The sequence below is a fragment of the Cytobacillus solani genome (assembly GCF_001420595.1).
Lineage (GTDB): Bacteria > Bacillota > Bacilli > Bacillales > Cytobacillaceae > Cytobacillus > Cytobacillus solani.
In genome coordinates this window covers 1728340-1843682 of sequence record NZ_LJIX01000006.1, presented here as the reverse complement: position 1 = coordinate 1843682, position 115343 = coordinate 1728340, and the positions used below count along the sequence as shown (strand labels likewise).

The following is a 115343-nucleotide window of genomic DNA, read 5'->3' as shown; positions in this document are numbered from 1 at the left end:
CGAGAGGAATATGGAATTCTAGCATCGACAAGTTCAAAGATGATGTCTACAAGCTTTAGTTTTTCTGTTACCTGTCTGCGGGCTTTCGCCATGTGACCCGGAAACCATTGAATGGTCAAGGCTGCCACCTCCATTTTTAAAATTTTGAAATTCTTAATGATGAATAATGATACTTATTGAGGAGAGAGATGAGAGGTTGATGAGAAGCAAACAGTCTTAAACTGATTGCTTTCTCATCGTTTATTTTACAATACGAATATCTTCTATTGGCCAATAAATAATCCCTGTATTCCCTAGTACTTTTTCCATTGGAACCGCCCCAATATGTCGGCTATCCTTACTGTATCTGCGATTATCACCCATAACGAAAAGATGACCTTCAGGAACAGTTTCCGATCCTATTTTTTCTTCAAGAGTAAATGGTTCAGTTAACGGTCCATCAATTACTTGTTTTTTGTATTCATCAAGGTATGGTTCTTCATATGCTTTTCCATTCACAAAAAGCGTGTCATCTTTATACTCGATTCGATCACCTGGGAGACCAATGACTCTCTTTATGTAATCTTTATTTTCGGGTGCATGAAAAACAATAATATCGAACCGTTCAGGCTTGCCGATTTTATAACTGAACTTATTCACAATCATTCGATCCTGATCATGCAACGTAGGCATCATCGACAATCCATCGACTACTATTGGTGCAAATAAAAAGTATCGGATTACTGCCGCTAACAATACCGCAATAATAAGTGCCTTTGTCCATTCCCACAGTTCATTTTTCTTCTTAGCCATTATTTCCCCACCATTCTCTTGTAAAAATATCCATCCAAAAACAATTCGCTTTTAATTGGATCGCTTTATTCCTCTATTATATATTACAAAAATCTCCCTGAAAAATCAGGATGGGAGCCTTATATATTTATTATTGATCAAATGTGTTAATTTATTTGCTAAGAAAAAGGAGCTTGTTGAACAAGCTCCTTTCCGCTTTTCTTATTATCGAATTTCTTTAATACGAGCTTTTTTACCACGTAGGTTACGTAGGTAGTAAAGTTTCGCACGGCGTACTTTACCGCGGCGGATAACTTCAAGCTTCGCAATCTTTGGTGTGTGTACAGGGAATGTACGCTCTACGCCTACACCGTAAGAAATCTTACGAACTGTGAAAGTTTCGCTGATTCCACCACCACGACGCTTAATCACAACTCCTTCATACACCTGAATACGCTCACGTGTTCCCTCAACAATACTTACGTGTACACGTACAGTATCACCAGGACGGAAAGCAGGAAGGTCCGTACGAAGTTGTTCTTTTGTGATCTCTTCGATTAATTTATGCATCGTTTTCAACTCCTTCCAACAGATGCTCTTGCACATCATTTCTTCCAATTGCAGCGGAACATCTTTATAAGACAAAAACTGAAGTCTTCAGCCTAAGTCACAAAAAGTATTGTACCATACTTGGCAATCAACTTCAATGCTATTTATTCTCTTTTTTGATTTCTTCCAGCCATTTTTTCTGTACCGGAGATAATTCTATATGTTCAAGTAAATCCGGCCTTCTTAGCACAGTCCTTCTTAATGATTCCTTCGTCCGCCATTCATCAATAAGGCGATGATTGCCAGAAATAAGAACGTCAGGAACCTTCATTCCTCTGAAGTCTGCTGGACGTGTATAATGAGGATGTTCTAACAGACCAGTACTAAACGAGTCACTTAAGTGAGATTCTTCCTTTCCTAGCACACCAGGCAGGAGGCGAACGACGCTATCAATGACGACCATTGCACCAAGTTCTCCCCCTGTTAGCACAAAATCGCCAATAGAAATTTCATCGGTCACAACATGCTCCCGAATTCTTTCATCATAACCCTCATAATGACCACAAACAAAAATAAGGTGATCTAAATCGGCGAGCTCTTCTGCTTTTTTTTGGGTATATTTCTCCCCTTGCGGACAAAGGAGAATCACCCGAGGGGCTGAAGCACTGTTTTCACGTAAATCGGCAACAGCATCAAAAATGGGCTGAGGCTTTAATACCATGCCAGCGCCCCCTCCGTATGGGTAGTCATCAACCGTCTGATGTTTATTATCAGCATACGCTCTAAAATTCACTACGTTATATTCTACCGCTTGATTTTCCGCCGCTCTTTTTAATATTGATGACCCAAGTACTCCATCGAACATTTCCGGAAAGAGGGTAAGGACGTCAATTTTCATCATGACAGCAGCCCATCAATCGGATCAATGATTACATTCTTTGCCTTTACATCTACTTTCTTCACTACATCTTCTATATAGGGAATTAAAATGTCTTTCCCGTCTTTGCCTTTAATCACCCATACATCATTAGCACCAGGCGAGAGAATTTCACGGATTTTTCCGAGTTCCTCCCCTTCAAGTGTTGAAACTGTACAGCCAATGATTTCATGGTAGTAAAATTCATCCTCATCAAGCTGACCGAGCTGGTCTTCCGATACCTTTAATAAGCCACCCTTCATTTTTTCAATATCATTCATATTTTCATATCCTTCAAAGGTAAGTAAATCAAATGACTTATGTGTTCGATGTGACTTGATTATTAGCTCTATGGGTGCATTCGAGTCAGGCATAAACAATGTTAATTTATTTCCAGGCTTATATCGCTCATCAGCAAAATCTGTTTTTGAAATTACGCGTGCTTCTCCTTTAATTCCATGGGTATTCACGATTTTACCAACATTAAACCATTTTTCCATTCCGTATTTCACCTCTAACGTATTTCGTCAATGATGCCATCTTTTATAATGATCGTCTTTTCACTTTGCACAGCTTCCCAGCGATCGCCTACTTCTATTTCGATAATTGCCTTTACTTCCTTTTCTTTCAACTCGCTACCCAATGGTAGTATATGTAATTGTTCAATTTGAAAATCCAGCAGCTTTACTTTTTCTTCACGTTTTTGGATTTCTTGTTCGAAGTGTAGTTTTATGTTGTTTGGCTGATATTTTTTCGTTTTTTCTAGTTTTTTTAATTCAAATCGAAGCTGTTCGCACTCTTTTTTCAGCTGTTGTTTATTTTTCTCATAGCCTTCTAGCAGCGCTAATTTGCTTTTCTCTGTAAGAACTTGCTTTACCACGACAGATTGAAGTATTTTCAACTCATCAACGCCTCCCAAGGGCTGTGATCGTGTTCTAGCTTTCGTTAATTGCAAATGAAAACCTTTGATAATTGGAAAAAAAGGAGGGTATGAACCCTCCTTTCTTTCGCATTTCTTATTGTCCAGCTACAGCGCCTAGCCTCTCGAGGTCATAAGCCAATCTGCCAAGAAGGTTAAAGTACAACCTTCTCGCCAGCTCGTCTTATGCTTGTCGGGGCTGACCAAGGCGCTTTCGCATTTCTTATTCACTAATCTCTAAGAAGATTTTCTTCTGTTGTGAAGATCCTGCTGCATAGACAACAGTTCGAATTGCTTTCGCAACGCGCCCTTGCTTCCCGATTACTTTCCCCATGTCAGTCTTGTTGACAGAAAGCTGATAGGTCACGCGATTTTCATCTTCTAGAACCTTTACTTGAACATCTTCTGGAAAATCAACAAGGGGCTTCACAATCATTTCGATAAGTTCTTTCATTTGTTTATGAATTACTTACCGTTTTTTGCGTTATGGAATTTTTCCATAATGCCTTGTTTAGAGAAAAGGTTACGAACTGTATCTGATGGCTTCGCACCAGTTTGAAGCCATTTAAGAGCTAACTCTTCATTGATTTCAACAATTGCTGGTTGTGCAACCGGATTGTAAGTTCCTACTGTTTCAATGAAACGTCCATCACGTGGTGAACGAGAATCAGCTACTACGATACGATAGAAAGGAGATTTATTAGCTCCCATACGTTTTAAACGAATTTTTACTGCCATTATTAAAGCACCTCCGAATAGTTTCACACAAGATAGTATATTATCAGATTCCTAAATAGTTTGTAAAGGTTTTTTTCTTTACAGTTCAAAAAAATTTTTCTTTTTCACCTAAAAAGGATTAAATGGCAGCTTAAATCCGCCTTTTTTCTTTCCTTTTGGTGAGCCGCCTGTCATTTGTTTCATCATTTTTTTCATATCTTCAAATTGTTTAAGTAAACGATTTACTTCAGGAACGGTTGTACCGCTTCCCTTAGCAATCCGTTTACGGCGGCTAGCATTAATCGTTTCCGGATGTATTTTTTCATCCTTTGTCATCGATTTAATGATCGCTTCCACATGTGTAATTTGCTTTTCATCAACTTGGAGATTGTTCAAGCCTTTAATTTTGTTCGCCCCTGGCATCATTTTCAAGAGCTCATCAAGCGGTCCCATACTGCGAACCTGACCTAATTGTTCTAAGAAATCATCAAATGTGAAGGAAGCAGTTCGAAACTTTTGCTGCATTTCCTTTGCTTTTTCTTCATCCACATTTGCCTGAGCCTTCTCAATTAATGTCAGAACATCGCCCATCCCTAATATGCGTGAGGCCATCCGTTCTGGATGAAAGGCTTCAAGTGCATCTAGCTTTTCCCCAAGACCGACAAATTTTATCGGTGTTTCTGTTACGGCACGGATTGATAGCGCTGCTCCTCCGCGGGTATCACCATCAAGTTTTGTCAGCACAACACCTGTCAATCCAAGCTGTTCATTGAAGCTTTTTGCCACATTAACAGCATCTTGACCAGTCATTGCATCAACAACAAGAAAGATTTCATCCGGCTTAGAAAGCTCTTTAATTTGCTTAAGCTCGTCCATTAATGCTTCATCCACATGTAAACGGCCAGCCGTATCAATAAGGACATAATCATTATGATCTTCTTTTGCTTTTGCAATTGCTTGTTTTGCAATTTCAACTGGGCTTACCTGGTCACCAAGTGAGAAAACTGGCATACTCAGTTGTTTCCCTAGCGTTTCAAGCTGTTTAATCGCAGCCGGACGATAGATATCTGCTGCAACTAGCATAGGATTACGGTTGTATTTTTTTCTAAGCAAATTAGCTAGCTTACCGGTTGTTGTTGTTTTACCAGCACCTTGTAAACCAACCATCATAATCACGGTTGGCGGTCGGTTAGAAACAGCAATTTTACTTTGCTCTCCACCCATTAACTCGGTAAGTTCTTCCTTAACAACCTTAATAACCTGCTGCCCAGGCGTTAAGCTCTTGAGAACTTCTTGGCCGACAGCTCGTTCACTGACCTTTTTAACAAACTCTTTGACGACCTTAAAGTTAACATCCGCCTCTAATAGTGCAAGTCGAACTTCACGCATCATGTCTTTTACATCTGATTCATTAATCTTTCCCTTGCCGCGGATCTTCTGGATTGTATTCTGCAGTCGGTCGGCTAATCCTTCAAATGCCATCTTGCCGCCTCCTAATCTAATTTCTCAAGCTCAGCTACAGTCTCAATAATCGTTTCGTTTATAGGATTGTCTCCCTTAAGCATTTCCTTCATTTTGACAAGCAGCTTGCTCCGCTCTTGAAATTTCTGAAATAATAACAGCTTTTCTTCATACTCTTCAAGCATTGCTTCAGTTCGTTTAATATTGTCATAAACCGCTTGTCTACTTACATCATATTCCTCAGCAATCTCTCCAAGTGAAAAATCATCCAAGTAATAAAGGGACATATAGCTTCGCTGCTTTGGAGTCAACAACGATTGATAAAAATCGTAAAGATAATTCATTCTCGTTGTCTTTTCTAACATCCCTACTCCCCCTTGTTAAGTGAAAAGCCTTTACAATAGTAAGTTTACCCAGAAGCACTACACATGTCAACTAGAAAAGCGGAAGCGACTTGCTTACCCCAAACAATCATCAGACGAATAGGTGGAGAGAAGTTCTTTTCTTCCCATCAAATACTTGGGTTATGACCTATAGCCCTAGGTGCCGCAGCTATTCAAATAGAAATATATAGGAGACAGTTCTTATGATTTCTTGCTTCCAATAGTCATTTTGGCCGTTCTTCAAGTGTAATCATTTTCTCTGTCTTTGCCTTTTTTCTTTTACCTTCTATGAGAAGCTTCTTAACTAGCCCATTTTAATAAAATTAAAAACAGTCATTGAAAATTAATGCTTCATAGTCCCCGCCTGGCTATTAGTAATCAGTCAATAAATAATATGCTTTCGTTTTAAGGTTCGTTCTCGATTTCCTCCTAGGAAAGTTCAAGTGAGACGTAGATCTATTCCCATCCCCCTACTTTTGTGAATATAAAAGCAGCTGGACCATCGGTCCAGCTGCTTACATTTCTTTATTTTTTATGCTTCCTCTTCAACTAAGTCTGCAAATAACCCATATACATATTGTTCCGCATTAAATTCCTGTAGATCATCCATTTTCTCACCGAGACCAACAAATTTTACTGGAATGTTTAGCTCATTTCTAATAGCAAGAACAATTCCACCTTTTGCTGTCCCATCTAGCTTTGTCAATACAATTCCGCTCACATCTGTTGCTTCCTTAAAGGTTTTGGCTTGGATCATTGCATTTTGACCTGTTGTTGCATCAAGAACCAATAATACCTCATGCGGTGCACCCGGAATTTCACGTTCAATGACGCGCTTCACTTTTTCTAGCTCTTTCATTAGGTTCACTTTGTTTTGCAATCGACCAGCTGTATCACAAATAAGGATATCTGCATGACGGGATTTGGCAGCTTGTACGGCATCAAACATAACAGCAGCAGGATCTGACCCGGCACCTTGTTTAATGACATCAACACCTACTCTTTCTCCCCATACCTCAAGCTGTTCGATCGCACCAGCACGGAACGTATCACCAGCAGCTAACAAAACCTTTTTTCCTTCATTCTTAAATTTATGGGCAAGCTTTCCAATTGTAGTTGTTTTTCCTACACCGTTCACACCAACAAATAGAATAACAGTTAAGGCGTCATCTTGCATATTTAATTCAGCAGAACCTTCCCCGCCTGCTTCATAAATTTCAACAAGCTTTTCTGAGATCACACTTTGAACCTCTTGCGGATCTTGGATGTTCTTGCGCTTTACTTCCATTTTTAATTCTTCCACAAGCTTCATAACAGTATCAAAGCCCACATCTGCCTGGATTAAGATTTCCTCTAGCTCTTCAAAGAAATCCTCATCTACTTTGCGATATCTCGCTACTAGATCATTTACCTTTCCAGAAAAGTTATCCCGTGTTTTCGCTAATCCATCTTTAAACTTTTCTGTTACACTATCTGTTTGCTTCGTAATTTTTTCTTTTAATTTCTTAAAAAAACTCATGTTTTCACTTCCTTTTATTGGGTAACTAACTCCTTCGTTTCTTCCAAACGAACAGAAACTAATTTAGAAACGCCTGATTCCTGCATCGTTACTCCATATAATACATCTGCCTCTTCCATCGTGCCTTTCCGATGAGTAATGACAATAAACTGTGTTTCTGTGCTGAATCTTTTTAAGTATTGGCTAAATCGGGATACATTCGCTTCATCAAGCGCTGCTTCTACCTCATCAAGAATGCAGAATGGTACAGGACGCACTTTCAAAATCGAAAAGAGCAGGGCGATAGCTGTTAATGCGCGTTCCCCACCCGACAAAAGTCCAAGATTTTGTAACTTTTTTCCTGGGGGCTGAGCAACAATCTCCACACCTGTATTCAATAAATCTTCTGGATTCGTTAATTTCAGGTCGGCTCTGCCTCCGCCAAATAATGAGCAAAAAACGGTCTCAAAATGATAGCGTATTCCCTCAAATGTTTCTTGGAAACGTTTTTTCATTTCCGTATCCATCTCGTCAATTACTTGAAATAATGTATCTTTTGCTTCTTGGAGATCATTTTTTTGCTCAAGAAGAAATTCATACCGTTCAGACACACGGTCATACTCTTCAATTGCGCCAAGATTCACAGTACCAAGCTCTTCGATAGCCAATTTAATCAGTTTTACTTTTTTCCTCGCTTCATCTGCTGGAATCGTCAATGGATATTCTTCCTTCGCAGCATCGAATGATAGCAAATATTCTTCGCGCAAATGTGTTAATCTATTTTCCAATTCAACGTCAAGTCTGTTCAGCTTTACCTCTTCATCCTTTAATGCTTCAGTCATCCCTTTATGCTGTCTCTTGAGCTCTTTTGTTTCTAGCTCTATATCTTCAAGTGCAGATTGCAGCTTTAAACGTTCTTCTCTTCTCGATGAAATTAGTTTAATTGTTTCTGTTTTATCCTGAAGCTTTCTTTGGGCTGCATCTTCAAGCTGCTGTTCTCCTGAAAAGCTATTTGTCATTTCTGAAGATAATAATTGTAAATCCTCTTTAATGGTTTCTAGCTTTTCTTTGTTTAATGACAATTCTGAGGAAAGAGCCTCGAATTTATCTTTCACATGGTTCAATTGCTCTGTTTTTGAAGCAAATTTTACTTTTAAATCATTTATTTCAGTATAAAGCGTTTCCTTGGAGGTTTGCTGCATGTTTTTCTGATTAGTAAGCCTATTAATTTCTAAATCATAGGAAATTATCTGATTTTCAATTTCCGACAGCAACATGTCGAGTTCAGACTTTCTTGTTATTAATCTTTCTTTGTCCTCGGAAAATTGTGTCTTATCAAGATCATACAGAGATAACCTCTCATTCAAGCTTTTTTCTTCAAATTCTACTTCACGAAGATCGCCCTTTACAGCTTGTTCCTTTAATCGAAGCTCTTCGCCTGTTTTTCTAAGCATTTCAAGATTTTCTTCAAGCTTTTGAATATCTGACTTTAACATTTTCACTTGCTCTTCCATGCTAAGCGTTTTCGTTTCCATGTCATTAATTCTTGTCTTTAATTCCTCTAGCTCGCCTTTTCTGCTAAGGATGGAGGAAGTCTTTTGTTTTAAGGCTCCCCCTGTCATCGACCCACCAGGATTAACCACATCCCCATCAAGTGTGACGAGTCGCACACGATACTGAAGGATCTTCGCCAGTTCATTTGCACCTGGTAAATCTTTCGTTATCACTACATTCCCAAGCAAATTATGAATGGTTTCATTGTACTTTGGATCCGTTTCAATTAATTTTGCGGCAACACCAATGTATGAAGGATGATGTTGAATAGACTGAAGTTGGCTAGGGTTTATGGTCTTTCCTTTTATTACATTAAGAGGAAGGAATGTGGCTCTTCCATAAGAATTTTTTTTCAAGTATTGGATTGCATCCCTGCCATCCTTTTCGGATTCAACAACGATGTGCTGTGTTGCTCCTCCTAAGGCTGTTTCAATGGCCGTTTCATAATCCTTCGGTACTTGAATTAATTCAGCAACGGCCCCTTCGATTCCGTTTAGTTTGCTACCGCGTGCCTTAAGAACCTCTTTTACACCTTGAAAGAAGCCTGAATATTCATCTTCCATTTCCGCAAGCATTTCTTGTCTGGATTTTGCCTTTTGTAAATATTGATAAGCCTGATAAAGAGTTGTTTCTTGTTTTTGGTAATTATTTTTTGCCGCTTCCAGCCTTCTTTGTACATCTCTATATTTCTTTACTTGCTCGTCCAATTCATTCTGAACATTTAAAAGGTGAGATTGAACAGTTTCCTTCTTTTCAATGATTGCTATCCGCGTTTGAATGAACGCTTCATTGTCTTTTTCAAGCCTGGATGTCCGATAACCCAATTGATCTTCCTGCTGTTCAATGTTTTGCAGTTCATTTTTAGCTGCCGCTTGTTTACTTAAAACTTCAATGTAGTCACTTTTAAGTGTTTCAATCTTTTCCTCTGTATTCTCGCTAAACAATTTAAGCTGATCCTGCTTTTTCTTTAATTCCTTTTGCAGCATAGAGGCAGCTTGTTCTATTTCTAATAATAAGTGTGATTGTTTTTCTTTTTCTTTCGTCAATTCCAAATCTTTATCTGTCAATTCTTCTAGACTTCGATGAAGCTGATCTTTATTCTGAGAGGCATTTTTCTTTCTTTCTTTAAGAACTTCTTTTCTTCCTTCAAGCTTTTCAAGCTCCTCACTTGCATGGAGCAGAACATTCTGTAAATCATTAATTGATTCATCAATTGCTAGTGCATGATCTCTTAATTCTTCAATTTTTGCTTCCTTGCTTTGCAGTGTTGCTGAATGTTTTATTTCATTTTGCTTGTGAAGTTCTAATTCCCTCGAAAGTTTCTCCCATTTTGAATGTAAATCCTCAATTTCGAAAACAGTAAGTGCCACTTCTATTTTTTCTAGTTCTTCCTTATGTTCTAAATAATCCTTTGCAATGGATGCCTGTATTTTCAATGGTTCTACTTGAGTTTCTAATTCATACACAATGTCATTCACACGGTTTAAATTCTCTTGCGTTTCAGAAAGCTTTCCCTCTGCTTTCTTCTTTCTTGTCTTATATTTAAGGACCCCAGCTGCTTCTTCAAAAATGGTTCTTCGCTCTTCGGCCTTACTGTTAAGAATCTCTTCCACTCTTCCTTGACTTATGATGGAAAAAGCTTCTCTTCCTAAACCAGAGTCCATAAATAAATCAACAATATCTTTTAACCGGCATGACTGTTTATTTATTAAAAAATCACTTTCTCCTGAACGATAAACTCTTCTTGTCACGCTCACTTCATTATAATCAATGGGCAGACGCTGATCCTCGTTATCTAAGGTGAGCGTAACTTCTGCAAAGTTCAGTGCTTTACGCGAATCGCTCCCAGAAAAAATAATATCTTCCATTTTTGCACCGCGCAAAGATTTGGCTGATTGCTCCCCCAATACCCAGCGGATCGCATCAGTAATATTGCTTTTCCCGCTTCCATTCGGTCCCACAACTGCTGTGACACCGGGAACAAAATCAACCATGATTCTCTCAGCAAACGACTTAAATCCGACAACATCTAACCGTTTTAAAAACAACTGCTGCTCCCCCTCACTCCAGGGCATTACCTCCCTAGTACTTTTGTTTTTACGTATGACTTTTTAACACCTCAAGTGCCATCTGGGCAGCGTGCTGCTCTGCTTCTTTCTTCGACCTGCCTGTACCAATCCCTAATTCTTTTCCATTCATTGATACTCTTGATACAAATTCACGATTATGTGCAGGGCCTTTTTCTTGTAAAATTTTATATTCAATCAAACCAGTGCCATCCCGTTGAATGAGCTCTTGAAGCTGGCTTTTAAAATCCATCACATGCGAAAATGCTCCCGAATCAATTTTCGGAAAGACAACTTTTTCGAGAAAACGAATAACAGTTTGCAGCCCTTGATCCAAATACAAAGCACCAATAAAGGCTTCAAATACATCAGCAAGCAGGGCAGGTCTTTCTCTCCCCCCAGTCATTTCCTCACCTTTCCCTAAAAGAATTAATGTCCCAAACGACAAGTCATGTGCAAATGCTACTAACGAAGGCTCACATACAACAGCAGCCCTTAATTTTGTTAATTCTCCTTCACTCATCATTGGATATTTAAGGAATAGAAAATGGGAAACAGTTAACTCAAGAACCGCATCACCTAAAAATTCTAGTCTTTCATTGTCTTCATGTGGTTTACGGCGATGCTCATTTACATACGATGAATGGGTGAACGCTTGCTTTAGCAGTTTTTCATTTCGAAATTGGATTCCTAGCTTATTCTGAAATTCTTTAAATTGCTTATCTGTTGAACGAAAAATGCGTTTTTCTTTGTCTTTCCCATTATTGTGCATATTGTTTCACCCTTGTTAGTTATTAAATTGTTTTCTATCAATAGCTATTCCCGTTTTCACAGAATAAAGCCCCGTTTCGAAACGGAGCTTTAAGAATACCGTATTTACTGTCCACAATTACCTAAAAAATAACCTAGGTAATAATGGACAGGAAATACGAATTTTTTAGTGCAGTGAGGGCATGTAGCCCTCACTGAAAAAGTTTAATTGTATCCCTAGATTATTGTTTCGCTTGTATGTAGTTAACAGCATCACCAACTGTTGCAATCTTTTCAGCGTCATCATCAGAGATTTCCATATCAAACTCATCTTCTAATTCCATTACTAATTCTACAACATCAAGGGAATCAGCGCCAAGATCATCTTTAAATGAAGCTTCAAGCTTAACCTCTGATTCTTCAACACCAAGACGGTCTACGATAATCTTCGTTACGCGTTCTAATACATCTGCCATACTTATTCACCTCCCCTCAAGACATTATAGAGTATTTTTAACAATTAATAAATGCTCCATAATCAATTTTATAAAGCAAATGTTTAACAAATTTGACCAGCATTTTAATTCTGTCCTTACATCAACATTCCGCCATCAACATGAAGGGTTTGCCCTGTCATATATTTGCTGTCTTCAGATGCTAGAAATACAACAACATTCGCAATATCTTCTGGCTCACCGAATCTAGCTAATGGAATTTGCTTTAGCATTTGATCCTTTACGTCCTCAGTTAGCTTATCTGTCATATCAGTCGTAATAAATCCTGGTGCAATTGCATTAACCGTTATTCCGCGTGATGAAAGTTCCTTCGCCGTAGTCTTTGTAAGTCCAATTACACCAGATTTTGCAGCAACATAATTCGCTTGACCCGGGTTCCCGCTTACGCCTACGATGGATGAAATATTAATAATTCGTCCGCTGCGCTGCTTCATCATTTGTCTTGTAACTGCTTTTGTACAAAGAAAGACGCCTTTTAGGTTGATATTGATTACATCATCCCATTCTTCCTCTTTCATTCTCATAAGAAGATTGTCTTTCGTAATTCCAGCATTATTGACTAGAATATCAAGCTTTCCAAAAGTGTCTATTGTAGCCTTTACCATATTAGCTACAGACTCGCTATTCGAAACATCGCATTGAACAGCGATAGCATTTCTCCCTAGCTCTTTAATTTCAGCGACTACTTGATTTGCCCTATCCTCGCTGCCTGAATAATTAACAACAACGTCTGCTCCTTGCTTCGCAAGACCTAGTGCAATTTCTCTTCCAATTCCGCGAGAAGCACCAGTTACAAGAGCAATTTTCCTCTCTAGCTTCATTGACTTTCCTCCTTTAAAGACTCAGTAACCTCAATACAGGTTTCTTTATCCGAAACAGCATAAATTCGCACCTTTTTATCGATTTTCTTTACTAAGCCAGAAAGAACCTTCCCTGGTCCAATTTCAATAAATGTATCGACACCTAGGGAAATCATTTTTTGAATAGAATCTTCCCATAAAACAGGGGAATATAATTGTTCAATTAATCGGCTTTTTATCTCAGCTGATGAAGACATTTCAGTAGCAGAAACGTTTGCAATTACTGGAATGTTTGCATCATTTACAGAAATTTCGTTAAGGATGCCTTTAAATTTTTCAGCAGCAGGCTTCATTAGCTCTGAATGAAAAGGACCACTTACAACCAAAGGCATTACCCGCTTGGCTCCTGCTTCCTTTGCTTTTACTGATGCAAATTCGACCCCTTTTTTTGAACCAGAGATAACAATCTGGCCAGGGCAATTTAAATTGGCTAATTGAACAGGGTGTCCCTCATTAGTAATTTCTGACGTAACACCAGCCAGATTGTCACGGTCAAGTCCTAAAACAGCCGCCATTGATCCTTCTCCATTTGGAACTGCCTCTTCCATAAATTCGCCTCTTTTTCGAACAGCATACACGCCATCCTCAAAAGAAAATGCCCCTGCAGCAACAAGTGCCGTATATTCACCAAGACTATGTCCTGCAACATAATCTGGTTGAATTCCAGATTGTTTAAAATACTCCAGGATCGCAATACTAGTCGTTAAAAGGGCTGGCTGCGCATTTGTTGTTAATGTCAGCTCTTCCTGCGGACCTTCAAAAATAAGGGCAGAGAGCGGAAATTTTAGTCTATCGTCTGCTTTATCGAAGATAGACTTAACCGTTTCATCCATTTCAGCTAAAGATTTGCCCATTCCAACAATTTGTGAACCTTGTCCCGGAAATAGAAATGCTATTTTTCCCATTTCAACTCTCCTTTTTCAAATTTATTTTGAAGCTTCCTTTTCTACTGCTTCTTTGATCGTTTGAGACACTGCGTTTTCAACCATGTTTCTTGTTTGTTTTACCGCACTATATAATGCATTCGCATCAGATGAACCATGTGCTTTAATAACTGGTGCCTTTAAGCCAAACAACCCTGCACCGCCATACTCTGAATAATCCATTTTTGATTTTAATTGAGCAAGATCTGGTTTCAGAACAGCTGCAGCCATTTTGCTTTTTAAGCTGCTAGTAAGTGCTGTTTTCATCATTTTAAAAACTGATAGTGCTGTCCCTTCGATCGTTTTAAGGACCATATTTCCAGTAAAGCCATCTGTCACTACGACATCTGCCACTCCATCCAGCAAATCACGTGCTTCCACATTGCCAATAAAATGAATATTTGCTTGCTTTAACAGTTCAAAGGTATCCTTAGCTAGCTCATTTCCCTTTTTCTCTTCCGTTCCGATGTTCAATAGACCAATTCTTGGATTAGATACCCCACGAACCTTTTCAGCATAAATGGAGCCCATAATCGCGTATTGCAGCAGATGCTCTGGCTTCGCATCCACGTTTGCACCTACATCAAGAAGTAAAAATCCCTCTCCACCGATTGTTGGTAATGTCGGTGATAATGCTGGCCGTTCAATTCCTTCTATCCGTCCGACGACAAAAAGACCTGCAGCCATTAAAGCTCCTGTATTCCCAGCTGAAATACATGCATCTGCTTTACCATCTGCTACCTGCTGAGCAGCAAGAACCATAGAAGCTGTCTTCTTTCGCCGTACTGCTCTAACAGGTTCATCCGTTGGCAAAATGACTTCATCTGTATGTAAAATTTCAATTCGTTCATCGGATGTTAAATATTGTTTTATTTTTGATTCGTCTCCAACAAGGGTAATGTGAATATCTTTATATTCACTTATCGCTTTCATTGCACCAAGAACAATTTCCATTGGTGCATGGTCACCGCCCATTGCATCAATTGCTATTTTCATATATCTATAACTTCCTTTGTTATTAATTTGAAGGAAAATCTAAGACCTGTGTCCTGCTTCAGAACGGAACATATCAAATTCACCTTTAAAGACAAGTTCATTATTAACAAAGCTAGTCACTTCTACAATCGTTCTTCCCTTTTCTGTATCTATGTTGACTACCCTTGCCTTCGCAATTACCCTTTCATTTTGTTTTACAGAGCGGGTAAATTGGATATTTGCTTTGGCAGTTAATGCAAGTTCATCATTCATTAGCGCAACCGCAAGCGAATTTGCCTGAGCAAATAAGTGATGACCTCTGGCAATCTTGTTTCTTCTAAAAACATGCTCTTCTTTAATATCCAGGATGGATATTGCTGTTTTATCTAGCTCTATATCTATAATTTCACCGATTATTTCTTCTATCGGCAATGCACGAACTTCATCATCAAATCTTTTTTCAGCGACATTTTTTATACGTTCGCGCAATTCAGGGATAGATAGCTCAAGCCGGTCTAAGCGAATGGTTTGGACACTAACCATAAACTTTTCCGCAAGCTCTTCGTCCGTAACAAAAGGATTCTCCTTTATTGTTGTGCTTAATAATGCCTGCCGTTCCTTTTTATTTCTTTTCATTTAACACACCGTCCGCGATATTAAGACTAGGTACTAATAGTAGTATATAATTAAGAATCGCTTTAATCAAGCTTTTCTCCTTCTAAAACACCTGATTCCTTCAAATAATTTCTTAAATACATATATTCAGAGGAATGCCAAAACTCATTTGACTGGATCATTTGAGCAGCATCATTCCTTGCCGTTTCTAAAGCGCGATAATCATGAACCATATCTGCCACTTTAAATTCAGGTAGACCACTTTGTTTTTTACCAAAAAAGTCTCCCGGGCCTCTTAGCTCAAGATCTTTTTCGCTAAGCAGAAATCCATCATTTGTATCTGTCATTATTTTCATCCGTTCCTTACCAACTTCTGATTTAGGATCAGCAAGTAAAATACAGTAGGACTGCTCACTCCCTCGTCCCACTCTCCCTCTTAGCTGGTGAAGCTGAGCAAGTCCGAATCTTTCCGCATCATAAATGACCATCATTGTTGCATTTGGGACGTTTACGCCTACCTCAACAACTGTAGTTGATACAAGCACTTGTTTTTCATTTTGACTAAACGCCTTCATAACCGCTTCTTTTTCATCTGGAGTAAGTCTGCCATGCATGAGTCCGATTGCATACCGTCCATTAAAATAATGTGTTAAGTTGCTGTGGACATCAATTGCATTTTGAACATCTAATTTATCTGACTCTTCAATAAGGGGGCAAATGACATAAGCTTGATGACCCGCACGCAGCTCTTTTTCCACAAAAGCAAGGACGCGATCCAGCATATCAGGCTTTGCCCAATACGTTTCAATAGTCTTTCTTCCAGCTGGCATCTCATCAATTATCGACACATCCATTTCACCAAAAACAGTGATCGAAAGTGTCCGTGGAATTGGCGTAGCAGTCATAAATAGTATATCAGGATTTTCGCCCTTTTCCCTTAAGACTCTTCGCTGCTCTACCCCGAATCGATGCTGCTCGTCCGTGATCACAAGTCCAAGATTGTAAAATTCGACTTCATCCTGAATTAATGCATGCGTTCCGATTAAAATATCGATTTCGCCTGCCTTTAATAGTTGCAATATTTCTTTTCGGCGTTTCCCTTTTACAGAGCTAGATAATAACTCACAACGAAGCTGGAACGGTTCAAGCATCGCCTTCAGTGATTCCATATGCTGTTCTGCGAGAATTTCCGTTGGCACCATCAATGCCCCTTGAAACCCAGCTGTTATACTTGCATACAGAGCTATTGCTGCAACAGCCGTTTTCCCTGAACCAACATCCCCCTGTAAAAGCCGATTCATCCTAAAAGGAGATTTCATATCAGTAAGAATTTCATTCACTACTCGCTTCTGAGCATCTGTTAGCGAGAATGGAAGAGACTGTAAGAATGACTGAAGCGATTCAAGGTTATAGTCTTGAGCAATTCCTTTTGTATGGTCTCTTTCAAATTTTCTTAATGCCTGCATTTTTAACTGAAAATAAAAAAATTCTTCATATACAATCCGGCGTCTTGCTTGCTTAAGCTCTTGCTGGTCAGTTGGAAAATGCATAATTCTTATGGCTGTTCTTCTATTTAAAAGCTTGTAGTTTTTTAAGAATTGCTCAGGCAAGGTTTCTACAATAAACTCACCAAATTGATTGAAAGCTAAATTAATAAATCGTCTTAATCCTTTAACCGTTAGCTTTCCCTTTACTGTATATACAGGTTCAAAATCCTTAGACTTGGTCTGTGAACCAATATGTATTTCACTTGCCGTTATCGTTTGTCGATGCTGATCCCATTTTCCTGTTATCGACACTGTTTCATTAATCGCAATCTTATTTTTCACATAAGGCTGATTAAATAGCACAACCTGCACAAGATATCTTCCAACAAGTACTCTTACGGTCAATCTTGATCGCTTTCTTCCATAATAGACGAGAGAAGGCTCGCTATGGACCTTCCCTTCAATAGTAATTCTTTCATCGTGCTTTACATCAGCTAAATCACGAAGGCGATAATCTTCATATCGATATGGGAAATATTCCAGCAAATCATTAACGGTCCGTATCTTCATTTCACCAAGAATTTCTTCTGTTTCTCCACCGATTCCTTTAATGGCTGTTATGGACTGATTTAAGATTTCATTCACGATCCTTTAGCGGAAAAGACCATATCCGCCATACCCTCCCTTTCATTTTTTTCATGACAAAAAAGAAGGGGATCCCCCTTCTTTTCACATCACTTATTCGATCGCAAAAATGAATGCATACAGCGGCTGCTTCCCATCATGCACTTCAATTTCTACATCTTCATATTCATCTTCCACGAAGCTAACTAGGGCTTGAATGTCTTCATCAGTGGAATCTTCCCCTTTTAAAATGGTTAAGATTTCTGAATCAGCATCAATCATGTTCATTAATAAATCTTTTGCCGATAGGACCTTATCTTTATTTTTAACAACAATTTTTCCTTCATTAATACCCATGAAATCATTCTTTTCTATTTCAAGTCCATCAATGCTCGTATCTCTAACAGCAAAAGTTACTTGACCTGTTTTCACATGCTGTAATGCTTCATTCATCACTTCTTCATTTTGTGATAATTCCGCTCCTGGATTGAAAGCAAGCAATGCTGACATTCCTTGTGGAACAGTCTTCGAAGGAATAACAATCACTTCTTGATCAGACACCTCAGCTGCCTGCTGTGCAGCCATAATAATGTTTTTATTATTAGGAAGAATAATCACTTTTTTAGCGTTAACTTCATTTATTGCTTTAACAATATCCTCTGTACTTGGATTCATTGTTTGGCCACCCTCGATAACAGCATGTGCACCAATACTGCGGAACAAATCAGCAATTCCACTTCCCATTGAGACGGTTACAATTCCATATTCTTGTTTTGCTTTTTTTAATTCATTTTCAGAAACAAGCGGTGTTTGTACTTCATCTACCAAATTAGAATGCTGTTGACGCATATTTTCAATTTTCATGTTAATCAGGCTGCCGTAACGCTGACCGTATGTTAAGCAATCTCCTGGCTGTTCAGAGTGAATATGTACTTTAACAAGTTCTTCATCAGCAATAACTAATAAAGAATCTCCATACTTGCTTAAATCCTGACGGAACTTTTCTTCAGTAAATGGATTATTTGCAAGCTTTCCACTTTCAAATTTCACCATAAACTCGGTACAGTAACCGAATTCAATATCCTCAGTATTCATAAAGCTATGGACATTTTTATGGTGCTCCGCACTAACTAGCTCATCCATTTTTGGAAGAGAGGCAGGTGTATCCGGCAATTCTTCTCCTTTTAATTCGGCAAGAAAACCTTCGTATACGAATACGAGTCCTTGACCTCCACTGTCAACTACTCCTACTTCCTTAAGGACAGGCAGTAAATCAGGTGTACGGTTTAAAGAAGCTTTTGCCTCTTTCACTACCTCATCCATAATAGCGATGATATTATCTTCATTTTTTGCTATTTGGACTGCCCTTTTAGCGGCATCCTTTGCGACTGTTAATATTGTCCCTTCAACAGGCTTCATTACTGCTTTATAGGCAGTTTCAACCCCATTTTGAAGTGCTGCAGCAAACTCTTTGCCGTCTATTTCTGATTTTTGTTCAATCGCTTTTGAGAATCCGCGAAATAACTGAGACAATATAACACCTGAATTTCCACGCGCTCCCATCAGCAAACCTTTCGAAAGCGCTGACCCTACTTTACCAATATGCGGCTGAACATTATTCTTTACTTCCTTAGCACCTGAAGTCATTGATAAATTCATATTTGTTCCTGTATCACCATCAGGAACAGGGAAAACGTTAAGTGCATCTACCAATTTCGCATGAACGGATAAATGGTTCGCACCGAGTATAACCATTTCGGCAAATCGTTTTCCGTCTAAAACTTTAATTGACACAAGTCTTTCCTCCTCATTACGGGTTCGTAACACGAACACCCTGAACGTAAATATTGACCGACTCGATGGCAAGGCCAACTGTTTGATTAAGCGTGTATTTTACTTTCGATTGAACATTATGAGCAATCTCGGAAATTTTTGTTCCGTAACTAACAATAATATACATGTCGATATGTACTTCATCGTTTTCTTGGCGAACAATTACACCGCGGGTAAAATTCTCTTTACGCAAAATTTCTGTTAAGCCATCTCTTATTTGTTGCTTAGAGGCCATACCAACTATACCATAGCAGTCAACAGCCGCTCCACCTGCAAGCGTAGCAATCACGTCATTTGAGATATCAATTTGGCCGAATTTCGTTTTAAGTTCGATTGACATATTTCTTTCCCCCTTTAAAATTGTTCTACCCCTATTTTTGCTCCAAGAGCTATAACTTTCGAAGCAGCTTATCCACACACCTTAAAATATTTTACTATAAGTACATTTATTTTGAAAGCTACAGTCTATCTTTTTATTATAGCTTATTCAATCATAGTGTATGTCAAGGTTTTTTTCTTGAAAGTCAAGTATTGCATTAAAAATGGTTGTATGATAAATTATTAAAGTATCTTTTAATGTCTAAAAATAAGTTTTGCTTTTTTTAACATTAAATCACTTTGGTCATCTAACATGGCAAATGATTCTTAAAAAAGCTTTTAGCTTATGTGTTAAGGAGGGAAATGAATATGCCACGCAAATGTGTTGTAACTGGTAGAAAAACAACTACAGGTAATGCACGTTCTCATGCTATGAATGCTAACAAACGTACATGGGGTGCTAACCTTCAAAAAGTACGTATCCTTGTAGACGGAAAACCGAAACGTGTTTGGGTTTCTGCAAGAGCGCTTAGATCTGGTAAAGTAGAACGCGTTTAATTACGTGTCGGGACATCCTTATGGGATGTCCTTTTTCTATAGTTAAGCGGAAGCGCCTTGGCCATCGCCGCACAAACGCAGAAGGGCCGGTTCTTTCGATAAAGGAAACACGAAGAGCGATAGCGAGTCGATGTTGACTTATCGTAGGGAGGGGACCTGAAGTTTGATAGGGGATAGGACGCTTAGGCTAGACAATTCTCAATTAAAAAAATAAAGCACCTTTAACAGGTGCTCTTTGCTTCATGTAATGGTTCAATTTTTCTTGAAGGTCCCTAACATTGCACGGACAATTCCGCCTAAAAACTTTGGCAATTTAATGGTATAAAATCTCATTACTCATGTCCCTCCTCGATCTCACACATCCATCTTCACCATTCATCATATTCAAAATAAATAGATAAGTACTAATCATTTTTTCAGACCTAATCATTACTTCTTACAACCATTAATATGCCTTTTGAAAATGAAAAATGACCACAATCGTGAATAAGTTCATTACTTATGCATAAAGTGGAGCCTAAAGGGATCTGGCGGTCTACTAATGGATATTTAAAGCCCTCAAGTGTCATACCGTTAACTTCCATTGTAATGGGCAAGAATGAAATGTATTTAAAGCCTGTAATTTTCTTTATTGGATACTTTCCTGGCATTCGAAGAAACACAATATTTTTTTTGTCGATTATTTCCACCTGTATTTGCTGATCTATTTGCAATGGTTTCATAAGTAGTTGAATGTTTGCGATAAAATGATCGACTCTGCCTCCTGTTGCTCCGAAAACTCTAATTAAGTCAGGTTTTTGTTCAATCGCCCAATCCATCGCCAGTTCCATATCTGTTTCATCTTTTTCAGGCATGAAGCGGTTCAATTCATCAACATTTTGCTCGATTGCATCCATTTCCTCAACTGTAACGGAGTCGAAATCACCAAAAGCAATCGTCGGTTTCATTCCAATAGATAGAAGTGTAAAGACTCCTCTATCGACTCCCACCCAAATATCTTCATCTGTTTGATATCTTTCTAGATTTGGCAGTAATTCATTCGGTCCACCAGCCAATATATTTATATTCATTATTTCGACCACCTTATAAAGACTATTAAAAAAACTAAGCATTCGCCAAGTCCTTCCGGCGAATACCTTAGTTTTTCTTATGCGTTACTATAAGCAGGAAATTTATTGAACGTAGAATATCACCTTAATACGTTAACAAATTTAAATTTTCCTACTAGCTAAAAAGAAGTCAGCTAGTGACAGCTGACTTCGAATTAATTAAGTATGGTACTGCCTTTAATTGCTGCAATTGCCTTCGCACGATCCTTTTGATTGTATACGGCGGAACCAGCCACAAGCACATTCGCACCTGCTTCAATACAAAGCTTTGCCGTCTCTTCATTTACCCCGCCATCTACTTCAATTTCAATATTCAATCCTTTATCATCTGCCATCTTCTTCACAGCAGCAATTTTTCGAAGGACAGATGGAATAAACTTTTGACCGCCAAAACCAGGATTTACTGTCATCAGCAAAACCATATCAACATCTTCAATAATATCTTCAATCATCTGAACAGGTGTTGCCGGATTTAATACTACTCCTGCTTTCACACCAAAAGACTTGATGTAATGAATCGTGCGATGAAGATGTCGACAAGCTTCAACATGAACGGTAATATAATCGGCTCCGGCCTTCGCGAAAGACTCAATATACTGGTCTGGATTCTCAATCATAAGATGCACATCAAGAGGAAGCTTCGTCGTGGGCCGAATCGCTTCAACAATTAAAGGTCCGATTGTAATATTCGGAACAAAATGCCCGTCCATAACATCGACATGAATATAATCGGCTCCTCCTCTTTCAACATCTTTAATTTCCTCCCCCAGCTTGGAAAAATCAGCAGATAGTATGGAAGGGGCTATCTTCACCATAGTTAGTACCTCGGCTTTCTGTCTTTTATTTCTTGCAAAAATGTCTTATAGTGTTCATACCTATAGGATGGGAGTTCCCCATTTTCAATAGCAGCCTTAACTGCGCATTTTGGTTCTGCCATGTGAAGACATCCCCTAAATTTACATTCCTCACTCAGCTTTTCAATATCTGGGAAACAAAAGTTAAGATCAGGAATCTCTATATCCATAAATTCAAGGGAGCTAAACCCTGGAGTATCAGCTACTAAGCCTTGTCCAACTTTAATTAGTTCCACATGTCTTGTCGTATGCTTCCCTCTCCCAAGATGGGAGGAAATATCATCCGTTCTTAAATCTAAATCTGGATTAAGCGCATTAAGGAGAGAAGATTTGCCAACACCTGACTGTCCTGCAAAAACTGAAATTTCCCCCTCCAAATAAGGGAATAGTTCCTTTACTCCTTCTTCTGTTTCAGAAGAAGTTAAGAGAACGTCATAGCCTGCCTTTCGATAGTCCTCTGCATAGTGCTGTATCTCCTTATTTTGTTTCGCATTTGTTAAATCCATTTTCGTTATACAAATTATCGGCTTAATATGATTAAACTCTACTAATACAAGAAAACGATCAAGAAGGGCAGTGCTGAAGTCAGGCTCGACAGCAGAAAAAACGAGAATTGCTTGGTCTACATTGGCAATTGGCGGCCGAACAAGTTCATTCTTCCGTTCTTTTACTTCTAAAATATATCCTTCTTTATCATTTTCAGCTTGGAAAACAACTTCATCACCGACTAGCGGGGTTATTTTATTCTTTCTAAAAACCCCTCTACCACGGCATTGCACGGTCTCACTCTCATTCAATACATAATAAAAACCGCTTAATGCCTTTATGATTTTGCCCTCAGGCATAGCAACACTTCTTTCTATTATTATTCAGGATATGGTACTTCCTGCTGGTCAATGACAGTATTATCTCTTCTAACTTGATATACTGCTTTCTGCCCGTGTTGAATCTCAAGCTCTAATCTAAATTTTCTCGTTTCAGTAATGTACTCTGTTATAAAAGGATCGGTTATGCTTTGATTCATATCATTAACATAAATCTGTACTTCCTGTGGCTGGCCCTCTATTACAGGCTCATATGGAACGGTTACCTCAATAAATACTGTTTTCGGAGGGATTTCCTTTTTTCCTTTAGATATAACCACTTTAACTTTGCTTCCCTTTGAAACTTGCGAACCTGCTCCAGGTTCTTGCCTGATAACAAGGCCTTCCGAAACAGTGTCATGGTATTCTTCCTTTCCATACTCAATAACTACACCTGTAGATTTTTCATATGCCTCCAGCCCTTTTTTATTATACTCTCTTAAATCTTCTAAAGTGATAGGCTTCGGTCCCTTACTAACAGTAAAAACCAATTCAGTATCCTCTGGGACAACAAGCTCTCCTTCTGGCTTGCTTTGTTCTAATATGGTACCTGCAGCTTCACTTTCATCATTCACTTCTTCTTTCACGATCTTTTTGAAGGTATTCCTCAGCAATCGATCCACATCATCAAAAGATTTGCCTACATAGTTTTCAAGTTCATATTTTTCTTCGCCTAAACTTTCATATAGGTCAATTTTTGCTCCTTCTTTTAGAACGGTACCAGCCTTAGGATCAGTTTTAATTATTAACCCTTCATCTAATTCATCATCATTAATTGAAATCGTCTCACCAATACTAAATCCAGCTTCTTCTAGCTGCTTAATAGCCTCATCAGCCTTTTCTCCAGTTAATTCAGGTACAGATATTTCATCCGGTGCCAATATATCAGGAAGAACAAAGACCACAAAAATGCCAAGGATAATTAAGGCAAAAAAAGTAGAAACTAAGATGGTTGGCCATTTTCTTCGTTTTTTCTGATCTTTTTTTACTTTCTTCTCTTTCTTTGGCGGCGTATCCTGAGGAGAGTGATTCCCTTTCATGTCCTTATCACGAACGACCGTTTCCTCCATATTTGAAAAGGAATGGTTGTCTGTTATGATCGGAATCGCCTTAGTCGCGTCATTATCAATTGGAAAAATTAATTTTTCCTCATGAATTCGTTCAGGCTCAAGTGCTGTTCTTATATCTTCTTCTACTTCCTCTACACTATCATAACGATGAAATGGATCCTTAGCAGTTGCTTTGAAAACAATATTTTCGACACTTTGAGGGATCGATGGATTCCATCTCCGTAGTGAAGGCGTTTCAGATTGCAGGTGTTTAAGTGCAATAGATACTGCGGATTCGCCCGAAAATGGCAATCGACCAGTCAGTAATTCAAACATCACGATTCCTAACGAATAAATATCTGACTTCCGATTGGCCATTCCGCCTCTTGCTTGTTCGGGTGACAAATAATGCACAGAACCTAACACAGAGTTCGTTTGTGTAATACTTGTTGCACTCAAAGCCATTGCTATTCCAAAGTCTGTAATTTTCACATTGCCAAACTGGTCAATTAATACATTATGAGGCTTAATGTCTCGATGGATAATATGATTTTGATGAGCATGAGAAATGGCTGATGTTAATTGCTTCATAATATCAAGCACTTTGTCTAACTGAATCGGACTGTTTTGCTGTATGTATTGCTTTAATGTTTGTCCATCCACATATTCCATCACGATATAGTAGATCGAATCTTCTTCTCCAACATCGTAAATACTAACGATATTCGGATGGGCTAGACTTGTTGCTGATTGTGCTTCACGATGAAAACGGCGAATAAACTCCTCATCATTAGCAAAATCTAGTCGAAGCATTTTAACCGCTACATCACGATCTAGAATCATGTCATGGGCTAAATAAACATTAGCCATTCCACCCCCGCCAATGCTTTCAAGAATTTTATATCTACCGCTAATTCTTTTTCCAATCATCATAAGCCATCACCAGATTTACTACCATCCAAAAACTCAACAATGACTAGGGTTATATTATCTTCACCGCCGTGGTTATTAGCCAATTCAATAAGAGTAGAAGCCTTATCATCCAAGTCAGTCTCACTTTTAAGTATGTCGATCATTTCAGCCTCAGTCACTTTATTTGAAAGACCATCAGAACATAATAAGAGCAAGTCTCCATCTTCAAAAATAATCGTTTTAATGTCAATGCTCACAGATTCTTCTGTCCCCAATGCTCTTAAAACGACATTTTTCATTGGATGATGTTCGGCATCCTCTTTTGAAATTTGTCCCGTTCGAACTAGCTCATTCACAAGCGAATGGTCATCCGTTAATTGCTGAAAACCCATTTCATTTAAAATATAGCATCTGCTATCACCAATATTGGCTACACTTGTAAAACGATCGGTACATATAGCAGCAACCATTGTTGTCCCCATGCCTTCGCATTCAGATACCTTCTTTGAATGGTCATGGATAAGGATATTCCCTTGTTCAATATTTGTTTTTAGCCATTCTTCCGCCTCATCAGCGGTTTGGATTTCTTCTGTTTCTCCCCATTGCTTCTGTAAATGTGTCAGTGCCATTTCACTTGCCACATCACCAGCGCGATGGCCACCCATGCCATCTGCTACAATGGCAAGGCGCTGACCGCATTTATTCGTAAAAACTCCACCGTTATCTTCATTATGCTGACGAATTCTTCCTCGGTCTGTCCTATAAACAGCGTTCATCTTGTCACCTCGTCTCCTCTTTTCGCTCCTTTGCACGAAGTTGTCCACATGCTGCATCAATATCATGACCCTGTTCTCTGCGAACAGTTACATTAATGCCATGATTTTTCAACGTTTTTTCAAAATTAATAATCTGCTCCCTCGGTGTTCTTACATAATCTCTTTCAGGAACATAATTGACAGGGATTAAATTCACATGACACTTCAACCCTTTAATCAGTCTTGCCAATTCTTCCGCATGTTCAACCTGATCATTAACACCGCCAAATAATCCATATTCAAAGCTGACACGTCTGCCTGTCTTATTTATATAATAGCGTATGGCATCCATTAAGTCAGGCAATTTATACGCACGATTAATAGGCATTAGACGACTGCGAAGCTCTGTATTTGGTGCATGCAACGATAAGGCAAAATTAATCTGCATGTTTTCATCGGCAAATTTATAGATTTTCGGGATAATTCCACTTGTAGAAACAGTGATATGACGTGCACCAATATTCAAGCCCTTATCATGATTAATAATTTTTAAAAACGAGAGCATATGATCAAAATTGTCAAACGGTTCGCCAATTCCCATAATTACAACCGAGCTTACACGCTCGTCAGTCTTATCAAGAGCCTGCTGTACTTTTACGACCTGTGCAACAATTTCTCCTGCTTCTAAGTTGCGTTTTAATCCGCCTAATGTAGAAGCACAAAACGTACAGCCAATTCTGCATCCGACCTGTGTTGTCACACATACAGAGTTTCCATAATCATGCCTCATTAATACCGTTTCAATCGAATAGCCATCATGAAGCTCAAACAGAAATTTAATTGTTCCATCCGACGACTGCTGCTGGATGATCGTTTTTAAAGTTGTTAAGGTAAAAGCTGATTCCAGCCTATCTCTTAACTGTTTTGATAAATTTGTCATATCTTCAAATGAAGTGACCCTTTTGGTATAAAGCCAGTCAAAAATTTGCTCAGCACGAAATGCTTTTTCATTATTCTCTTTGAGCCATTCTTTAAGCTCCTGCAGTTGTAAAGAATAAATGGAGGGTTTTTGATCTATCGTTGATTGTTTCATAGCTGTTACTTGTTCCATTCTTACACCTTCTTTCTTAAACAGGCTATATAAAAGCCATCCGAACCAATATCTTGTGGTAAAATTTGAAGCTCAAATCCATTAACTAATGGACGAATCGCTGCAGGCATCCGATCCTTTATCGTAAGATCCTCTTCAAAATCTACATCATTTTTTAAAAAGGACTCAACTACAAGCTGATTCTCTTCCCTATCAACTGTACAAGTACTATAAACTAGAATACCACCTTTTTTCAACAAAGGGGAAACAGCTTTTAATAAGTTTAACTGTATCGATGATAGCTGCATTAAATCTTCTTCTTTTTTCGTATACTTCATATCAGGCTTCCTTCTCATGACACCAAGGCCAGAGCATGGAGCATCAAGCAAAATACGATCAAATGATTCCTTCTCAAAATATTCTTGAACCTTTCTGCTATCAAGTGCACTTGGTTCAATATTAGTAAGCTCTAATCTAGTTGCATTTTCCTTAATGAGCTTTACTTTATGTTCATGGAGATCAAGTGAAATGACTTGTCCAGTATTTTGCATTTTCTCTGCAATATGAGTTGATTTCCCCCCAGGTGCAGCACAAGCATCCAAGATCCTTTCATTTACCTCAGCACCTAATGCATATGCCGCAAGCATAGAGCTTTCATCTTGAATCGTTATATATCCTTCTTTAAAAGCAACCGAGTTTGCAAGATTCCCTCGGTAGCACTTAATTGCCTCTGGTAAAACAGGACTTGCTTCTACTTGGAAACCTTCCTCATTAAGCTTCAGAATGCAATCCTCTTTCGAAATCTTTGTTAGATTCACTCTTGCTGTCTGCAATGGAGCCGTTAAATTGATCTCACACATCTGCTTTGCTTGTTCGATACCGAGCTGGTCGACCCATCTTTTTACAAGCCATAGCGGATGACTTGTTTCAATTGACAGTCTTTCGATTGGATCCTCCAAAGTTTCAATAGATGGCAGACCTTGTCGCTGGATATTTCTAAGAACACCATTGACCATCCCAGAAATCCCTTTATGGCCCTTTTGCTTAGCAATCTCAACTGCCTCAAAAATAGCTGCTCGGTCTGGTATTTTATCTAAATAAACCATTTGATATAAGGTCAGACGCAATAATTGCTTAACCCAGCTTTCCACTTTTTTATTTCCATTTAAAAATGGCTCCAAATAGAAGTCAAGGCTCATTCTCCGCTGCAATGTTCCATAGGTTAATTCCGTAAGCAGGCCAATGTCCTTCTGGTTTATTTCATTTTTCTTAATCGCATTATTTAGAAGGAGATTACTGTATGCCTGATTTTTCTCAATCGTTTCTAACAAATCAAGTGCAGTCTCTCGGACATTTTTCTTCCTCTCTTTCTTCATTGCTCTTCCCCAAGGCAGTCGCCAACTTGAATTTGCGAACCAGCCCCTCTTAAAAATTGCTCGGCTGACATCTTTTTCTTGCCTGATGGCTGGAGCTGAAGAATTTTAATAGCCGTATCATTTCCGGTAGACACGATTACAGACTGTTCATTTAAACCAATAATCGTCCCTGGTACCTTATTGATATGATTATTCGTTTTCTCTGCCCACCAAATCTTAATAACTGCACCATTTAAGGTTGTATAGGCAACAGGCCAAGGATTTAACCCGCGAATGTGGTTATAAATTTCCTCCCCTGTTTTTGACCAATCAATCTTTTCTTGTTCTCTTTTAATATTTGATGCAAAGGTAGCTTCCTCGTCATTTTGAGGTATGGATGTCAATTCCCCTTTTAATAATTTTGGCAATGTTTCAGATAATAGCTGTGATCCTGCAGCACTTAATTTATCATGCAATGTGCCGACCGTATCTGTTTCAGCAATTGGCACTTCAACTTGTGTTAAGATATCTCCTGCATCCAGCTTTTCCGCCATATACATAATCGTAATTCCTGTCTTTTCTTTTCCTTGAATAATCGAATAATGGATAGGTGCGCCACCTCTAAGCTCCGGAAGCAAGGAAGCATGAACATTGATGCAGCCGTATTTCGGTGCTTCTAGCAGCGCCTTTGGCAAAATTTGACCAAAAGCAGCCGTTATGATCAAATCTGGGTCCAATGCCAATATTTTTTCAAGCTCTTCAGGCTGACGGATTTTTTCGGGCTGAAAAACTGGGATCCCGTGTTTTTCAGCTTCTACCTTTACTGGCGGCGGTGTTAACACTCTTTTTCTTCCTACCGGACGATCTGGCTGTGTCACAATCCCAATCACATCATAACCATCTTTTATTATTTGCTGCAGGACAGGAACAGAGAAATCTGGTGTTCCCATAAATACAATCTTTGTCATTCTACTTCCAACCCTTCCAACTCTTCTTTATCCAAATATCTTGTTACCTTCGAAGTGAATAATACACCGTGCAGATGATCAATTTCATGCAATATCGCTCGCGCTAAAAAGTCTTCTGCCTCAAAAGTAAAAAACTTTCCTTTTCGATCCTGTGCTTTTATTTTTACATAATAAGGCCTGCTGACTTCTCCAAATAGATTAGGAAAGCTTAAACACCCTTCCGGCCCTGTTTGTTCTCCGCTCACTTCAAGAATTTCTGGATTCATCATTTCTATCGTTCCATTTTCATCATCTATATCAACGATTGCAGCCTGCATATCAAGTCCAATTTGGGGAGCGGCAAGCCCAACCCCATCAAATTCAATCATCGTATCGTACATATCATTTAAGATTTTTGCTTGTTTTTTATCAAATTGTGTAACAGGCTTGCACTGAACTTCAAGGATTTCTGCGGGAAATTCTACTATTTTTCTGACTGCCAATTTACTTCCTCCTGTATGATCTCTATCCAACTATTTTCAACCATTTACTTCGTATTCATAACCGTTCGGTCAATTTCTACATTAGAATATATGGATTTACATCCACTGAAATTTGCAAACCGCCTAATGAGATTTCTTGTTGATATTGATCGAGTATTTTCTTCATTGCTAGATTTAGCTCTGGTTCCCGTTTGTATTTTATCAAACATTGATATCGATATCTATTATTGATTCTAGGAATCGGAGAAGCGACAGGACCTAAACAAATCGCTTCATTGGAAAGTCTCGATCGAATATATGCGGTAATTTTTTCTGTTATCGACACTGTTTTCATTAATTCTTCATGGCTGACTGTAATGAGGGAGATATAATAAAAAGGAGGGTACTTATGGATTTTCCGCACCATCATTTCTTTTTCATAAAAACGATCAAAGTCCTGTTCTCCTGCAAGTTCTACACTATAATGCTCAGGTGTATAGGTTTGAATAATGACTTCGCCTTCCTTCTCATGCCTGCCAGCCCGTCCGCTCACTTGCGTTAATAATTGGAAGGTTTTCTCCGATGAACGGAAGTCAGGTAAGTGCAGCATCGTATCCGCTGACAAAACACCAACTAATGTGATATTTGGAAAATCAAGGCCCTTTGCAATCATTTGTGTCCCTAAAAGAATATCTGCATGACCTTCCTGAAATTGATCAAGCAGCTTTTCATGTGAACCTTTACGGCTTGTTGTGTCCACATCCATTCGAATCACTTTTGCATGTGGCAAAATTTTAACTAGCTCTTCCTCTACTTTTTGCGTGCCAGTGCCAAAGTACCGAATATGCTCACTACTACATTCCGGACAAGAATTAGGTACATGTGCTTCATACCCGCAATAATGGCATTTCATTCGCTGATTGGCCCGATGATACGTTAGGGAGATATCACAATTTGGACAATTTACAACATACCCGCAGTCTCTGCACATGACGAATGATGAATGGCCTCTTTTATTAAGAAAAAGGACAATTTGCTCTTTTTTTTCTAGCCTGTCCTCGATTTTTTCTAAAAGCAGCCGAGAAAACATCGAGCGGTTACCCTCTCTTAATTCTTCCCGCATATCAATGATTTCAACACCAGGCAACGCTTGATTATTCATCCGATTCGGCATGGAGAGCAGCGTATATACACCCTTTTGTGCTCTTGCAAACGATTCAAGTGATGGAGTTGCACTTCCTAGCACAACTGGGCATTGATGTGTTGCCCCTCGTTTAATTGCGACATTTCGTGCATGATACCTCGGATTATCCTCCTGCTTGTAGCTTGTCTCATGTTCCTCATCAATGATAATAATGCCTAAATTCTCAAATGGCGCAAAGATGGCCGATCTCGCTCCAACAACGACCTTTACTTCCCTTTTCTGAATCTTTCGCCATTCATCATATTTTTCACCAGCGGATAGCCCACTATGAAGAACAGCCACCGCATTCCCAAATCTTCCTTTAAAACGTTTGACCATTTGTGGGGTCAATGATATTTCCGGGACAAGAACGATGGCCTCTCTTCCTTGCTGGAGCACTTTTTGGATCGATTGAAGGTAAATTTCCGTCTTTCCGCTGCCTGTCACCCCGTATAGCAAAAAGGTTTGATGCTTAATCTCTTTTATGGTTTCAAGAATTGGCGTAATTGCTTTTTGCTGATCCGCTGTAAGTGGAAGCGGTTCTGTATGCGAAAACACTCTTTCTCCGAAAGGATCACGATACACTTCCATCTCTTTTTCCTCAAGTATCCCCTTTTGAAGTAGACCCTTAATTGTAGAAGAGGATATGCCAAGTTCAGATAAGAGCTTGCGCAACTCTACTGGAGCATCTGCTTGTAGGAAAAAATCAATGACTTCCTTCTGCTTTGCAGCCTGTACAGGCAAGTTTTCCTTTTCTGCGGCTAATTGCTGCTTTGATCGATTAGTCCATATATGTTTTAATTTTTTCTTTTTCACACGCTCTTTTACTTCATAAATAATTTCTACAGTTCCGTTTGCAACTTCCTTTTGCAATAGGTTTAAACAGCCACTTTTCACTGCTTCCTCCCACGGAATCATTTCATCAAGTCCCAACACAGCTCTAATCTCAGCTGGAAGATTCGTTTCTTCTGCAGACAATTTCAGTTTTTTCTCATATTTTGCTTTTAATGCTGCAGGAAGCATAACTTGAAAAGCGGAAATTTTATAGCAAAGCGTTTCATATGTCAGCCATTCTCCAAGTGCTAATAGCTCTTGATTTAATATCGGTGTTATATCCATTGGTTCAATTAATTCTTTTAATTTGCCAAAGTCTGATTCTGGCTTTACCGCAATAACAAAACCTTGTATTTTTCGAGGGCCAAAGGGAACAATGACTCTCATTCCAGGCTTGACCACTTCAACTAAATGATCAGGTATAACATAATCAAAAGGCCTGTCCGTTTGTTTAGCAGGTACATCAACAATTACACTTGCAATGGTCATTTCATTTCATTCCCTAATAATTGCGAAGCTACATTTAGGATCTTTACAGCTACTTCGTTTTTCGATAGTAAAGGAAGCTCTATTACACTCCCATCTCGCTTGAATAACGTAACAATGTTCGTATCCGTACCGAATCCAGCCCCTGCTGTCTTCACATTATTAGCTACAATCATATCAGCATTTTTCTTTAATAGCTTTTTTTGGGCATATTCAGCAACATGATCCGTTTCAGCTGCAAAGCCAATAAGAATTTGTTTTTTCTTATTTTTACCCAACTCCATAAGAATGTCCGTTGTTCTTTCAAGCTCCATGCTTTCGTCCCCATCCTGTTTCTTTACCTTATGATCATAGCTGTTTTTTGGACGATAATCTGCCACTGCTGCTGTTTTAATGACAATGTTTGCATCACTATATTCCTTCATAACTGCTTGATACATGTCCTCAGCACTTTCGACTTGAATAAGCTCTACTCCTACAGGTGCTGTTATGCTAACAGGACCAGAAATAAGAACTACCTTTGCACCTGTTCGGGCAGCCTCTGCAGCAATCGCATAACCCATCTTTCCTGATGAATGATTCGTAATATATCTGACTGGATCAATTTTTTCCCGGGTAGGACCAGCTGTAATGACGATCTTTTTTCCGGATAGCTTTAGATCCTTAGGGTGGAAAAACATCTCAATATTCTCTACAATTTTCTCCGGTTCCTCTAGACGCCCTTTCCCTACATATCCGCAGGCAAGATATCCTTCTCCAGGCTCAATAAATCGATACCCAAAGCGATATAATGTTTCAATATTTTGCTGAACCGCTGGATGACTATACATGTGGACATTCATTGCTGGGGCTATCCAGACTGGTTTTGTGGCCGCAAGCAATGTAGTCGTAATCATATTATCAGCAATGCCATTTGCTAGTTTCCCAATGACATTTGCCGTTGCTGGTGCAACTAAAATCAAATCTGCCCAGTCTGCAAGGTCAATATGTGCAATAACCTTAGAGTCCTTTTCATCAAATGTATCTGTATATACATCATTTCTTGATAATGCTTGGAACGTTAACGGGGCAACAAATTCACAGGCAGAATCACTTAAGATTACCTTCACATCTGCACCTGCCTGGGTAAGTTTGCTTGTTAAAGCGGCTGCCTTATATACAGCAATCCCGCCTGTTACACATAACAGTATTTTTTTTCCGTGCAGCATTCTATAACCCCCATCTGCTTCTATCATTTTCTCTCTTTTATTATGCAAGAAGTAACGCATTTTTTCACGTTTTAATGTCGAACGAAATAAAAATAACAACCTGAAAAGAGGTTGTTATTTCCGTCAGTTATTCGTAAGATTCGTCCTTTAGTTTAGCAGAAAGACGATAATGAAGCTGATCTGCATTGATTTCCTCAAGTGCCTTGCCCACATTCTTATGTGAAACATATTTGTCTAACTGAGGCTTTGCATTTTCTTGCATTTTTCTAGCTCTCTTTGCAGCTACTGATACAAGTGAATATTTGGAATCAATTTTTGTCATTAATGAATCAATAGAAGGATAAAGCATTTAATCTACCTCCAGCATTTTAATATATCTTGGTTCTACTCGTTCCCTGCGACAGTGTTCAGCAATAACAATGGCCTTTATTCTATCACATGCCCGTTCAATTTGATCATTTTCTACGACATAGTCGTATAAATTCATCATTTCAATTTCTTCTTTTGCAACTGTCATCCGGTTGTTAATTACATCTTCTGTTTCGGTACCTCTAGTAACAATTCGGTTTTTCAGCTCTGACAGACTAGGCGGTACAAGAAAGATAAACAAGCCATCAGGAAATTTTTCACGTACTTGTCTTGCCCCTTGAACCTCGATTTCAAGAAAAACATCTTTCCCTTGATCTAGTGTCTCTCTAACATAGTCAACAGGTGTCCCATAGTAGTTACCGACAAATTCGGCATACTCAAGGAGCTTATCTTGTTCAATTAACGCTTCAAATTCATCGCGTGTCTTGAAGAAATAGTCTACCCCATCAACTTCTCCTTCTCTTGGAGACCTCGTTGTCATTGAAATTGAATATTCAAAAGCTGTATCCGGCTGTGAAAAGATTTCCTTTCTTACCGTTCCCTTGCCGACGCCAGAAGGGCCGGATAAAACTATTAATAAACCTTTTTCCTGCATTCATTCATCCTACCCTTCATCGATAATTTCATCTCGGTCATTTAAGCGATGGGCAACGGTTTCAGGCTGAACAGCTGAAAGGATAACATGGTCACTATCCATCACAATAACCGCTCTTGTTCTTCTGCCGTATGTTGCATCAATTAATGACCCACGGTCACGGGCATCTTGTATAATTCTTTTGATTGGTGCTGATTCCGGGCTGACTATTGAGATTATGCGGTTAGCTGACACAATATTGCCAAAACCGATGTTTATTAATTTAATCGACATTTTCGTCCTCCAAGCATCAGTTATATATTTTGACCCCGTAAAACCTTTTCTAAACAAACCTTATTCAATATTTTGCACTTGTTCTTTCATTTTTTCGAGACAGCTCTTTAGATCTACGACCTCTGAAGCAATTGCGGCATCATTGGCCTTCGAACCGATCGTATTTACTTCCCTGTTCATTTCTTGAATTATGAAATCTAATTTTCTGCCTACACGTTCATTCACTTGTAGGGTCGATTCAAATTGATTCATATGGCTTAGTAGCCTAGTTATCTCCTCGCTGATATCTGCCTTATCAGCAAATAGAGCAACTTCTGTTAAAATTCTTGCTTCATCTAGCTGACCTTCTAAAAATAAGCTCATTCGTTTTGTTAAACGCTCTTGATATTGTTGGACAACCTTAGGAGCAAGTTCTTTTAAATGATTAATCCGTTCAGCCATTTCATTAAGATGAAGCTTTAAATCCTTTTCTAACTCAGCACCTTCCAATTTCCGCATATGCAGTAAATGACCACTCGCCTCTTCAATAGCGGCAAGTACAACTCTTTCTATTTCCTCATTTCCAGCATCTTTTTCTTCAATTGAAATGAGCTCATCCCGTATGAAATCATGAACTGTAAGTCCCTGGTCAATGGCAAATCGATCTTTAATTTTCGATATGTATTGGTAATATTCGTCTAATAATGTCCAATCAACCTGTACTTGCCGGGTTGCTAGCCGATCACCTTCTACTGTCACAAACACTTCGATTCTGCCTCGATGAATAGACTCACCAAGCTTTTTCTTTATTTTATCTTCCATATGAAAAAGCTGTCTTGGCATTCTGATTTGGTACTCAGAAAATCGGTGGTTTACCGCCTTTATTTCTACGAGTGCGGAAAATTGATTCAAACTCTTTTTGCTTCTGCCAAAACCTGTCATACTAACAACCATATGTAACACATCCTGTCTGAAAGGAATGCCATTTTTATGTAATTACTACAAGCAATTAGTTCGTATTTTATCATAAATGAAGGAAATTGTATGCAAAATAAATAGCACCAGCAAACTTTTTATATTAGATCATCCGGTTACACAGAAAAAAGTAGTAGAGAAAATCTCTACTACCTTATTTATTATAACATATTTTATTTTCTTTTTGTCATCAAAAATGACCCTGCAAGTAAAAATGTTGGAACTGCAGCAAGTCCAGTAATCATTAGCCAATCTTTCATTTCGATTGGCACAGTATGGAAAATTGGCTGTAATGGCGGATAATATATGACGACAAATAGCAATATCAAGGAAGAAATAACCGCCCAAACTAAGTACTTGTTTCCAAATGGATTCCTTGCTAACACTGATTTTTCACTGCGGCAATCAAAAACATGGATCAGCTGTGCAAGTACTAATGTGGCAAAAGCAATGGTTTGCGCATATGGTAAGTCATCTGGATTTGCATGATAGGCGAATATGAAAGCAAGTAAAGTCGCTATTCCTATTAAAAACCCTCTTGAAACAACCTTCCATCCGAGTCCTCTCGCAAAAACCCCTTCTCTCGGGTTTCTCGGCTTCCGTTTCATCACATCATCTTCAGGCTGATCAAGACCTAATGCCATAGCGGGAAGTCCGTCGGTCACAAGGTTTACCCATAGAATTTGGATAGGCACTAATGGGAGCGGAAGTCCTAATATCATCGCGAACAACATAACGAGAATTTCCCCAACATTGGATGCAAGCAAGTATCGAATGAACTTTCGAATATTTTCATATATGTTTCTGCCTTCTTTGATTGCCGCTTTAATCGTTGCAAAATTATCATCAAGCAGTACCAGTGCGGATGCTTCCTTCGCCACATCAGTACCTGTTATCCCCATTGCCACTCCGATATCTGCAGCTTTTATCGCTGGGGCATCATTGACGCCATCACCGGTCATCGCAACAATATGTCCTTTATTTTGCAATGCTTTCACAATTTTCAATTTGTGCTCTGGAGAGACGCGCGCGAATACAGCTACATCATCAACAACCTCTTCTAGCTCATCTACATTCATTTCAGAAAGAGCTTTCCCATCAAGAACCTTCGACTTATTCGTCAAAATACCGAGCTGTTTCGCTATTGCTTTCGCTGTAATCACATGATCTCCAGTAATCATCACAGTTTTGATGCCCGCTTCTTTACACTCTTTAACCGCATTCTTCACCTCTGGTCGTGGCGGGTCAATCATTCCTTGGAGACCAATAAAGGTTAATCCCTTCTCGGCTTCTTTTTCATCAAGAATGATTGTGTTGGGCGATAATTCTTTTACCCCGATCGCAATAGTTCTTAATGCTTGTGAAGCTAAATCTTCAATTGCCTTTTGAATATGTCCTATAACTTCTCGATTCAGGAATTTACGTTTTCCTTCCCAAAGAATTGATTCACAAACACCCGCTAACACGTCCGGTGCTCCCTTTGTGACAATATATTGCTTGCCTTGCTGATCTTTAACAACAATGCTCATCATTTTTCTTTCAGAATCGAAAGGAAATTCCTTCATAATTTGAAACTGGCTTAGTAATGTATCACGGTTATAACCCGCTTTCATTGCTGCAACAAGCAATGCACCTTCCGTTGGATCTCCATCAATGACGAATTCATTCTCTTTTCTTTTTATTTCCGCATGATTGCAGAGCATTCCGAACATAAGCATTTGCTGAAGTGCCTTATCTTCCTTCGGTTCCACCTGACTGTCATTTCGATAAAAATGCCCTTGAGGCTCATAGCCTACTCCATCGACAAGCCATTGTTTCCCCCCGCTCCATAAATGGGTAACTGTCATCTTATTTTGAGTCATCGTTCCTGTTTTATCTGAACAAATAACAGAAGCACAGCCAAGCGTTTCTACTGCAGGCAGCTTTCGAACAATCGCTTTTTTCTTGATCATTCGCTGAACACCAAGCGAAAGTGCTACTGTTACGATCGCCGGTAATCCTTCCGGAATGGCTGCTACTGCTAGCGAGACACCTGCAAGGAACATCGTATAAAGATCGTGACCTTGGATGACACCAGCTACAACGACAAGCACAGTAAGAATTAATGCCACAGTGATGAGAATTTTCCCTAACTGTTCCAGTCTTCTCTGTAAAGGAGTTGTCATTGTTTCGGCATTTTGCAATAAATCAGCAATTTGTCCCATCGCTGTTTTCATCCCGGTTGCGACAACGATTCCCATCCCGCTGCCGCGAGTAACTAATGTGCTCATAAAAGCCATATTTTCCATATCGCCAATCCCAATATTGGCTTTTTTTATTGCACCTGCCGTTTTTGCTACCGGTAATGATTCACCAGTTAAAGCAGATTCTTCGACCTCTAAACTATTTGATTCAATGATTCTAACGTCTGCTCCTACTCGATCACCGCTCGTAAATTTGAGCAGATCCCCAACTACTACATCTTTTGAAGGAATCTTTATCCACTCGCCATCTCTTAATACACTCACTTGCGGAGCGGAAAGCTCCTTTAATGCTTGCAAAGATCTTTCAGCTTTTCTTTCTTGAAAGAAACCAAGCAAGCCATTAATGATGACAATGGCTATGATCGCAACCGCATCAATGTATTCGCCTAGCAGTCCTGAAATAAGCGTTGCCGCAAGTAAAACAAGGACCATGAAATCCTTAAATTGACTAAAGAACAAGAGTAAGGCTGATTGTTTTTCCCCTTCTTCTAATTCATTCTTGCCAAATTGATTTCTTCGTTTTTTTACATCATCTTCAGTTAAGCCAGATGTCGAATCCGTATTCAATGCTTGCTCAACCTCTGTTTCGTTCATTTCATGGAATTTCATTCAGACATCACTTCCTCCTTCAAGCCATACTTATCATCTAAAGAAAGCTTATTCAGCCTTGTCCAAAAAAATGCTATGATATTATTAAAAGCGGAATCGGCTTGATCAGCCCCGACTAGCATAAGAAATGTGCCATTGTATCTGTGTGAAGTTATGCTAGCTGCTGACATCAAGCCAATTGGTTCCTTTATAGGGCAAATAAGAGAGGTTTGGGGAACCAATAGGAGTCATTGGTTCCCTTATATAGCAAAATAGCGTTGTTTGAGGTATCAATAGGAGTCATTGGTTCCCTTATTTGGCAAATTAGCGTTGTTTGAGGTATCAATAGGAGTCATTGGTTCCCTTATTTGGCAAATTAGCGTTGTTTGAGGAATCAATAGAGGGTATTGATTCCCTTATATGGCAGAAAAGCAGTGTTTTGAGGAATCAATAGAGGACATTGGTTCCCTAGAAGAACAAAATGAATTAATATTGGAACCAATAAAATACATTTGTATTTCTTTTAGCAGAAATACAGATAAAAAAATATACAAATAAAACTTAAATAGAAAAGGATGTTCCTAATGTCATTCGACGGTTTATTTACAAGGGCTATAACAGAAGAACTAACCCATGAATTAAAAGGGGGAAGAATTAATAAAATCCATCAGCCCTATAAAAACGAAATTATTATAGTAGTGAGAGCTAACGGAAAGAATCATAAGCTCCTGCTTTCAGCTCACCCCAGTTATGCAAGAGTACAGCTTACAAACGAAACTCATGATAACCCTTCTGAGCCTCCGATGTTTTGCATGCTGTTAAGAAAGCATCTGGAAGGATTTTTCCTAGAGGAAATACGCCAGGTTGGCTTAGATCGAATTATTATTTTCGAAGTAAAAGGAAGAAACGAAATTGGTGATACTTCTTACAAGCAGTTGATTGTAGAAATAATGGGCAGACACAGCAATATTACCTTAGTGGATAAAACAAGAAACTTGATTTTGGACAGCATTAAGCATGTGTCATTTGCCGTAAATAGTCATCGAGCAATTTTGCCAGGGCAGGAATATGTTTTGCCACCTCAGCAGGATAAGATGAATCCATTTGAGGCTAGTGAGGAGGATATCTTACGGCAAATTGATTTTAACAGCGGGAAGCTTGATAAACAGCTTGTTTCCGCATTTGCAGGAATATCGCCATTGCTAGCAAAAGAGGTGCTCTTCCATTCTGGACTAGCTAACAGGACAACTGTTCCAAAAACATTTTTACACTATATACGTTTACTGAAAAATCACGAACTCTCCCCTGCAATCACAAGTGGTGGGCAAAAGGATAGCTTCTATCTTTTTCCGTTGGAGCATCTACAAGGAGAGCCAAAGAAATTCAATTCACTAAGTGAAATGCTTGATCGTTTTTATTTTGGCAAGGCAGAGCGGGATCGTGTCAAGCAGCATGCAAATGACTTAGAGCGCTTTATTCACAATGAAAAAGATAAAAATGAAAAGAAAATAGAAAAACTGCTAGCAACCTTAAAAGAAGCCGAAAATGCTGATCAGCACCAGCTTTACGGTGAGCTGATCACCGCTAATATTTACGCGATAAAAAAAGGAATGAAAACGGTAGATGTCAGCAATTATTATGATGAAAATGGAGCAATGGTGACCATTCCACTAGATTCGCAAAAAACGCCTTCTGAAAATGCACAGAAATACTTTACAAAATATCAGAAGGCAAAAAATGCGATTACGATTGTAAAAGAGCAGATCGAAATAACGAAAGCGGAGCATGCTTATTTTGAAACTTTGCTTCAGCAAGTGGAAACAGCCTCACCGAAGGATATTGCGGAAATACGAGAGGAATTAATTGAGGGCGGTTATATTAGAGATAGACAAAAAAAGAAAAACAAGAAGAATCAAAATGTAAAACCAATTCTTGACCGCTACATCTCCACTGATGGAACAGAAATCTTTGTCGGAAAAAATAATAAACAAAATGATTACTTAACAAATAAACTGGCAGCTAGAGACGAAATTTGGCTGCATACGAAAGATATCCCTGGGTCGCATGTGGTGATTCGGAGCAAAGAGCCTGCAGAAGCAACAATATTAGAAGCTGCAAATTTAGCAGCTTATTATAGTAAGGCTCGCAATTCTAGTTCAGTTCCAGTAGACTTCACGCAGGTTCGGCATGTAAAAAAGCCTAGCGGGGCCAAACCTGGATTTGTGATTTATGAGAACCAACAGACTGTATATGTGACACCAGATGAGGAGATTGTTCTGTCGTTAAGACAGGGGTAGTATATGGGACGAGGGAGCACCTCGTCCCATTCATTTTTTTTAAAGAACAAAATATAAACTATAGAATTACAATGAGACAAATTATTGATTCACTGTTCCCCATTCTGCAGGGTTTTTCCGCCATTCTGAAAGCTTTTCCATATCCTCTGCCTGTATATAGCCTTTTTGTTTTGCAATTTCCGATAGGGTTTCAAAATCAGTCAATGTGAACGTTGAAATATTCGCTTCCTCAAGCAATTCTTTCCCTTTTTTCAACTGGTAAGTAAAGATAGCGACAACACCCAGGACTTCACAACCTGCTTGGCGCAGTGCTTCTACTGCTGTTATGACACTCCCACCTGTAGAAATTAAATCTTCTACGACAACAACCTTTTGTCCAGGTTCTGTTTTTCCCTCTATTTGGTTTCCTTGTCCGTGTCCCTTTGGCTTGGAACGTACGTAGCACATTGGCAAATCCATTAAGTCGCTGACCCATGCAGCATGAGGGATTCCTGCAGTTGCTGTTCCTGCGATTATTTCGGCTCTAGGGAACTTCGCCAAAATGGTTTCCTTCAATCCATTTGCAATCTCCTTTCGAACAGCAGGATAGGAAAGTGTTAACCGATTATCGCAGTAAATAGGAGACCTTATACCAGATGACCATGTAAAAGGTTCATTAGGCTGTAACGCAACAGCTTTGATTTCTAGTAAACGTTCGGCAATTTGTTGTTTCATTGGTGAACACCCTCCCATGATTGTTTGAATTCAATGTATTTTTCCAGCGGGTTAACTGATTTTGTGATTGGGCGTCCGACAACAATTGCTGAAGCACCTTCAGATTTTGCATAAGCAGGAGTGGCTACTCGCTTTTGATCCTGAACATCATCTGATTGCAAACGAATCCCCGGAGCTACAGTCAAAAAGGACTGACCCAGTATTTGTCGTATAGATTTAGCCTCGAAAGTAGAGCAAACAACCCCGTCAAGACCCGCTTTTTTCGTTAAAGCTGCATAATGAAGGACTGATTCCTCCAAAGGGACTTGAACAAGCTGTTCCTCACGCATTTGCTCTTCTGAAGTACTCGTTAATTGAGTCACAGAAATACAAGCAGGTCTACTCTGCCCAGCTGGCGTTCCAGCCTCCAATCCTTCAAGTGCTGCACTCATCATCTCTTTTCCGCCTGCTGCATGAACATTGACAAGATTGCATCCAAGACGGGCAAGCCCCTTCATCGCTCCTTTTACCGTATTCGGGATGTCATGAAGCTTTAAATCTAGAAAAATATCATGCCCTTTTTCTTTCAAGTCATAAATAATACTTGGCCCCTCCTGAAAGAAAAGCTCCATTCCTACCTTCAAAAAAAGCTTTTCATCATTAAAGTGATTTAAAAACTGATTGACCTCCTGTTTACCTGCAAAATCAAGCGCGATAATAAGTGATTTATCCATTTTTCCAGCTCCTTCCCGTACATTCAGAAATATGGTCAAAGCCAAGTCTTCTCACTAATTCCGGTAATTCTTCAATGATCGTCGGACAGACGAATGGATCCACAAAGTTTGCAGTACCTACAGCAACCGCACTTGCCCCTGCGTAATAATATTCAATCACATCTTCAGCAGATTGAACGCCCCCCATGCCAATAATCGGCAAGGATACGTTCTGGCTTACCTCATGAATCATTCGGATCGCAACAGGCTTAATTGCTGGTCCTGAAAGTCCTCCTGTTTTGTTTGCTAAAATTGGTTTCCCAGACTTCAAATCAATTCTCATGCCAACTAGCGTATTAATCATCGTTAATCCATCTGCTCCGCCATCTTCCACTGCTTTTGCCATTTCGACAATATTTGTCACGTTGGGCGATAGCTTCACATAAATAGGGACTTCAGATACTTCCTTGACTTTCTTTGTTAAATCCTTTGCCACTTCTGGTATGGTTCCGAAAGCAATCCCGCCTATTTTGACATTCGGGCAGGAAATATTTAATTCTAGGGCATGCACATTCGACGCTTTGGAAATTTCTTTCGCAACTGCAATATAATCTTCCTCTTGTGAGCCTGCGACATTGGCAATAATCGGAACATCAAATTGATCTAGCCAAGGCAGCTCTTCATTCATTACTTTTTCAAGTCCAGGATTTTGCAGCCCGATGGCATTTAGCATTCCTGCAGTGGTTTCAGCCACTCGAGGGGTCGGATTGCCAAAACGAGGTTCATAGGTTGTTGCTTTAATCATAATCGCACCAAGTTGGCTTAGATCAAAAAGCTGGCTGAATTCACGGCCAAAACCGAAGCAGCCAGATGCTGGCATGATTGGATTTTTCATATCTAGTCCGGGCAAGCTTATTTGTAATGATTTCATAGAAGTACCTCCCCAGCTTTAAAAACAGGTCCGTCGCTGCAAACCTTTTTATATGTGTAGCCTGTTGGATCATCACCGGTGTGGCATACACAAGCAAAGCAGGCTCCAATCCCGCAGCCCATTCGTTCTTCCAAGGAAAGATAGACCTTCTTATCCAAATAATTATTTTCAAGTGCCTTAAGCATCGGTGTCGGGCCGCATGAATAGAGGACATCAAATGTAAGCTTCCGATCTTCGATGATGTTAGTGACAAACCCTTTCGTGCCATAGCTGCCATCAACAGTCGCTACATATGTCTCCCCAAGTTTAGTAAATTCATCTTCATAAAAAACAACATTTGCTGATTGAAATCCAAGAACATGGATGACATTTACGCCCTGCTTTACAAGCTGTTTAGATAATTCAAATAAAGGTGGAATACCAATTCCTCCCCCGACGAGTAGAGCGGTTTCTCCCGGTTTCGCTTCATGTATGGGAAATCCATTTCCTAGAGGACCAAGTACATCAACGACATCCCCCGGCTTTTTCTCAGACAGTAAAGCTGTTCCTCTGCCCTCTGCACGATAAATCATTGTAAATTGATTTTTATCCTTCTGAATGTCAGAAATACTGATTGGCCTTCTAAGAAGCGGTTCAAAATGTTGGGCTATTTTCAAATGCACAAATTGTCCGGGCTCATTCATTTCGCGGACAAGCTCACCTTGGAGGGTGAGCATGAAAATATGTTCGGCTATTTCTGCTTGAGAGACGATTTGGCATAATTCTTTTTTGATCACGCGAAGACCGCCTCCTGTATATCAACTGGCTTTTCCATTGCATCTGCTGAAAAGTTCATGGATTCGATTACTTTTAGAATCGCATCCGCTGTATCAAGCGATGTAAGGCAAGGTACACCATTCTCTACAGCTTCACGACGAATGCGGAAGCCGTCTCTTTCCGGCTGTTTCCCTTTAGTTAACGTGTTGATAACAATTTGTGCTTTGCCATTTCGAATTACATCTAGTAAGTTAGGACCGTCTGATCCGATTTTATCAACGACTTCGACTGTAACACCTTCTGCTTGCAGCAATTGCGCTGTTCCGCTTGTAGCCATTAAGCGATAACCAATAGAAGCAAAGCGTTTGGCAAGCTGGAGTGATTCCTCCTTGTCCTTATCAGCAACAGTCATAAGAACCGAACCGAACGGATGAATCTTCATCCCTGAGGCCACTAACCCTTTATACAATGCCTTTTCAAGGGTAGAATCTTTTCCCATTACTTCTCCAGTTGATTTCATTTCTGGTCCAAGAGTAATGTCAACCCTTCTCAATTTAGCAAATGAGAAGACTGGCACCTTTACATAAACACCGTTTTTTTCTTGTACAAGACCCGATTGGTAGCCCTGTTCCTTTAGTGATTGGCCTAAAATCACCTTTGTTGCGATGTTCGCCATCGGCACATTGGTAATTTTGCTTAAGAAAGGTACGGTACGGCTCGATCTTGGATTTACTTCAATCACAAACACTTCTTCATTTGCAACAATGTACTGGATGTTTAATAATCCAATGATCCCAAGTCCCTTTGCAAGCTTTTCTGTATAATCAACAAGCTTATCTTTTACTTCAGCAGATATACTCTGTGGTGGATAGACTGCAATGGAGTCACCAGAGTGAACACCGGCACGCTCGATATGCTCCATAATTCCAGGGATCACGACAGTTTCTCCATCTGAGATTGCATCCACTTCAATTTCTTTCCCTGTTAGATACCGGTCTATTAAAACCGGATGCTCAGGATTAATCTTCACCGCATTTTTCATGTAGTGAAGAAGCTCTTCTTCTTTATAAACAATTTCCATTGCCCGTCCGCCAAGAACATAGGATGGGCGCACAAGAACGGGATAGCCAATTCCATTCGCAATTATGACTGCCTCTTCAACAGAGAGTGCTGTTTTTCCTTTTGGCTGCGGGATACAAAGTTCAGATAATGCCTGTTCGAATTTATCCCTATCTTCCGCACGATCAAGGTCTTCTAGAGATGTCCCAAGAATTTTCACACCTCTTTCTACTAAACTAGCAGCGAGATTAATTGCCGTTTGTCCGCCAAATTGGACGACAACCCCTTCTGGCTTTTCTAGGTCAATGATGTGCATGACATCTTCAATCGTCAGCGGTTCAAAGTAAAGCTTATCGGAAATGCTGAAATCAGTTGAAACTGTTTCCGGATTGTTATTGATGATAATTGCTTCATAGCCCGCTTCTTTAATCGCCCAAACGGAGTGTACAGTTGCATAGTCAAACTCAACCCCTTGGCCGATGCGGATCGGACCTGAACCAAGAACAACGACACTCTGCCTGTCAGTCACTGCTGATTCATTTTCTTCCTCATATGTGCCATAGTAATACGGAGTTTCCGATTCAAATTCGGCAGCACAAGTGTCAACCATCTTGTAAACAGGCACGATGCCATTTTCAGTTCTCCAAGTATAAACCCCTAATTCAGTCGTATTCCAGGCATTAGCGATGGTACAGTCGGCAAAGCCCATTTCCTTCGCTTTCTTGCCTATTTCTTTTTCAAATCGACTAGCAGCAAGCTCTTTTTCAAAAGATACGATTTTTTCCATTTTATGAAGGAAGAAAAGGTCGATTTGGCTCCATTCATGAATCGTTTCAATTGTAACACCTCTTCTGAGTGCTTCCCCAATATAGAATAGTCGTTCATCCCCAGCATTGCGGATTCTTTTTTCCATTAAATTATTGTCAATCGTATCTGCCTCATTAAGCGTTAAATGAAACACATTTGCTTCTAGCGAACGCACAGCTTTTAATAAGGATTCCTCAAACGTGCGGCCGATGGCCATTACTTCGCCTGTTGCCTTCATTTGTGTTCCTAATGAACGATTCGCTGATTCAAATTTATCAAACGGCCAGCGTGGAATTTTCGTGACAATGTAATCAAGTGCTGGCTCGAAGCTTGCATATGTTTTACCAGTAACTGGGTTCATCATTTCATCTAACGTTAAGCCAACTGCGATTTTTGCAGCAAGCTTAGCGATTGGGTATCCAGTTGCTTTTGATGCCAATGCAGATGAACGGCTAACTCTTGGGTTCACTTCAATAATATAGTAGTTGAAGCTGTACGGATCGAGTGCTAGCTGAACATTACAGCCCCCTTCGATTCCTAACGCGCGAATAATTTTTAATGAAACATTTCTTAATAATTGATACTCACGGTCACTTAGTGTTTGGCTTGGTGCGACAACAATCGAATCTCCCGTATGGACGCCGACTGGATCAATGTTTTCCATGTTACAAACAACAATGGCATGATCACCTGAGTCTCTCATAACCTCGTATTCAATTTCTTTAAATCCGGCAATGCTCTTTTCTAATAGACATTGTGTCACAGGGCTATTTTTCAAACCACTTTTAACAAACTCAATAAGCTCCGATTCATCGTGGCAGATTCCTCCGCCTGTACCACCAAGAGTGAATGCTGGACGAACGATAACAGGATAACCGATTATATTTACAAATTCATAGGCTTCCTCTAATGTATGGATGATTTCACTTTCAGGTACAGGCTCGCCAAGCTCATTCATCAGATTTCTGAAAAGGTCACGATCTTCCGCCTGTTCAATTGCTGAAAGCTTTGTGCCAAGAATTTCTACTCCACATTCTTCAAGAACCCCTGATTTAGCTAGTTCTACTGCAAGATTTAGTCCTGTTTGTCCTCCAAGTGTTGGGACAAGTGCATCCGGACGTTCCTTGCGAATAATTCGGCTAACAAATTCTAATGTAAGCGGCTCGATATAGACAGCATCAGCAATTTCTGTATCTGTCATGATTGTCGCTGGATTTGAATTGATTAGGATGACTCTGTACCCTTCTTCCTTCAGGGCGATGCATGCCTGTGTTCCAGCATAATCAAACTCTGCTGCCTGACCGATGACGATGGGTCCTGATCCAATTACTAGTATGCTTTTTATATCTGTACGCTTTGGCATTAGTTCGCACCTTCCTGTTTCTCAAATTCGACCATTGTCAAAAATTGTTCAAATAAACCGTTGGCATCTTCAGGTCCAGGAGAAGCTTCTGGGTGGTATTGGACGGTAAATGCTGGATAATCTTTATGCTTTAACCCTTCAACAGTACCGTCATTTAATGCTATATGTGTAACCTCTAATCTTGTATTTAAAATTGAATGTTCTTCAACCGTGTAGCCATGGTTTTGTGAAGTGATGGCAACTTTACCTGTTGATAATTCTTTTACTGGGTGATTGGACCCGCGATGGCCAAATTTCATTTTCTCCGTATTTGCTCCGCAGGCAAGTGCAAACAGCTGATGGCCAAGACAGATGCCAAACAAAGGCACTTGATCCAGTAATCCATTAATCATTGTAATTGCTTCAGGCACATCTTTTGGATCCCCGGGTCCATTTGAAAGCATCACACCATCTGGGCTTAGGTTAAGAATTTCCTCTGCTGTCGTATTATAAGGAACTACGATCACATCACAGTCACGTTTATTTAACTCTCGTAAAATCCCGTGCTTCATGCCAAAATCGACAAGAACGACTCTTCTCCCACGACCTGGGCTTGGATATGGTGTTTTTGTAGAGACCTGTTTTACTTGATCATTTCGAAGATTTGTCGTACGCAATCTTTCCAGAACGGAAGCAGCATCTTCCTCAATCCCGCAAATCGCTCCCTTTAAAGTTCCATGCTGACGGATAATCCTTGTTAATTTACGTGTATCAATTCCTGCTATGCCTGGGATATTTTTGATTTGAAAATATTCATCAATTGTTTTTTCATTTCTCCAGTTGGATGGAAACTCAGCGGCTTCCTTGACGATAAAGCCTTGAATGGCTGGAGATATCGATTCAAAATCATCTCGGTTTATTCCATAGTTTCCGACGAGAGGAAATGTAAGGGTCACGATTTGACCGCAATACGAAGGATCTGAAATAATTTCCTGATAGCCTGTCATACCAGTATTGAAAACAACTTCCCCCATTGTGTTTGTATTACTGCCAAAGCCATCCCCGATAAAAATAGTGCCATCTTCTAAAATTAGCTGTTTTCTCATGCTGTTACACTCCCCTTGCTCCATGCAATTTTTCCATTTACCATTGTCAGCACTGGCCAGCCCCTACATTCCCAGCCGGCAAACGGCGTATTTTTTCCTTTTGATAAAAATTGTTCCGGGTTAATTTTCTCCGTGTGGTTCAAGTCCAATAAAACGATATCTGCTTTTGCACCGATCTCAAGCTTGCCAGATGCCAGTTTAAAAACTTCAGCAGGCTTAACTGTAAGAAAGTCGATTAGCTGCTTTAATGTAAACATTCCTTTTTCAACAAAATGTGTATAAAGAAGTGGGAAGGCTGTTTCTAATCCAACAATTCCAAAAGGTGCAAGTTGCATTCCTTCTGCTTTCTCCTCTGCTGTATGTGGTGCATGATCTGTTGCTATAAAATCAATTGTTCCATCTAAAATCCCTTCAATTAAGGCATCTCTATCTGCTTCTCCTCTAAGTGGAGGATTCATCTTATAATTCGTATCAAGACTCGGGATATCTTCCTCACATAAAAGAAGATGATGTGGTGTTACTTCAGCCGTTACTTTAATTCCAGCACGCTTCGCATCTCTTACCACTCTTACCGATTCCTTCGTGCTAATATGACAGACATGATAATGGCAATTCGCTGCCTCTGCTAAAAGCACATCCCTGGCAATATGAACTGATTCACAAACAGATGGAATGCCGTTTAATCCATTCTTTTCTGAAAAAGCACCTTCATGAACGGATCCCTTATTAATCAAAGTATTTTCTTCACAGTGAGCGACGATTGCCATATCAATTTCAGCCGCCTTCTTCATCGCTTGCAGCATCATCTCAGCAGATTGAACACCTACCCCATCATCGGTGAAAGCAAAGGCACCAGCTTCTTTCAAAGCTTGAAAATCCGTTAACTTCTCACCAAGCTCACGGATGGTGATTGATGCATAAGGAAGCACATTTACTGATGCCGTTTCTTCAATCCGTTTATTCAGCCATGCTAATTGTTCCTTTGTATCCGGGACAGGTCTTGTATTCGGCATTGCAGCTACGGTTGTGAATCCTCCCCTTGCAGCAGCTGCTGTTCCGGTTGCAATCGTCTCTTTCTTTTCACCGCCTGGCTCACGTAAATGGATATGAAGATCGAGAAAACCAGGTGTAACCAGCAGGCCATTTGCATCGATAATTTCTTCCGCTTCCCTTTTAAGAGCTTCTCCTATTTCGATGATCATCCCGGAATCTATAAAAATATCTGCAAGTTTAAATTCCCCTTCATTAGTTAGCAACTGACCATTTTTTATTAATGTCTTCATTTTGACCGCTCCCTTCCATTTGTTCGATTGTCCTTTTTAACACAGCCATTCTGATGTACACACCATTTGTCATTTGTTTAAAGATTCTCGAACGTTTGCATTCTACTAGGCTATCATCAATTTCCACATTTCGATTCACTGGCGCCGGATGCATGATGATGCTTCCTGACTTCATTCTTCTTTCTCTTTCTATCGTCAGTCCAAAGGCTTGATGATAATCATCCGCAGCTTTCGTTCCCTTTTCTCCATGGCGCTCATGCTGGATACGCAGCAGCATAACTACATCTGCCGTTTCTACAGTTGAATCAATATCTTCGTACGATCCATTTTCAAGAAGTTCGTCATTAAACCATTCCACTGGGCCGGAGAAAACAACCTCTGCTCCTAAACGAACTAACGTATCTGCATTTGACCTTGCTACACGGCTATGTCTGATATCACCAATAATAGCAACCTTAAGTCCCTTAAAGCTGCCGAACTCCTGCTTAATGGTTAATAAGTCAAGAAGTGATTGTGTTGGATGATGACCGCACCCATCACCAGCATTAATGATTGAAACATCTGATTTCCCAACAAGCTCATCAAAATACCGATCTTGATTATGGCGAATCACAACTGCATCTATTCCAATAGCCTCAAGTGTTTTAACCGTGTCATATAATGTTTCACCCTTTGAAACACTTGATGTGCCTACTTCAAAAGGGATAATATCTAAGCCAAGCTTTCTCTGTGCTACTTCAAAGCTGCATTTTGTCCTAGTACTATTTTCGAAAAATAAATTGGCAATAAAAACATTCTTTTTAGGCGACCAGTTCCCGCCATCTATAAAATATTGCGCATCTGAGAGGATTTGAGAAATATCATTAATCGTTAAATCTGATGTCTGAAGTAAGTGTTTCAAGCATATCCCTCCTATTGTTTCTATAAAAAACACCCTGAATATATTCAGGGTGTTGATACTTTGAAGCATAGCTATGGCTAAAGAAGCATGCATGTTCTTAATGCCATAGCTAAAACTTAACACCCTTATAAGCCTCTCTGGACTTCTTTAAAAGGTACCTTATTAATTTATTTCATCCTCATCTTGAACGATTTCTCTTCCTGGTAAAATAAGATTCAGAATTACACCAACTATTGCAGCAAGTGCCATTCCTTCAATCGCAAAGGTTTCAGAGAATCTTAATGCTGCTCCGCCGATTCCAATTACGAGGATTACTGACGAGATTACTAGATTCCTATTCTTGCCAAAATCAATCTTATTTTCAACAAGCATCCGCAAGCCGCTGGACGCGATGATCCCGAATAATAAAATTGAAATTCCTCCAAGCACTGCTGTGGGAATCGTTTGTATTAAAGCCATTGCTTTACCGAAAAACGCGAACAAAATCGCCAGTACAGCCGCTCCAAAAATGACATAGACTGAGTAGACTCGTGTGATTGCGAGTACACCAATGTTTTCACCATACGTCGTTTTTGGCGGTCCACCAAGTAGCGCACTGACAAATGTACCCAGACCGTCTGCGAAAATTGAACGATGTAAGCCAGGATCTTTAATGTAATTACGATTCACTACTTTTCCTAGTACTAATTGATGACCAATATGCTCCGAAATCGTAACGAGCACAATTGGCACCATCGCAAGTAATATGGAAGAGGTAATATTAAATTCATAATGTATACCTGGCAATAAGAAATCAGGCATCGCAAACCATTTTGCTTCTTTTACCGCTGTAAAATCGATAATTCCTATGATAGCAGAGTATATATATCCGATAATTAAGCCAAGTAAAATTGGCATCGCACTTAAAATATTTTTGAAGTAAACGGTAAAGACAATGGCCGCAAATAATGTGACAAGTGCTGCTGTAAAGTGTAGAAAACTGTATTCATCATTTACATTCATCGCCATATCTACAGCTGTGCCTGATAACGCTAGCCCAATAACCATAATGACTGGTCCAACAACAATCGGCGGCAAAAGCCGCATCAGCCATTTATAGCCAGCTTTCCAAATAACCAGTGAAACAAGCGAGTAGGTAATACCGACAGCCATTGCTCCGATCATTGCGTTCCCAGGATTCTCCCCAAAATTTGTAGCAATTAGTATGGGAGTGATAAAGGCAAATGATGAGCCTAAGTACGCTGGCACTTTAAATTGAGTAATGAATAAAAAGATAATTGTTGCAATCCCGCTTGTTAAGAGTGCGATAGCAGGACTTAAACCAACTAACTGTGGTACTAAAATAGTTGAGCCAAACATCGCAAACATATGCTGAAAGCTTAGTGTTATGAGCTGTGTTTTACTTGGAAAATCATTTATGTCTAATACTGGCTTATTCATATTTCAATCTCCTCGATTCCTTTTTAGCCTCTCTGGGCTATTATTTAAAGGGTTTGCCAACTAGTTTTCAAAAATACTTACATGCTCATGTTCGTCAACTTCGTTTAATTCAACGACAATTTTTTCTGAACTTGAGGTTGGGATATTTTTACCAACATAGTCAGCTCTGATCGGCAATTCTCTATGTCCTCTATCAACCAAAACAGCCAGCTGTACAGAGGATGGTCTGCCAATATCAACAAGTGCATCTAGTGCTGCCCTAACCGTTCTTCCTGTATAAAGGACGTCATCGACTAGAATGACCTTTTGATTTGTAATATCAATTGGAATTTCTGAACCCTTTACTAAAGGTTCTTCATCTACTGTCACCTTTGATAAATCATCACGGTATAGGGTAATGTCAAGCTCTCCTACTGGAACATTCGCCCCTTCTATTTGCTGTATTCGTTCAGCTAATCGACTTGCTAAATATATTCCTCTTGTACGAATGCCAACAAGGACACAGCCTTCAATTCCTTTATTTTTTTCAATAATTTCATGGGCAATCCTCGTCAAAGCTCTGCGGATTGCTTGTTCATCAAGAACAATTGCTTTTTGCGACATGTAAAACCCCGCCTTTACTTTATATATATAAAAAACCCTCTCACCGATTCAGCGAGAGGGTAACGAGCGCATAGATAAGGGAAACATCCCCTAGGCACATATCCGTTTCCTTCTCAGCCTCACGGGACTGTATTAAAGGACTCTTATTTAACTAAAATTAGTTTATTGTAATCATAGGTACTTGTCAACGATTATTTTTCATCTGGTCAACTAGCTGCTGAAAGTCAGGAGGAAGCGGCGCTTCAAACTCCATGTATTCACCTGATCTAGGATGCACAAATCCTAAGATACCTGCATGCAATGCCTGACCACCAATATCTAATGTCTTTCTTGGACCGTATTTCGGATCGCCTGCTAGCGGGTAGCCAATATATTTCATGTGGACACGAATTTGGTGAGTTCTTCCAGTTTCTAACTGACACTCAACAAATGTAAAATTGGTAAACCGATCAAGCACATGAAAATGAGTGACTGCATGTTTACCATTATCAGTTACAGCCATACTTTGCCTATCCTTTTGATCACGGGCAATTGGTGCCTCAATTGTTCCATAATCATGAGGAATCACCCCATGGACAATGGCACGATATTTCCTAGTCACTGTCTTTTCGACTAATTGATTAACGAGACTTTCGTGAGCAAGATCATTCTTTGCCACCATTAACAAACCGGATGTGTCTTTATCGATACGGTGAACAATGCCAGGTCTCATAACCCCATTGATTCCTGAAAGATCCTTACAATGAGCCATTAGTCCATTAACTAATGTACCTGTTAAGTGACCAGGAGCAGGATGGACGACCATACCTTTCGGTTTATTCACAACTAATACATCCTGATCTTCGTAGTATATTTCTAAATCCATATTCTCCGGAACAACATCTAATTCTTCAGGTTCTGGGATCGTGATCACAATTCGATCATTAAACGAACATTTATAATTTGTTTTTATTTGTTCTTCATTAACAAGAACATGCCCTTCTTTAATCCATGCTTGCGCTTGTGTTCTTGACCATTCTTTGTTTAAAGTTGAAAGAACCTTATCAATTCTCTCTCCTGCTTGTTCTTCAAGAATGGTGTGTTCCATTTTCTCCATGTGTTTTCTCCTTTTTTAACGCTCTCTCTTCTAAAAGCATTTGGATCATTAGCATCGCCACGCCAATAACTAATGCAGAGTCTGCAATATTAAAGACAGGGAAGTCATAGCCAAAAATATAGGTGTTTACAAAATCAACGACCTCATTTCGGAAAACACGATCAATAAAATTCCCAATCGCTCCCCCTAGCATAAATCCTAACGATACTCCAAATAACATTTTTCCTTTAGCAGCTTTTTGAATGTAGTAAACAATTCCAATGATAACAATGACAGTGATAATATAAAAAAACCACATTTGTCCTTCAAGAATTCCCCAAGCAGCCCCTCTATTTCTGTGGGATGTAATATAAAGGAAGTCTTCAATTACTTTTATACTTTCACCGAGCTCCATGTTTTTGACAATTAAATATTTCGTTAATTGATCAAGTGCAATAATAAATAAGGCAATTATGTAATAAAACACAAAGGCAACCCCCATATCTCTTATCTTTACCTTTGCATTTTAGCACACTCTGCATAAAAACGACAGTAAGCGCTTATTCTTATTCGTACAAAGATTTTCGATAATAATTCTCTAGCCGATTACAATCATCTAGCGTTTTTAAGGTTGGAACCGCAGCTAATATGTCGTCTGGAAGCAATTCACCTGATACTTCACATTTGCCATAAAGCCCTTTTTCAATCCTTTCTAGGGTACTTTCCACATCATATAACTCATCCAATATAAATGGTCGAATCAGCTTTGAACTGCGATCATCCATTAATTTTTCCAATAGTTCCTGTCTAGTATTACGGAGTTCGGAATAGAGCTTTTCAACTTTTGCATCCATGTCTGTTCCTCCGTTCATTGATTTTTCTTTAGTATCTCTTAAGATTCTTGTTTAGACACAGGCAAAGTTTTTACAAGGGGAACAACAATTAACGGAGATGGTATTATTTATAAAAAATGAGTCCCTGCAAAAAACAGGGACTCATACGATTATACAAGATGACTATAGTGATTTTGTACGACTTCTGCACAACGTGGACATAAGGTAACGAATTCTTCAACCTTGCCTACCTCAGGTGTAACAATCCAGCAGCGCTCACATGTTTCACCTTCAGCCTTTGTAACAACAATCGCTGTATTTTCAAATTTAACAGCATTTTCAGGAGCATCCTCTAATTTTCCAGCAAGTTCAAAAGCGGAAACAATAAATAGCTGCTCTAAATTCTCATCAATCGACTCAAGCAATTCTTTTACTTGGTCATTTACGTACAACGTGATTTTGGCCGTAAGCGACTTGCCGATTACTTTTTCATTACGGGCTTCTTCTAATGCCTTTAAGACGTCATTACGAAGCTTCATGAATGATGTCCATTTTTCCTCTAAAGCTTTAGCCTTCGGAAGCTCTTCGTACTCTGGCATATCCGTTAACTGGACACTTTCTTCTTTCACTGATGGAATAAAGCCCCAAACCTCGTCAGCCGTATGAGAAAGAATAGGAGCAACCAACTTCGTTAATGCAAGTAAGCTCTCATAAAGAACTGTTTGGATTGCGCGGCGATCCTTATGATCCGTTCCCTCAATATATAAAATATCTTTAGCAAAATCAAGGTAGAAAGCACTTAAATCGAGTGTACAGAAATTGTTAATTGCATGATAAATTCCTGCAAACTCATAATTTTCATAAGCATCACGAACCGTTTTAATCAATTTATTCAGCTTAACAAGCATAAATTGATCCACTTCACGTAAATTTTCATAAGCCACCTTATTTACAGCCGGATCAAAATCATCTAGATTTCCTAGCAAGAAACGGAATGTATTGCGGATTTTCCGGTACACTTCAGCCACTTGCTTTAAAATTGGGTCAGATACCCGGACGTCAGCTTGATAGTCAACAGAAGCAACCCATAGTCTTAAAATATCTGCACCAAGCTGGTTCATTACTTTAGCAGGAACAACAACATTTCCAATCGATTTACTCATTTTTCTTCCTTCACCATCAAGAGCAAATCCATGGCTTAAAACTCCTTTATATGGAGCTTTCCCTGTTACAGCAACAGCAGTTGAAAGGGAAGAATTGAACCAGCCGCGATATTGATCAGAGCCTTCAAGATATAAGTCAGCTGGTCTTTGCAGATCATCACGTTCCAAAAGTACAGCTTGATGGGAAGAACCGGAATCGAACCATACATCCATAATATCTGTCTCTTTTGTAAACTTGCCGTTCGGGCTTCCAGCATGTGTGAATCCTTCAGGAAGCAAGTCTTTTGCCTCACGCTCAAACCAAATATTTGACCCGTGTTCACGGAAAAGATTGGAAACATGATCAATTGTCTCATCCGTAATAATTGCATCTCCATTTTCAGCATAGAATACCGGAATTGGTACTCCCCAAGCACGCTGACGGGAAATACACCAATCGCCACGGTCACGAACCATGTTAAATAATCTCGTTTCTCCCCAAGCAGGCACCCATTTTGTTTCCTTTACTGCATCCATAAGGTCATTGCGGAAATCTTTAATGGAAGCAAACCATTGAGCTGTTGCACGGAAGATAACTGGCTTTTTCGTTCGCCAATCATGCGGGTATGAGTGAGTAATGAAGGTGAGCTTTAATAAAGCACCTGCAGCCTCAAGCTTTTCAGTAATCGGCTTATTTGCTTCATCATAGAATAATCCTTCAAAGCCAACTGCTTCTTTTGTCATTACCCCGCGATCATCAACTGGACATAATACATCCAGACCATATTTTTGACCAACATAGAAGTCATCTTCCCCATGTCCTGGTGCTGTGTGAACACATCCAGTTCCAGCATCTGTAGTAACATGTTCTCCAAGCATAACAAGTGAATCTCGTTCGTATAGCGGATGTTTGGCAAGGATATGTTCAAGTTCAGCGCCTTTCACGGTTTTAACCACTTGCGGGTTTTCCCATTCAACCTCTTTTGTTACTGCTGATAATAAATCCTCAGCAACTAGATACTTGCTGTCTTTTTCTTCAACGACAACATAATTAAGTTCAGGGTGAACCGAAATTCCTAAGTTTGCTGGAATCGTCCAAGGTGTTGTTGTCCAAATGACAATTTGCGTATCTGCATCAAGAGCATTCTTTCCGTCTGCCACCTTAAATCCAACATAGATAGAAGGAGAACGTTTATCTTTATATTCAATTTCAGCTTCAGCCAAAGCGGATTCAGATGAAGGAGACCAGTAAACAGGCTTTTTCCCTTTATAGATGTAGCCTTTCTTTGCCATATCTCCGAAAACTTTAATTTGCTGTGCTTCATATTCAGGCTTTAAAGTGATATAAGGATTCTCCCAATCTCCTCTCACACCTAAACGTTTAAATTGCGTACGCTGGCTGTCGATTTGTCCATATGCATACTCTTCACATAGCTTACGGAACTCAGCAATCGTCATTTCCTTACGCTTTACTCCTTTATTTGTTAGGGCTTGCTCGATTGGCAGGCCATGCGTATCCCAACCTGGAACATAAGGTGCATTATAGCCAGTCATTGATTTATGCCGCACGATGATATCCTTAAGAATCTTGTTTAATGCATGACCCATATGGATATCGCCATTTGCATAAGGAGGTCCATCATGCAGGACAAACATTGGACGGCCTTTCGTATGATCTTGTACCTTCTTGTAAATGTCCATTACTTCCCACTTTGCTTGGATTTCAGGCTCGCGCTTTGGTAAATTCCCTCTCATTGGAAATTCAGTTTTTGGCATTAATAATGTGTCTTTGTAATCCATGTCCATTCCTCCAGTTTTGCTCATTTACTCCATGATTTCCACTTCTCTTCACAATAAAACTTACTGAAAAGTAAATAAAAAAAACCCTCTCATCCCAAAAAGGGACGAGAAGGTTTTATCTCCCGCGGTACCACCCTTGTAGATAGAAATTCAATCTTTTCTATCCGCTCAAGCATTCTTAACGCGAATGAATCGCCTATGCTTAATAATTCATTTGAACGTTCAGCAAGGAACTCAAGGGTGATCTTCCAATATTTTGCTTCTACCGGGCTTTCACCATCCCCGGATCGCTAACAGGCAAATTCATGCACTGCTTAAAGCATATAAATATTGTACTGTCCCTCTCACAGTTCATATTTCTTAATTTACTTTGTTTTAAAAATTATATGCATTTATTTAACATTCGTCAAGCCAATGAATCTTCTTCTTGAGCAGATTTTAATTCAGTTGCATCAAGCTCGTATTCAAGAAGATGATCCCAATCATCATTATTCAGTAAATCTAATTGTGCTTCAATAAGCATTTTAAAACGAGTCCTGAACACCTTTGATTGCTTCTTCAGCTCTTCAATTTCAAGAGCAATCTTTCTTGCCTTTGATAAAGATTCATTTACAATCCGATCAGCATTTTTTTCAGCTTCCTTAATAATGAGCTTTGCTTCTTTTTGAGCATTTCTTCTTACTTCTTCTGCTGCTTCTTGAGCCACGACAATTGATTTGTTTAATGTTTCTTCAATCGTTGTAAAATGGCCAATTCGTTCGTTAAGATCATTAAGCCTTTCTTCTAATTCCTTTTTCTCCCGAATGACAATTTCATAGTCTTTTATCACTTGGTCAAGAAATTCGTTCACTTCGTCTTCATCATAGCCTCGGAATCCTTTGCTGAATTCCTTATTATGAATATCCAACGGTGTTAATGGCATCATGGCCACCTCCCAAAATCCTTCAATTATGTATAGAGCTATTATTCGACAACTTGCAGCAAATTCCTGCAAATTGAAAATAATTTTTATAACAGCAATTCTCCCTAAAATGAAACAAATTAGTATGTTGTATACAAAGGTTGATTTCCGCTTCAGGCTGATCGCTTTCCGCGGGGTGGGCGGTGAGCCTCCTCGGCACATTAGTGCCTGCGGGGTCTCACCTGTCCCACTCATCCCGTAGGAGTCTCTCACCTTCCGCTCCAATCAACTAACATATTTGCATGCAGAGTCAATTAGAGAATGACTAATTGCAACAAATCATTGAAATAGGCAAGATACATGAAAATATCTAAACAAGCCATACTTAAATGTATTCCAAATTGCCAGTAATAGAATTACTTTGCCTTCCCCGCAGTGATTTTCCATTTGTCTTTTTTGGTTTTTCCTTCAATAGAGATGATTTTTGAACGTCCATAGCCCCTGACAGATATCATATCATATTCTTTGCATTCAGAAGCAGGATTTTCGATTAAGCTCCAATTTAATTTTACCAGACCTTGCTGGATAAAACCTTGTGATTTTTGCCTTGATAAATGATAAATAGCTGAAATTACGGTGTCTAATCTCAACGAAGTAGATGTAACAGAAACTTCATGCCAATTTTCTTCTGGCTGAACAGCATTTGCAAGTGGCTGTGCACGTAAACTAACAGATGTTTTCCCAACCGATTCTAATTGCAAGCTTATATAGTCCTCCACATCCTTTGAAACAAAAAACTGAATTCTCCCGTCATGAACAAGAATGTCTCCGAACTTGCCCCTTTTTAATCCTAAAGACATCAAGCTGCCTAGCACTTGCGGATGTTCAAGTGTAATAAATTTACTAGGGTACTCAACTTCAAATAAACAAATCTGATAATCCTCTTCTTCAACTTGAAAATAATCTGGATAAATAATTGCACGTTTTCGTTCTGAAGAGTGTGTACCGCCAAACAGTTCAAATTTCACTTCCGTTTGACTGCCAATGATTGACCTAACAATTTCCTGCTCCCTTGGATCAAGAAAATCGGTTAGCTTTGGTGCATAGGCAGCATCAACTGCATCCTTCCAGTTAAGAACTTGATCAATAAACTCCTTTTCTTCCGGACGGAAATGCTGGTATATCGTCATTCATTCATAAACCCCTTTACAAGCCCAAATAAAGAGGGCCGAGTAAAGCCCTCTTTTATCGTTTAACTTATCCAAACAAATAATTGTCCTAATCCGCTTATTGCAAACTTAAGAACTAAAATCGCAACGATTGGTGAAATATCAATCATGCCAAGTGGAGGAATTATTTTTCTAAACGGCTCTAAATATGGCTCACAAATTCTTGCTAAAAATTGACCAATTACTGATTCTCTTGCACCCGGAAACCATGTCAATAGAATATAAATAATTAATGCCCATGAATAATAGTTAATAATCGTTGCGATAATGTTGAATAATAGTACCATTTAGTGCTACCACCTCGTATTTTCGAAATCTTGCTCTTGCATCATTTGTGAAATATTACCGGAAATTTCAATATTATCAGGAGTACAAAGGAAAATATCTGTACCAATTTTTTGAATATCTCCGCCAATTGCATAGACCGTTCCGCTTAGGAAGTCAACAATTCTTTTTGCTTGATCCTTTTCAATTCTTTGTAAGTTAACGACAACTGCACGTCTATTCTTCAAATGGTCAGCAATATCCTGTGCTTCCGCATAAACGCGCGGTTCGACCAGAACCATTTTGGATGACTTTTGCACACTTTGCAGGCTGACAATATTATTTTTTTGTGCAGGCTGAGCTTTTGGTGATTGTTTAACAGGCTCTAATTCTTCTTCGACGATTTCCTCTTCTTTATAGTCATATTCATCATCTAAGAAGAAAAATGTTTTAAATTTAGATTTGATACTCATTTTTTATCAACCTCCTACTCCTTCTTCACCTACTAAAGCGGTGCCTATTCGTACCATTGTTGCTCCTTCTTCAATGGCAATCGCATAGTCATTTGACATTCCCATTGACAGCTCTGCGCAAGGTGCATACTTAAGTTTTAAATTTTTAATTTTACTCTGTAATTCATTTAGTTTTCGAAAACAGGTACGCAGCACCATTTCATCCTCTGTAAATGGAGCCATTGTCATTAAACCACAAATTCGTATCTTATCATACTTACTTAAGCTCAGTACGAATTCACTTACTTCATCAGGAGATAGCCCTTGCTTTGATTCCTCACCAGAAACATTTACTTGAACAAAGCAATTCGTTACTTTTTCAGCTCTTTTATTTATTTCTTCTGCAAGTGAAATTCGATCAAGTGAGTGAATATAATCGACTTTATCGATAATATTTTTTACTTTTCTTGATTGTAAGGTTCCGATATAATGCCATGTTGGCTTGTCCCTCAGTGCATCCCATTTAGCCAAGAGCCCCTCATCTCGGTTTTCTCCTAAATGGACAACACCAGCTTCAACCGCTTCCTGTGCTCTTTCAATTGTTACATATTTAGTAACAGCAATAATTGTAACATCGTCAGGATGTCTGTTAGACCTCCTACAAGCCATCTCGATGTTTTCTTGAATCTTCTGCAAATTTTCTTCTACCTTCAAACCAGTTAATCCTCCTTCCAGCCGATAAAACCCATCATTCTCCCCGTACTCCCCTTGTCTCTTCGATGGGAGAAAAAATGTTCCTCATGACAGCTGGTACAAAAATTCGATACTTGAATGTTTTTTTCTAACACACCTGCTTGTAAGAGGATCGATTTATTTACTTCTTTTAAATCTAATTCATATTGGTTTTCTTGTATATGATTAAATGGATGCTCCTCAATATTCCCTAGCCTGTTCTTTACTAAAGTAATCACAGGCTCATCTACAATATAACAATTTCGGCATATTGAAGGGCCGATAACTACCTGAACTTCTTTTGCTCCAATACCCTTTGTTTTGTATAATTTCACCATTTCTTCTGCTATTCCATTTACAGTTCCCTTCCATCCTGCATGTGCCACACCAATTGCCCCTGTTTCTCCATGAATGAAAAATAAAGGGACACAATCTGCAAAGCATAGTGTTAATAGGATGTTTTTATTGAAGGTAAAAAAACCGTCTGTGTCCTTGAAGGATTCTTCATAAGATAGGGAGCCTTTTCCCGCATCTTTCATAGCGATCATTTCAATGTTTACCTTATGGGTTTGTTCTGCTCCAACCCAGTTTTCAACTGGAAAACGGAGTGCTTCCGCCATACATTGACGATTTTCTTTCACACTAGTGATAGAATCATTCACATGCAAGCCAAGATTCAAAGTAGAGAAATTTGAATTACTGATGCCGCCATTCTTTGACGTGAATCCCGCAACTAAATTAGGGAATTGATCCATCCATTCCTTTATTAGAAAATATCGAGTATCTTTCAAAATAAATGGTTCCATTGAATAACCCTCGGCTTCCAATTTTTAGCGCAGCGTACCTTCCACAGAATACTACTTTATCAGTGGTAAATCAGATACTTTTCGCTGTTCATATTTTCTTTAGTTTACCATAACAATCATTGACTTCACAGTTTTAAAAGACATATTTATGCATCTTCCTCAGCATTATTCAACATATTATAATCTTTATGCCTCACTAAAATGACATCTTCTCCAATTTTCAGGATATTTTTCCAAGGAATGACAATATCTTCGTCACGTCCAAAAAAGCCCAATACCTTCCCTGCCCCCCCAATGATCACAGCATCTATTTTTCCTGTTTGAATATTTATATCTATATCCCCAATATTTCCTAATTTCTTTCCGTTTGATACGTTCACAACATCTTTCAATTGGAATTCAGAGATTTTAATCATTTCTCGCGCCCCCAGTATTTCATTCTATATAAAATATATGACTACATACGCAAAATTATTGTTAACAAACATATTTTTATTAAGGAAAAACTAAAAGCGGAAGCACCTTGATCATCGCCGTACAAACTGGAGGGGCCTCGACTGAGATAAAGGAGACACGTGAGCGATAGCGAATTGATGTAGACTTATCATAGGGAGGGGACCTGAAGTTTGATAGGCGATAGGAGCTGCAGCTAGACAAAAAAAAGCCGCCAGTCAGGCAGCTTTAGCTTTGGATATTTTTATTCATCTGTTTTATGGCAGCTTTTTCAAGTCTAGACACTTGTGCTTGTGAAATACCGATTTCCTCAGCAACCTCCATTTGTGTTTTCCCTTGGAAAAAACGTTTTCTGAGAATCATTTTTTCCCGATCGTTTAATCTCCTCATCCCTTCTTTTAGAGCAATCTCTTCAATCCACTGGATATCTTTATTTTTTTCATCACTTAATTGATCCATGACATATATCGGATCTCCGCCATCATTATAAATAGGCTCAAATAAAGAGACTGGATCCTGAATTGCATCTAATGCAAAAACAATTTCCTCATGTGGAACATCAAGTTCTTTCGCAATTTCAGCAGCTGTCGGCTCCTTGGATGTTTTACTCATTAATCGTTCTCTTACCTGTAGTGCCTTATAAGCAATATCCCTTAAAGAACGAGAGACTCGAATGGGATTATTATCACGCAAATATCTTCTAATCTCTCCGATAATCATCGGAACAGCATAAGTGGAAAACTTCACGTTTTGACCTAAATCAAAATTATCAATAGATTTCATTAGGCCGATACAGCCGACCTGGAATAGGTCATCAACAAATTCGCCTCTATTGTTAAAACGCTGAATAACACTCAGTACGAGACGTAAATTACCGTTGACGAGTTTTTCCCGCGCGGATATATCCCCCTTATGCATTTGCTTGAAGAGCTCTCTCATTTCTTCGTTTTTCAATACTGGAAGCTTCGAAGTATCAACACCGCAAATTTCTACTTTATTTCGAGTCAATCCTTTTCCCTCCTCACAGGAGCTGCTGTACAAAAAACAGTATTTCCTTGAGAAGGAAAAATATGCACTTGCCTCATTTCACAATTTATAAGAAAACTGAAATAAACATCATAAAATAAGCAGTTTTTCAGTCTTTTTATTTTTAAAAAAATATTTTTGTATCCAAAAAAAATAAAATGGCTTACACCATTTTATTAAACTCCTTCTTTAATCTTTTTATAATTCTTTTTTCCAATCGGGAAATATAAGATTGAGAAATACCAAGCATATCTGCCACATCCTTCTGTGTCTTTTCTTCCCCCGTTCCAAGACCAAAACGAAGCTCCATTATTTGCTTTTCACGGTCAGATAACTGATGCAATGCTTTCGATAGCAGCTTTTTATCCACATTGGCCTCTAAATCCTTCGTGATAATATCCTCATCTGTTCCAAGTACGTCAGATAGCAGAAGTTCATTTCCATCCCAATCTATATTTAAAGGTTCATCAAACGAAACTTCGGAGCGGATTTTATTATTTCTTCTTAGGTACATAAGGATTTCATTTTCAATACATCTTGATGCATATGTAGCAAGCTTTATTTTTTTTTCGGGATTGAAGGTATTGACAGCCTTAATCAATCCAATAGTGCCGATACTTATTAAATCTTCTATATTAATTCCCGTGTTTTCAAATTTCCTCGCAATATAGACAACTAAACGTAAATTTCTTTCGATAAGAATGGACCTGGCTGCCTTATCACCATTTGGGAGTTTTTCTAATAATACTTCCTCTTCTTCTTTGCTTAAAGGAGGAGGCAATGCTTCACTTCCACCAATGTAAAATACTTCATCTGTTTTCAGACCGAGTTTCATTAAAATTTTATACCAATAGTATGAGATGCGAAGCTTTAACCTTTTCATGGTATGTCCTCCTCTGTATAGAAAATAAATAGATAAACTCATTAAGCATGTTTTGCTTCAGCTCTTCTTGTACTTGTTAACATTTTTGGGTGAACGATACACTGAAATGCATCCTCTGGCGATAGCTGCTGTGTAGAAAAAGAAACCAAACCCCTATCCACATGATGTAGCTCCCCTTCTTTTTCGATGAGAATGTTATCCGGTTTTATCGCTATGATTAACTGGTGCTCTTGTCCAAGTACACTGTATGGGATAATCCTCATTCTATTCTCCCAATCAGGTGCTATTTCTTCTGTTCCAAGAATAAATTTATCAGGGGTTTGCGCCATTTCAACTAGATACTTTGGAAAATCTGTTACTCTTTCTCTGATAGAAATGAACATAACAGGCATTTTTGAAATCGGGTCATAGAGCTGATTTCCACTATCAATCAAGCCTTTAAATGAATAGGACACATCATTGATCTGAACAATCACCTTAATTAATGAATCATATTGAATTTTTGTTATTTCAATGGCCTCCACATTGCGTTTAGAAAAATGCCAGGCAATCGGAAACCCTAAAAGAACAAATAGCCAGCTAATCGGATCACCAAATCCTTTTACACTCGCCAATAGAACAGTGGATGAAAGCTTGAAATCAAATTTCACAAAATAATGGACACCTATTAAGGAGCCGCCAATTAAAAAGGTCATTAAATAAAAAGTCATTAAACCTCTTATAAAAAACCGAATTCTTTTATATCCAAAAGAGGTCAATACCATTGCAAATGAAAAAAACAATTTTGTTATCGGATGACCTGCATAGGAATGTAAAGGAGTGATCGATAATAGAATAATTATTGAGCCGACTAATCCCCCTGCAAAAATCCTCCAGAGCCTGACATCTCTTTTTAATATAATTGCTGTTAAATAAAGGAGGAGGCTATCAAATAAGAAATTCAATGCCCAAATTATATCTAAATAAACCTCCAATCTTCTTCCTCCCTTTTGCTATTTCCATAAATCGGATTATGCAAGAATGGATTTATCTTCTATTTTTTTCATCCTATTAATCTGTTAAAAAAAGTATAGCGTACTCCACTAGATGGAGTGTGTCACTTTCTGTAATGAAAACGTTAGAAATTTTCACTATTCTCTTCGGATTTTGTCATTATTTATCTTTTTCATTTGATATAAGTGAATTATTTTATTAAAAGCGTGATGTAAATCACGGTAACGGATTTTTGAATTCACTATAATGACAGGGAAAATAGAAAAAAGGAGTTTTTCAACATGTTAGAACAAAAAACAATTGATATTATTAAAAGTACTGTTCCTGTTTTGGAACAGCATGGAGAAGCGATCACAAAAACGTTCTATGAATTAATGTTCAAAAAACACCCAGAATTATTAAATATTTTTAATCATGCAAATCAAAAACAAGGCCGTCAGCAAAAGGCACTTGCCAGCACAGTTTATGCAGCGGCTAAGTATATTGATCAGCTCGATGCAATAATCCCTGTAGTCACTCAAATCGCTCATAAACACCGTTCATTAGGAATCCAACCAGAGCATTATCCAATCGTTGGCGAGCATTTGTTATTAGCAATTAAAGAGGTTCTTCAAGACGCTGCCACAGAAGAAATTATTGATGCATGGGCAAAAGCTTATAGTGTCATTGCAGATGCGTTTATTGGCGTTGAGAAAGGCATGTACGAGGCAGCTGAAAATCAGCCAGGTGGCTGGAAGGATTTCAAGAATTTCAAAGTAGAAAAAATTGTTCAAGAGAGTGAGTGCATTAAATCTTTTTATTTCAAACCTGCTGATGGGGGAGAAATTACAGATTATACACCAGGACAATATATTAGCCTCAAGCTAACAAATATTCCTGGACAGAAATTCACACATATTCGTCAATATAGTTTATCCACCTCTCCAAATAAAGAATATTATCGTATTTCAGTAAAACGAGAAGATGAAATAAATAATAAACCGGCTGGCATCGTCTCTACCTACTTGCATAATGAAATTCAAGTCGGTGACCTCGTTAAAATTAGTGCTCCTGCTGGCGATTTTGTATTAGAGGAAAACAATGACAAATCCATCTTGCTGCTTAGCGGTGGGGTAGGAATTACACCGATGCTAAGCATGCTTAACCACTTGGCAGATAAGAATAAGAAAACCGTGTTTATACATGCGGCGATCAACGGAAATGTGCATGCATTTTCAAATGAAGTAAAACAAATTGACCTGGCTAACGAGGCTATTACTAGCTATTTCTGCTACGAAAAGCCTACAGATCTTGACAAAGAAGAAAAAAGATTTGATAAAGAAGGATTCATTACAGCGGATTGGATGAAAACAATAGTCAGTGATAAAGAATCAATAGTATATATGTGCGGACCGGTTGTATTTATGCAAGCCATGTTCGAAGCTTTAATAGAAGCAGGATTTAAAAGAGAAAATATTCGCTATGAATTCTTTGGTCCAGCTATGGAATTAAAAGAACCTAAGCATGCGTAAAAAATGCGTAAGTGCCTTGCTAAGCACGGTTGGACCGGGCCATCACAAACGAAATAAAGGTAACACAATGTGCAAATGCGATTCGATGTTGGATTATACTTATCGTTAGATGGAAAGGCAAGTCCAATGGATGCTAAGCTGCTTGCGTTAGACAATACTCAAATTCAAAAATAGTAATACTTATTTTTGTAATAAAAAAGACATGCTCTCCAAAGAGAGCATGTCTTCTTGTATATTAATTTATCTTAGCGTCTTCTATTTCGGTTACGCAAGAATGTTGGGATATCTAATGTTTCATCAGCTTGTTGAGAAGGAGTATTTCTCACTGGTTCATGTGAAATTTCTTCTCTCTTTTGCTCACGCTTCACAGTTCCCATTGGATTTTGCTTTGGTTGTTGCCCAAATGAAGGTCTTGTCTGCTGTTTGACCTGTACTACGTCCTCATTAAATCCTGTTGCGATAACTGTTACAACAATTTCATCATTTAAGTCCTCATTAATAACAGACCCAAAGATCATGTTAACATCCTGATCAGATGCTGTAGCTACAATATCTGCTGCTTCTTGAACTTCATATAGGCTTAAGTTCGTACCGCCTGTTATGTTCATTAGTACCCCTTGAGCACCATCAATTGACTTTTCAAGTAATGGAGAGGAAATAGCTTTCTTTGCTGCTTCAGCTGCACGATTTTCACCTGCAGCAATCCCAATACCCATGAGGGCTGATCCCTGGTTCGACATTATTGTTTTTACATCGGCAAAATCAAGATTGATCAATCCTGGAGTCGCAATCAAATCAGAGATCCCTTGTACCCCTTGACGAAGGACATTATCAGCTTCACGAAAAGCTTCCAACATCGGCGTGCTTTTATCAACAATTTCTAATAATCGATCATTAGGGATAACAATAAGTGTGTCTACCGCTTCCTTCATAGAAGCAATTCCACCCGCGGCCTGTGTTGAACGTTTACGGCCTTCAAAAGTGAATGGACGGGTAACAACACCTACTGTCAAAGCACCTAAATCACGGGCGATTTGGGCAATAACAGGAGCCGCACCTGTTCCTGTTCCGCCACCCATTCCAGCAGTAACGAAAACCATGTCTGCCCCTTTTAACGCTTCTTCAATTTGCTCTTTGCTCTCTTCTGCAGCTTTTTTTCCAACTTCAGGGTTAGCACCCGCTCCTAGACCTCGAGTTAGCTTTCCGCCAATTTGCATTTTAATTTCTGCTTTTGATAGATTTAAAGCTTGTGCATCCGTATTAACGGCTATGAATTCTACACCTTGTACACCATGTTCAATCATTCGGTTAACCGCGTTGTTACCGCCGCCGCCAACGCCGATGACTTTTATCGTTGCTAATGAATCTAAATTAGTATCAAATTCCAACATGACAAATCCTCCTAATTCGTCGATGTTCCTAAAGAACACCATTTTTACTCAAAAAAGTATCCAAGGAACTTCTTCACTCTTGATGTAATTTTTTCTTCCGGTTGTTTTTCCGGCTTTGTTTTCGGTTGCGGTTGTTTTTGTACACGTTTTTCTTTCATTTCCTGAGTATTGGCAGGGGCTGGTCCTCCCATTTTTCTACCTTGCAGCTTTGCATTTTTATACGCAAATTTAATGAGTCCTACAGCCGTTGTATATTGAGGCTCTCTCACACCAATATAATCCGGAATTGCAATACGAACCCGATTTTGGAAAACATCCTGTGCTAATTCAAGTATTCCTTGAGTGTTTGCCACCCCGCCTGACAATACATACCCTCCAGGCAAATCATGGGTACCTAAACGTCTTATTTCATTTTGGATGAGATCAAAGATTTCTTCCATTCTTGCTTCGATAATATCGGAGATTTCCAGCTGATTAAATTGCTGATGCTGGTCACTGCCGATAATTGGAACGCTAAAGACTTCATCTTCAGATGCATGGTCATAGAAAGCATATCCATATTTCGTTTTTATTTTTTCTGCATCCTCTGTAGACGTGCGAAGGCCAATCGATAAATCTTTTGTAATATGATCCCCGCCAACAGGTAAGACACTTGTAGCTTTAAGAATTCCTTGCTCAAACAGTGCAATAGTCGTTGATCCACCACCAATATCAACAAGGGCAACACCAAGATTTTTTTCATCCTTGGACAATGCATATGCCCCTGCAGCTAAAGGCTGAAGTGTAATATCAATAATCTCCAGACCAGCGCGTTCAACACAGCGTAATGTATTATGTAATATTGTCTTCGATCCGGTAATGATCGTTCCTTCCATTTCTAAACGGACACCTATCATCCCGCGAGGATCATTAATTTCATCTAGCCCATCGACAATAAATTGCCTAGGAATAACATCAATAATATCTCTTTCTGGTGGAATGGAAACGACTTGTGCTGCATCAATAACTCTAGCAACATCCTCGTTAGATATTTCCCTATTCTCACTAGAGACTGCAACTACACCATGTGAAGGCTGAAGCATAACATGATTCCCGGTAATACCAACTATTACACTAGTAATTTCCATTCCTATCATTCTCTCAGCCTGTTCAATTGCTTTCCTTATCGAATGAACGGTTTCATCTATATCAACAATGGATCCTTTTCTTAAACCTTCGGACTTCACACTGCCGACACCAATAATATTTAAAGAGTCATTGACCATTTCTCCAATGATAACCTTTACACTGGATGTACCGATGTCAAGACTTACATATATTTCATTGTTGTTCATTCTCTGGCACCTCCTTTAGCATTCAATAACTTAAACATTTTTATCATTTAATTATATAACGTCATGTGAAGTTACAATCTAACATCAATAATTGAGCCTAATCAAACAAGTTCTAGTACGAAAGGGAAAGGATGGAGTCAAAAAAATTGGAGTTTTTCTTCCCAACGAAGCTCCCCTCTTTTCCCTATACTAATTTAATTAATTTATAAAATTCGTCAAAACTATCCTATTTCCCTTTAAAATAATTAATTTTTTTCTGTTTTTTCCTTATTTACAGTCCATTTCGTTAATAATATTCTTCTAATTACTGCAATATTTTGGAATAATCTCACCCCAAATGCAAATACTGCAGCTAAATATAAGTCTACACCAAGATGGACACCTAGAAAAGCCAAACTTGCTGCAAGAACAATATTAAAAAAGAAACCTGAGACAAAAACTTTTTCATCATATATGTTTTGCAGTTGAGCCCTTATTCCTCCAAAGAGAGTGTCAAGGCCGGCAAGCACAGCAATCGATAAGTAATTTGCGTACTCCTCAGATACTTTTATATCTGTAAATAACCCAAGAATCACACCAATAATCAAGCCTAACACAGGAAGCCACATTAAGAATTGCCTCCTTTTTCAGGATCCACAGGCTTCATATCCCTAATTCTAATTGAATTTTGATAGGCGGGAATTGTTATTCTTCCTTCTGGTTTTATAACTTTCACCCGTAAATTGTCAACAAAAAATTCGTCAGCTGATTTTGAAACTTGCATCCTGTTGTATAATTTCTCAGCCCCCTTCGCATCTTCAGCAATCACCAGTATTTCAAATGGCAGTTTCTTAATCGAATGTCCATCAATTTTTGTTTCATTATTTATATCACGGATAACAGTCGTATTGATAAGACGTTGATTGTCTATCGCTATATGTGATGCTTCATACATATTCAGTTCATTTACTAATCTTTTCAATAAATCAGGAGATACATTGGATACAGTTTTACCAATAAGTAAATCTTCCATGACAGGCTCAATTGATAAAATAATCCCATATCCAGTCACTTCTGTTAGTCCTGCCTCTACCTTTAATTCCTCTAATGTGTCTCTTAAAACTTGCTCCTTGCTATGTTTTAGCTCCGTTTCATACTGGGCAATTTTTGCTTCATGTGATTGAACTTCACGGATAAGCTTAAGCTGAAGCTCATTTTCTTTCAAAATGTCATCACGAAGCTGCCATGTATCACGAGTATCACGGACTTCCGGCTCCTTTACCGTTCGAAACTGAATTGCAATCATAAAACCTATAACGACAGCAATAAGAGTAAAACTAAAATTTTTTTTCTTTTTGTCCACGTTTTTCACCTTGCTTTCCAAACTTTATTTAAAAAGTGGACGTTAACTATGTATGGGGTCAAAAAGGGAAGCTTCTCCCTGGGAAATAACTTGCCCTTTCAATTAAGAGGCCTGTAATAATGGCTCCATTATGACTTCAGCTTTTTCTTCTAAAGTAAATTGGATATTCTCATTTACTAAAGAATCCTTCACCCCTCCAGTTAAATTTAATGCAGAAGATAAAACTTCAGCATCTCCAATAGCCGATATTACAAAGGGAGCTGGGTGCTGATAACCGTCAATTTCAATTACAGGACCATTGCATAAAATATAGGAATTATGAGTAAGCCTTTGCCCATTAATAGCAATGGCTGATGCACCAGAAATATACAGTTCATTTATAACCTTAAAAACATGCTGTTCATGAACAATATAATTATTAATATTTTCTTCATCTGGGTTATAGGCTCCATCCGAAAGAGTGACTTCTACCCCTTGACCCTTCACATCAATTTTCCCAAGATACATTCTTAGTTTCTCTGCATCTTCCGCAAGATTAAAATAAACTTGGGCTTCTTGAGATAATTCATTTTCAATTTCACGAACCTGCTCTTGTTTCTCGTGCAGTTCCTTTTGTAATGTGAGATTTTTTTTCTCCAAATCAACCAATTGATTTCGGAGCTCCAAATCTCTATCCCACTGTTTTCCTGTAATAGCAGTATTCTCTCCTTCACTTTTCGTCACATGATAAGAAAAAGCAATAATATAGCCGAGAACAAGAAAAACGAGAGAAAATATTACATGATTACCCTTCACCTTCAGTTTCTTCTTCATCTTTATTTTCATCAGCTCCCTCTTGTTCATAAGCTTTAAAATAAGAGCCGACCTCTATGTCAATAACGCCCTCTTTAGCAGGGTCTAATTGACTTACGATGGAAGGATAATGAGCCATTTTTTCTGAAAAGCTTCTAATTGTTGCACTTACCTCAAATCCATCATTCATAAAAAGAGTGACATGATAGGTATCCGTCTCTTTCGGGGAATGATGAATTTCTGAAATAGTATTAAATACTTCATCTGGCAATATTCCCAATTCTTCAATCATTTCATTCAGGACATTTCCTTCAGAAAATCCAATAAGAATCGGTGCATTCGCTGGAATCCCCTCATTCTCGCCAGTCCCCTTCAATATTTTCCCATTTTCATTCACTGGTAAATAATGCTTGTCCTTTTTTATGTAGGCAATCCGTTTATATTCCCTTATAGTGATCGAAACGGTATTCGGTAAATCAACTTTGACAGCAGCAGCTTTAATTTCAGGAAGCTTCTTTAGTTTCTCCTCAACTATTTTTTCTTTCACCTTCCAAATATTTGTACTTTTTGAAAGGCCAGCTGCTTCAAGCAGCTCATGGTCACTATAAAAAGAATTTCCTAAAACTTCAATTTTATGTACATGGCTTAAAGGTGATTGGAAATATACGATAAAAACAATAATTGAAAAGAACAGAAGCAGTAAAAAAACAAGTCTTCTATTTGCTTTTTTTCGCCTTTGTTGTTTAAGTTTAGGAATTCGATCCTCAAGAGAGACAACTTTCCCATTTTCCATTCCATTTCACCTCAAGACCTTACAAAATTGCTTGTCCGATTATTGCATTCTAAAAACGAGCATATGCCTTTAGGATGCAATAATTGAGAAAATAACGGCACGTTCATACATGCCGCATTTATTCAAAAAATCTAGGATCATTAGAGTATAATTATATCACAAGAAATGGAATAAGTAAGGATTATTTCCCGTTACTTTCGACCGATTATTTCCACTTCAGTATGCATTTCAATCTGATATAATTCATAAATTTTTTCCTTTATATAACGAATTAATGACAATACATCCTGTGCTGTTGCATTGCCTGTATTGACAATGAAATTTCCGTGCATATCGGAAATTTTTGCTCCTCCGATTGAATACCCCTTTAATCCAGCATCCTGAACAAGCTTCCCAGCGTGATTTGGCAGAGGATTTCTAAATATGCTGCCAGCACATGGGAAATTCCAAGGCTGTGTTTCTTTACGATATTCTTTGTTTTTTTGCATTTCTGAGAAAATAACATCTTTGTCTCCTGATTGCAGCTGGAAAACAGCTTCTAGAACAACACCGGGACGTTTCTTTTGGAGCACAGAGGTTCGATACGAAAACATCATCTCTTTATTTGAAAGCCATTCTACTTTTCCGTTCTCAAATAGAATGAGCGCCTTTGTTAATATATTTGAAATATCAGATCCATGTGCACCCGCATTCATAAAGACGGCTCCACCTACGGAGCCAGGGATTCCACTAGCAAATTCTAGTCCACTCAGCCCTTGTCTGCTCAGCTGTGTAGATAGACTAACTAAAGAATAACCACTACCTGCCTTCACTTCGGTTCCGTTTACCGCAAGGCCGGACATTCCTCGTCCAAGTTTAATTACTGCACCTTCTATCCCTAAATCTGACACAAGAAGATTCGACCCTCTGCCAATCGCTGTCCATTTCACGTTATATTCATTTATTAAATCCATTGTTTTAATCATATTTTCAATTGAGGATGGTTCAATGAATATATCAGCTGGACCACCTATCTTCATTGTTGTATGATTAGCTAATAGTTCATTTTCCTTCACAATGCCAATATTTAATTCTTGGAGCTTTGTAATAAACTCATTCACAAATATCTCCCCGCCCTTCCAAAATCAATAAATAATACTATTTTATGCATTTATACATATGAGGGCTACTGCCCTCCTATGCAATCTCTTTAATTTCACACAAGTTCTTCCATTAAATTGTAAAGTCTCTTAGCCGCGTCAGGTATACCCAGTTTTTTTGCTGATTTTTTCATTTCGACCATTTTCTGATCATCCATTATTATGTGATCTATGCATTCAATCAGCTTTTTACTTGTTAATTCTTTTTCTAATACGAGGACTGCTGCCCCATGATCACTCAATGCTCTTGCGTTTTTTTCTTGATGATTATTTGTTACATAAGGACTTGGAATTAAAATACTAGGAATTCCCAAAGAAGTTAATTCTGCTAGTGTTGTTGCTCCTGATCTGGCAACGGTTAAATCTGTTCCAGCAAGAACCTCAGGCATATTATGTACAAACGGTTTAATCATAACGTTTTTCGGATTTCCTATTAAGTTAACTTCCCTCTTTACTTCTTCATAATGAACTTCCCCAGTTACATATAATATCTGATAAGGTTTTTCGCCAAGTTCGGTTAAAGATTTTAAGATCGCTTCATTGATTGGTCTGGCTCCTCTGCTTCCGCCTACAATTAATACGAGCGGGACATTGGTTTTTAAACCAACCGAAAGTCTCCCCCTAATCCCATCCTTCCCTAGAACCTCTGATGCACGAGGATTTCCTGTTAAGACGACTTTTTCTTTTGGGAAGTACTGCTTTGCTTCATCAAAACAAACTGCCACTCGGTCAACATATTTACTTAGAAATTTATTTGTTAAGCCAGGGACGCTATTTTGTTCATGAATAATTGTCGGTATGCCTAGCTTTGCAGCAGCATACACGACAGGACCACATACATAACCACCTGTTCCAATAACAACATCTGCCTTAAACTCTTTCAGCATCCTTTTACTCTCACGCACTCCTTTTAAAAACCGGAGCACGGTTTTTATATTTTCAAATGATAGCTTTCTTCTAAACCCTGTTATATGTATCGATTGGAAAGGAATATTTTCTCTTGGCACAATTGTACTCTCTAATCCTTTTTCAGTACCAATATATAAAAATTCCACGTCTTTTTCTTCTTTTTGTATTTCCCGAATAAGGGCTAGTGCAGGGTATATATGTCCACCTGTTCCACCGCCGCTAACAACAATCTTCATCTTTTCACCTCAAAAGTCGAGTAAATTATATAAATAAAATAGAGCCTTCACTTTCCACTATTCTACTATATAAAAACCTATGATTAAAAACAGAAAACGTTTTGATATGTAAATGTAATAAATTTTAGGTATATCATCCTGCATTATGTCTTTTTTATTAAATGAAACTTCAATCAGTGGGGGTTTTCTTCATCCCCCACTGATTGTTAGTTGAACTAATCGGGCATTTACGGCCTGTTGATCCACACTTAGTGGGGATCTTACAGCCTGTTAATCTGCGATAAAAAATAAAAAGAAACCCTGTTACACAGGGTCAGGTCTTAAAATCTTGAGTAACGGCTTATATTCAATAATACGCCGATGGCCATCAGCATAAGGGTTAATGAAGATCCCCCATAACTTAAAAAAGGAAGCGTAATACCAGTAACAGGCATTAATCCGGTAACAACTCCAATGTTAATCATAACCTGAATGGCCACCATAGCCACTACACCTACTGCAAGAAAGCTTCCATATAAATCCGGTGCCCCAAGCGCAATCCTTATACCCCTCCACAACAGCAGGGCAAATAATATGATAACGAATGAACCGCCAATAAACCCAAGCTCCTCCGACAAAATAGCGAAAATAAAATCTGTTTGCGGTTCAGGCAAGTAAAAAAATTTCTGCCTGCTTTGTCCAAGACCTAATCCGAATAATCCTCCTGGACCAATTGCATATAGGGATTGAATAATTTGAAAGCCGCTTCCTAAAGGATCTTCCCATGGGTCTAAGAATGATGTAATCCGTTTCATCCGATAAGGAGCCGAAAGAACAAGACCTACAAATCCAGATAGACCAATAAGTCCGAGTATGACAAAATGGCGAATCCTTGCACCAGCAATAAAGATCATAACAATGCAAGTGCCGACCATCACGGTCCCTGTTCCTAAATCAGGCTGAAGCATAATGAGTCCAAAAGCTAAAAATACTAATCCCAAAGAGGGAACCAAACCTTTTTTAAATGAAGTAATCAGCTTCTGCTTTTCAGATAAAAATTTTGCTAAAAACGAAATCATCGCAAGCTTCATAAATTCAGAGGGCTGAATAGAAAAAGCACCTACACCAATCCAGCTCCTAGAGCCATTTCTTTCATTTCCAATCCCTGGAATTAATACGATTATTAATAAAACAAAGCAGATAATAATAATAACTTTAGCCCATGTTCTCCAAGTCCAGTAATCAATGTTCATAATGAAAAACATGGCTGCAATCCCAACCGCAGCAAATAGCATCTGTCTTTTCGCAAAGAAGAAGGAATCATTAAATTTATACTCTGCCCATACAGCACTCGCACTGTATACCATTGTTAGCCCTACAGCAAGCAATGTTAGTGTGACGATTATTAATATTAGATCGGGAGTCGTTCTTTTTGTTGGCAACTAAAACACCTCGAATGCAAGTTTTTGGGCTTTGTAACGAAAGCTTTAACTCGCATACAAGCGAATAAGATGACTCACCATGCTGTATCTCTAATAAATCGTGTCCAAGCCCTTACTTAAGCATATGCACCGCTTGTATAAAAATGTCTCCCCTGACCTCAAAAGTTTTGTATTGATCCCAGCTAGCACACGCGGGTGATAAAAGAATCACATCCCCTGGATCAGATAGCTGGTAGGCTGCGGGTACGGCTTTTTCCACATTATCGACACGCTTAATTGTTTTTATTCCTGCACTTTTCGCTGCACGTTCGATTTTTTCTGCTGTTTGTCCGAATGTAACAACAGTTTTCACATTCTTTAAAAACGGAACTAACTCATCAAATTCATTCCCGCGATCCAATCCACCAGCCAATAGAATAATCGGCTCTTTGAAGGCAGCAATTGCATTTTGTGTTGCCAGCATATTCGTTGCCTTTGAATCATTGTAAAATTTTCTTTCCTTAAATTCAGAAATAAATTGCAGACGATGCTTAACTCCCGAGAACGTATTCAACACGTTAAATATTGCTTCATTACTTACACCTGACAGCTTTACCGCTGCAACTGCCGATAAAATATTCTCTAAATTATGTGCTCCAGGTAAAAGAATATCCTTTGTTTCCATTACTGGTTCATCATTAAAATAAATCCAGCCTTCACGAATATAGGCTCCAGCCTCCAATATTCGTTTTGTTGAAAAAGGAATAATACTGGCATTAGACTCTTTCGCAACAGCCATCGTTTCCTCTTGCTCAGCATTGACGATAAAAAATTCATTGGATGTCTGGTTTTTAGTAATATTTGCTTTTGCTTGTACGTATTCTTTTCTTGTCCCATGATAATCGAGATGTGCATCGTAAAGATTAGTTAATATTGCGATTCTTGGGTTAAATGTCTCAATCCCCATTAGCTGAAATGAGGAAAGCTCAATAACAATCGTGTTTTCAGGAGCAGCTTTCTGGGCAACTCTGGAAGCAACCGTTCCAATATTCCCTGCGATAAGCGGGAGCTTTCCCCCTTTTTTCAGCATGTCAAAAACAAGCGTGGTTGTCGTTGTCTTTCCGTTCGTTCCAGTGATAGCAACAAAGGGTGCCTCCGATATTTGATAAGCAAGCTCCACCTCTGTAATGACAGGGATCCCCATCTCAATCGCCCTTTTAATCATTGGATTGTGATAAGGAATACCTGGATTTTTGACTACTAGCTGAAAGCCTTCATCAAGTAATTCTACAGGGTGTCCCCCACAAATCACCGTAATACCCTGTTCAAGAAGCTCTTGTGCTTCAATATTCTCTGACAGCGGCTTAAAATCGTTTACGGTTACAAATGCACCAAGTTTATGTAATAGAGAGGCTGCAGCAACCCCGCTTTTTGCTAGTCCCAGGACTAGTACTTTTCTATGAAGATAGTGATTAACCTGTTTCAATTACATCCACACCTCGATATAAATTGCAAGAATTGCACAAAGTAAACCAACAGTCCAAAACGTAACAACTACACGCCACTCTGACCAACCTACTAACTCATAGTGGTGATGTAATGGACTCATGCGAAAAATTCTTCTTCCCGTTGTTTTAAAAGAAATAACCTGCAGAATAACTGAAAGGGTTTCAATGACAAATACCCCACCAATTATTATTAATATGATTTCAAGCTTTGTTAAAATCGCAACTGCAGCAATCGCTCCACCTAATGCAAGCGAGCCCGTATCTCCCATAAAAACCTTTGCAGGATGGGCATTAAAAACCAGAAAGCCTAGTACAGCTCCAGAAACAGCTACAGAAAAGATCGATATTTCAAATTGAGATAGATTCCACGCCAAAACAGCAAACGCTCCAAAAGCGATTGCTGCTGTTCCTGAAAGAAGACCATCTAAGCCATCGGTAAGATTAACAGCATTTGAAAAGCCAACGAGCCAAAAAATAATAAAGAAAACGTAAAACCATCCTAATTCAAAGGAGTAGTCTGTTAATGGGATATGAATCGCAGTTGAAAACTCATTTTGTCTTAGAACAAGATAAAAAATGACGGAAATGACAATTTGACCGAGCAATTTTTGCAATGAAGTCAATCCCAGGTTTCTTTTCATAACTACTTTAATAAAATCATCTAAAAAGCCAAGTAAACCAAAGCCAAGTGTTACTAGCAGGAGCAAATAGATTTTCATTGTTGGCTCAGAGAATTTACCAGTCATTACCAAGGTTGTAACAGTAATGGAGAGAAGAATCATGATTCCCCCCATAGTTGGCGTTCCTGATTTTTTCAGATGAGACTGCGGACCTTCCTCCCGAATACTTTGCCCGAACTTTAACCTCCGTAAGAAGGGAATAAAAAGTGGAGAAAGTAATGCAGAAATTAAAAAGCCCATGATAATTGTGAAAATAATAACCTTCTCCATCATTTCGCTCCCTCCTTTCCGATCTGGAGCCGTTCCTTTACTGTACGTATTTTTTCCGTCATTACAGCAATATCATATGTTGATTTTGTTTCTTTCAGACGCACTTCATCTAAAAAAAGGAAATTTGTCACTTCTTTTCGTGTTTGTTCCATTTTTCTTAAATTTTCTATATATAGTTCCATCATGTCCTTTAAGCCTTTCAATAAGTCATTTGTTATAAAAATTGGAAAATGATTTGGGGTATAAGAAGGAATATTTTCTTTCTCATCCCACAGGGCAGCAATTGCTCCATTTTCAATTGCCTGACTCAACTTCCCTGAGCCATCTTCAAAAGGAATAAATAACCCCTTAGGCTGCAATACCGCTGAATTCGACACGACCGTATGAAAATACAGCTCATGATCCTGTATCCCATATTTATTTGGAAACAGTTTCGCTAAATCACCATACGTTAAAAACATTTTATCGCCCCTCTATCGCCTCTTTTGCTACTTCTCGATCATCGAAATGGATGATCTGATTTCCTATTAGTTGATATGTTTCATGCCCTTTCCCAGCAATTAGAATAACATCCCCTTCATTTGCAGCTTTCACAGCATAATATATAGCCTCTTTCCGATCAGCAATTAACTTGTATGGATGTCCTTGGACGCCTTCTTCCATATCCTTTAAGATTTGATTCGGGTCTTCACTTCTCGGATTATCAGATGTAAAAATCGGATCTGAGCTAAAGCGGCAAGCAATTTCAGCCATAAGCGGGCGTTTCGATCGATCTCTATCCCCACCACAGCCTACGATAACAAAAACTCTTTTCTTCGCGAACTGCTTTACTGTCGAAAGAGCATTTTTTAAACTATCAGGCGTATGAGAATAGTCGACTATAACGGAAAAGTCCTGTCCGGCATCTACTGTTTCAAAACGTCCAGAAACCCCCTGTACTTCCTTGATTGAATGAATGATCTCCTCAATGGATATCCCAGTAGCGATGCCTGCTCCAATACTTGCAAGCACATTATACACACTGAATTTACCGATCAATTGCATTGATACGGTATGTACCCCAAACGGACTTATTAATTCAAATGTTGTTCCAGTAGACGTCATCTGAATATTTTTTGCTTGAAGATCTGCTTTGTGATCAATTCCGTATGTTAAGATATGTGCTGCCGTTGCCCTAATATACGATTTAGTTGCTTCATCATCGTTATTTAATACTGCAAATTTAGGAGGATTATGAGAAAAACAACTGCCAAGCTGAGAAAATAGCAGCCCTTTTGCATTTTTATAAGCTTCCATTGTTTTATGATAATCTAAGTGGTCCTGGGTTAGATTTGAAAATACAGCAATATTAAAGTCACACCCATGAATTCGTCCTTCATCAAGGGCATGAGAAGAAACTTCCATCACTGTAGAGCTTACCCCTTCATCTACCATTTGTTTGAAAATTTTCTGCAGGGTTAAACTATCAGGCGTCGTATTTTTCACTTCATATTCTTTTCCATCAATTTTTGTATACATCGTTCCAATTAATCCTGTTTTTTTACCTGAATCAGAAATAATCTTTTCAATTAAGTGACTAATAGTTGTTTTCCCATTTGTACCAGTAATGCCAATTAAATGGAGCTCCCTGCTTGGCTGTCCCAAAAAGGCATCAGCTAGCACTGCCATGGCTCGTTTTGAATCTGGAACAACAATGACAGGAACAGTAAGGTTCATATCCTTTTCAGCAATAATTGCAGCTGCTCCGTTTTGAACAGCTAATCCTGCATAGTCATGTCCGTCAACGTTATATCCTTTAATACAAATAAACAGGCTGCCTTTCTGGATGTTTCGACTGTCGTTTTCTATTGAAGAGATGTCTGGGTTATCTCCGCTATAAGTCTTATATGGCTGCAAATAAGAAATGAGCGTATGTAATTTCATTTCAATCAACCCCACAATCATCGCGATTTTCATTTTACATGAAAACTATCTTTTTAGCTATTTGTTTATAACTGGAAAAAGGCGTGTAAATACGGACGGCATAGACGCCGCCCCATTAATAAATTTATTCCTCATCAAAATATAGTCGAATCGTTGAGCCTTCTTTCAATTTTATGCCTGCTTCTGGCGTCTGTTTCACTACTTTATTCCCTGATCCGCTTGCATCTATTTTCAAATTGATAAATAATTCACCTAATTCTTGTTTTGTTATTCCAACTAAGTCAGGCACTTCAATCATCGGAACATCAGGCCATTTATATTTTTTCTCTATTTGATCTTTTCTAGGTTCAACACCCATCGCTCTTAAACTATCCTTCATGATATTCCCTACTATCGGAGCAGCAACTACCCCTCCAAATTGCATGGTTCCTTTTGGATTATCAACAGCTACGTATACAACAAGCTCAGGATCATCAGCAGGCGCAAATCCGATAAATGATACAATATGATTATTTTCTAGGTATTTTCCATCTTTCGCTTTTTGTGCTGTCCCTGTCTTGCCGCCCACTCGATACCCTTCAATAAATGCATTTCCACCCGTTCCTTGAGCAACAACACTTTCTAATGCGTACCGAATTTTATCTGAAGTGTCCTTGGAAATCACTGTTCGTTTCGCGTTAGGCGTTTTCCTCAACACAATTTCCCCTGTTTTAGGATCAACCAGTTCTTTTGCAACATATGGTGTATACAAGGTACCACCATTTATTGCTGCAGAAACGGCAGCTACCTGCTGGATCGGTGTGACAGAAACCCCCTGTCCAAAGGCAGTTGTTGCTTGTTCTACAGGACCTACCCGATCAAGATTAAACAAGATTCCCGTTCCTTCTCCTTGTAGATCAATCCCTGTTTTTTCTCCAAATCCAAAATCCTTAATATATTTAAACAGTTTTTCCTTTCCCAGACGTTCCCCAAGTTCAACGAAGCCTGGGTTACAGGAATTTTGGACAACTTCTAGAAATGACTGACTTCCGTGTCCGCCTTTCTTCCAGCATCTTAAGCGTGCCCCACCGACTTTTACATAGCCAGGATCATGAAAATGATCTTTATCTAAGTCAACCTTCCCTTCCTCCAAAGCGGCAGCTAAAGTGATAATTTTGAAGGTCGACCCTGGTTCATACGTACTCCAAATTGGCAGATTCCGATTAAAAATATCTGAGGAAACATTTCGGAAATTTGCAGGATCAAAACCTGGTCTGCTCGCCATCCCTAAAATTTCCCCGTTGTTAGGATTCATTGCGATAGCGATAATACCATCTGGATTATACGTCGCTTCAGCAATATCTAATTCTCGTTCCATAATGGTCTGAACCTTCGAATCTATTGTAAGTCTTAAATCTAAACCATCGACGGGCGGCTGATAATCATCCGCCATATCATTCATCCGCTCGCCCTTTGCATTCGCATAAAACTGGACAGATCCCTTTTTCCCCTTTAATTCTTTATCATAGTATAGCTCTAGTCCCATTAGTCCTTGATTATCAATTCCCGCAAAGCCAAGCACATGTGATAAATAGTCCCCGAAAGGATAATGGCGTTTAGAATCTTCGCCAATATAGACTCCTTCAAGATTTAATGCCCTGATTTCCTTTGCTTTCTCATGAGAGATTTTTCTTCCGCCAGATATCCTTACGTACATTTCACTCTTTGTAATGTCAGCTTGAATTTTTTCTTTAGAAGCATTTAGAACGGATGCTAATTTCTCCGCTGTAACTTTTGAGTCCTTTACTTGTCTTGGTACAACATATATCGTTGGTGCACTCACATTTGTTGCAAGAGGCACCCCGTTTCGATCCACTATTTCTCCTCTTTCCGGCTCAAAAGGAATATTCCTGCTCCATAACTCCTTCGCTCCATCAGTTAGAGTCGTGCTTAGAAAAAACTGTACATACCCAAGACGTAAATCAATAATAAAGAAGACAAGGATTCCAACTACTAATGCGATCATCAACCGTTTTCTTACTGTTACATTGGAAACACGCATGCAAGAACGAACCTCCTTAGATTATGGCTCGTTCCAATATATGCTTGTACCTTTTTGAATAGAATATTTAATCTTGAACTTCAACGCTTTCTTCTTCGGAAACAGCTTCATCTCCGGCAACTTCTTCTTCTTTTGTCTTCATGTATTTCTTACTCGGAAGCTCCAATTCAACAATTAAATAATCTCCTTCTTTAAATGTTGATCCTGGTTTTAGATTTTGCTTGACAACATAGCCATTGCCAACTGAATTCAACTCTAAATTGCCTAATTTAGCAACCTTCATGACGTCCCTTAATGACCAGCCTGTCATATCAGGGATTGTTTGCTCATTATCTGTTAATAGAACGACATTCTCCCCTGCCATCAGTTTCGTATCTTTTGCAGGAAGTTGATCGATAACTTTTTTCCCCTTGCCCATTATAATTGGGTTTACACCTTTCTTACTAAGTATATTTTTCGCTTCCTCAGTAGATGCCCCAATCACACTTGGAATTATTTCGTATTGAACTTTCGCCTGTTCTTTAGGCTCGATATTTAAATATTGGAGACTGCTCTTCATAACTGGTTTAAATATATCTGCGACTGGCTGAGCACCACTCGTATGAATATCGATTTGCGGCTGCTCGACTGCTACATACACGATTAATTTTGGATCATCGGTCGGAGCCATTCCTAAAAAAGAAAAGAAAAGATTTTGACGTCCAGTTAAATATCCTCCTCCTGGTTTCGGAATTTGTGCTGTACCTGTTTTTCCAGCAACTTCATAGCCCTCAATATTAAATAGTTTATAGCCAGTCCCTTTTGGAGAGGACACAACATCCTCCAATATTTTCCTTACTTCATCTGCGGTTTTAGCAGAAATTGGATTGCCCGCTACTTCTGGTTCTGTTTTTTCTACTGAATCTTTCTTATTTGGATCAACAATTTTACTAATGATATGGGGCTTCATCATCTTTCCACCATTTGCGACAGCTGTTGCCGCTTGAACCTGCTGAATTGGAGTGATTGTTGATGCTTGGCCGAAGCCTGTTGTTGCTTTATCCCGTGGCCATTCATATTGAATTTTCCCTGCAGCCTCATTTGGCAATTCAATGCCAGTAGGTTGATCCAATTTAAATTTCGATAGATATTCTCTGAACTTCTCATATCCTAGCTTTTCTTTTACAATTTTTGCAAAGGCAACGTTTGATGAACGAAGAACACCTTCATAGTACGATATTGTTCCCCAACCTTGTCCTCTATTATGGTCACCGACAGGTCTCGATTTTGGATCTACAGCATATCGGCCTGATTTATATAAATCATTCGGATTAAAGACTCCTTCTTCAATTGCCGCAGCTAATGTGAAAATTTTCATTGTTGAGCCGGGTTCAAAGGAGTTCTCTACTGCTTCGTTATGCCATGTCTCAGAAATTCCTTCCTTTGTCTTCGGATGAAAAGAAGGTCTTTGTGACATCGCAAGAATTTCCCCTGTTTTCGGGTCTGCAACAATGGCAATCATCTTTTTAGGCTTGTATTTTTCATTCACTTTGCTCATTGAATCCTCAAGGAATGTTTGGATTTTCTTATCGAGTGTTAAATAAATTTCCTTTCCATCAACAGCAGGTGTTACTTTTTCCTTGCTGTCCGCTAATAAATATCCCCAAATATCACTTTCATAATTAACTTTTCCATTTTTCCCCGTCAGGACATCGTTTAGGCTTTGTTCAAGTCCTAACATGCCGACTGTTTCTGTTTTATTATCTTCGTTTTCCTTCTTCTCCACATATCCGACTAAATGGGACGCAAAAACTCCATTTGGATAGAATCGTTTCGTATCCTTAATAAAAGTGATGCCCGGTAGTTTTAACTCTTCAATTTCCCGTTTCTTTTGATTGGATAAGTCTCTTCCTGCTTTTCCAAACTCTACTTGGAAAGGCTGCTCACCATCATCATTTAATTTCGTTAAGAGTCTATAAATCTCCGACTCTTCCATATCAATTACTTTTGCAAGCTCTCTTGCCGTTTTATCCGGATTGACTACATGCTTTGGATTTTTTTTATTCGTTGTCATGCTCTTGTCTAAAATCGCAATCAATTTATATGAGTTTGTATCGGTTGCAATGACTTCTCCATTTCGATCATAAATGGTTCCACGCTTCGCTTCAATTGTTCTTTCCTTTTCATACTTTTGCTGAGCTTTTACCGCAAGTGTTTCTCCACCGGCCTCCCCAGTTACCTGGATAGAAATAAAGCGATACAGTAAGACAAAAAAGAGCAGACCAAATATTACAAATAATATCGCTGCTCCAAAATTAATATTCGGCTGTTTTTTAATCATTAATCTTGCACAACCTTAACATTATTTTCATTTAATTTAAGACCTAATTCTTTTGCTTTTGACCAAATACGTTCGTATGTACTTAGCTCGCCGACTTGCATTTCTAGATCACCATTCACTTTTTGCTGCTCTTGAATCATCTTTTTTGTATCCTGGATATTTTTGTTCACTCCGTATATATCCGCTTGATTAGAAACGATGTGAACTGCTCCAAAACAAACAATCCCCGTAAAAATAATTCCCAAAATCTTTTCGCCAGGAGAAAGCCATGGACTTCTTACCTTTACTTTTTTTGGTGCCTTTACCATTTGTTTCTGCTGCTCATGATGTTGCTCTTGTTGGAGCTTTCGCGCTAAGTTACCCATAAATTCCCTCCTGTTTCAATTTGTTTTTCAAAAATCTCATAGCTTCTCAGCGACACGCAGCTTTGCAGATCTTGCACGATTATTATGCAGAAGCTCCTCTTCAGATGGAAGAGTCGGTTTTCTTGTAATTAATTTTAAAATGGGCTTATACTCTTCCGGAATAACCGGCAGCCCTGGTGGCAGATTAGGTGTCTCGCTTGCTTTTTTAAATGCAGCTTTACAAATTCTATCCTCTAGCGAATGGAAGGTAATTACGCTAATTCTTCCACTAGATTTAAGTATGTCAATTGCTTGCTCTAATGACTTTTCAAAAACTCCCAATTCATCATTAACAGCAATTCGAATCGCCTGAAAAACCCGCTTTGCCGGATGTCCGCCCTTTCTTCTTGCAGGGGCTGGGATGGCTTCTTTTATAAGTTCAACAAGCTCACCAGTTGTTTCAATCGGAGCTGTTTCCCTTGCCGCCTCAATTTTCCTGGCAATTTGCTTCGAAAATTTTTCTTCTCCGTATTTAAAGAAGATTTTCACTAAATCTGAATAACTCCAATGATTAACAACATCAAAGGCTGAAAACTTTGCTTCCGTATCCATCCTCATATCCAGAGGAGCATCATGATGATAACTGAATCCTCGCTCAGGGGTATCTAATTGCGGAGATGAGACACCTAAATCATATAAAACTCCGTCAACCTGCTTAACTCCTAGATGTTCTAACTCTTCTTGAAGATACTGAAAATTACTTTTAATAATTGTTATTCGATCTCCATATTTAGCTAGCTTTTCTTTTGCATGCGCGATTGCTGTATCATCCTGATCAAAAGCATAAAGTTTGCCTTTATCTGAGAGTTTAGACAAAATCAATTCACTATGCCCTGCTCCTCCTAGCGTACAATCCACATAGGTTCCGTCAGGATGAATGTTCAGACCATCGACCGTTTCCTCTAATAACACTGTTGTATGTTCAAACATAGTTGTCCACCTTTCTGGAGGCTTTTCGGCCATTAAATATCAAACCCAATCATATTCTCTGCAATCTCGGAAAAAGATTCCTCTGAATCGGAGAAATAATCTTCCCAAATTCCCTTGCTCCAAATTTCAATACGATTCGAAACACCTAATACGACACATTCTTTCTCAATTTTTGCATATTGCTGGAGCGGGGAAGCAATATTTATTCTTCCTTGTTTATCAATTTCACATTCAGTAGCACCTGAAAAGAAAAAACGAGTGAAGGCTCTGGCATCCTTTTTCGTTAGCGGCAATCCTTTAAGCTTTTCCTCTAACAATGTCCATTCATCTTTCGGGTAGCCAAATAAGCATTGATCTAGGCCACGAGTCAAAATAAAGGCTTCTCCTAGATTGTCACGGAATTTGGCAGGCACGATTAAACGGCCTTTGCTATCAACGTTATGATGATATTCACCCATGAACATGCCCACTAACCCCACTTTCTTACTCAAGCGTACCACATTCCCCCACTTTCCTCCACATATTTTTTATATTCTATTAAAAGTTGAAATCCCCTTTTCAAATCTTAGAATTTCACCATATTTCCGTTCGTCTTTTCCCTACAAAAGAATGCACGTAGTTTGTTCCACTTCTTCTCTTCAACAAAAAAAGACTGCACCAATTAAGAGATGCAGTCTTTTTTTGTTGATATTTATTATTTTATGTTTATAGAAAAGATCCATCTTTTAGTTAAATCCGAATGATTTTATGTGTCCCATCAAAAATAAAACTGCAATTAAGAAGGTCGCTAATAAGAGTGGGTCCATGCTGATTAATAAAGAAAAAACTGTTTAGCGTTCTCTCCTGTGGTGATCCTGCTGGCCACAAGGCATTTTCTACCCTCTCAAATTTATTAATAACGACTTCGTATTTCTTTTGTACAGACTGCTCCAATTTATTCTCCATAAACACGATTTGATCAAATACTTTTCCTTGATTCTTATTAAGTAATGGAAGCAGCCCTTTATTTTCCGTTGTTACATAAGCCTCTAGCTTTCCATAATTAAGAAGCAAATCTTGTTTCATTTTCTCAAATAGCTTATCAAGATTTTCATCTTTTAAAGTTTGAAGGAAATCTCTTTTTTTCTTTTCCGTACCTACTATTAATGTTTCACGTAAATCCAATCCAAGTTCATCCATATCTGTTTCAACTGAGCGATCCAATAGTGTGATGTTTAGACGCGGCACAATCGGGGGCATTTTCAACTCAAACCATTCGAATGCCTGTTTAAGTTCTGCCCAGTAGGCTATCTCACCAGGTCCAGCAATGAAGGAAAGTGTCGGAAAAATCCACTCTTGCATTAATGGTCTCGTAACAACATTATTGCTGAGATTTTCCGGAAATTCACCGGCTAATTCCAGCATCTGCTCAATTGTCAATTGAATTTGGCCATCTCTGCCGATAAATAGGTTGTTTTCATCATCATAATCAAGCAATATCCTTTCATGATTTTCTCGATCATAATAAAAAAGATTTGCTGCTTGATCGCTTATGTCAATCGTATGTTCGAATCCATTCGATTTAAGCACCTTTTGCTGTGCCTTTACTTCTTTTGTGATTTCCTTACAATTTTTTATTTGCTTAATAAAGAATTCTTTTTCTAGTTTGCGGATATTCTCATCACCTGAGTCAATGATCAATAACCCGGAATCTTTAAATAGATGCATAACAATCCATGCAAAAAAATCTACAAAGGTTTTTGATTCATGAATAGCCTTTTCAAAAACAAGGAGTAAGTCCTTTGTATAGGCAGTTTCACCAAATGATTTGATGATCCCTTCAACCCATTGATAACAAAGATCATGGTTCAAATCAATAGCTGAAACCATCCTTTTATCAAGCACTTTTTCTGGATAAATCTTTTTTTCTATTTTGTTGTTTCTTTCAACAAATACATGGTTCACTTCTTGATAATCATGATCCTCACCAGCTATCCAAAACACAGGGACAACCGGAACATTTAATTCTCTTTCTTTCTGCTTAGCGAGAGCAATGATCGAAATAATTTTATGTATCGTATATAAAGGGCCAGTTAATATCCCAGCCTGCTGACCACCAATAATAACCGTGCTATTTTCTTCCTTTAATTTCTCAATTGATACTTTAACCTTCTCCGATGTAGGAAATTGATCCATGTATTCTTCAATATGTGCTGCAAGCTCATTCCTCATATACGAACGCTGCTGTATTTCGGTTAATCTTTTTTCATATTCTAAATGATCATTAAATCGATAATGAAAATAGCGCTGAATTTCTGGTGTCTGTTCCAGATATTCAGTTGCAAACCGGTTCGTAGCCGGTAATGAGAGATTTAGAATCTCCATTTTTGAACTTCCTTTCTTATCATTAGTTTTCATTCCATTCTCTCTTAAATCAAATGGAGGTTTTTCATATCTCATTATTACCATAAGAGTATATCATTGTCCGTAATGAAAAGAAAAAAGTTTGTCTTGCACGATTTTAAAGTAAAGTACTCTAGTCACTGCTTCTAAAAAATAGAAATATTATTGCATAGCAACAAATGTATTCACACTTTGCACAAGTCCGATGATCGTTAGAACGATATATGCCATAAAAAATATAAGAAAATTAAATCGCCAATAGCCTCGGAAAACACGCGAGAAATCAATTTCCTTCTTGACTTTCCAAAAAATAAGGACAAAAACAATGGCGATGATCAGCATAAATAAAATAATAATCCAAAAATAATTATGCTCCCATATCGTTAAAATTAAATGATGAACAGAAAAAACAAATAATAATGTTGTGATATCTAATGCAATATGTACAGAGCGACGATGTTTTTTTGTAATTTGTTTACAAATAATAAAGATTAGCAAATATCCTAATAGCGGAATTGTTACAAAGGTAGCAATAATTGATGAAAAAATAGACCCCATTCTAATTCTTCCCCCCTTCATACTCCTTTCCCTTTATCAGATGGTAGTAGTTTTCTGAAAACGGAGCATCCAACTGCTTTTCCTTTGCCATTTCAAGAACAAAGCCGAGAATCGCATCAATCTCTGTCGGACGATGTTCATCCAGATCCTTTAGCATAGATGAACGGTTTTCAGATGTTTTTCTGCAAATATCTTCTAAATGACGAAAGGTTTTTTCCTTATTACTAATATTCAAAATTGTACTCAGTTCCTTAAAATATTCTTTGAATAAATAATTAAAATGAGTATTTTTAAGGAGCATTCCATTTTTCACATTTAACACAGCTGTCAAAGGATTAATTACTGCATTGACAATCAGCTTTTGAAGCAGCATTTCGTTCCAGTCTTCTTGAAATTTAAATGGAAAGTTCCGAATAGGCATTGCTAATAATTCTGCTAGTTCAGATACGTTATTCCCTCGATAAACCGATAAATTAATTAGGCCATCTCCTGTATGTATGACATGATTGTCTTTTATTTTATTTGCGCCATGCTCTGTTGTACCAACGGCAATTGTTTTTGCATTTAGCTCATTCAGCAGTTTCAAATGTCCCATCCCATTTTGGAGAAACAACAATGTACAGTTCTTCAATCTATTTGATTCTCTAAATTTTTCGAGTACTGAAGGGAGTTGGTACTGCTTAACCGCTACAATTATTAGCTCTTCTTCAGCACTCCAGCTTGAAAACAATGAAACATTAATCGTTTCATTGATCAGTTTTTTTTTCTTTTCAAAAAATAGACCTTCTGCTGCCATTTTATCCATCTGCTTTTTTGAGCGGACATAAACGCGAACTTCATGATGCTCCGTTAAATAATGAGCAAGCAACAGGCCAATAGAACCTCCACCAATAATCCCTATTTTCATAATTACCTCATATTTATTAAGTATTTAGTCATATTTTAACAGAAAACTAAAAAATGATGGGAAGAAAGTTAAAGAAAGCCTTTAATGAAAGTAAAAAGACTCCTTCCTATCGAAAGAGGAAGGAGTCAAGAAGGATTATACCGGATACACTGGATGTTTACGCACACTAAATGTTAATTCCTTCGTTTCATATAAATTGAATCTTTGTATAAGTACATTTCTTAAATCAAACGGAGAGACAATATCATCAACGATTAATTCAGAAGCTAGTTTATAAATATCAATATGCTCACTGTATTCTCGCTGTTTTTCTTGAATATAAGTTATTTTTTCTTTCGGATCCTCTATTTTCTCGATTTTATTTGAATAAACTGCATTTACTGCCGCTTCAGGACCCATTACAGCAATTTGTGCCGTAGGCAAAGCAATACAACAATCTGGTTCGAATGCAGGGCCTGCCATAGCATATAATCCTGCTCCATATGCTTTTCTAACGATTACTGATATTTTCGGAACAGTTGCAGAACTCATTGCTGCGATTAGCTTTGCTCCATGACGGATAATTCCAGCCTTTTCAACTTTTGTACCGATCATAAAACCTGGCACATCAGCAAGAAATAGCAATGGAATATGGAATGCATCACATAGCTGAATAAATTTCGCCGCTTTATCAGCAGAGTCAACAAAGAGAACTCCGCCTTTTACACGAGGCTGATTAGCAATAATCCCTACTGTTCGTCCGCCTATTCGCGCAAGACCTGTAATGATTTCAGCAGCAAAAAGTTTCTTTATCTCAAAAAAACTGTCTTCATCTATTAATGCATCGATACACTCATACATATCAAATGGAGCATTCTGATTTTTAGGAATGATTTCCTCTAAATCACGCCCTTGTTTTGGTTCTATTGGATCATTTTTCTTAGGCATCTCTTTAAAATTCGCAGGAAAATATGTAAGATAGGTTTTCGCAAGTTTAATCGCTTCTTCTTCATTCGCTGCTAGAATATCGCCACACCCGCTTACAGAGCAATGCATTCTTGCTCCACCCATTTCTTCAAGGGTAACTTTCTCACCAATTACTTTCTCTGCCATCCTTGGTGAACCAAGGTACATAGATGCATTTTTATCAACCATAATCACAATATCACAAAAAGCCGGAATATACGCTCCTCCAGCAGCAGAAGGACCGAATAATAAGCAAATTTGCGGAATCATACCTGAAAGCTTCACCTGATTATAGAAAATACGACCTGCTCCGCGTCGATTCGGAAACATCTCCAGTTGGTCAGTAATTCTTGCACCAGCAGAATCAACTAAATAAAGGAGGGGCACCTTTAATTTTTCTGCTGTTTCTTGAATACGAATGATCTTCTCCACCGTTCGTGCTCCCCATGAGCCTGCTTTCACCGTAGAATCATTCGCCATAACACAAACAGTTTGCCCGTATATCTTGCCAATTGCTGTAACGACTCCATCTGCTGGCAAATCCTTTTCAGCACAATTCGCAAATTTCCCATCTTCTTCATAGATCCCATTATCAAAAAGGAGTTCTAGCCGTTTTCTAACAAATAATTTATTTTGTTCCTGCAATTTTTCATGATACTTCGCATGCCCACCCGCTTCAATTTCACGGTTTTTTCCCTTAAGTTTTTCTACCAAAGTATTTACTGTCGTCATTTCAATCCTCCTCCTTGCCTTATAAGTTAATCATCATCATTTTTACTCCAGAACGAGTAACACATCTCCTTCATTCACAAAATCGCCAATATTCACTTTCACTTCAGATACTTTCCCCTCTATTTGGCTCTCGATAGGAATTTCCATTTTCATAGATTCAATCATTAATACCTCTTGACCAGAAGTGATCTCGTCCCCGCCTCCAACCATAATATTTAAAACCGTTCCAGCCATTGATGATGTAATTTCTTTCATAATCTATTTCTCCTATTCTGTAATTAATGTTTTATTTGTTAAAAAGCTTGTGGAATAATTACCATTGATGAAATCTGGATCTTTTAGAATTCCCTTAAATAATGGAGCGTTTGTTTTAATCCCTTTAATAGTTAAACCCTTGAAAAATTGCTCTGCTCTTTCAAGAGACTCTTTTCTTGTATCCCCATAAATAATACATTTAGCAATCATTGGATCATAATAAGGAGTAACCGTTGATCTTGATGCATAGCCCGCATCTACTCGTATTCCTTGAAATTCCTTCCATGTAAACTCTTCCATAATACCTGGTGATGGGAGGAAGCTTTTTGGATCTTCTGCATATAAACGAAACTCAATTGCATGCCCTTTTTGCTGTATATCCGTTTGTGCAAGCGGAAGCTTCTCTCCTCGTGCGACAAGAATTTGCCATTTCACCAGATCTAGGCCAGTTACCCCTTCTGTTACAGGATGCTCTACCTGCAATCTTGTGTTCATCTCAAGAAAATAAAAATTCTCTTGTTCATCAACAATAAACTCAATGGTGCCAGCATTTCTATAATTTACTGCTGTGGCAGCTTTAATAGCCGTATCATACATTTTTTGCTTGGCTGAATCTGATAAAAATGGAGAAGGCGATTCTTCCACAACCTTTTGATGCCTTCTCTGAATGGAACAATCTCTTTCAAATAAATGAACAATATTTCCGTAATTGTCACCAAATACTTGAACTTCCACATGTCTTGCATTATTTATATACTTTTCTACAAATACCTCTTCAGAGCCGAAATATGCTTTTGCACGAGCCTTTGTTGAACCAAACGACTTAGCGAGCGCTTGCTCATTTTCACAGCGCACCATTCCAATCCCGCCGCCTCCGCCACTAGCTTTCAGCATGACAGGGTAACCCATTGATTCTGCAAGTCTTACGGCTTCTTCAAGTGTTGAAGTTCCTTCCTCACTGCCTGGTACGACTGCCACACCTGCATCCAACATTGTCTTTCTTGAAACAATTTTATCTCCCATTAAATCTATGGTATCTGGATCTGGTCCAATAAAGATGATACCCGCTTCCATGACAGACCTTGCAAAATCTGCATTTTCTGAAAGAAAGCCATAGCCAGGATGAATCCCATCGACATCTTCATTCTTGGCAAGCTCAAGGATAATCTCAGATCGTAAATAGGATTTATTTACAGCAGGTTCACCAATATTAAACGCATATGTTGCCTCTTTGACAAATGGCATATCTGAATCAGCATCAGAATAAACTGCAACTGTTTCGATTCCCATTTGATGGCAAGTATTCATAATCCGTAAGGCGATTTCTCCCCTGTTTGCAATTAGTATTTTCTTCACCCAAGATCCCCCTTCTATCTTTGATGTTACATTTAAAAGTGATATACACTTTTAGCATAGAAAGATTCCCATTTTAATCACTATTTTCTTAATCTTCCTATAATACAATATATTTCTACAATCTTTTCTCTTTTTCCTGCTAATTTTGAAAACGCTTCCGATTTTTTTATAGACTTTAATTGGAACTAGCTATATAAGGGCAGAATTTTTTATTTCTTTGTTATATAATAAGAATTATAGAAAGATACATTTTCATCGAAATTTTAACTTAAATAGAAATAATTAATTTATTCATCAATTGCTGCAAAGAAGGAGAGGAAAGCGAAGATGTATAAGGTTGAAAAATTAAAAGTAAATTACAAAACTCTTGAAGAATTTAAGAAATTTAGAGAATACGGTTTACAAGAACTTTCAATGTTTGAGGACCTTGAAGCTAACATTATTGAAGATGATAGCGTTTCTCCTTTCTATGGGATTTATTTCGGGGACAAACTTGTTGCTAGGATGAGCCTTTATCAAGTAGAGAAAAAATTCGACCGCTACTTTGATCCTGCTCAAGATTATTTAGAGCTATGGAAGCTCGAGGTGATTGCTGATTATCAAAATAAAGGGTATGGGAAAGCACTTGTGGAATATGCAAAAAGCTTTGGGCTTCCTATTAAAACAAATCCAAGAGTCAAATCTAAAGACTTTTGGGATAAAATGGGCTTCTCGTCTGTTGCTTATGAAATGGAAAGAGATCGCGGAGAAAACCCACTTGTTTGGTACCCTGATGGCGTTAAGGAGCAATTACATTAGATAGACCTTTGCGTCAATATTAAAGCGGACAATGTATATGTCCGCTTTTCTCATTTATAAACCATTCTTAGTTATCCTTTATACTTTTTGCTCATGATCTTCATTTTTTAATTCAACAAGCTTTCTCGCTCTTTCCATTATATTTATTAATGCTTTGTAATCCGCTTGAATAGAGTTTAAGTCTTTTAGTAATTTTTCATTTTCCGAAGCAAGGTAATACAATTGCTTTTCAAGGTTTTGAATCCGTTCTTCATTCGTTTTAATATTTTCATCCTGCAAGCTTGACTGTTCAGCCTTTTCATATAAATCTTTTAAGTAAGTAACTAATTCCTCAAAATCCCACACCTTCTTCTCTTCCTGAGAGGCGACAACCTCTGCTTCAAGAATCTGGTCTGTATCTTGCTGTTTATCCTCTAAGGTCTGATTATTTTGTTTTCTTTCTTTTCTTTGTCTTTTTGCAAGTTCAATTCCAGATTTATATTGTTTTCTAACATATGAGTTCCATCTAAAGCCGCATGCAGCAGCTGTCCTTGTTAGTTCTTTGCCAACTTTTTCAAATGCTTGCAGCTGTGTTCCTCCTTCTCTTATATGGCGGAGCACAATTTCTGCAAGCAGCAAATCTTCATCATGAGTCCATGCATCTTGTCGAGTTGATGACATCAGTTCATCCTCCTAGTGTTTTTTATTAATAATATGCTTATGCTAGAAAAGATAGAATGATATCCTGTTTGAAACTTCACAATTATCTTTGTTTTTACTTTTTCAAAAATTTATCTACTTGCTTATGATGAGCTTCCCCTTCCCACAATATCGCACAATTTCTGACCTCCTGCTTCACTCTTTCCTCCACTCTTGTTTCTGTCCATTTTCTTATAAACATCCTTTTATAAGATTTTAATACATCCCCTTCTAGTACTAGCATTTTATTTAAAAAGGATTGGCAGCTTTCTAGTGGATCACCAGTATATAACGATTGGAAAAAGCCCATTTCTTTTAATTCATCACTACTATACAAACGAGCCTCCATTAGCATTTTCATTGCATTTGCAGGAGACAGCCTTTCAGAAAGGAAGGTTCCGCCGCCCCAGCCTGTAGTGATTGCGAGTGTCCCTTGAATAAAGCCAGCCTTGACATCCTTCCTTGCAATCCGAAAGTCACAAGCAGAAGCAAGTTCACAGCCTCCTCCAACAGCAATACCATTCAGCAGTGCGACAGTTGGTTTTGGTAAGAAAAACAGTCGAACTAGTAGCTCAGACATTCGGTCTAACATCTCAAATGCCTCATCTTCGGTTTTTAATTGGTGAAAGGAAGATAAATCTCCTCCTGAACAAAATGCCCTGTCACCTGCACCAGTTATAACTAACGCTTTAATTCGATCTTCCACTGCCACTTTCAGTGCTTCTCCTAGCCCATCCATTACTTCATAATTTATGGCATTTCTCTTCTCAGGTCTATTAACTGTAAAGACTGCCAATCCGTTCTCATGTACTTCTAACACATATGGTTTCATGAAAATCTCCCTTACCTGATTTTATGTATATAATAACAAAACGACAAAAGCACAAGAACATTATGTTCTTGTGCTTTTTATGTCAGTTGGAAATTAGTTATTAACAACTTCTTTTCCTTTGTATGTTCCGCAAGCTTTACATACGCGGTGAGCAAGTTTCATTTCACCACAGTTTGGGCATGATACCATACCAGGTACCTGTAATTTAAAATGGGTACGACGTTTTCTCTTTGCAGTTTTAGAAGTTCTTCTAAAAGGTACAGCCATTCTTCCCACCTCCTTAAAAAGTTATGAAGGCCAGATCATGCTGGATTCTTCAAATAGTTACTTGTTTTCTTCCGCTCTTATGAGTCAGAAGAAGGATCATTTTGATCAAAAAATTGAGCAAGTCCCGCAAGACGAGGATCAATTCTTTCCTCTTTGTCTCGCTCTTGAATAACCTCCCAATCCTTTCCGGATTGTGGAGCTCCTTCTTCACTGCTATCGGTGCAGAACACTTGCATGGGAACCTCAAGTATTAAGATCTCATGAATGACCGGCATTAGGTCAATCACTTCCCCCTTTACCCGATGAACCTCCTCTTCGGTTTCATAGTCCAGATCCTTTAAGAGGAAAGTTTCTGTTGTTTCCACATTAATTGGGAATTTTACGTCAACTAAAGTACGAGAACAAGGAAGTATTAAGTGACCGTTAATTTTTAAATGAAAAGTCACCTTAGCAGAGTCAATATCTGCTCGACCCGTTATATGCATTGATGAAGCATCCCTGATCGTTGGATCAATGGTTTTGATCTCATCTACATTGACAATTTCATCAAACGGAAAATCCTTGCTTCGATGTTTTTGTAACTGACTTAAAGTCCATTTCATACGAATCACCCCAAGGCAACAAAGGTAATTATAGCTGTCATATAATTATTTGTCAATATTTTTTCTTTACAGTATAATGTGAGCATTATCAGCTAATTATAACCTATTTTTAGCTTATTTGCTTAGTTTTCTCATGATTTCCCACTTTTAAACGAAATGGAAAGGAGAAATTAATATGAATGCTGTTGGTGTAATTGTGGAATATAATCCATTTCATAATGGACATGCCTTTCATATTGAAGAGGCAAGAAAAACAGCAAACGCTGATGTTGTTATCGCTGTTATGAGCGGGAACTTTCTTCAGCGAGGAGAGCCTGCAATTGTATCGAAATGGAAAAGGACTGAAATGGCTTTGAATGCTGGCGTTGATATTGTATTTGAACTTCCTTATGTGTTTGCTACCCAGCAGGCAAATACATTTGCAAGCGGTGCTGTTTCCATTCTTGAAGCTGCAGGATGCCAGTCCCTTTGTTTCGGAAGCGAATCAGGCAGTATGGATAGCTTTAATAAAACTGAAACATTTTTGAAGCAACATAATGAGACTTACCAACAGCAAGTAAAATATTTTTTAGAAAAAGGAAACAGCTACCCGAAAGCGACATCATTAGCCTATCATACACTTTCTCCGGCCAATGATTTAATTGATTTGTCAAAGCCTAATAATATCTTAGGCTACCAATACATAAAAGCAGCGAATGCAATGCAAGCATCTATAAAAATTTTCACTGTTACAAGAAAAAATGCAAATTACCATGATCCACACTTTGCATCTGAAACGATTGCAAGTGCCACAAGCATCAGGAAGGCTCTTTTCTCAGTAGATGGACAACTCCAGTCAATACGTCAATACGTACCTGAGACAACATATGGAGGGCTCCTTGAATATAAGGAGCAATACGGGCTTTTCCATGACTGGGAGCTTTACTGGCCCTATTTAAAGTTTCGTCTTATCCAAATGACACCTGAACAGCTAAAAAATATCTATGAAGTAGAAGAAGGACTAGAGAATCGAATCCTATCCTCCGCACTGGAATCTGAAAGCTTCCTTCAATTTATGGAAAAGCTTAAAACAAAACGGTATACGTGGACAAGACTGCAACGGACTTGTGTCCATATCCTTACGAATACAACTAAAAAAGAAATGCTTATGAAGGAAGATAAAGCCTCATACCTAAGGCTCTTAGGTATGACAACTACTGGGAGAGAATATTTAAATAAATATAAAACAGACTTTGCTCTTCCAATGATCTCCAAAGTTTCTGCTGCTAAGAACAGACAGCTTTTACTGGATATTAAGGCGTCTAGAATTTACGCTATGGGTGCATCTGGCTCCAGTCAAAAAAAACTGCTTGAAACAGAATTCAAGCAGCCGCCAATCATAGTTGCAAAATAGCGGACATCATGCCGCTATTTTGCTTTTAAATTCTTAAGATATGATATTGCCTCATCAAAGGTATCCACAGGAATAATTTTCATTTTAGTTTTTATATCTTTTGCTGTTTTTACAGCTGCTCTATAGTTGGAGTCGGAAGCACCTTTTTCATTCGGCGCAAAAAAGATTTCAGCACCCGCTTTATCTGCCGCGATAATTTTTTGTTCAATTCCTCCTATTGGGCCAATATTACCATTCAAATCAATCGTACCAGTACCTGCTATTGGATATCCTCTCGTTAAATCCTCTTCTGTTAATTGATTATAGATTTCCAATGAAAACATGAAACCAGCTGAAGGTCCGCCGATATCCTCGCTATTAATTGTTACCGTTGGATCAACGACGATGTCCTTATCATCGACTAGTGAAATGCCCACTCCTACTTTCCCTGTCTCTTTCAATCGCTCTAAAGGGAGTTTTACCTCTTGGATCTCTTCATACCGGTCAATTGCAAAAGTTACTTCATCCCCCACACTTTTCCCTGATACATATTGTATAAACTGCTCTGAAGACTCGAACTCATTCCCGTCAACTTTAAAAATCCGATCACCTGCTTCTAGTTTTCCTTCTGCAGGCATCCCCGGCATCACATTTAGTACAAAAACACCATTATAGTCATAATCAATAGGAATACCTGCTTTCTTATATGCAGTCTCAATTGCTGCTAATTTCGATGTCGCCATTAAATGAAGCTGACGTACATTATATTCTTTATCTGTCTCATTTTCATTTCGAATAGCCTTTATCGGGAAGATTTCCTGATACTTACTAAGCTTTGCAATTGCGTATGAATAAATGTTTGCTCTTCCCATCCTTACAGTAGTTAACATAAAACTTCCTTGTTCATCAAACCCATTCTCGACTTCAATAATCGGCTCAAGCTCCTTGGCCATTCCAGGCTTTGAAACGTAGAAGGGAAGGTAATAAAATGAACTTATTAGGACAATAATTGCTGCGATAATAAAGGAACGTATAAAGTATTTATTTCTCATTTACGTCTTTAAGCCCCTTCCACTCTTTAATTATTTTTTTTATTGAACTTATTTGCTTCCTTGTTTCTTGTTCCCCAATAAGGATAATTTCATCAATATTTGTAAAAGCTCTTGAACTATACATTTCAACACTCGGACGAATCATTATATCAGAATCTACTGCTCTATAAGTGACTAATTCCATCTGCATGATATCAAGACTTTGCATAATGACGTCATATATCGATGTGATTTCAGTATTGGTTTTCACTTGGGATACATCTATTGCAATGACAATATCAGCACCCATATCCTTCACGACGGAAACAGGAACCCTGTCAACCACTGCTCCATCTACTAATAGACGTCCATTTAATTTCTCCGGAACGAAAATTCCTGGAATAGAGATACTTGCTCGTACCGCATCGGCAATTGGTCCTTTATCAAATATAACCTTTTCACCTGTCATTAGATCTGTGGCTACCACTTGAACAGGAATATCCAGCTGTTCAAGCATTTTTCCGTGAGTGAAAATACGAATCAGTTCTTTAACCTTTGTTCCTGCAATAAACCCCATTCGAGGGATTGTAAAGTCCAGATAATATTTTCTTTTAAAGGCTTTCGATAATTTATATAAACGATCAATATCCAAACCAGCACCATAAAAACAGCCAACCATCGCACCCATACTGCTGCCAGCAATTAAATCAATGGGGATTCCTTCTTCCTTAAGTACTTTAATTGCCCCCAAGTGGGCAAATCCCCTCGCACCACCTGAGCCTAAAGCCAAGCCAATCTTCGGCCGACACAAAAGAATACCCCCTTTATATATACAAATCAATGACCATGTTCAATCTTATGGTCTTTTTTTTCATTCTATGAGTATATTGATTTATATGAGGACAAGTATGACAGGCTAATTCTATATTTCGTTTATATTATAGTAGCATTTTATCTTAAAATCTATTTTCATTGTAAGTTCACCTTTTGAGGGAGGCTCTGCATGTGTTTCGTTCTAAATTAAAAACAATCATCCTTGCATTAACTGTTACTTTGATGGCAATTTCGCTCATCTCATTTCCTCAAGAGTCTGTAGATGCTTCCATAAGAGGGCTTAATATGTGGTGGGAAATTGTATTCCCCTCGCTTTTGCCATTTTTCATTGTATCCGAAATGCTTATTGGTTTTGGGGTTGTGAAATTTATTGGCGTTCTTCTGGAACCACTTATGAGGCCATTATTTAGAGTTCCAGGAGTTGGCGGCTTTGCATGGGCGATGGGCATGGCTAGCGGCTATCCCGCTGGAGCAAAATTAACAGCAAGACTTAGACAAGAAGGCCAGTTGACAAAAATTGAAGCCGAACGCCTCGTTTCTTTTACAAACTGTTCAAATCCGCTGTTTATTTTTGGCGCAGTATCTGTTGGTTTTTTTCATAACGCTCAGCTCGGTATTATTCTCGCAATCGCTCATTATCTTGGAAATTTCTCCGTTGGCCTTCTTATGAGATTTTACGGCAGGAAACAGGAAGAAACAAAAAAAGAGAAAAAAAGAAAGCCATCCTTAAGAGCAGCTTTTTCAGCACTTCATCGAACAAGAATTAATGATAACCGGCCGATCGGCAAGCTTCTTGGAGATGCAGTCATGTCTTCAATAAAAACATTACTAATGATTGGAGGATTCATCATCCTTTTTTCAGTTTTAAATAAACTCCTTTTCCACGTCGGTATAACTGGCCTTCTAGCTAAAGCTTTAGAGTATATATTATCTGCACTTCATTTGCCAGTTGAGTTAAGCATTCCTTTTATTTCAGGAATATTTGAAATTACCCTTGGAAGCCAAATGACCAGTCAGGTTCAGCAAGCTACATTCATGCAGCAGGCTGTTATTACAAGCTTTATCTTGGCTTTTAGCGGCTTTAGTGTTCAAGCACAGGTTGCAAGCATACTCGCACAAACAGATATTGATTTCAAGCCTTTTTTTATCGCACGAATCTTTCACGGCTTTTTTGCAGCATTTTATGCAGCCATCCTGTGGAACCCCTTATTTGAACGTTTCTACAATAAAGAGCAGCCATCAAATGCTATACCAGTCGGTATCTTTGAAGAAGGCTCCTGGATGCAAAAATGGTACACATTAATTGTTGAAACGGGACCGATCATTACTATTATTGCATTAGCTATTTATGTCTTACTTCTGGCAAAAAGATTTCGGATCCATTCTTAAAGCTTTTTCAATGACGAACGAGCACATAATGTGCTCGTTAGCGTTTTCCTTCAAATTTTTCTTTTAGAGCAATTTCGACCGAATAAGGAACAAGCTCTGATATTTTTCCATTATACTTTGCAACTTCCTTTACGATACTCGAGCTTAAAAAGGAATACTGATTATTTGTCATAATAAAGAATGTTTCAATTTCATCATTTAATACACGGTTCATCGATGTGATCTGCATTTCATATTCAAAATCCGACACAGCTCGAAGCCCACGGATGATTGCGCTCGCATTTACGCTTTTTGCATAATCAACAAGCAGCCCTTGAAAAGAATCAACTTTGACATTTGGAATATCTTTTGTGACTTCCTTTATTAATTCTATTCTTTCATTAACGGAGAAAAGCGGATGTTTAGCAGAGTTATTTAACACAACTACATAAAGTTGATCAAAAACCTTAGCCCCTCTTTTAATAATATCCAAATGACCATATGTAATCGGATCAAAGCTTCCAGGGCAAACAGCGATAGCCCCCATAAAAATCCCCCTCATATATATAATCCTGTCGCTTAACTTATCATTTAGTTAATTCATAAATAGTAATCGCAATGATTCCATACTTTTCATGTTTGCGAACCCCTAAATTCCCAACGGTTTCTGGAAGATGAATATCTGAACCATGCTCACATATAATCGTACCATTTGGAACTAGGAGCTGCTCTCTATCAATCCACTCAAGAAGCTTTAAAAGCTGTTGTTTTTTGTAGGGTGGATCCAAAAAAATAAATTGGAAGCTAAGTTCCCTTTTTATTACAGCCTTAAGAGCCCTCTCAGCATCATTTCGAAAGATTTCAGCAGAATCATCGAGTTCACAAATTTTCACATTCTCGTGAATAGTCTGAATCGCCTTCCCATCCCTATCCACAAAAATAACTTTCTCTGCACCCCTGCTTAGAGCCTCTATTCCTAGTCCACCGCTTCCAGCGAATAGATCAAGTCCTACTCCACCGTCAAAGTATGGACCAATGATATTAAAAATTGCTTCTTTTACTTTATCTGTCGTTGGTCTAGTTGAACTGCCAGGTACAGCTTTTAAAAATTTCCCTTTACGGGTCCCTGAGATTACACGCATCTTATCACCACACACATCATTCCATTAATCATTTTTTCCTTCCTATCCTATCACAAATGATTTAAATAGAAAACATTTGAACGATATGAAAAATATCTGATTCTCGTGTATATACGTTTTCATTATGGAAATAATGTGAGTAACAGCATCTATTCGAGGATGTTGTTGCCAACCGCGGAGAAGACTTACGTTTCCCCATAAGTTCTTCCTCCGGTTTCTCCTCTCCCTTTGCCTTCTATCCTAGTATAGGATATAGAAGGACCCTGCAGAAATTTCTGCAGGGTTTTCTTTTTTTACATAGATATCGTAATGGCCTCTTCACCTTCATCAATCGAAACTTTAAATAACTGCTGCAGCCATTGTTTACTAATATAATATTTTCCATTTAAATTTGTTAGTGGATTTTCCAATAATCCATAATCTTCTTCATTATAAATAAAAATATTACGATTCAAGTAAAAACGATAACTGTTTTTATCCTTAATTACTAGTATTGCCTCATGATCTGGAAGCATTGTAACCTCAAATCCCAATCCTTTTATCGTATCTATAAATGGATAAAGAATTTTATTTTCTTTATAAATCGCTTCAATATCATCCTCCTGTTCCTTTTCATTTATTATCAAACTTCGTGGGTCATAATAATAAAATGGAACAAATTCAACTGATTCATTTTTATTTTTGGTAAAAAATCGGGTATTCCGCCCCTTTAAATCATAGATGAAATCATCTAGCTTTTCAGCAGTTATCTCAGCTGTTTCATTGTTCACACGATTGAATAAATAAGTCAACTCTTCATCAGACAACATTTTATTTAACTCTTCAAGAATGGCCCTGCTTTTCTCAAATCCAGACTCTCGTTTCACTGTATAAGAAGTAAAGACATCCAATAACCATTTATCTTCCTCAGAATTACCTTTAAATTTTGTTTCATAGTAATCGTAAACGAGCTTCCACTTTAAATCTTCATCTTTAATGGCTGGAGAAGTAATTATTAATCCATTGCCGCTTTTCTCAACAGACTGATCAGTTAAAACGACAGATAAATTAGGAAACCCTTTTAAGTTTGCCATTTCATCAAATTGAAAACGATTCTTCTTAACCGATTGTTCACTATAATAAGTAATATTATTTCTCTGAATTTTATGAAGGGACGTTGGCTCCCAATACAAGGATGGTGCATCTCCAACACCTTTAAATAAATAATAATCAATTAAATCCATTTCCTTTAATCCCTTTAAAGGTGCTCCTGCAATCCAAGTACCTTTTTTTCTGTATGTATCAATGATCTCTAAATCTGTCGTTCTTACCGTAACTTGCGAAATTCTTGCTGTCCATTCGCTTAGAAAAAAGGAAGCATCTTCTTTTTGAATCGGAATCGTGTATTGAAATATGAGTGTATTCTGATCTGGTAAAAATGTCTGTGGATTTTCATCCTTAGATTCACATACATCTCCGTTGTCTTTTATACATGTCCAATGAAAAAGTTCATTTGGAATGATAACTTTATATTCTTTTTCTTTTGTAAGACCAGTAATACGCTGTGAAATACGCAGGTCTTTTTCACTAGATTGTACAGTAAGCTCTTGTGTTACTGTTTCATTATGATCTATTTGGCTTTCTTGCTTTGAGTATGCTTTCCATTGCATGGACAACATACCTCCAATGGCTGTTGTCAGAGCTACAAATAATAAACTAGCTGTTCTCCACATTGGTATTCCCCTTACCTATATTTCCTTTACATTTACAATATCAAATCCTTCGACATCAGTCACACAAAATTTGAAACAAATTAGCAAAATTCATTTCATTTTGTCGTAGGAAGATCACAATTTATTCTATTGCCACTCAACTAATAATACTTCAAATTTCAAGTAGAAAGTGATAAAGTAGGAGGAAAACTACTTTTTTCGATTCAGAGGAGGAAAATTAATTTGATACAACGGTTTATTGAAATTGGTGAGGGCTATTCTGATATATATGAATTAATTGAGATCGCAAAATCCAATCTATCTCGGCTCAGCCATATGATGGCTTTTCATACTTCTATTAACAATAAAAAGGTGACTTCCCTTGTCGTTGTCTTAAATCCAACAAATCCCGGCAACTTTCAGCCATTATATATTTGCAGAGAGGGAATCCCTAATCCAAATGTTACACCAAACAAGCGTTTTGATCTCTTTGCGGAGGCTGCAGAAGAATTGCAAAAGACAGTGATCCAACTCGACATCAAACCCTCTACAAGTTTTGCTGAAAAAGAACTATTTTACCAGTATGTCATCGGAATCCTCCGATTAAATCACTATATTCCGCCACTTCAATGAGAAAGAGCAGGTTCCTACTTACTCACCACTGACAAGCACAAGCAAAAATTCTTTACCTTTATAGGAGGCTTGGCTTGAGATCTCGAGGAGTAAAGAAGACGACCTATTAAAAAAGCTTCACTTTTTGTCGTGGATGCGTCATTGATGAAGCTTCCCTCGTCCTGTCGCATAGTCGACACTCGTTCGTCTGTATGTCGGGCTATGTATCGTGGCTAGACAGTTCACTGAATGAATGTTAGAAATTCCGTCGCAAAAAATACAATATAAAAAGTTGAGAGCATTGCCCTCAACTTTTTATATTCCCATTTTATAATCATATTCTTTTGCCTTGTCCGGCTTCGAATTTTCAAATTCCATTCTTAAATATGGCTTGTAAGATGGTTCGACTTTTTTTACGAATGAATACGAACTAATTTTGGCAATTAATCCTTCTGTTTCATCCATATCACAATATAAGACTACATATTTTAACCGCTTCGATACATAATGAACGTTACCGAACCTTCGTAACATTTTCGCCTGTTTTAATGTATATAGCCAGACGATAATTCCTTGCCGTTGACCGAGCATAAATTCTTCCCCTTCAAGAGTAATTCTTTTTTAACAGTCTAGCATAAAAAAACTATATATTTCAATGGTCTGAAGAAATTACTCATCAGAAAATTATGAAAAAGGCAACAACCAGCTTGAGCACCCCCCGACCAGCACAAGACGAACGTCCCTGAAGACCAACTCATCACTAAGTTATTAACAATATCCGATTATATAAATACCTAGTCAATGACAAAAACAGCATGGATTTACTCCATGCCGTCCGTCATTTATGAACAACCACAACTTCCTCCGGAACCACATCCGCCTCCACAGCTAGAAGAGTTATCAAAGAACGGATTCCCTGTCGGAACTTTTATTTGATTAGACACTGAATGACCAATTAATACACTCACTTCATCTAATATCGCTTGAAGGTCGTTCTCTGCCTTTCTAAATTCAGCGACATTTTCATCCAAATCCATTTCTCTCTTTAATTCCCTAACGGACTTCATTACCGTTTTGTAATCAGGATGATATTTACCAAAGCGCTGTACGTCCTCGTAATGCTCTTTCATCTTTACGAAGCTTCTTATTTTGGCCTGTGTATCTTTATTATGTTTTAATCTATATAAACATTGGCGGTAATACTCCGCTTCCTCTGAATCAATAATCATCGCAGCTATTTGTTCAGCATGATCTAAAATCTCTATTCCCTCAATTGTAGCAAGCAAAATAAAGCTCACCTCCGTTTCATATTTTATCATGAAACAGAGGAAACGTAAAAGTTATCGAATTGTAACATCAAATTCTTTTTTCATTATTACGGTTGATGCTTTTTCTGTCGCTACCTCTAATGTAAGTCGGTGTGTTCCAGAAGTTAAGCCTTTTACAATAAATGCAGCGGATAAAATCTCTTCCTTCTTTTTCCCGTCAACATATAAAATAATTTTACCTTTATTATTTCCTGCCGTTTCTCTAAAGGTAATTCCTTGAATAATACATTCAATCAGTACATTACTCCCCTCAATCTTATATTTAACAAAAAATGGTTCCTTGCTGTTCAATGTCGTTTTAAATACGGGTATATCATGAGAAACACTATGAAGGCTGGTTGGTTTTCCATTTGTTTTTGTTTCTGGTTCAGGTATATCTCTTTTACATCCTGAAATTGCCATAACCAAACAAATAGTTATTACATATATAAACATTTTCATTGGCTTTCACTCCTTCATTTCGTCAATATAACTCTTTGATGTAAACGAATTTCAATTTCTTTATGTATTTATTGTGTACCTTGGATATACTTTTTACTCTTTCACGTAAGAGCTGCCAAACAAAATAAAGAAGCTCTCTCCCTAAGAGAACTTCTTTTATGATTGTGAATTCATCGCTTGAAACATCCCCATCATCATTGATGCCATTTGTACGCCGTTTGAAAATTTTTCGACTTTATGTGGGATTGTATTTTTATAATAATTCAAGGCTGCTACCTCTAACGACTGAATTTCCTGAGGGTTCCGTGAAAGTTTTCGATACCAAATAGGCTGTTCTCTAATAAAATTCTTCAGCTGTTTATTTTTTCCCACATAATTTGCAATATCTTGCCTCATCTTTATTCCCCTTTTAATCCTTTTTGAAAACAAATGGATTGCTCAGTTTTGTTTCGGCCACTTTCGTATTTACAGTGCCTCCACCTTGGAATTGGGATATCACGCCTTGTACTGCCGCTAATGCTTTACTTAGATTGTTAACATATCCTTGCATTTCATTGGGATCCACCTTTTGGATTGTCCCCATTATCGTTCCGATCCAATCTGTTTTTTTCTCCTTTTCCTCTTGCGCAGGTTCACTCTCTGCCCCTGTCCGCAATGAATCCCATCTAGAGTCTTCTTCCCCCAATAAATACCAATCTTCGTAAAACTCCTGCAAGGTTTTTTTTCCTGTTTTGACTTCTTCCATAATTTTCGGATTTGCTTTTACAAACGTTTTGAATTGTTCAACAGAAGGATGGAGTTTTTTTTTCGCCATTCCCTATTCACCTCTAACTGTTACAATAACCTACTATACTTTATGAATATCAACACAAATGGTGAAAAGATAAATGGTGAAATGAATCTAATAGTGATAATATTAAAAATGCAGAATATTGCTGAAAGGTGAATACAAAATGAAGGAACAACTTAGGGAACTATTTGAACAAAGTATGGAAGAAGCTACTATAGAAGAACTGGAAGTCCTAAATAACATACTGCGAGGCTACAATAAAAAACAAAAAAAAATCAACAGCTCATATATTGGTGGTTTGCTTCATATGGAGCGAACAATGGATGATAAAGAATGCCATTTAACCGTTCCACTCTCCCCCCTATTAAATAATACTTTAGGGATTGTCCATGGCGGCATTACTGCTACAATTATTGATTCAGCAATGGGCACATTGGCTAATTCGATTCTCCCAGAAGGGTATGGTGCAGTAACAACCCAATTAAATATTCATTATTTAGCTGTTGGAAAGGGAGATTATTTGCAATGCAAGGCGTATATTGACCATAAAGGAACAAAGAATATGGTACTATCGGCAGAAGTCCACCGATCTGACGGAAAAAAAATTGCACAAGCAACTGGAAGCTTTTTTATTATCAAGAAAAAATAATGACATCTTCTTTCGGGTGGTGGTAAAAAAGTGGTAACAGCCATTGTTATCCCTATTATTTGCCTTTATTTTTACTGGATTGCAAAAAGAGACATGCGCGATAGTATGGAAAAATGGGAAGATTTAAAAAGTGTCGCAGAAGAAGCCATTATATATGGTGAAATTAAGGAAGTAACCGGCTCTAAGCAACGTTTTTCATATTATCGGTTTGTATACATTTTAGAGCTGTCAATTCAAATGGAACAAAGAAAATGGATAGTAAGAAAAGTCATTCCCATTGAAAAGGGAGTAACAATGCCTAAGGTTGAAAAAGGTGACTACGTACATGTATATGGCAATTGGAAGCAAGATTATTTCCAAGTGAGCAGGGTTGAAAAAAGAGCTTGATACCAAGCTCTTTTAAAAGAAGTAAAATAAATAATTGCTATTCAGACCATTTTTCAATGAAATTCTGAGTATAATGTTTCTTATAAACTCCAACACCTAAGTGTGTAAACTGTTCATTTAGCAAGCTTTCTCGATGAGCCTTACTATTTAGCCAGCCTTCAGCAACTGCTGGTGCATCCATATAATTAGCTGCAATATTTTCTCCCGCTGTCTGGTAAAAAATATTTGCAGCATCCAGCCGATCGGATAATTCTCCATATTTCTTAGATGTATGAGAAAAATCATTTGTTTCAAACATATCTTTGCTATGTGCAAAAGCAACCTCAGCCGTTTGCTCATCCCATTCTAAAAGCTCTAGTTCATGCCGTATACGAAAAATATTAGTAATGTCAAAAATCTGCCTTTCATTTCCTTTTTCGACTTCCTCTTCAATCACTTTTGTTAGTGGACTTACTTCAAGAAGCTTACCTCGATAGACCATTTCATAAGGTCTTTGCTCAATTAAAGTCTCTGCATTTAACAATCGGATACTTGACAAAGTTCCGGTAAATTTATCAATATACAACTGTATAAAGGCATCCCCTACCATTATTAGTGGACGGGTGTTCATATCATCCTCTGATAATTCAAACATATAAGAACTGTCTTTATAATCCAAGCCAATATTCGCTTCAATTGTTGTTAAGTGGTAAATATCTGCAATAGACTGCCCAATCTTGAAAGGAGGGATTTGTACATTTGAACCTGTTGCATAAACCGTAACAACCTTGTCTTTTTCAACACCAACCTGGATATATGTATGCAAGTCCATTTTATATATCCACCAGTCATAGCCATAAAATGTTGGATCCTTTCTTTCAGGCTCACCTAGAATATGAACCAATTCTTCGCTTGTTTTACCAAGCATATTTATTAAGCTTTCTTGAGGAATTTCTAAATTTGAAGGACCTTGTAAAGAAATAACCTCATCCAAAGTTTGGTCAACTTTAGGCTGTTGATCTTCTTCGTTTACCAATATCTCTTCTTTTTGGCTGATATTCGTATTAAATAAAAATACAACTGCTAATAATCCAGATATTAGCACGAGTATCCGAACAAGATTACGCAGAAGGGTTTCCTCCTTTCTATCATTTGTTATTATTATATATTCTTTTCCACTAGTAAGTATATCATTATTCCTATTCATTTTCAGATGAGCGAACTGAACATTCTGATATTGTTTTAAAAGAACATGAATAAGAACACCCTAATAGATGTTCTAATTCAGTATTTATTAAAACACAATTTAATTGCTCTTTAACTTTCTACAATCAAAACGGTCCAATAGTGTCCATATACTCCCCCTTTAACATAGCCAATCCCCATTTTAGTTGCCCGATTATTTAAAATAATTTCTCGGTTCGCACTTGAATGTAACCAAGAAGAGATGACTAGCTCAGCTGATTGATAACCTGCTCCAATACTTTCCTTTACACTTTGATAAGAAATATTTAGCTTACTTAACATGCTTGAAGGGTCACCATATGTAGGGGAATGGTGGGAAATATAATTATTCTCTATCATATCGGCTGATTTTAGCTTTGCTGCCTTTGTTAAGGAATCATCGGTCATTAAAGGTTTCATCCCCAACTGAATTCTCTTACTGTTCAATAGGTCAGCAAGTTTATTCTCTTCCTTACTTAATGAAACTTTAGTTCCGTCAGTCCACTCAACAGTTGGAATGATGATAACTTCCCCAGGATAAATTAAATTTGGGTTTTGTAGCTGCTGATTACTTCGTATAATTTTTGCTAGACTAACTTGATAATGTTTTGCAATTCTCCAAAGCGTGTCTCCCTCCATCACAACATAGTTTGTTTGAGCATTAACAGTAGAACTAAATGAAAAATAAAAGAAAATAATCAATGCATACTTAAATACTTTTTTCATTCAAAAACCCCTTTCTGTGACCATACTTAGCATTTCCAATTGTTGAGAAACTTCTCGATCCATTAAGAAATTCGTTACAAATTCTTGAATTCAATAAGGGATTAATCGGTTTATTTAATGAATCCGTTGCATCTTCTCTCTTTTTGAACTATTATTAGATTTGGGATAAAACTTGTTAAATTTCACCTAATATGCTGTAAACAGCTATTAAGGGATTGTTTTTAGGAGGGACAAACATGCAGTTTGAAAATACGGGTCTTGAAAAAAAGAAAGCAGACTTAAATCGATTAGATGAATTAATGTTAACCTATGGACTAGTTCGCGCAGGTCAATGGGATTATGAAAGAGTTACATACGACCGTAAATTTGATTTAAAAGAAGGCGTATATTATTTACGCGTATTCGGCTATGCTGCTGAAGGGGATGTAGGTGCGGATAAAGCTGTCATTCAATTAATGACACCAGCATTAGGAAAACATTACTATCCACATGGCGTTGAATATGGCGCTGATGAACATTATCCAAAGACGCTAGTAAGCCAATGTGAGAAAATCCTAAATGACTTAAATACTGAAATTGAAAAGTTTGCACAATAATAAAGAAGAAAAGACGCATCTGATGCGTCTTTCTTTTTTCTCTATGAACCTAAGATTGCTTTAATCGTAGAGGTTGTTTCACCGCCATGGTAAAATACATACAATAGCAGATACACCACTACACCAGTAATAGCTGTAAAAAACCAAATGATACTAGTTATTGGACCAAGCTTTCGATGTACGGCTAATTTATTTTTATAACCGCTTATAAGCGAAATAATCCCAAATACAGCTCCAGTTGTAGCTAGCGTCACATGAAAGATTAAGAAAATAGTATAATAAATTTTGATTTCATCTGGACCGCCAAAGGCTGTATTCCCAATAAAAATGGTTCTGCTCATATAAATAATAAAGAAAATAGTTGCACAAATACCCGCTAGTGTCATTGTCTTTTTATGTGCGTCTATCTTCCGCTTTCGAATTTGTCCCCAGCCAATTGCAACAAAAATGGCACTAAGAACAATGAATGTAGTACTTATTGTAGGTAAAATCGGCAATGAATAATCCATATATCTCCCTCTCAATGTAATAATTGACCCTCTTCATTCATTTCCACTTAAATAGGAAAAGAACCAATACCTAATTACTAGTTCCATCTTTAAGTATACCGCAACTCTCCATCAACAAAAGCATCTATTCTTAAAAGTTCCGAAAATGTTCATACTTTATTTAATAAAACGTGATTTTTTATATAGAACAAAAACAAATGAATATTCCCTATTACAAAACCCCATCTAAGTGAGATGGGGTTTTATTTACTCAATTGGCTGCGGGTTTAGTCTATGTTGTTTTTCAACTTCAGTTTCTTCCTGCTCTTTCTTATACCAGCTAAAGAAAACTCTTGCTAAGACAAAACCATACACAATCTCTTGGATAATCTTCATAATAATTCCACCAAGCTGCTGATCATATAATAAAGACATTGAGCTAAATACCTCTGGTCCGCTTAAAGTTAAGCCAGCCAATGTTGTACCGGGAACACAGAGCTCCAACGCCTTCGCCCATGCGTTTGGATCAGAGAATGTTGCATAAAGTGGCACATCAGCAAAAATAATTAACCCGCAGGCAGGTAATAGCAACGCACCACCAGCAAATATATAGCCAACCTTTTTTAACCCGCTTATCGTATGCTGATCTTCTAATCGATTAATGAGTGGCCACCAAAAGAAGATCCCTAAAACAAATAATATCGATGTATAGCCAGCATGAAGCCACATATTTGTTTTGATGAAATCAAAAACTAATGGAATATGGTAGATTGAAAAGACCCCATTAAACAAAATCAGTGCAATCACTGGATTTGAAAAGACAAAAAATACTTTCTTGAAAGAGTTTTTATTTTGAAGCATTCGCCATATCCATGGTGGAATTCCCAGAATAACTAACTGTGGAATAATTAAACAAAGAACGGCCATTTGAGTCATATGAGCGTAAAACATAAGATGCCCCATCAGATCAATAGGTGAACCTTTAATAATATATAAAAGAATTATCGCCAGTGAGAAATTAATCGCCTGACCCTTTGTTAATGGCTCACTTCGCGAAAATTTATGCCTGAATTTCATAGTAATAAGGAAATAACCAACTAAAACTAATACTAATACGGCGAAAAAGATAGGACTCCATAATGCCCGGAAACCAAATATTGATATCGACACTTCGTTATCACCTCTTTATAAAAAAACATACACCAATAGTATACTCTTATACATTAAAATCTCCAAGCATAGAGCATTTTTACTATTGCTAATATTCGGTTTATATAAAAAGAAATCGGCTAATAGCCGATTTCCCTAGAAAAAGTTACCACCAAATAATAGTTGTATAGCAAAGAATTGTTACAAAAGCAATTAAAACTCCCGTGTACATGAATAACTTTGGCGCTTCATGCCCTTCATGACTCATATGCATGAAGTAAAACAATTGGAAGACCACTTGAACACCTGCAAGCAGTAAGATAAACGGAACAATAAACCATCCAGTAAATCCTTCATATGCTACTGCAACGAAAGCAATAAGCGTCAAGAAAATCATCAAAGCGAACGTGATTACTTGATGCTTCATTTCTTCCGCATTCTTTTTACGGCGATATTCAATGTCTACACGAGGGTTGCCTGAGTTAATTTGTCCATTTGCCATCAGTTATCCCACCATTCCCATTAAATATACTACTGTAAAAATAAATACCCATACAACGTCGATAAAATGCCAATAAAGGCTTGCAACATAATACTTAGGTGCATTATACAGATTCAATCCACGTTTACTATTACGGATGATTAAAGTAGTAATCCAGAGCAATCCAAAAGCAACGTGAGCACCATGAAAGCCTACAAGTGTATAGAAGGCAGAACCAAAAGCACTGCTAGTAAAAGTATGACCGAATTCATGTACATAATGATTGAATTCATAAATTTCAAGACCCAAGAAAGCTAAGCCGAGAACAACCGTGATGCCTAACCAAACCTGCATTTTCTTAAAGCTGAAATTTTTCATATGGTACATTGCATACACACTTGTCAAAGAGCTTGTTAAAAGGATCATGGTCATTGCAAATACAAGTGGAATCTCAAAAAGATCTTTTGCTAATGGCATATCACTTCTAGGTACTGAATCTTTTAATGCAAGGTATGTTGCAAAGAGAGAGGCGAAAAGAACCGTCTCTCCCCCTAAGAATAACCAAAAACCTAAGAATTTATTTTTTGCCTCGAGGGTTTGTTTTTCAGGCGCAGCAGGCCAAGTTTCAACAGTCATTTTTTCTTCTACATGCATTATGCCTTAACCCCCTTATCATTGTCATCGATTAATTCCTCTTTAGGAATATGATAGCCATGATCATCCTTGATCGAGCGTACAAACATTGAACCTATTGTAAACAGAAGACCGAAAATCAGCACTGGAATTCCCCAAGTATTTCCTTCGTCTCCATGGTACATAGCACCGAACGCAGCGATGAAAAGACCTAAAGAAATTAAGAATGGAATAAAGGAATTATTCGGCATATGAATATCCCCAAGCGGTTCAGCTGGAGTCATTCCTTTTTTGCCTTCCATTTTTTCAATCCAGTATGCATCAAGACCACGAACAAGTGGAAGCTGTTTGAAATTATAGTATGGCGGTGGTGATGACAAAGCCCACTCAAGCGTACGTCCATCACCCCATGGATCATTACCAACCTTTTCATTTTTCACGCTAGTAATAATAACGTTGATTAATAGGACAATAACACCGGCTGCCATTAAGAAGGCACCAATCGAACTTACTACGTTTGATGTCTCAAATCCTTGCCCTGGAAGGTAAGTGAATACTCGACGCGGCATTCCCCACAATCCTAAGAAATGTTGAATAAAGAACGTCATATGGAATCCAACAAAGAATAGTACGAAAGTAATCTTGCCTAACACTTCATTTAACATCGTTCCAAACATTTTTGGCCAATATAAATGAGCTCCAGCGAATAAGGCAAACACTACTCCACCAACAATTACATAATGGAAGTGAGCTACAACGAAATACGTATCATGATACTGGTAATCCTGTGCAGCAGAACCTAGCATAACCCCTGTAACTCCACCCATTAAGAAAGATGGTATAAAGGCAACTGCCCATAGCATTGGAGTTGTAAATCGAATACTTCCGCCCCACATGGTAAATAACCAGTTAAAGATTTTAATTCCTGTTGGAACAGCAATTGCCATCGTTGCCACTGCAAAAATAGAATTGGCAATTGGTCCTAAACCTGTTGTGAACATATGGTGAGCCCAAACCATGAATCCTAAGAATCCAATTAACACTGTAGCAAATACCATTGATGAATATCCAAATAAGCGCTTTCTTGAGAAGATCGCAAAAATCTCTGAGAAAATACCGAAAGCAGGTAAAATTAAAATATAAACCTCTGGGTGACCGAAGATCCAGAAAAAATGCTCCCAAATAATCGTATTTCCACCCATAGCTGCATCAAAGAAGTTCGCACCAAACATACGGTCAAAAGTCATTAAGAATAAACCGACAGTTAATGGAGGAAATGCAAATAAAATTAGTGCAGATACTACAAATGTTGTCCATGTAAACATCGGCATACGCATATATGTCATACCAGGTGCGCGCATATTTATGATCGTAACAAGGAAGTTAATCCCACCAATTAAGGTTCCTAACCCTGCGATCTGTAAGCCGAGAGCATAGAAATCAATTCCATGTCCTGTCTGAGCTATCGAAAGTGATGCATAAGACGTCCATCCAGCGTTTGGTGCTGCGTCTAAAAACCATGAAAGATTTAGAAATAATCCGCCAAAAAGGAAAAGCCAAAATCCTAATGAATTTAGAAATGGAAAAGCAACGTCACGTGCACCAATTTGCAACGGCATAACCGCATTCATAAAAGCAAATACGAGCGGCATTGCAGCTAAGAAAATCATTGTTGTTCCGTGCATTGTTAGAAGTTCATTAAATAATCCTGCACTTACAAAATCATTATTAGGTTTTAAAAGCTGAATTCGGATAAATAACGCTTCAAGACCACCGATTAGGAAGAATAATCCGCCAGCTATAAGATATAGGTGTGCAATTTTTTTATGGTCTACTGTTGTTAAATAGTCCCATAACGTTGCCCCAAATCCTCTTTTCTGAGCATTGGTACTCACAATTTTACCTCCTTTATAAACATATCCCTATTCACCTTGAACCTTTAACCCCATTAAGTACGCAGTTAGCGCGTCAAGTTGTTCAGGTGTTAATTCACCATAAGTACCAGTCATTTTATTTCCTGGTTTATATGTTTCTGGATCAGATAACCAATTTTTCAAGTTTTCTTCATTATGCTCTAAATATCCTGCGATAATATTACGATCACCAAAGTTTGTTAAATTTGGTGCCATACGAGCATCGGCAGGTGTGCCATTTGATGGCGTTACAGCGTGACAGCCAATACAGCTTTGATTAAAGATTTCTTGACCTTGCTGTGCTAAATCAGTT

Annotated in this window: 118 protein-coding genes and 1 other annotated feature (2 of these 119 only partly in view); of the genes, 10 read left to right on the top strand and 108 right to left on the bottom strand. The window is 38.2% G+C overall.

Annotated elements, in window-relative coordinates:
- The 21 genes from ylqF to AN957_RS10970 all read right to left on the bottom strand — a co-directional run.
- Positions 1-119, bottom strand: partial view of a ribosome biogenesis GTPase YlqF gene (gene ylqF / locus AN957_RS11070; RefSeq protein ID WP_053475646.1) — the 5' portion only. It extends 754 nt beyond the left edge of the window; 119 of the gene's 873 nt are visible here — the first part of the coding sequence; it begins with the start codon at positions 117-119; the stop codon falls past the left edge of the window.
- Between the two features lie 121 nt (positions 120-240).
- The gene (lepB, locus tag AN957_RS11065) at positions 241-792 is read right to left on the bottom strand and encodes a signal peptidase I (RefSeq protein WP_053475645.1); all 552 of its coding nucleotides are present in this window, start codon (positions 790-792) and stop codon (positions 241-243) included.
- Positions 793-996: 204 nt separating this feature from the next.
- Positions 997-1341 carry a 50S ribosomal protein L19 gene (gene rplS / locus AN957_RS11060; RefSeq protein WP_053475644.1) on the bottom strand — a complete coding sequence of 115 codons (345 nt, stop codon included), beginning with the start codon at positions 1339-1341 and terminating at the stop codon, positions 997-999.
- Positions 1342-1480: 139 nt separating this feature from the next.
- Positions 1481-2218 carry a tRNA (guanosine(37)-N1)-methyltransferase TrmD gene (gene trmD, locus AN957_RS11055; protein ID WP_172797703.1) on the bottom strand — a complete coding sequence of 246 codons (738 nt, stop codon included), beginning with the start codon at positions 2216-2218 and terminating at the stop codon, positions 1481-1483.
- The gene (rimM, locus tag AN957_RS11050) at positions 2218-2736 is read right to left on the bottom strand and encodes a ribosome maturation factor RimM (protein WP_053475642.1); all 519 of its coding nucleotides are present in this window, start codon (positions 2734-2736) and stop codon (positions 2218-2220) included. Before rimM ends, trmD begins: the two co-directional genes overlap by 1 nt.
- 14 nt (positions 2737-2750) lie before the next feature.
- A complete protein-coding gene (locus AN957_RS11045; RefSeq protein ID WP_056684086.1) occupies positions 2751-3137 on the bottom strand; it encodes a YlqD family protein in 387 nt (128 codons plus the stop codon).
- A 241-nt stretch (positions 3138-3378) separates the two neighbouring features.
- Positions 3379-3609 carry a KH domain-containing protein gene (locus AN957_RS11040; RefSeq protein ID WP_053475640.1) on the bottom strand — a complete coding sequence of 77 codons (231 nt, stop codon included), beginning with the start codon at positions 3607-3609 and terminating at the stop codon, positions 3379-3381.
- 11 nt (positions 3610-3620) lie between these two features.
- A complete protein-coding gene (gene rpsP / locus AN957_RS11035; protein WP_053475639.1) occupies positions 3621-3893 on the bottom strand; it encodes a 30S ribosomal protein S16 in 273 nt (90 codons plus the stop codon).
- A 108-nt stretch (positions 3894-4001) separates the two neighbouring features.
- Positions 4002-5354 carry a signal recognition particle protein gene (ffh, locus tag AN957_RS11030; RefSeq protein ID WP_053475638.1) on the bottom strand — a complete coding sequence of 451 codons (1353 nt, stop codon included), beginning with the start codon at positions 5352-5354 and terminating at the stop codon, positions 4002-4004.
- Positions 5355-5365: 11 nt separating this feature from the next.
- Positions 5366-5698: a putative DNA-binding protein gene (locus tag AN957_RS11025; RefSeq protein ID WP_053475637.1), complete on the bottom strand. Its 333-nt coding sequence runs from the start codon at positions 5696-5698 to the stop codon at positions 5366-5368.
- A 550-nt stretch (positions 5699-6248) separates the two neighbouring features.
- A complete protein-coding gene (ftsY, locus tag AN957_RS11020) occupies positions 6249-7235 on the bottom strand; it encodes a signal recognition particle-docking protein FtsY (RefSeq protein WP_053475636.1) in 987 nt (328 codons plus the stop codon).
- Positions 7236-7249: 14 nt separating this feature from the next.
- On the bottom strand, positions 7250-10816 hold the full coding sequence (gene smc / locus AN957_RS11015) for a chromosome segregation protein SMC (RefSeq protein WP_053475635.1): 3567 nt from the start codon (positions 10814-10816) through the stop codon (positions 7250-7252).
- A 49-nt stretch (positions 10817-10865) separates the two neighbouring features.
- Complete coding sequence (gene rnc, locus AN957_RS11010; protein ID WP_053475634.1) at positions 10866-11606, bottom strand: ribonuclease III; 741 nt, start codon at positions 11604-11606, stop codon at positions 10866-10868.
- Positions 11607-11826: 220 nt separating this feature from the next.
- The gene (locus AN957_RS11005) at positions 11827-12060 is read right to left on the bottom strand and encodes an acyl carrier protein (protein ID WP_053475633.1); all 234 of its coding nucleotides are present in this window, start codon (positions 12058-12060) and stop codon (positions 11827-11829) included.
- 116 nt (positions 12061-12176) lie between these two features.
- Positions 12177-12920, bottom strand: coding sequence for a 3-oxoacyl-[acyl-carrier-protein] reductase (gene fabG, locus AN957_RS11000; protein WP_056684083.1), 744 nt, complete (start codon positions 12918-12920; stop codon positions 12177-12179).
- Complete coding sequence (gene fabD, locus AN957_RS10995; RefSeq protein WP_056684080.1) at positions 12917-13864, bottom strand: ACP S-malonyltransferase; 948 nt, start codon at positions 13862-13864, stop codon at positions 12917-12919. Before fabD ends, fabG begins: the two co-directional genes overlap by 4 nt.
- 21 nt (positions 13865-13885) lie before the next feature.
- Positions 13886-14878, bottom strand: a complete 993-nt coding sequence (plsX, locus tag AN957_RS10990; RefSeq protein WP_053475630.1) for a phosphate acyltransferase PlsX — start codon at positions 14876-14878, stop codon at positions 13886-13888.
- 39 nt (positions 14879-14917) lie between these two features.
- Positions 14918-15493: a transcription factor FapR gene (gene fapR, locus AN957_RS10985; protein ID WP_053475629.1), complete on the bottom strand. Its 576-nt coding sequence runs from the start codon at positions 15491-15493 to the stop codon at positions 14918-14920.
- 62 nt (positions 15494-15555) lie between these two features.
- The gene (recG, locus tag AN957_RS10980) at positions 15556-17604 is read right to left on the bottom strand and encodes an ATP-dependent DNA helicase RecG (RefSeq protein WP_056684078.1); all 2049 of its coding nucleotides are present in this window, start codon (positions 17602-17604) and stop codon (positions 15556-15558) included.
- Between the two features lie 93 nt (positions 17605-17697).
- Positions 17698-19377: a DAK2 domain-containing protein gene (locus AN957_RS10975; protein WP_053475627.1), complete on the bottom strand. Its 1680-nt coding sequence runs from the start codon at positions 19375-19377 to the stop codon at positions 17698-17700.
- Positions 19378-19393: 16 nt separating this feature from the next.
- Positions 19394-19756, bottom strand: coding sequence for an Asp23/Gls24 family envelope stress response protein (locus tag AN957_RS10970; RefSeq protein ID WP_053475626.1), 363 nt, complete (start codon positions 19754-19756; stop codon positions 19394-19396).
- A gap of 347 nt (positions 19757-20103) precedes the next feature.
- On the opposite strand from AN957_RS10970, the gene rpmB reads away from it, so the two are divergent.
- Positions 20104-20292, top strand: a complete 189-nt coding sequence (gene rpmB / locus AN957_RS10965; protein WP_053475625.1) for a 50S ribosomal protein L28 — start codon at positions 20104-20106, stop codon at positions 20290-20292.
- A 252-nt stretch (positions 20293-20544) separates the two neighbouring features.
- On the opposite strand, the gene spoVM is transcribed toward rpmB, so the two are convergent.
- The 17 genes from spoVM to AN957_RS10880 form a co-directional block, all read right to left on the bottom strand.
- A complete protein-coding gene (gene spoVM, locus AN957_RS10960; RefSeq protein WP_053475624.1) occupies positions 20545-20625 on the bottom strand; it encodes a stage V sporulation protein SpoVM in 81 nt (26 codons plus the stop codon).
- Between the two features lie 89 nt (positions 20626-20714).
- Positions 20715-21362, bottom strand: a complete 648-nt coding sequence (locus tag AN957_RS10955) for a thiamine diphosphokinase (protein WP_053475623.1) — start codon at positions 21360-21362, stop codon at positions 20715-20717.
- A 194-nt stretch (positions 21363-21556) separates the two neighbouring features.
- On the bottom strand, positions 21557-22216 hold the full coding sequence (rpe, locus tag AN957_RS10950) for a ribulose-phosphate 3-epimerase (RefSeq protein ID WP_056684075.1): 660 nt from the start codon (positions 22214-22216) through the stop codon (positions 21557-21559).
- Positions 22217-22218: 2 nt separating this feature from the next.
- Positions 22219-23100 carry a ribosome small subunit-dependent GTPase A gene (gene rsgA / locus AN957_RS10945; RefSeq protein WP_053475621.1) on the bottom strand — a complete coding sequence of 294 codons (882 nt, stop codon included), beginning with the start codon at positions 23098-23100 and terminating at the stop codon, positions 22219-22221.
- A gap of 20 nt (positions 23101-23120) precedes the next feature.
- A complete protein-coding gene (pknB, locus tag AN957_RS10940) occupies positions 23121-25100 on the bottom strand; it encodes a Stk1 family PASTA domain-containing Ser/Thr kinase (RefSeq protein ID WP_053475620.1) in 1980 nt (659 codons plus the stop codon).
- Positions 25097-25855, bottom strand: coding sequence for a Stp1/IreP family PP2C-type Ser/Thr phosphatase (locus tag AN957_RS10935; protein ID WP_053475619.1), 759 nt, complete (start codon positions 25853-25855; stop codon positions 25097-25099). The genes pknB and AN957_RS10935 overlap by 4 nt, the downstream gene beginning before the upstream one ends.
- 4 nt (positions 25856-25859) lie before the next feature.
- A complete protein-coding gene (rlmN, locus tag AN957_RS10930; protein WP_053475618.1) occupies positions 25860-26945 on the bottom strand; it encodes a dual-specificity RNA methyltransferase RlmN in 1086 nt (361 codons plus the stop codon).
- Between the two features lie 2 nt (positions 26946-26947).
- The gene (gene rsmB / locus AN957_RS10925; RefSeq protein ID WP_056684071.1) at positions 26948-28300 is read right to left on the bottom strand and encodes a 16S rRNA (cytosine(967)-C(5))-methyltransferase RsmB; all 1353 of its coding nucleotides are present in this window, start codon (positions 28298-28300) and stop codon (positions 26948-26950) included.
- Positions 28297-29247, bottom strand: a complete 951-nt coding sequence (fmt, locus tag AN957_RS10920) for a methionyl-tRNA formyltransferase (RefSeq protein WP_056684069.1) — start codon at positions 29245-29247, stop codon at positions 28297-28299. The genes rsmB and fmt overlap by 4 nt, the downstream gene beginning before the upstream one ends.
- Complete coding sequence (gene def / locus AN957_RS10915) at positions 29244-29729, bottom strand: peptide deformylase (RefSeq protein WP_056684067.1); 486 nt, start codon at positions 29727-29729, stop codon at positions 29244-29246. Before def ends, fmt begins: the two co-directional genes overlap by 4 nt.
- A gap of 76 nt (positions 29730-29805) precedes the next feature.
- Positions 29806-32214: a primosomal protein N' gene (gene priA / locus AN957_RS10910; RefSeq protein WP_053475614.1), complete on the bottom strand. Its 2409-nt coding sequence runs from the start codon at positions 32212-32214 to the stop codon at positions 29806-29808.
- The gene (gene coaBC / locus AN957_RS10905) at positions 32211-33419 is read right to left on the bottom strand and encodes a bifunctional phosphopantothenoylcysteine decarboxylase/phosphopantothenate--cysteine ligase CoaBC (protein ID WP_053475613.1); all 1209 of its coding nucleotides are present in this window, start codon (positions 33417-33419) and stop codon (positions 32211-32213) included. Before coaBC ends, priA begins: the two co-directional genes overlap by 4 nt.
- A gap of 127 nt (positions 33420-33546) precedes the next feature.
- On the bottom strand, positions 33547-33768 hold the full coding sequence (gene rpoZ / locus AN957_RS10900) for a DNA-directed RNA polymerase subunit omega (RefSeq protein ID WP_053475612.1): 222 nt from the start codon (positions 33766-33768) through the stop codon (positions 33547-33549).
- Positions 33769-34383 carry a guanylate kinase gene (gene gmk / locus AN957_RS10895; protein WP_053475611.1) on the bottom strand — a complete coding sequence of 205 codons (615 nt, stop codon included), beginning with the start codon at positions 34381-34383 and terminating at the stop codon, positions 33769-33771. It abuts the gene before it with no gap.
- A 9-nt stretch (positions 34384-34392) separates the two neighbouring features.
- Entirely contained in the window at positions 34393-34656 is a 264-nt protein-coding gene (gene remA / locus AN957_RS10890) for an extracellular matrix/biofilm regulator RemA (RefSeq protein WP_003350261.1), read from the bottom strand.
- Between the two features lie 60 nt (positions 34657-34716).
- Entirely contained in the window at positions 34717-35589 is an 873-nt protein-coding gene (locus AN957_RS10885; protein WP_053475610.1) for a YicC/YloC family endoribonuclease, read from the bottom strand.
- Between the two features lie 194 nt (positions 35590-35783).
- Positions 35784-38462 (bottom strand): calcium-translocating P-type ATPase, SERCA-type, encoded by a 2679-nt coding sequence (locus AN957_RS10880; RefSeq protein ID WP_056684064.1) that lies wholly within the window; start codon positions 38460-38462, stop codon positions 35784-35786.
- A 563-nt stretch (positions 38463-39025) separates the two neighbouring features.
- Between AN957_RS10880 and AN957_RS10875 the strand changes: the two genes are divergently transcribed.
- A complete protein-coding gene (locus AN957_RS10875) occupies positions 39026-40738 on the top strand; it encodes an Rqc2 family fibronectin-binding protein (protein WP_053475608.1) in 1713 nt (570 codons plus the stop codon).
- A gap of 81 nt (positions 40739-40819) precedes the next feature.
- Here AN957_RS10875 and pyrE read toward each other — a convergent pair whose 3' ends face one another.
- The 24 genes from pyrE to spoIIGA form a co-directional block, all read right to left on the bottom strand.
- The gene (pyrE, locus tag AN957_RS10870) at positions 40820-41452 is read right to left on the bottom strand and encodes an orotate phosphoribosyltransferase (RefSeq protein WP_053475607.1); all 633 of its coding nucleotides are present in this window, start codon (positions 41450-41452) and stop codon (positions 40820-40822) included.
- Positions 41449-42165 carry an orotidine-5'-phosphate decarboxylase gene (gene pyrF / locus AN957_RS10865; RefSeq protein WP_053475606.1) on the bottom strand — a complete coding sequence of 239 codons (717 nt, stop codon included), beginning with the start codon at positions 42163-42165 and terminating at the stop codon, positions 41449-41451. The genes pyrE and pyrF overlap by 4 nt, the downstream gene beginning before the upstream one ends.
- The gene (locus tag AN957_RS10860) at positions 42158-43075 is read right to left on the bottom strand and encodes a dihydroorotate dehydrogenase (protein ID WP_053475605.1); all 918 of its coding nucleotides are present in this window, start codon (positions 43073-43075) and stop codon (positions 42158-42160) included. Before AN957_RS10860 ends, pyrF begins: the two co-directional genes overlap by 8 nt.
- Positions 43072-43851 (bottom strand): dihydroorotate dehydrogenase electron transfer subunit, encoded by a 780-nt coding sequence (locus tag AN957_RS10855; RefSeq protein ID WP_053475604.1) that lies wholly within the window; start codon positions 43849-43851, stop codon positions 43072-43074. Before AN957_RS10855 ends, AN957_RS10860 begins: the two co-directional genes overlap by 4 nt.
- Positions 43848-47060, bottom strand: a complete 3213-nt coding sequence (gene carB, locus AN957_RS10850; protein WP_056684061.1) for a carbamoyl-phosphate synthase large subunit — start codon at positions 47058-47060, stop codon at positions 43848-43850. The genes AN957_RS10855 and carB overlap by 4 nt, the downstream gene beginning before the upstream one ends.
- Positions 47060-48145: a carbamoyl phosphate synthase small subunit gene (locus AN957_RS10845; RefSeq protein ID WP_056684059.1), complete on the bottom strand. Its 1086-nt coding sequence runs from the start codon at positions 48143-48145 to the stop codon at positions 47060-47062. The genes carB and AN957_RS10845 overlap by 1 nt, the downstream gene beginning before the upstream one ends.
- Complete coding sequence (locus AN957_RS10840; RefSeq protein WP_053475601.1) at positions 48142-49428, bottom strand: dihydroorotase; 1287 nt, start codon at positions 49426-49428, stop codon at positions 48142-48144. The genes AN957_RS10845 and AN957_RS10840 overlap by 4 nt, the downstream gene beginning before the upstream one ends.
- A complete protein-coding gene (locus AN957_RS10835) occupies positions 49391-50329 on the bottom strand; it encodes an aspartate carbamoyltransferase catalytic subunit (protein ID WP_053475600.1) in 939 nt (312 codons plus the stop codon). The genes AN957_RS10840 and AN957_RS10835 overlap by 38 nt, the downstream gene beginning before the upstream one ends.
- A gap of 162 nt (positions 50330-50491) precedes the next feature.
- The gene (locus AN957_RS10830) at positions 50492-51769 is read right to left on the bottom strand and encodes a solute carrier family 23 protein (RefSeq protein ID WP_056684056.1); all 1278 of its coding nucleotides are present in this window, start codon (positions 51767-51769) and stop codon (positions 50492-50494) included.
- 60 nt (positions 51770-51829) lie between these two features.
- Positions 51830-52372, bottom strand: a complete 543-nt coding sequence (gene pyrR / locus AN957_RS10825; protein ID WP_053475598.1) for a bifunctional pyr operon transcriptional regulator/uracil phosphoribosyltransferase PyrR — start codon at positions 52370-52372, stop codon at positions 51830-51832.
- Between the two features lie 184 nt (positions 52373-52556).
- Positions 52557-53468: an RluA family pseudouridine synthase gene (locus AN957_RS10820; RefSeq protein WP_053475597.1), complete on the bottom strand. Its 912-nt coding sequence runs from the start codon at positions 53466-53468 to the stop codon at positions 52557-52559.
- Positions 53440-53934, bottom strand: a complete 495-nt coding sequence (gene lspA, locus AN957_RS10815) for a signal peptidase II (protein ID WP_053475596.1) — start codon at positions 53932-53934, stop codon at positions 53440-53442. The genes AN957_RS10820 and lspA overlap by 29 nt, the downstream gene beginning before the upstream one ends.
- A gap of 79 nt (positions 53935-54013) precedes the next feature.
- The gene (locus AN957_RS10810) at positions 54014-54301 is read right to left on the bottom strand and encodes a hypothetical protein (RefSeq protein ID WP_053475595.1); all 288 of its coding nucleotides are present in this window, start codon (positions 54299-54301) and stop codon (positions 54014-54016) included.
- Between the two features lie 149 nt (positions 54302-54450).
- Entirely contained in the window at positions 54451-57222 is a 2772-nt protein-coding gene (gene ileS / locus AN957_RS10805; protein WP_056684053.1) for an isoleucine--tRNA ligase, read from the bottom strand.
- A gap of 97 nt (positions 57223-57319) precedes the next feature.
- Positions 57320-57579: a binding site (T-box leader), on the bottom strand.
- Positions 57580-57628: 49 nt separating this feature from the next.
- On the bottom strand, positions 57629-58144 hold the full coding sequence (locus tag AN957_RS10800) for a DivIVA domain-containing protein (protein WP_053475593.1): 516 nt from the start codon (positions 58142-58144) through the stop codon (positions 57629-57631).
- 395 nt (positions 58145-58539) lie between these two features.
- Positions 58540-59313 carry a YlmH family RNA-binding protein gene (locus AN957_RS10790; protein ID WP_053475592.1) on the bottom strand — a complete coding sequence of 258 codons (774 nt, stop codon included), beginning with the start codon at positions 59311-59313 and terminating at the stop codon, positions 58540-58542.
- A 62-nt stretch (positions 59314-59375) separates the two neighbouring features.
- Entirely contained in the window at positions 59376-59639 is a 264-nt protein-coding gene (locus tag AN957_RS10785) for a YggT family protein (protein ID WP_056684046.1), read from the bottom strand.
- A gap of 6 nt (positions 59640-59645) precedes the next feature.
- Positions 59646-60089: a cell division protein SepF gene (locus AN957_RS10780; protein WP_053475590.1), complete on the bottom strand. Its 444-nt coding sequence runs from the start codon at positions 60087-60089 to the stop codon at positions 59646-59648.
- A 6-nt stretch (positions 60090-60095) separates the two neighbouring features.
- Positions 60096-60782 (bottom strand): YggS family pyridoxal phosphate-dependent enzyme, encoded by a 687-nt coding sequence (locus AN957_RS10775; protein ID WP_056684044.1) that lies wholly within the window; start codon positions 60780-60782, stop codon positions 60096-60098.
- Positions 60783-60787: 5 nt separating this feature from the next.
- The gene (pgeF, locus tag AN957_RS10770; protein WP_053475588.1) at positions 60788-61606 is read right to left on the bottom strand and encodes a peptidoglycan editing factor PgeF; all 819 of its coding nucleotides are present in this window, start codon (positions 61604-61606) and stop codon (positions 60788-60790) included.
- A 146-nt stretch (positions 61607-61752) separates the two neighbouring features.
- On the bottom strand, positions 61753-62022 hold the full coding sequence (locus AN957_RS10765) for a YlmC/YmxH family sporulation protein (protein ID WP_053475587.1): 270 nt from the start codon (positions 62020-62022) through the stop codon (positions 61753-61755).
- A gap of 265 nt (positions 62023-62287) precedes the next feature.
- Complete coding sequence (sigG, locus tag AN957_RS10760) at positions 62288-63067, bottom strand: RNA polymerase sporulation sigma factor SigG (RefSeq protein ID WP_053475586.1); 780 nt, start codon at positions 63065-63067, stop codon at positions 62288-62290.
- Positions 63068-63248: 181 nt separating this feature from the next.
- Positions 63249-63968, bottom strand: coding sequence for an RNA polymerase sporulation sigma factor SigE (gene sigE / locus AN957_RS10755; RefSeq protein ID WP_053475585.1), 720 nt, complete (start codon positions 63966-63968; stop codon positions 63249-63251).
- 41 nt (positions 63969-64009) lie between these two features.
- Entirely contained in the window at positions 64010-64942 is a 933-nt protein-coding gene (gene spoIIGA, locus AN957_RS10750) for a sigma-E processing peptidase SpoIIGA (protein ID WP_056684041.1), read from the bottom strand.
- Between the two features lie 300 nt (positions 64943-65242).
- Here spoIIGA and hmpA point away from each other — a divergent pair, with 300 nt between their 5' ends.
- Positions 65243-66472, top strand: coding sequence for an NO-inducible flavohemoprotein (gene hmpA / locus AN957_RS10745; RefSeq protein WP_053475583.1), 1230 nt, complete (start codon positions 65243-65245; stop codon positions 66470-66472).
- A gap of 245 nt (positions 66473-66717) precedes the next feature.
- Here the strand turns inward: hmpA and ftsZ are convergent, their stop codons facing one another.
- The 24 genes from ftsZ to AN957_RS10625 all read right to left on the bottom strand — a co-directional run bounded on the left by ftsZ (position 66718) and on the right by AN957_RS10625 (position 93019).
- Positions 66718-67863 (bottom strand): cell division protein FtsZ, encoded by a 1146-nt coding sequence (ftsZ, locus tag AN957_RS10740; protein ID WP_053475582.1) that lies wholly within the window; start codon positions 67861-67863, stop codon positions 66718-66720.
- 44 nt (positions 67864-67907) lie between these two features.
- Positions 67908-69197, bottom strand: coding sequence for a cell division protein FtsA (gene ftsA / locus AN957_RS10735; RefSeq protein ID WP_056684038.1), 1290 nt, complete (start codon positions 69195-69197; stop codon positions 67908-67910).
- A 245-nt stretch (positions 69198-69442) separates the two neighbouring features.
- Positions 69443-69805: a small basic family protein gene (locus tag AN957_RS10730; RefSeq protein WP_053475580.1), complete on the bottom strand. Its 363-nt coding sequence runs from the start codon at positions 69803-69805 to the stop codon at positions 69443-69445.
- Positions 69805-70539, bottom strand: coding sequence for a DUF881 domain-containing protein (locus AN957_RS10725; protein WP_053475579.1), 735 nt, complete (start codon positions 70537-70539; stop codon positions 69805-69807). Before AN957_RS10725 ends, AN957_RS10730 begins: the two co-directional genes overlap by 1 nt.
- Positions 70540-70641: 102 nt before the next feature.
- Positions 70642-71364, bottom strand: a complete 723-nt coding sequence (locus tag AN957_RS10720; RefSeq protein ID WP_231690050.1) for a DUF881 domain-containing protein — start codon at positions 71362-71364, stop codon at positions 70642-70644.
- Positions 71324-72124, bottom strand: coding sequence for a cell division protein FtsQ/DivIB (locus tag AN957_RS10715; RefSeq protein WP_053475577.1), 801 nt, complete (start codon positions 72122-72124; stop codon positions 71324-71326). Before AN957_RS10715 ends, AN957_RS10720 begins: the two co-directional genes overlap by 41 nt.
- A 191-nt stretch (positions 72125-72315) precedes the next feature.
- Positions 72316-73224, bottom strand: coding sequence for a UDP-N-acetylmuramate dehydrogenase (gene murB / locus AN957_RS10710; protein ID WP_053475576.1), 909 nt, complete (start codon positions 73222-73224; stop codon positions 72316-72318).
- Between the two features lie 95 nt (positions 73225-73319).
- The gene (gene murG, locus AN957_RS10705) at positions 73320-74408 is read right to left on the bottom strand and encodes an undecaprenyldiphospho-muramoylpentapeptide beta-N-acetylglucosaminyltransferase (protein ID WP_053475575.1); all 1089 of its coding nucleotides are present in this window, start codon (positions 74406-74408) and stop codon (positions 73320-73322) included.
- Between the two features lie 320 nt (positions 74409-74728).
- The gene (spoVE, locus tag AN957_RS10700) at positions 74729-75829 is read right to left on the bottom strand and encodes a stage V sporulation protein E (RefSeq protein ID WP_053475574.1); all 1101 of its coding nucleotides are present in this window, start codon (positions 75827-75829) and stop codon (positions 74729-74731) included.
- Positions 75830-75941: 112 nt separating this feature from the next.
- Positions 75942-77294 (bottom strand): UDP-N-acetylmuramoyl-L-alanine--D-glutamate ligase, encoded by a 1353-nt coding sequence (murD, locus tag AN957_RS10695; RefSeq protein WP_053475573.1) that lies wholly within the window; start codon positions 77292-77294, stop codon positions 75942-75944.
- Complete coding sequence (mraY, locus tag AN957_RS10690) at positions 77295-78269, bottom strand: phospho-N-acetylmuramoyl-pentapeptide-transferase (RefSeq protein WP_053475572.1); 975 nt, start codon at positions 78267-78269, stop codon at positions 77295-77297.
- Complete coding sequence (locus AN957_RS10685; protein ID WP_056684035.1) at positions 78266-78727, bottom strand: hypothetical protein; 462 nt, start codon at positions 78725-78727, stop codon at positions 78266-78268. The genes mraY and AN957_RS10685 overlap by 4 nt, the downstream gene beginning before the upstream one ends.
- Position 78728: 1 nt before the next feature.
- Positions 78729-80189, bottom strand: coding sequence for a UDP-N-acetylmuramoyl-L-alanyl-D-glutamate--2,6-diaminopimelate ligase (locus AN957_RS10680; RefSeq protein ID WP_053475570.1), 1461 nt, complete (start codon positions 80187-80189; stop codon positions 78729-78731).
- A gap of 124 nt (positions 80190-80313) precedes the next feature.
- A complete protein-coding gene (locus AN957_RS10675; protein ID WP_053475569.1) occupies positions 80314-82230 on the bottom strand; it encodes a stage V sporulation protein D in 1917 nt (638 codons plus the stop codon).
- Between the two features lie 67 nt (positions 82231-82297).
- Positions 82298-84550, bottom strand: coding sequence for a penicillin-binding protein (locus AN957_RS10670; RefSeq protein ID WP_053475568.1), 2253 nt, complete (start codon positions 84548-84550; stop codon positions 82298-82300).
- Positions 84550-84915: a cell division protein FtsL gene (gene ftsL / locus AN957_RS10665; protein WP_053475567.1), complete on the bottom strand. Its 366-nt coding sequence runs from the start codon at positions 84913-84915 to the stop codon at positions 84550-84552. The genes AN957_RS10670 and ftsL overlap by 1 nt, the downstream gene beginning before the upstream one ends.
- A 36-nt stretch (positions 84916-84951) precedes the next feature.
- Complete coding sequence (gene rsmH, locus AN957_RS10660) at positions 84952-85884, bottom strand: 16S rRNA (cytosine(1402)-N(4))-methyltransferase RsmH (RefSeq protein WP_053475566.1); 933 nt, start codon at positions 85882-85884, stop codon at positions 84952-84954.
- Positions 85885-85916: 32 nt separating this feature from the next.
- The gene (gene mraZ, locus AN957_RS10655) at positions 85917-86348 is read right to left on the bottom strand and encodes a division/cell wall cluster transcriptional repressor MraZ (protein WP_053475565.1); all 432 of its coding nucleotides are present in this window, start codon (positions 86346-86348) and stop codon (positions 85917-85919) included.
- 265 nt (positions 86349-86613) lie between these two features.
- Entirely contained in the window at positions 86614-88281 is a 1668-nt protein-coding gene (gene bshC / locus AN957_RS10650; RefSeq protein WP_231690049.1) for a bacillithiol biosynthesis cysteine-adding enzyme BshC, read from the bottom strand.
- Between the two features lie 147 nt (positions 88282-88428).
- Entirely contained in the window at positions 88429-88824 is a 396-nt protein-coding gene (locus AN957_RS10645; RefSeq protein ID WP_053475564.1) for a DUF3397 domain-containing protein, read from the bottom strand.
- Position 88825: 1 nt separating this feature from the next.
- Positions 88826-89731: a 2-dehydropantoate 2-reductase gene (locus AN957_RS10640; RefSeq protein ID WP_053475563.1), complete on the bottom strand. Its 906-nt coding sequence runs from the start codon at positions 89729-89731 to the stop codon at positions 88826-88828.
- A gap of 135 nt (positions 89732-89866) precedes the next feature.
- Entirely contained in the window at positions 89867-91408 is a 1542-nt protein-coding gene (locus AN957_RS10635) for an acyl-CoA carboxylase subunit beta (protein ID WP_053475562.1), read from the bottom strand.
- A gap of 42 nt (positions 91409-91450) precedes the next feature.
- Positions 91451-91663, bottom strand: a complete 213-nt coding sequence (locus AN957_RS10630; protein WP_053475561.1) for a biotin/lipoyl-containing protein — start codon at positions 91661-91663, stop codon at positions 91451-91453.
- A 12-nt stretch (positions 91664-91675) separates the two neighbouring features.
- Positions 91676-93019: an acetyl-CoA carboxylase biotin carboxylase subunit gene (locus tag AN957_RS10625; protein WP_053475560.1), complete on the bottom strand. Its 1344-nt coding sequence runs from the start codon at positions 93017-93019 to the stop codon at positions 91676-91678.
- Positions 93020-93346: 327 nt separating this feature from the next.
- Here AN957_RS10625 and AN957_RS10620 point away from each other — a divergent pair, with 327 nt between their 5' ends.
- Positions 93347-93817 carry an N-acetyltransferase gene (locus tag AN957_RS10620; protein ID WP_053475559.1) on the top strand — a complete coding sequence of 157 codons (471 nt, stop codon included), beginning with the start codon at positions 93347-93349 and terminating at the stop codon, positions 93815-93817.
- 78 nt (positions 93818-93895) lie between these two features.
- On the opposite strand, the gene AN957_RS10615 is transcribed toward AN957_RS10620, so the two are convergent.
- From AN957_RS10615 to AN957_RS10600, 4 genes are all read right to left on the bottom strand, one after another.
- Positions 93896-94477: an RsfA family transcriptional regulator gene (locus AN957_RS10615; RefSeq protein ID WP_056684032.1), complete on the bottom strand. Its 582-nt coding sequence runs from the start codon at positions 94475-94477 to the stop codon at positions 93896-93898.
- A 94-nt stretch (positions 94478-94571) separates the two neighbouring features.
- A complete protein-coding gene (locus tag AN957_RS10610) occupies positions 94572-95327 on the bottom strand; it encodes an enoyl-CoA hydratase/isomerase family protein (RefSeq protein WP_056684029.1) in 756 nt (251 codons plus the stop codon).
- Between the two features lie 93 nt (positions 95328-95420).
- On the bottom strand, positions 95421-95594 hold the full coding sequence (rpmF, locus tag AN957_RS10605) for a 50S ribosomal protein L32 (RefSeq protein ID WP_053475556.1): 174 nt from the start codon (positions 95592-95594) through the stop codon (positions 95421-95423).
- 77 nt (positions 95595-95671) lie between these two features.
- Positions 95672-96196 carry a YceD family protein gene (locus AN957_RS10600; RefSeq protein ID WP_053475555.1) on the bottom strand — a complete coding sequence of 175 codons (525 nt, stop codon included), beginning with the start codon at positions 96194-96196 and terminating at the stop codon, positions 95672-95674.
- Between the two features lie 175 nt (positions 96197-96371).
- Here AN957_RS10600 and AN957_RS10595 point away from each other — a divergent pair, with 175 nt between their 5' ends.
- Positions 96372-97589, top strand: coding sequence for a nucleotidyltransferase (locus AN957_RS10595; RefSeq protein WP_053475487.1), 1218 nt, complete (start codon positions 96372-96374; stop codon positions 97587-97589).
- 14 nt (positions 97590-97603) lie between these two features.
- On the opposite strand, the gene AN957_RS10590 is transcribed toward AN957_RS10595, so the two are convergent.
- Both AN957_RS10590 and AN957_RS10585 read right to left on the bottom strand, forming a co-directional pair.
- Positions 97604-98620, bottom strand: a complete 1017-nt coding sequence (locus tag AN957_RS10590; protein WP_053475486.1) for a SepM family pheromone-processing serine protease — start codon at positions 98618-98620, stop codon at positions 97604-97606.
- Complete coding sequence (locus tag AN957_RS10585) at positions 98610-99410, bottom strand: patatin-like phospholipase family protein (protein WP_053475485.1); 801 nt, start codon at positions 99408-99410, stop codon at positions 98610-98612. The genes AN957_RS10590 and AN957_RS10585 overlap by 11 nt, the downstream gene beginning before the upstream one ends.
- Before the next feature lie 194 nt (positions 99411-99604).
- Between AN957_RS10585 and ylbJ the strand changes: the two genes are divergently transcribed.
- Complete coding sequence (gene ylbJ, locus AN957_RS10580) at positions 99605-100822, top strand: sporulation integral membrane protein YlbJ (RefSeq protein ID WP_053475484.1); 1218 nt, start codon at positions 99605-99607, stop codon at positions 100820-100822.
- Between the two features lie 37 nt (positions 100823-100859).
- Here ylbJ and coaD read toward each other — a convergent pair whose 3' ends face one another.
- The 3 genes from coaD to AN957_RS10565 all read right to left on the bottom strand — a co-directional run bounded on the left by coaD (position 100860) and on the right by AN957_RS10565 (position 103655).
- Entirely contained in the window at positions 100860-101348 is a 489-nt protein-coding gene (gene coaD, locus AN957_RS10575) for a pantetheine-phosphate adenylyltransferase (RefSeq protein ID WP_053475483.1), read from the bottom strand.
- Between the two features lie 40 nt (positions 101349-101388).
- Positions 101389-101943 (bottom strand): 16S rRNA (guanine(966)-N(2))-methyltransferase RsmD, encoded by a 555-nt coding sequence (gene rsmD, locus AN957_RS10570; RefSeq protein ID WP_053475482.1) that lies wholly within the window; start codon positions 101941-101943, stop codon positions 101389-101391.
- 293 nt (positions 101944-102236) lie between these two features.
- Positions 102237-103655 (bottom strand): stalk domain-containing protein, encoded by a 1419-nt coding sequence (locus tag AN957_RS10565; RefSeq protein ID WP_056684024.1) that lies wholly within the window; start codon positions 103653-103655, stop codon positions 102237-102239.
- A gap of 222 nt (positions 103656-103877) precedes the next feature.
- Here AN957_RS10565 and AN957_RS10560 point away from each other — a divergent pair, with 222 nt between their 5' ends.
- The gene (locus tag AN957_RS10560) at positions 103878-104267 is read left to right on the top strand and encodes a DUF7147 family protein (RefSeq protein WP_053475480.1); all 390 of its coding nucleotides are present in this window, start codon (positions 103878-103880) and stop codon (positions 104265-104267) included.
- A gap of 294 nt (positions 104268-104561) precedes the next feature.
- Here the strand turns inward: AN957_RS10560 and AN957_RS10555 are convergent, their stop codons facing one another.
- From AN957_RS10555 to AN957_RS10535, 5 genes are all read right to left on the bottom strand, one after another.
- Positions 104562-104837, bottom strand: a complete 276-nt coding sequence (locus tag AN957_RS10555) for a YlbG family protein (protein ID WP_053475479.1) — start codon at positions 104835-104837, stop codon at positions 104562-104564.
- Positions 104838-105088: 251 nt separating this feature from the next.
- Positions 105089-105532: a YlbF/YmcA family competence regulator gene (locus AN957_RS10550; RefSeq protein ID WP_053475478.1), complete on the bottom strand. Its 444-nt coding sequence runs from the start codon at positions 105530-105532 to the stop codon at positions 105089-105091.
- 54 nt (positions 105533-105586) lie between these two features.
- Positions 105587-106015, bottom strand: a complete 429-nt coding sequence (locus AN957_RS10545; protein WP_056684021.1) for a hypothetical protein — start codon at positions 106013-106015, stop codon at positions 105587-105589.
- Positions 106016-106171: 156 nt separating this feature from the next.
- Positions 106172-106411, bottom strand: coding sequence for a YlbE-like family protein (locus AN957_RS10540; RefSeq protein WP_056684019.1), 240 nt, complete (start codon positions 106409-106411; stop codon positions 106172-106174).
- Between the two features lie 13 nt (positions 106412-106424).
- Positions 106425-106829, bottom strand: coding sequence for a YlbD family protein (locus AN957_RS10535; protein ID WP_053475475.1), 405 nt, complete (start codon positions 106827-106829; stop codon positions 106425-106427).
- Between the two features lie 139 nt (positions 106830-106968).
- On the opposite strand from AN957_RS10535, the gene AN957_RS10530 reads away from it, so the two are divergent.
- Both AN957_RS10530 and AN957_RS10525 read left to right on the top strand, forming a co-directional pair.
- Positions 106969-107454, top strand: coding sequence for a PaaI family thioesterase (locus AN957_RS10530; protein ID WP_056684015.1), 486 nt, complete (start codon positions 106969-106971; stop codon positions 107452-107454).
- Positions 107455-107484: 30 nt separating this feature from the next.
- A complete protein-coding gene (locus tag AN957_RS10525; protein ID WP_056684012.1) occupies positions 107485-107841 on the top strand; it encodes a hypothetical protein in 357 nt (118 codons plus the stop codon).
- 37 nt (positions 107842-107878) lie between these two features.
- Here the strand turns inward: AN957_RS10525 and AN957_RS10520 are convergent, their stop codons facing one another.
- Positions 107879-109027 carry a CAP domain-containing protein gene (locus tag AN957_RS10520; RefSeq protein ID WP_082446531.1) on the bottom strand — a complete coding sequence of 383 codons (1149 nt, stop codon included), beginning with the start codon at positions 109025-109027 and terminating at the stop codon, positions 107879-107881.
- 110 nt (positions 109028-109137) lie between these two features.
- A complete protein-coding gene (gene safA / locus AN957_RS10515) occupies positions 109138-109770 on the bottom strand; it encodes a SafA/ExsA family spore coat assembly protein (RefSeq protein ID WP_053475472.1) in 633 nt (210 codons plus the stop codon).
- Positions 109771-110006: 236 nt separating this feature from the next.
- Between safA and AN957_RS10510 the strand changes: the two genes are divergently transcribed.
- Positions 110007-110366, top strand: coding sequence for a YugN family protein (locus AN957_RS10510; protein ID WP_053475471.1), 360 nt, complete (start codon positions 110007-110009; stop codon positions 110364-110366).
- 41 nt (positions 110367-110407) lie between these two features.
- Here the strand turns inward: AN957_RS10510 and AN957_RS10505 are convergent, their stop codons facing one another.
- The 6 genes from AN957_RS10505 to coxB form a co-directional block, all read right to left on the bottom strand.
- Entirely contained in the window at positions 110408-110875 is a 468-nt protein-coding gene (locus AN957_RS10505; RefSeq protein WP_053475470.1) for a DUF420 domain-containing protein, read from the bottom strand.
- Positions 110876-111121: 246 nt separating this feature from the next.
- Positions 111122-112024 (bottom strand): cytochrome c oxidase assembly factor CtaG, encoded by a 903-nt coding sequence (gene ctaG / locus AN957_RS10500; RefSeq protein ID WP_056684009.1) that lies wholly within the window; start codon positions 112022-112024, stop codon positions 111122-111124.
- A gap of 145 nt (positions 112025-112169) precedes the next feature.
- The gene (gene ctaF, locus AN957_RS10495; protein WP_053475468.1) at positions 112170-112505 is read right to left on the bottom strand and encodes a cytochrome c oxidase subunit IVB; all 336 of its coding nucleotides are present in this window, start codon (positions 112503-112505) and stop codon (positions 112170-112172) included.
- A 3-nt stretch (positions 112506-112508) separates the two neighbouring features.
- A complete protein-coding gene (locus AN957_RS10490) occupies positions 112509-113138 on the bottom strand; it encodes a cytochrome (ubi)quinol oxidase subunit III (protein ID WP_056684004.1) in 630 nt (209 codons plus the stop codon).
- Positions 113138-115012, bottom strand: a complete 1875-nt coding sequence (gene ctaD, locus AN957_RS10485; protein WP_056684002.1) for a cytochrome c oxidase subunit I — start codon at positions 115010-115012, stop codon at positions 113138-113140. The genes AN957_RS10490 and ctaD overlap by 1 nt, the downstream gene beginning before the upstream one ends.
- Before the next feature lie 27 nt (positions 115013-115039).
- Positions 115040-115343: the 3' end of a cytochrome c oxidase subunit II gene (coxB, locus tag AN957_RS10480; protein ID WP_053475465.1), read on the bottom strand. The gene runs 770 nt beyond the window's last position; only the last 304 of its 1074 coding nucleotides appear in the window; its start codon lies beyond the right edge, outside the window — the gene reads right to left on this strand; it ends in the stop codon at positions 115040-115042.

Excerpts from the sequence above, each read along its gene's own strand:
- lepB (WP_053475645.1), bottom strand. The coding sequence starts at position 792 with ATGGCTAAGAAGAAAAATGAACTGTGGGAATGGACAAAGGCACTTATT.
- rplS (WP_053475644.1), bottom strand. The coding sequence starts at position 1,341 with ATGCATAAATTAATCGAAGAGATCACAAAAGAACAACTTCGTACGGAC.
- trmD (WP_172797703.1), bottom strand. The coding sequence starts at position 2,218 with ATGAAAATTGACGTCCTTACCCTCTTTCCGGAAATGTTCGATGGAGTA.
- rimM (WP_053475642.1), bottom strand. The coding sequence starts at position 2,736 with ATGGAAAAATGGTTTAATGTTGGTAAAATCGTGAATACCCATGGAATT.
- AN957_RS11040 (WP_053475640.1), bottom strand. The coding sequence starts at position 3,609 with ATGAAAGAACTTATCGAAATGATTGTGAAGCCCCTTGTTGATTTTCCA.
- rpsP (WP_053475639.1), bottom strand. The coding sequence starts at position 3,893 with ATGGCAGTAAAAATTCGTTTAAAACGTATGGGAGCTAATAAATCTCCT.
- ffh (WP_053475638.1), bottom strand. The coding sequence starts at position 5,354 with ATGGCATTTGAAGGATTAGCCGACCGACTGCAGAATACAATCCAGAAG.
- AN957_RS11025 (WP_053475637.1), bottom strand. The coding sequence starts at position 5,698 with ATGTTAGAAAAGACAACGAGAATGAATTATCTTTACGATTTTTATCAA.
- ftsY (WP_053475636.1), bottom strand. The coding sequence starts at position 7,235 with ATGAGTTTTTTTAAGAAATTAAAAGAAAAAATTACGAAGCAAACAGAT.
- rnc (WP_053475634.1), bottom strand. The coding sequence starts at position 11,606 with ATGCACAATAATGGGAAAGACAAAGAAAAACGCATTTTTCGTTCAACA.
- AN957_RS11005 (WP_053475633.1), bottom strand. The coding sequence starts at position 12,060 with ATGGCAGATGTATTAGAACGCGTAACGAAGATTATCGTAGACCGTCTT.
- fabG (WP_056684083.1), bottom strand. The coding sequence starts at position 12,920 with ATGAAGCTAGAGAGGAAAATTGCTCTTGTAACTGGTGCTTCTCGCGGA.
- fabD (WP_056684080.1), bottom strand. The coding sequence starts at position 13,864 with ATGGGAAAAATAGCATTTCTATTTCCGGGACAAGGTTCACAAATTGTT.
- plsX (WP_053475630.1), bottom strand. The coding sequence starts at position 14,878 with ATGAAAATAGCAATTGATGCAATGGGCGGTGACCATGCACCAATGGAA.
- fapR (WP_053475629.1), bottom strand. The coding sequence starts at position 15,493 with ATGAAAAGAAATAAAAAGGAACGGCAGGCATTATTAAGCACAACAATA.
- AN957_RS10970 (WP_053475626.1), bottom strand. The coding sequence starts at position 19,756 with ATGTCAATCGAACTTAAAACGAAATTCGGCCAAATTGATATCTCAAAT.
- rpmB (WP_053475625.1), top strand. The coding sequence starts at position 20,104 with ATGCCACGCAAATGTGTTGTAACTGGTAGAAAAACAACTACAGGTAAT.
- spoVM (WP_053475624.1), bottom strand. The coding sequence starts at position 20,625 with ATGAGATTTTATACCATTAAATTGCCAAAGTTTTTAGGCGGAATTGTC.
- AN957_RS10955 (WP_053475623.1), bottom strand. The coding sequence starts at position 21,362 with ATGAATATAAATATATTGGCTGGTGGACCGAATGAATTACTGCCAAAT.
- rpe (WP_056684075.1), bottom strand. The coding sequence starts at position 22,216 with ATGGTGAAGATAGCCCCTTCCATACTATCTGCTGATTTTTCCAAGCTG.
- rsgA (WP_053475621.1), bottom strand. The coding sequence starts at position 23,100 with ATGCCTGAGGGCAAAATCATAAAGGCATTAAGCGGTTTTTATTATGTA.
- pknB (WP_053475620.1), bottom strand. The coding sequence starts at position 25,100 with ATGATGATTGGAAAAAGAATTAGCGGTAGATATAAAATTCTTGAAAGC.
- AN957_RS10935 (WP_053475619.1), bottom strand. The coding sequence starts at position 25,855 with ATGAACGCTGTTTATAGGACAGACCGAGGAAGAATTCGTCAGCATAAT.
- rlmN (WP_053475618.1), bottom strand. The coding sequence starts at position 26,945 with ATGGAACAAGTAACAGCTATGAAACAATCAACGATAGATCAAAAACCC.
- rsmB (WP_056684071.1), bottom strand. The coding sequence starts at position 28,300 with ATGAAGAAAGAGAGGAAGAAAAATGTCCGAGAGACTGCACTTGATTTG.
- fmt (WP_056684069.1), bottom strand. The coding sequence starts at position 29,247 with ATGACAAAGATTGTATTTATGGGAACACCAGATTTCTCTGTTCCTGTC.
- priA (WP_053475614.1), bottom strand. The coding sequence starts at position 32,214 with ATGACCATTGCAAGTGTAATTGTTGATGTACCTGCTAAACAAACGGAC.
- coaBC (WP_053475613.1), bottom strand. The coding sequence starts at position 33,419 with ATGCTGCACGGAAAAAAAATACTGTTATGTGTAACAGGCGGGATTGCT.
- rpoZ (WP_053475612.1), bottom strand. The coding sequence starts at position 33,768 with ATGCTTTATCCTTCTATTGATTCATTAATGACAAAAATTGATTCCAAA.
- gmk (WP_053475611.1), bottom strand. The coding sequence starts at position 34,383 with ATGCAGGAAAAAGGTTTATTAATAGTTTTATCCGGCCCTTCTGGCGTC.
- remA (WP_003350261.1), bottom strand. The coding sequence starts at position 34,656 with ATGTCGATTAAATTAATAAACATCGGTTTTGGCAATATTGTGTCAGCT.
- AN957_RS10885 (WP_053475610.1), bottom strand. The coding sequence starts at position 35,589 with ATGGTTGTTAGTATGACAGGTTTTGGCAGAAGCAAAAAGAGTTTGAAT.
- AN957_RS10880 (WP_056684064.1), bottom strand. The coding sequence starts at position 38,462 with ATGAAATTCCATGAAATGAACGAAACAGAGGTTGAGCAAGCATTGAAT.
- AN957_RS10875 (WP_053475608.1), top strand. The coding sequence starts at position 39,026 with ATGTCATTCGACGGTTTATTTACAAGGGCTATAACAGAAGAACTAACC.
- pyrE (WP_053475607.1), bottom strand. The coding sequence starts at position 41,452 with ATGAAACAACAAATTGCCGAACGTTTACTAGAAATCAAAGCTGTTGCG.
- pyrF (WP_053475606.1), bottom strand. The coding sequence starts at position 42,165 with ATGGATAAATCACTTATTATCGCGCTTGATTTTGCAGGTAAACAGGAG.
- AN957_RS10860 (WP_053475605.1), bottom strand. The coding sequence starts at position 43,075 with ATGAAATCATTACAAATAAGCTTGCCCGGACTAGATATGAAAAATCCA.
- carB (WP_056684061.1), bottom strand. The coding sequence starts at position 47,060 with ATGCCAAAGCGTACAGATATAAAAAGCATACTAGTAATTGGATCAGGA.
- AN957_RS10845 (WP_056684059.1), bottom strand. The coding sequence starts at position 48,145 with ATGAGAAAACAGCTAATTTTAGAAGATGGCACTATTTTTATCGGGGAT.
- AN957_RS10840 (WP_053475601.1), bottom strand. The coding sequence starts at position 49,428 with ATGAAGACATTAATAAAAAATGGTCAGTTGCTAACTAATGAAGGGGAA.
- AN957_RS10830 (WP_056684056.1), bottom strand. The coding sequence starts at position 51,769 with ATGAATAAGCCAGTATTAGACATAAATGATTTTCCAAGTAAAACACAG.
- pyrR (WP_053475598.1), bottom strand. The coding sequence starts at position 52,372 with ATGTCGCAAAAAGCAATTGTTCTTGATGAACAAGCAATCCGCAGAGCT.
- AN957_RS10820 (WP_053475597.1), bottom strand. The coding sequence starts at position 53,468 with ATGGAGAAAATGGAACACACCATTCTTGAAGAACAAGCAGGAGAGAGA.
- AN957_RS10810 (WP_053475595.1), bottom strand. The coding sequence starts at position 54,301 with ATGGATGCAAAAGTTGAAAAGCTCTATTCCGAACTCCGTAATACTAGA.
- ileS (WP_056684053.1), bottom strand. The coding sequence starts at position 57,222 with ATGGATTACAAAGACACATTATTAATGCCAAAAACTGAATTTCCAATG.
- AN957_RS10800 (WP_053475593.1), bottom strand. The coding sequence starts at position 58,144 with ATGCCATTAACACCGTTGGATATTCATAATAAGGAATTCAGCAAAGGA.
- AN957_RS10790 (WP_053475592.1), bottom strand. The coding sequence starts at position 59,313 with ATGACGATATACCAGCATTTCCGTCCGGAAGAAAAGGAGTTTATTGAT.
- AN957_RS10785 (WP_056684046.1), bottom strand. The coding sequence starts at position 59,639 with ATGGTACTATTATTCAACATTATCGCAACGATTATTAACTATTATTCA.
- AN957_RS10780 (WP_053475590.1), bottom strand. The coding sequence starts at position 60,089 with ATGAGTATCAAATCTAAATTTAAAACATTTTTCTTCTTAGATGATGAA.
- pgeF (WP_053475588.1), bottom strand. The coding sequence starts at position 61,606 with ATGGAACCATTTATTTTGAAAGATACTCGATATTTTCTAATAAAGGAA.
- AN957_RS10765 (WP_053475587.1), bottom strand. The coding sequence starts at position 62,022 with ATGATTAAAATCTCTGAATTCCAATTGAAAGATGTTGTGAACGTATCA.
- sigE (WP_053475585.1), bottom strand. The coding sequence starts at position 63,968 with ATGAAAAGGTTAAAGCTTCGCATCTCATACTATTGGTATAAAATTTTA.
- hmpA (WP_053475583.1), top strand. The coding sequence starts at position 65,243 with ATGTTAGAACAAAAAACAATTGATATTATTAAAAGTACTGTTCCTGTT.
- ftsZ (WP_053475582.1), bottom strand. The coding sequence starts at position 67,863 with ATGTTGGAATTTGATACTAATTTAGATTCATTAGCAACGATAAAAGTC.
- ftsA (WP_056684038.1), bottom strand. The coding sequence starts at position 69,197 with ATGAACAACAATGAAATATATGTAAGTCTTGACATCGGTACATCCAGT.
- AN957_RS10730 (WP_053475580.1), bottom strand. The coding sequence starts at position 69,805 with ATGTGGCTTCCTGTGTTAGGCTTGATTATTGGTGTGATTCTTGGGTTA.
- AN957_RS10720 (WP_231690050.1), bottom strand. The coding sequence starts at position 71,364 with ATGAAAATAAAGATGAAGAAGAAACTGAAGGTGAAGGGTAATCATGTA.
- AN957_RS10715 (WP_053475577.1), bottom strand. The coding sequence starts at position 72,124 with ATGGAAAATGGGAAAGTTGTCTCTCTTGAGGATCGAATTCCTAAACTT.
- murG (WP_053475575.1), bottom strand. The coding sequence starts at position 74,408 with ATGAAGATTGTTGTTAGCGGCGGTGGAACAGGTGGACATATATACCCT.
- mraY (WP_053475572.1), bottom strand. The coding sequence starts at position 78,269 with ATGATGGAGAAGGTTATTATTTTCACAATTATCATGGGCTTTTTAATT.
- AN957_RS10685 (WP_056684035.1), bottom strand. The coding sequence starts at position 78,727 with ATGTTTTTAACGTATGGTGATTTAGCGAAACTGTTTCCAAATAAATAT.
- AN957_RS10680 (WP_053475570.1), bottom strand. The coding sequence starts at position 80,189 with ATGAAATTACATACGCTCATTTCTTATTTGCAGCCATATAAGACTTAT.
- AN957_RS10675 (WP_053475569.1), bottom strand. The coding sequence starts at position 82,230 with ATGCGTGTTTCCAATGTAACAGTAAGAAAACGGTTGATGATCGCATTA.
- AN957_RS10670 (WP_053475568.1), bottom strand. The coding sequence starts at position 84,550 with ATGATTAAAAAACAGCCGAATATTAATTTTGGAGCAGCGATATTATTT.
- ftsL (WP_053475567.1), bottom strand. The coding sequence starts at position 84,915 with ATGGGTAACTTAGCGCGAAAGCTCCAACAAGAGCAACATCATGAGCAG.
- rsmH (WP_053475566.1), bottom strand. The coding sequence starts at position 85,884 with ATGTTTGAACATACAACAGTGTTATTAGAGGAAACGGTCGATGGTCTG.
- mraZ (WP_053475565.1), bottom strand. The coding sequence starts at position 86,348 with ATGTTCATGGGTGAATATCATCATAACGTTGATAGCAAAGGCCGTTTA.
- bshC (WP_231690049.1), bottom strand. The coding sequence starts at position 88,281 with ATGAAAACTAATGATAAGAAAGGAAGTTCAAAAATGGAGATTCTAAAT.
- AN957_RS10645 (WP_053475564.1), bottom strand. The coding sequence starts at position 88,824 with ATGGGGTCTATTTTTTCATCAATTATTGCTACCTTTGTAACAATTCCG.
- AN957_RS10640 (WP_053475563.1), bottom strand. The coding sequence starts at position 89,731 with ATGAAAATAGGGATTATTGGTGGAGGTTCTATTGGCCTGTTGCTTGCT.
- AN957_RS10635 (WP_053475562.1), bottom strand. The coding sequence starts at position 91,408 with ATGACGACAGTAAATACTTTGGTAGAAAAACTTAAGGGAAAAAACCGT.
- AN957_RS10630 (WP_053475561.1), bottom strand. The coding sequence starts at position 91,663 with ATGAAAGAAATTACATCATCAATGGCTGGAACGGTTTTAAATATTATG.
- AN957_RS10620 (WP_053475559.1), top strand. The coding sequence starts at position 93,347 with ATGTATAAGGTTGAAAAATTAAAAGTAAATTACAAAACTCTTGAAGAA.
- AN957_RS10615 (WP_056684032.1), bottom strand. The coding sequence starts at position 94,477 with ATGTCATCAACTCGACAAGATGCATGGACTCATGATGAAGATTTGCTG.
- AN957_RS10610 (WP_056684029.1), bottom strand. The coding sequence starts at position 95,327 with ATGAAACCATATGTGTTAGAAGTACATGAGAACGGATTGGCAGTCTTT.
- rpmF (WP_053475556.1), bottom strand. The coding sequence starts at position 95,594 with ATGGCTGTACCTTTTAGAAGAACTTCTAAAACTGCAAAGAGAAAACGT.
- AN957_RS10600 (WP_053475555.1), bottom strand. The coding sequence starts at position 96,196 with ATGAAATGGACTTTAAGTCAGTTACAAAAACATCGAAGCAAGGATTTT.
- AN957_RS10595 (WP_053475487.1), top strand. The coding sequence starts at position 96,372 with ATGAATGCTGTTGGTGTAATTGTGGAATATAATCCATTTCATAATGGA.
- AN957_RS10590 (WP_053475486.1), bottom strand. The coding sequence starts at position 98,620 with ATGAGAAATAAATACTTTATACGTTCCTTTATTATCGCAGCAATTATT.
- coaD (WP_053475483.1), bottom strand. The coding sequence starts at position 101,348 with ATGGGGGCTATCGCTGTTTGCCCTGGAAGCTTTGATCCGATTACATAT.
- rsmD (WP_053475482.1), bottom strand. The coding sequence starts at position 101,943 with ATGCGTGTAATCTCAGGGACCCGTAAAGGGAAATTTTTAAAAGCTGTA.
- AN957_RS10565 (WP_056684024.1), bottom strand. The coding sequence starts at position 103,655 with ATGTGGAGAACAGCTAGTTTATTATTTGTAGCTCTGACAACAGCCATT.
- AN957_RS10555 (WP_053475479.1), bottom strand. The coding sequence starts at position 104,837 with ATGCTCGGTCAACGGCAAGGAATTATCGTCTGGCTATATACATTAAAA.
- AN957_RS10545 (WP_056684021.1), bottom strand. The coding sequence starts at position 106,015 with ATGAAAATGTTTATATATGTAATAACTATTTGTTTGGTTATGGCAATT.
- AN957_RS10540 (WP_056684019.1), bottom strand. The coding sequence starts at position 106,411 with ATGAGGCAAGATATTGCAAATTATGTGGGAAAAAATAAACAGCTGAAG.
- AN957_RS10535 (WP_053475475.1), bottom strand. The coding sequence starts at position 106,829 with ATGGCGAAAAAAAAACTCCATCCTTCTGTTGAACAATTCAAAACGTTT.
- AN957_RS10530 (WP_056684015.1), top strand. The coding sequence starts at position 106,969 with ATGAAGGAACAACTTAGGGAACTATTTGAACAAAGTATGGAAGAAGCT.
- AN957_RS10520 (WP_082446531.1), bottom strand. The coding sequence starts at position 109,027 with ATGAATAGGAATAATGATATACTTACTAGTGGAAAAGAATATATAATA.
- safA (WP_053475472.1), bottom strand. The coding sequence starts at position 109,770 with ATGAAAAAAGTATTTAAGTATGCATTGATTATTTTCTTTTATTTTTCA.
- AN957_RS10510 (WP_053475471.1), top strand. The coding sequence starts at position 110,007 with ATGCAGTTTGAAAATACGGGTCTTGAAAAAAAGAAAGCAGACTTAAAT.
- AN957_RS10505 (WP_053475470.1), bottom strand. The coding sequence starts at position 110,875 with ATGGATTATTCATTGCCGATTTTACCTACAATAAGTACTACATTCATT.
- ctaF (WP_053475468.1), bottom strand. The coding sequence starts at position 112,505 with ATGGCAAATGGACAAATTAACTCAGGCAACCCTCGTGTAGACATTGAA.
- AN957_RS10490 (WP_056684004.1), bottom strand. The coding sequence starts at position 113,138 with ATGCATGTAGAAGAAAAAATGACTGTTGAAACTTGGCCTGCTGCGCCT.